Source organism: Anaeromyxobacter sp. Red801, assembly GCF_049201065.2.
In the GTDB taxonomy this organism is placed as follows: Bacteria; Myxococcota; Myxococcia; order Myxococcales; family Anaeromyxobacteraceae; genus Anaeromyxobacter.
Map to the genome: position 1 here is coordinate 1,517,456 of NZ_CM181236.1, position 113,622 is coordinate 1,631,077.

Annotated in this window: 96 protein-coding genes, 2 tRNA genes and 6 pseudogenes (2 of these 104 only partly in view); 73 read left to right on the top strand and 31 right to left on the bottom strand. The window is 76.1% G+C overall.

The window, feature by feature from the left end; translation table 11 throughout:
- From ACOQFB_RS06855 to ACOQFB_RS06960, 22 genes and pseudogenes are all read left to right on the top strand, one after another.
- Positions 1-904: the 3' portion of a beta-ketoacyl-ACP synthase III gene (locus ACOQFB_RS06855; RefSeq protein WP_059438524.1), read on the top strand. The gene continues 77 nt to the left of window position 1, outside the view; 904 of the gene's 981 nt are visible here — the last part of the coding sequence; the start codon falls outside the window, past its left edge; it ends in the stop codon at positions 902-904.
- 15 nt (positions 905-919) lie between these two features.
- Positions 920-1,861: an ACP S-malonyltransferase gene (gene fabD / locus ACOQFB_RS06860; protein WP_059438525.1), complete on the top strand. Its 942-nt coding sequence runs from the start codon at positions 920-922 to the stop codon at positions 1,859-1,861.
- A gap of 9 nt (positions 1,862-1,870) precedes the next feature.
- Positions 1,871-2,623: a 3-oxoacyl-[acyl-carrier-protein] reductase gene (gene fabG, locus ACOQFB_RS06865; protein ID WP_059438526.1), complete on the top strand. Its 753-nt coding sequence runs from the start codon at positions 1,871-1,873 to the stop codon at positions 2,621-2,623.
- Positions 2,624-2,674: 51 nt separating this feature from the next.
- A complete protein-coding gene (gene acpP, locus ACOQFB_RS06870) occupies positions 2,675-2,914 on the top strand; it encodes an acyl carrier protein (protein WP_011421799.1) in 240 nt (79 codons plus the stop codon).
- A gap of 91 nt (positions 2,915-3,005) precedes the next feature.
- Positions 3,006-4,247, top strand: coding sequence for a beta-ketoacyl-ACP synthase II (fabF, locus tag ACOQFB_RS06875; protein WP_421610630.1), 1,242 nt, complete (start codon positions 3,006-3,008; stop codon positions 4,245-4,247).
- Between the two features lie 199 nt (positions 4,248-4,446).
- Positions 4,447-4,890, top strand: coding sequence for a ribose 5-phosphate isomerase B (rpiB, locus tag ACOQFB_RS06880; RefSeq protein ID WP_012526840.1), 444 nt, complete (start codon positions 4,447-4,449; stop codon positions 4,888-4,890).
- 73 nt (positions 4,891-4,963) lie between these two features.
- Positions 4,964-6,217 carry a serine hydroxymethyltransferase gene (gene glyA, locus ACOQFB_RS06885; protein ID WP_421610631.1) on the top strand — a complete coding sequence of 418 codons (1,254 nt, stop codon included), beginning with the start codon at positions 4,964-4,966 and terminating at the stop codon, positions 6,215-6,217.
- A 66-nt stretch (positions 6,218-6,283) separates the two neighbouring features.
- Positions 6,284-6,739: pseudogene (gene nrdR, locus ACOQFB_RS06890) on the top strand (transcriptional regulator NrdR); the annotation flags it as partial.
- A 10-nt stretch (positions 6,740-6,749) separates the two neighbouring features.
- Positions 6,750-7,922 carry a bifunctional diaminohydroxyphosphoribosylaminopyrimidine deaminase/5-amino-6-(5-phosphoribosylamino)uracil reductase RibD gene (gene ribD, locus ACOQFB_RS06895; RefSeq protein WP_421610632.1) on the top strand — a complete coding sequence of 391 codons (1,173 nt, stop codon included), beginning with the start codon at positions 6,750-6,752 and terminating at the stop codon, positions 7,920-7,922.
- A gap of 12 nt (positions 7,923-7,934) precedes the next feature.
- Positions 7,935-8,582: a riboflavin synthase gene (locus ACOQFB_RS06900; protein WP_421610633.1), complete on the top strand. Its 648-nt coding sequence runs from the start codon at positions 7,935-7,937 to the stop codon at positions 8,580-8,582.
- On the top strand, positions 8,579-9,904 hold the full coding sequence (locus ACOQFB_RS06905; protein WP_059439213.1) for a bifunctional 3,4-dihydroxy-2-butanone-4-phosphate synthase/GTP cyclohydrolase II: 1,326 nt from the start codon (positions 8,579-8,581) through the stop codon (positions 9,902-9,904). Before ACOQFB_RS06900 ends, ACOQFB_RS06905 begins: the two co-directional genes overlap by 4 nt.
- Positions 9,901-10,389, top strand: coding sequence for a 6,7-dimethyl-8-ribityllumazine synthase (ribH, locus tag ACOQFB_RS06910; RefSeq protein WP_059439214.1), 489 nt, complete (start codon positions 9,901-9,903; stop codon positions 10,387-10,389). The genes ACOQFB_RS06905 and ribH overlap by 4 nt, the downstream gene beginning before the upstream one ends.
- 2 nt (positions 10,390-10,391) lie before the next feature.
- Positions 10,392-10,820, top strand: a complete 429-nt coding sequence (nusB, locus tag ACOQFB_RS06915; RefSeq protein ID WP_011421790.1) for a transcription antitermination factor NusB — start codon at positions 10,392-10,394, stop codon at positions 10,818-10,820.
- 10 nt (positions 10,821-10,830) lie between these two features.
- Complete coding sequence (locus ACOQFB_RS06920) at positions 10,831-11,409, top strand: peptidase M17 (RefSeq protein ID WP_059439215.1); 579 nt, start codon at positions 10,831-10,833, stop codon at positions 11,407-11,409.
- A gap of 32 nt (positions 11,410-11,441) precedes the next feature.
- Complete coding sequence (locus ACOQFB_RS06925; RefSeq protein ID WP_421610634.1) at positions 11,442-13,505, top strand: chemotaxis protein CheA; 2,064 nt, start codon at positions 11,442-11,444, stop codon at positions 13,503-13,505.
- A gap of 4 nt (positions 13,506-13,509) precedes the next feature.
- Positions 13,510-14,334, top strand: a complete 825-nt coding sequence (locus ACOQFB_RS06930) for an ExeA family protein (RefSeq protein ID WP_011421787.1) — start codon at positions 13,510-13,512, stop codon at positions 14,332-14,334.
- Positions 14,335-14,347: 13 nt separating this feature from the next.
- Positions 14,348-15,265 (top strand): chemotaxis protein CheW, encoded by a 918-nt coding sequence (locus tag ACOQFB_RS06935; RefSeq protein ID WP_421610635.1) that lies wholly within the window; start codon positions 14,348-14,350, stop codon positions 15,263-15,265.
- Complete coding sequence (locus tag ACOQFB_RS06940; RefSeq protein WP_421610636.1) at positions 15,252-15,791, top strand: chemotaxis protein CheW; 540 nt, start codon at positions 15,252-15,254, stop codon at positions 15,789-15,791. The genes ACOQFB_RS06935 and ACOQFB_RS06940 overlap by 14 nt, the downstream gene beginning before the upstream one ends.
- Positions 15,788-17,848 carry a HEAT repeat domain-containing protein gene (locus ACOQFB_RS06945; protein ID WP_494492513.1) on the top strand — a complete coding sequence of 687 codons (2,061 nt, stop codon included), beginning with the start codon at positions 15,788-15,790 and terminating at the stop codon, positions 17,846-17,848. Before ACOQFB_RS06940 ends, ACOQFB_RS06945 begins: the two co-directional genes overlap by 4 nt.
- Positions 17,849-17,854: 6 nt before the next feature.
- On the top strand, positions 17,855-18,718 hold the full coding sequence (locus tag ACOQFB_RS06950) for a CheR family methyltransferase (RefSeq protein WP_421610638.1): 864 nt from the start codon (positions 17,855-17,857) through the stop codon (positions 18,716-18,718).
- Positions 18,715-19,767, top strand: a complete 1,053-nt coding sequence (gene cheB, locus ACOQFB_RS06955) for a chemotaxis-specific protein-glutamate methyltransferase CheB (RefSeq protein WP_421610639.1) — start codon at positions 18,715-18,717, stop codon at positions 19,765-19,767. The genes ACOQFB_RS06950 and cheB overlap by 4 nt, the downstream gene beginning before the upstream one ends.
- Positions 19,764-20,150: a response regulator gene (locus tag ACOQFB_RS06960; protein ID WP_421610640.1), complete on the top strand. Its 387-nt coding sequence runs from the start codon at positions 19,764-19,766 to the stop codon at positions 20,148-20,150. The genes cheB and ACOQFB_RS06960 overlap by 4 nt, the downstream gene beginning before the upstream one ends.
- A gap of 205 nt (positions 20,151-20,355) precedes the next feature.
- Here ACOQFB_RS06960 and asnS read toward each other — a convergent pair whose 3' ends face one another.
- On the bottom strand, positions 20,356-21,660 hold the full coding sequence (gene asnS / locus ACOQFB_RS06965; protein WP_059439039.1) for an asparagine--tRNA ligase: 1,305 nt from the start codon (positions 21,658-21,660) through the stop codon (positions 20,356-20,358).
- A 97-nt stretch (positions 21,661-21,757) separates the two neighbouring features.
- On the opposite strand from asnS, the gene leuS reads away from it, so the two are divergent.
- Entirely contained in the window at positions 21,758-24,256 is a 2,499-nt protein-coding gene (gene leuS / locus ACOQFB_RS06970) for a leucine--tRNA ligase (RefSeq protein ID WP_421610641.1), read from the top strand.
- 1 nt (position 24,257) lies between these two features.
- A complete protein-coding gene (gene lptE, locus ACOQFB_RS06975; RefSeq protein ID WP_421610642.1) occupies positions 24,258-24,797 on the top strand; it encodes an LPS assembly lipoprotein LptE in 540 nt (179 codons plus the stop codon).
- 20 nt (positions 24,798-24,817) lie between these two features.
- Here the strand turns inward: lptE and rpsT are convergent, their stop codons facing one another.
- Together rpsT and mazG are read right to left on the bottom strand one after the other, a co-directional pair.
- Entirely contained in the window at positions 24,818-25,093 is a 276-nt protein-coding gene (rpsT, locus tag ACOQFB_RS06980) for a 30S ribosomal protein S20 (RefSeq protein ID WP_059439042.1), read from the bottom strand.
- A gap of 470 nt (positions 25,094-25,563) precedes the next feature.
- Positions 25,564-26,421 carry a nucleoside triphosphate pyrophosphohydrolase gene (mazG, locus tag ACOQFB_RS06985; RefSeq protein ID WP_059439043.1) on the bottom strand — a complete coding sequence of 286 codons (858 nt, stop codon included), beginning with the start codon at positions 26,419-26,421 and terminating at the stop codon, positions 25,564-25,566.
- Between the two features lie 49 nt (positions 26,422-26,470).
- On the opposite strand from mazG, the gene ACOQFB_RS06990 reads away from it, so the two are divergent.
- From ACOQFB_RS06990 to prfB, 8 genes and pseudogenes are all read left to right on the top strand, one after another.
- Entirely contained in the window at positions 26,471-28,615 is a 2,145-nt protein-coding gene (locus ACOQFB_RS06990; protein ID WP_494492514.1) for a tetratricopeptide repeat protein, read from the top strand.
- A gap of 3 nt (positions 28,616-28,618) precedes the next feature.
- Entirely contained in the window at positions 28,619-29,815 is a 1,197-nt protein-coding gene (locus ACOQFB_RS06995; protein WP_059437784.1) for a DUF4388 domain-containing protein, read from the top strand.
- Positions 29,816-29,924: 109 nt separating this feature from the next.
- A complete protein-coding gene (locus ACOQFB_RS07000) occupies positions 29,925-30,989 on the top strand; it encodes a PhoH family protein (protein ID WP_059437785.1) in 1,065 nt (354 codons plus the stop codon).
- Positions 30,990-31,181: 192 nt separating this feature from the next.
- On the top strand, positions 31,182-33,434 hold the full coding sequence (locus tag ACOQFB_RS07005) for an HD family phosphohydrolase (RefSeq protein WP_237757931.1): 2,253 nt from the start codon (positions 31,182-31,184) through the stop codon (positions 33,432-33,434).
- Positions 33,431-34,012 (top strand): rRNA maturation RNase YbeY, encoded by a 582-nt coding sequence (ybeY, locus tag ACOQFB_RS07010; protein WP_059437787.1) that lies wholly within the window; start codon positions 33,431-33,433, stop codon positions 34,010-34,012. Before ACOQFB_RS07005 ends, ybeY begins: the two co-directional genes overlap by 4 nt.
- Positions 33,913-34,290, top strand: a complete 378-nt coding sequence (locus ACOQFB_RS07015; protein ID WP_041453549.1) for a hypothetical protein — start codon at positions 33,913-33,915, stop codon at positions 34,288-34,290. Before ybeY ends, ACOQFB_RS07015 begins: the two co-directional genes overlap by 100 nt.
- A gap of 71 nt (positions 34,291-34,361) precedes the next feature.
- Positions 34,362-35,840, top strand: a pseudogene (gene lnt / locus ACOQFB_RS07020) (apolipoprotein N-acyltransferase); the annotation flags it as partial.
- A 321-nt stretch (positions 35,841-36,161) separates the two neighbouring features.
- A protein-coding gene (gene prfB, locus ACOQFB_RS07025; RefSeq protein WP_237757932.1) for a peptide chain release factor 2 occupies positions 36,162-37,281 on the top strand; the annotation gives its coding sequence in 2 pieces (ribosomal slippage) (positions 36,162-36,230 and positions 36,232-37,281; 1,119 coding nt in all).
- A 16-nt stretch (positions 37,282-37,297) separates the two neighbouring features.
- On the opposite strand, the gene ACOQFB_RS07030 is transcribed toward prfB, so the two are convergent.
- From ACOQFB_RS07030 to pdo, 4 genes are all read right to left on the bottom strand, one after another.
- A complete protein-coding gene (locus tag ACOQFB_RS07030; RefSeq protein ID WP_421610916.1) occupies positions 37,298-38,215 on the bottom strand; it encodes a PilZ domain-containing protein in 918 nt (305 codons plus the stop codon).
- Positions 38,212-39,324, bottom strand: a complete 1,113-nt coding sequence (locus tag ACOQFB_RS07035) for a type IV pilus twitching motility protein PilT (RefSeq protein WP_059437791.1) — start codon at positions 39,322-39,324, stop codon at positions 38,212-38,214. Before ACOQFB_RS07035 ends, ACOQFB_RS07030 begins: the two co-directional genes overlap by 4 nt.
- A gap of 67 nt (positions 39,325-39,391) precedes the next feature.
- A complete protein-coding gene (locus tag ACOQFB_RS07040; RefSeq protein WP_494492515.1) occupies positions 39,392-40,948 on the bottom strand; it encodes an Ig-like domain-containing protein in 1,557 nt (518 codons plus the stop codon).
- 350 nt (positions 40,949-41,298) lie between these two features.
- The gene (gene pdo, locus ACOQFB_RS07045) at positions 41,299-41,970 is read right to left on the bottom strand and encodes a protein disulfide oxidoreductase (RefSeq protein WP_082100229.1); all 672 of its coding nucleotides are present in this window, start codon (positions 41,968-41,970) and stop codon (positions 41,299-41,301) included.
- Between the two features lie 216 nt (positions 41,971-42,186).
- Between pdo and ACOQFB_RS07050 the strand changes: the two are divergent.
- From ACOQFB_RS07050 to ACOQFB_RS07060, 3 genes and pseudogenes are all read left to right on the top strand, one after another.
- Positions 42,187-42,939 (top strand): annotated as a pseudogene (locus tag ACOQFB_RS07050) (glycosyltransferase); the annotation flags it as partial.
- Between the two features lie 205 nt (positions 42,940-43,144).
- A complete protein-coding gene (locus ACOQFB_RS07055) occupies positions 43,145-45,400 on the top strand; it encodes an amylo-alpha-1,6-glucosidase (protein WP_059437794.1) in 2,256 nt (751 codons plus the stop codon).
- A 472-nt stretch (positions 45,401-45,872) separates the two neighbouring features.
- Positions 45,873-46,793, top strand: a complete 921-nt coding sequence (locus ACOQFB_RS07060) for an AAA family ATPase (RefSeq protein ID WP_059437795.1) — start codon at positions 45,873-45,875, stop codon at positions 46,791-46,793.
- A gap of 41 nt (positions 46,794-46,834) precedes the next feature.
- Here ACOQFB_RS07060 and ACOQFB_RS07065 read toward each other — a convergent pair whose 3' ends face one another.
- Positions 46,835-47,563, bottom strand: a complete 729-nt coding sequence (locus tag ACOQFB_RS07065; protein ID WP_059437796.1) for a metallophosphoesterase family protein — start codon at positions 47,561-47,563, stop codon at positions 46,835-46,837.
- A gap of 83 nt (positions 47,564-47,646) precedes the next feature.
- Complete coding sequence (locus ACOQFB_RS07070; RefSeq protein WP_421610915.1) at positions 47,647-48,267, bottom strand: hypothetical protein; 621 nt, start codon at positions 48,265-48,267, stop codon at positions 47,647-47,649.
- A gap of 198 nt (positions 48,268-48,465) precedes the next feature.
- Between ACOQFB_RS07070 and ACOQFB_RS07075 the strand changes: the two are divergent.
- Positions 48,466-48,759: pseudogene (locus ACOQFB_RS07075) on the top strand (response regulator); the annotation flags it as partial.
- Between the two features lie 3,049 nt (positions 48,760-51,808).
- Positions 51,809-52,558 (top strand): hypothetical protein, encoded by a 750-nt coding sequence (locus ACOQFB_RS07080; protein WP_494492606.1) that lies wholly within the window; start codon positions 51,809-51,811, stop codon positions 52,556-52,558.
- Positions 52,559-52,609: 51 nt separating this feature from the next.
- On the opposite strand, the gene ACOQFB_RS07085 is transcribed toward ACOQFB_RS07080, so the two are convergent.
- Positions 52,610-54,094, bottom strand: a complete 1,485-nt coding sequence (locus tag ACOQFB_RS07085; RefSeq protein ID WP_494492516.1) for a diguanylate cyclase — start codon at positions 54,092-54,094, stop codon at positions 52,610-52,612.
- Positions 54,095-54,182: 88 nt separating this feature from the next.
- Between ACOQFB_RS07085 and pgeF the strand changes: the two genes are divergently transcribed.
- The 5 genes from pgeF to topA all read left to right on the top strand — a co-directional run bounded on the left by pgeF (position 54,183) and on the right by topA (position 60,709).
- Positions 54,183-54,941, top strand: coding sequence for a peptidoglycan editing factor PgeF (pgeF, locus tag ACOQFB_RS07090; protein WP_421609715.1), 759 nt, complete (start codon positions 54,183-54,185; stop codon positions 54,939-54,941).
- Between the two features lie 34 nt (positions 54,942-54,975).
- A complete protein-coding gene (locus tag ACOQFB_RS07095; RefSeq protein ID WP_421609714.1) occupies positions 54,976-55,845 on the top strand; it encodes a tetratricopeptide repeat protein in 870 nt (289 codons plus the stop codon).
- A complete protein-coding gene (locus ACOQFB_RS07100) occupies positions 55,842-57,164 on the top strand; it encodes a LysM peptidoglycan-binding domain-containing protein (protein WP_421609713.1) in 1,323 nt (440 codons plus the stop codon). Before ACOQFB_RS07095 ends, ACOQFB_RS07100 begins: the two co-directional genes overlap by 4 nt.
- A 170-nt stretch (positions 57,165-57,334) precedes the next feature.
- A complete protein-coding gene (gene dprA / locus ACOQFB_RS07105; RefSeq protein WP_421609712.1) occupies positions 57,335-58,210 on the top strand; it encodes a DNA-processing protein DprA in 876 nt (291 codons plus the stop codon).
- Positions 58,211-58,213: 3 nt separating this feature from the next.
- Positions 58,214-60,709, top strand: a complete 2,496-nt coding sequence (gene topA / locus ACOQFB_RS07110; RefSeq protein ID WP_421609711.1) for a type I DNA topoisomerase — start codon at positions 58,214-58,216, stop codon at positions 60,707-60,709.
- A gap of 83 nt (positions 60,710-60,792) precedes the next feature.
- Here topA and ACOQFB_RS07115 read toward each other — a convergent pair whose 3' ends face one another.
- Positions 60,793-61,227: a TraR/DksA family transcriptional regulator gene (locus ACOQFB_RS07115; RefSeq protein ID WP_059438475.1), complete on the bottom strand. Its 435-nt coding sequence runs from the start codon at positions 61,225-61,227 to the stop codon at positions 60,793-60,795.
- Positions 61,228-61,381: 154 nt separating this feature from the next.
- Here ACOQFB_RS07115 and trmFO point away from each other — a divergent pair.
- The 10 genes and pseudogenes from trmFO (at position 61,382) to ACOQFB_RS07165 (ending at position 73,320) form a co-directional block, all read left to right on the top strand.
- A pseudogene (trmFO, locus tag ACOQFB_RS07120) lies at positions 61,382-62,739 on the top strand (methylenetetrahydrofolate--tRNA-(uracil(54)-C(5))-methyltransferase (FADH(2)-oxidizing) TrmFO).
- Positions 62,688-64,283, top strand: a complete 1,596-nt coding sequence (locus ACOQFB_RS07125; RefSeq protein ID WP_421609710.1) for a TolB-like translocation protein — start codon at positions 62,688-62,690, stop codon at positions 64,281-64,283. Before trmFO ends, ACOQFB_RS07125 begins: the two are co-directional and overlap by 52 nt.
- Before the next feature lie 51 nt (positions 64,284-64,334).
- Positions 64,335-65,360 carry a tyrosine recombinase XerC gene (gene xerC, locus ACOQFB_RS07130; RefSeq protein ID WP_421609709.1) on the top strand — a complete coding sequence of 342 codons (1,026 nt, stop codon included), beginning with the start codon at positions 64,335-64,337 and terminating at the stop codon, positions 65,358-65,360.
- A gap of 72 nt (positions 65,361-65,432) precedes the next feature.
- Positions 65,433-65,978 carry an ATP-dependent protease subunit HslV gene (gene hslV, locus ACOQFB_RS07135; RefSeq protein ID WP_059436308.1) on the top strand — a complete coding sequence of 182 codons (546 nt, stop codon included), beginning with the start codon at positions 65,433-65,435 and terminating at the stop codon, positions 65,976-65,978.
- Between the two features lie 43 nt (positions 65,979-66,021).
- Entirely contained in the window at positions 66,022-67,419 is a 1,398-nt protein-coding gene (hslU, locus tag ACOQFB_RS07140; protein WP_494492517.1) for an ATP-dependent protease ATPase subunit HslU, read from the top strand.
- 56 nt (positions 67,420-67,475) lie between these two features.
- Complete coding sequence (locus ACOQFB_RS07145; protein ID WP_059436310.1) at positions 67,476-68,681, top strand: acetylornithine transaminase; 1,206 nt, start codon at positions 67,476-67,478, stop codon at positions 68,679-68,681.
- Positions 68,682-68,693: 12 nt separating this feature from the next.
- Positions 68,694-69,623: an ornithine carbamoyltransferase gene (gene argF / locus ACOQFB_RS07150; protein WP_059436311.1), complete on the top strand. Its 930-nt coding sequence runs from the start codon at positions 68,694-68,696 to the stop codon at positions 69,621-69,623.
- A 420-nt stretch (positions 69,624-70,043) separates the two neighbouring features.
- Positions 70,044-70,718, top strand: a complete 675-nt coding sequence (locus ACOQFB_RS07155; RefSeq protein WP_494492518.1) for a tetratricopeptide repeat protein — start codon at positions 70,044-70,046, stop codon at positions 70,716-70,718.
- Positions 70,715-72,576 (top strand): annotated as a pseudogene (dnaK, locus tag ACOQFB_RS07160) (molecular chaperone DnaK). Before ACOQFB_RS07155 ends, dnaK begins: the two are co-directional and overlap by 4 nt.
- Before the next feature lie 3 nt (positions 72,577-72,579).
- The gene (locus ACOQFB_RS07165) at positions 72,580-73,320 is read left to right on the top strand and encodes a tetratricopeptide repeat protein (RefSeq protein WP_421609707.1); all 741 of its coding nucleotides are present in this window, start codon (positions 72,580-72,582) and stop codon (positions 73,318-73,320) included.
- A gap of 3 nt (positions 73,321-73,323) precedes the next feature.
- Here ACOQFB_RS07165 and ACOQFB_RS07170 read toward each other — a convergent pair whose 3' ends face one another.
- The 5 genes from ACOQFB_RS07170 to ACOQFB_RS07190 form a co-directional block, all read right to left on the bottom strand.
- Positions 73,324-73,800, bottom strand: coding sequence for an FAS1-like dehydratase domain-containing protein (locus tag ACOQFB_RS07170; protein WP_059436315.1), 477 nt, complete (start codon positions 73,798-73,800; stop codon positions 73,324-73,326).
- 4 nt (positions 73,801-73,804) lie between these two features.
- Positions 73,805-74,212, bottom strand: a complete 408-nt coding sequence (locus ACOQFB_RS07175; protein WP_059436316.1) for a MaoC family dehydratase — start codon at positions 74,210-74,212, stop codon at positions 73,805-73,807.
- A 98-nt stretch (positions 74,213-74,310) separates the two neighbouring features.
- The gene (locus tag ACOQFB_RS07180; RefSeq protein WP_059436317.1) at positions 74,311-75,462 is read right to left on the bottom strand and encodes an SDR family oxidoreductase; all 1,152 of its coding nucleotides are present in this window, start codon (positions 75,460-75,462) and stop codon (positions 74,311-74,313) included.
- A 6-nt stretch (positions 75,463-75,468) separates the two neighbouring features.
- Positions 75,469-76,104 carry a dephospho-CoA kinase gene (gene coaE, locus ACOQFB_RS07185; protein WP_059436318.1) on the bottom strand — a complete coding sequence of 212 codons (636 nt, stop codon included), beginning with the start codon at positions 76,102-76,104 and terminating at the stop codon, positions 75,469-75,471.
- Between the two features lie 6 nt (positions 76,105-76,110).
- Positions 76,111-76,599: a hypothetical protein gene (locus tag ACOQFB_RS07190; protein WP_059436319.1), complete on the bottom strand. Its 489-nt coding sequence runs from the start codon at positions 76,597-76,599 to the stop codon at positions 76,111-76,113.
- Between the two features lie 22 nt (positions 76,600-76,621).
- Between ACOQFB_RS07190 and ACOQFB_RS07195 the strand changes: the two genes are divergently transcribed.
- Complete coding sequence (locus ACOQFB_RS07195) at positions 76,622-77,155, top strand: cytochrome c family protein (protein ID WP_421609706.1); 534 nt, start codon at positions 76,622-76,624, stop codon at positions 77,153-77,155.
- A gap of 9 nt (positions 77,156-77,164) precedes the next feature.
- Entirely contained in the window at positions 77,165-77,815 is a 651-nt protein-coding gene (gene yihA, locus ACOQFB_RS07200; RefSeq protein WP_059436321.1) for a ribosome biogenesis GTP-binding protein YihA/YsxC, read from the top strand.
- A gap of 3 nt (positions 77,816-77,818) precedes the next feature.
- Here the strand turns inward: yihA and ACOQFB_RS07205 are convergent, their stop codons facing one another.
- From ACOQFB_RS07205 to greB, 4 genes are all read right to left on the bottom strand, one after another.
- Positions 77,819-78,109, bottom strand: coding sequence for a YtxH domain-containing protein (locus ACOQFB_RS07205; protein WP_059436322.1), 291 nt, complete (start codon positions 78,107-78,109; stop codon positions 77,819-77,821).
- 110 nt (positions 78,110-78,219) lie between these two features.
- Entirely contained in the window at positions 78,220-79,005 is a 786-nt protein-coding gene (locus ACOQFB_RS07210) for an endonuclease/exonuclease/phosphatase family protein (RefSeq protein ID WP_421609705.1), read from the bottom strand.
- A 117-nt stretch (positions 79,006-79,122) separates the two neighbouring features.
- A complete protein-coding gene (locus tag ACOQFB_RS07215; RefSeq protein ID WP_011421730.1) occupies positions 79,123-79,632 on the bottom strand; it encodes a hypothetical protein in 510 nt (169 codons plus the stop codon).
- Positions 79,629-80,120 carry a transcription elongation factor GreB gene (gene greB / locus ACOQFB_RS07220; protein ID WP_059436324.1) on the bottom strand — a complete coding sequence of 164 codons (492 nt, stop codon included), beginning with the start codon at positions 80,118-80,120 and terminating at the stop codon, positions 79,629-79,631. The genes ACOQFB_RS07215 and greB overlap by 4 nt, the downstream gene beginning before the upstream one ends.
- Positions 80,121-80,213: 93 nt before the next feature.
- Between greB and metF the strand changes: the two genes are divergently transcribed.
- Positions 80,214-81,116, top strand: a complete 903-nt coding sequence (metF, locus tag ACOQFB_RS07225; RefSeq protein ID WP_059436325.1) for a methylenetetrahydrofolate reductase [NAD(P)H] — start codon at positions 80,214-80,216, stop codon at positions 81,114-81,116.
- Positions 81,117-81,131: 15 nt separating this feature from the next.
- On the opposite strand, the gene ACOQFB_RS07230 is transcribed toward metF, so the two are convergent.
- Complete coding sequence (locus ACOQFB_RS07230) at positions 81,132-81,536, bottom strand: universal stress protein (protein ID WP_059436362.1); 405 nt, start codon at positions 81,534-81,536, stop codon at positions 81,132-81,134.
- Between the two features lie 141 nt (positions 81,537-81,677).
- Between ACOQFB_RS07230 and ACOQFB_RS07235 the strand changes: the two genes are divergently transcribed.
- From ACOQFB_RS07235 to ACOQFB_RS07250, 4 genes are all read left to right on the top strand, one after another.
- On the top strand, positions 81,678-82,304 hold the full coding sequence (locus ACOQFB_RS07235) for a DUF2845 domain-containing protein (RefSeq protein WP_059436326.1): 627 nt from the start codon (positions 81,678-81,680) through the stop codon (positions 82,302-82,304).
- 78 nt (positions 82,305-82,382) lie between these two features.
- The gene (locus tag ACOQFB_RS07240; protein ID WP_421609704.1) at positions 82,383-82,790 is read left to right on the top strand and encodes a low affinity iron permease family protein; all 408 of its coding nucleotides are present in this window, start codon (positions 82,383-82,385) and stop codon (positions 82,788-82,790) included.
- A gap of 71 nt (positions 82,791-82,861) precedes the next feature.
- Entirely contained in the window at positions 82,862-83,662 is an 801-nt protein-coding gene (locus ACOQFB_RS07245; RefSeq protein WP_421609703.1) for a helix-turn-helix transcriptional regulator, read from the top strand.
- A 44-nt stretch (positions 83,663-83,706) separates the two neighbouring features.
- On the top strand, positions 83,707-84,924 hold the full coding sequence (locus tag ACOQFB_RS07250; protein ID WP_421609702.1) for a hypothetical protein: 1,218 nt from the start codon (positions 83,707-83,709) through the stop codon (positions 84,922-84,924).
- Between the two features lie 24 nt (positions 84,925-84,948).
- Here the strand turns inward: ACOQFB_RS07250 and ACOQFB_RS07255 are convergent, their stop codons facing one another.
- Together ACOQFB_RS07255 and ACOQFB_RS07260 are read right to left on the bottom strand one after the other, a co-directional pair.
- Positions 84,949-88,239, bottom strand: coding sequence for a PKD domain-containing protein (locus ACOQFB_RS07255; RefSeq protein WP_421609701.1), 3,291 nt, complete (start codon positions 88,237-88,239; stop codon positions 84,949-84,951).
- Positions 88,240-88,797: 558 nt separating this feature from the next.
- A complete protein-coding gene (locus tag ACOQFB_RS07260; RefSeq protein ID WP_421609700.1) occupies positions 88,798-89,424 on the bottom strand; it encodes a hypothetical protein in 627 nt (208 codons plus the stop codon).
- Positions 89,425-89,694: 270 nt separating this feature from the next.
- Here ACOQFB_RS07260 and ACOQFB_RS07265 point away from each other — a divergent pair, with 270 nt between their 5' ends.
- The 3 genes from ACOQFB_RS07265 (at position 89,695) to ACOQFB_RS07275 (ending at position 91,931) form a co-directional block, all read left to right on the top strand.
- Positions 89,695-90,453 (top strand): SDR family NAD(P)-dependent oxidoreductase, encoded by a 759-nt coding sequence (locus ACOQFB_RS07265; protein WP_421609699.1) that lies wholly within the window; start codon positions 89,695-89,697, stop codon positions 90,451-90,453.
- A gap of 393 nt (positions 90,454-90,846) precedes the next feature.
- A complete protein-coding gene (locus ACOQFB_RS07270; RefSeq protein ID WP_494492519.1) occupies positions 90,847-91,479 on the top strand; it encodes a hypothetical protein in 633 nt (210 codons plus the stop codon).
- A 14-nt stretch (positions 91,480-91,493) separates the two neighbouring features.
- On the top strand, positions 91,494-91,931 hold the full coding sequence (locus ACOQFB_RS07275) for a DUF4019 domain-containing protein (protein ID WP_421609763.1): 438 nt from the start codon (positions 91,494-91,496) through the stop codon (positions 91,929-91,931).
- Between the two features lie 362 nt (positions 91,932-92,293).
- On the opposite strand, the gene ACOQFB_RS07280 is transcribed toward ACOQFB_RS07275, so the two are convergent.
- The 3 genes from ACOQFB_RS07280 to cysK form a co-directional block, all read right to left on the bottom strand.
- Positions 92,294-92,366: transfer RNA gene (locus tag ACOQFB_RS07280), tRNA-Glu, on the bottom strand.
- 78 nt (positions 92,367-92,444) lie between these two features.
- Complete coding sequence (locus ACOQFB_RS07285) at positions 92,445-93,152, bottom strand: sterol desaturase family protein (RefSeq protein ID WP_421609697.1); 708 nt, start codon at positions 93,150-93,152, stop codon at positions 92,445-92,447.
- A 172-nt stretch (positions 93,153-93,324) separates the two neighbouring features.
- Positions 93,325-94,260 (bottom strand): cysteine synthase A, encoded by a 936-nt coding sequence (gene cysK / locus ACOQFB_RS07290; protein WP_421609696.1) that lies wholly within the window; start codon positions 94,258-94,260, stop codon positions 93,325-93,327.
- A gap of 280 nt (positions 94,261-94,540) precedes the next feature.
- Between cysK and ACOQFB_RS07295 the strand changes: the two genes are divergently transcribed.
- The 10 genes from ACOQFB_RS07295 to ACOQFB_RS07340 all read left to right on the top strand — a co-directional run bounded on the left by ACOQFB_RS07295 (position 94,541) and on the right by ACOQFB_RS07340 (position 105,309).
- Positions 94,541-96,787: an NAD(P)-binding domain-containing protein gene (locus tag ACOQFB_RS07295; RefSeq protein ID WP_421609695.1), complete on the top strand. Its 2,247-nt coding sequence runs from the start codon at positions 94,541-94,543 to the stop codon at positions 96,785-96,787.
- Complete coding sequence (locus tag ACOQFB_RS07300; protein ID WP_421609694.1) at positions 96,784-98,649, top strand: cytochrome c3 family protein; 1,866 nt, start codon at positions 96,784-96,786, stop codon at positions 98,647-98,649. Before ACOQFB_RS07295 ends, ACOQFB_RS07300 begins: the two co-directional genes overlap by 4 nt.
- Positions 98,646-99,563 (top strand): cytochrome C, encoded by a 918-nt coding sequence (locus ACOQFB_RS07305; protein ID WP_421609693.1) that lies wholly within the window; start codon positions 98,646-98,648, stop codon positions 99,561-99,563. The genes ACOQFB_RS07300 and ACOQFB_RS07305 overlap by 4 nt, the downstream gene beginning before the upstream one ends.
- Positions 99,560-100,348, top strand: a complete 789-nt coding sequence (locus ACOQFB_RS07310; protein ID WP_421609692.1) for a hypothetical protein — start codon at positions 99,560-99,562, stop codon at positions 100,346-100,348. Before ACOQFB_RS07305 ends, ACOQFB_RS07310 begins: the two co-directional genes overlap by 4 nt.
- Positions 100,349-102,082 carry a hypothetical protein gene (locus tag ACOQFB_RS07315; RefSeq protein WP_421609691.1) on the top strand — a complete coding sequence of 578 codons (1,734 nt, stop codon included), beginning with the start codon at positions 100,349-100,351 and terminating at the stop codon, positions 102,080-102,082.
- A 42-nt stretch (positions 102,083-102,124) separates the two neighbouring features.
- Positions 102,125-103,009: an endonuclease/exonuclease/phosphatase family protein gene (locus ACOQFB_RS07320; protein ID WP_421609690.1), complete on the top strand. Its 885-nt coding sequence runs from the start codon at positions 102,125-102,127 to the stop codon at positions 103,007-103,009.
- Positions 103,010-103,074: 65 nt separating this feature from the next.
- On the top strand, positions 103,075-103,422 hold the full coding sequence (locus tag ACOQFB_RS07325) for a hypothetical protein (protein WP_421609689.1): 348 nt from the start codon (positions 103,075-103,077) through the stop codon (positions 103,420-103,422).
- A gap of 29 nt (positions 103,423-103,451) precedes the next feature.
- Complete coding sequence (locus tag ACOQFB_RS07330; protein ID WP_494492520.1) at positions 103,452-104,429, top strand: SDR family oxidoreductase; 978 nt, start codon at positions 103,452-103,454, stop codon at positions 104,427-104,429.
- A 350-nt stretch (positions 104,430-104,779) separates the two neighbouring features.
- Positions 104,780-104,851 (top strand) — tRNA-Lys (locus ACOQFB_RS07335).
- 161 nt (positions 104,852-105,012) lie between these two features.
- A complete protein-coding gene (locus ACOQFB_RS07340; RefSeq protein WP_059438449.1) occupies positions 105,013-105,309 on the top strand; it encodes an STAS domain-containing protein in 297 nt (98 codons plus the stop codon).
- 11 nt (positions 105,310-105,320) lie between these two features.
- On the opposite strand, the gene ACOQFB_RS07345 is transcribed toward ACOQFB_RS07340, so the two are convergent.
- The 5 genes from ACOQFB_RS07345 to ACOQFB_RS07365 all read right to left on the bottom strand — a co-directional run bounded on the left by ACOQFB_RS07345 (position 105,321) and on the right by ACOQFB_RS07365 (position 112,964).
- Positions 105,321-106,502: an efflux RND transporter periplasmic adaptor subunit gene (locus ACOQFB_RS07345; protein ID WP_421609687.1), complete on the bottom strand. Its 1,182-nt coding sequence runs from the start codon at positions 106,500-106,502 to the stop codon at positions 105,321-105,323.
- Positions 106,503-106,505: 3 nt separating this feature from the next.
- Positions 106,506-108,866: an FtsX-like permease family protein gene (locus ACOQFB_RS07350; protein ID WP_421609686.1), complete on the bottom strand. Its 2,361-nt coding sequence runs from the start codon at positions 108,864-108,866 to the stop codon at positions 106,506-106,508.
- Positions 108,863-109,597, bottom strand: coding sequence for an ABC transporter ATP-binding protein (locus tag ACOQFB_RS07355; RefSeq protein ID WP_421609685.1), 735 nt, complete (start codon positions 109,595-109,597; stop codon positions 108,863-108,865). The genes ACOQFB_RS07350 and ACOQFB_RS07355 overlap by 4 nt, the downstream gene beginning before the upstream one ends.
- 150 nt (positions 109,598-109,747) lie before the next feature.
- Complete coding sequence (locus ACOQFB_RS07360; protein WP_421609684.1) at positions 109,748-112,471, bottom strand: M16 family metallopeptidase; 2,724 nt, start codon at positions 112,469-112,471, stop codon at positions 109,748-109,750.
- A gap of 82 nt (positions 112,472-112,553) precedes the next feature.
- Positions 112,554-112,964, bottom strand: a complete 411-nt coding sequence (locus tag ACOQFB_RS07365; protein WP_059438444.1) for a hypothetical protein — start codon at positions 112,962-112,964, stop codon at positions 112,554-112,556.
- 137 nt (positions 112,965-113,101) lie between these two features.
- On the opposite strand from ACOQFB_RS07365, the gene ACOQFB_RS07370 reads away from it, so the two are divergent.
- Positions 113,102-113,622, top strand: the 5' portion of a protein-coding gene (locus ACOQFB_RS07370; protein WP_421609683.1) for an aminotransferase class IV. It continues 403 nt past the right edge of the window; 521 of the gene's 924 nt are visible here — the first part of the coding sequence; its start codon is at positions 113,102-113,104; its stop codon lies beyond the right edge, outside the window.

Consider the following 113,622-nt stretch of genomic DNA (forward strand, 5'->3'; position numbering starts at 1 on the left):
GGACACCAGCGACCAGTGGATCGTCGAGCGCACCGGCATCCGCGAGCGGCACGTCGTCGCCGACGACCAGGCCACCAGCGACCTCGCGCTCGAGGCCTCGCGCCGCGCGCTCGACGCGGCCGGCGTGGACCCGAAGGACGTCGAGATGATCGTGGTGGGCACGGTCACCCCGGACTACCCGTTCCCCAGCGTGGGCGCGGTGCTGCAGGGGAAGCTCGGGAACAAGAAGGCGTTCGCCTTCGACGTCTCCGCCGCCTGCGCCGGCTCGCTCTACGCGCTCTCGGTCGCCGATCGCTTCGTGGCGTCCGGCGCGGTGAAGAACGCGCTGGTGGTGGGCGCCGACGCGCTCACCCGGATCACCGACTGGACCGACCGGAACACCTGCATCCTGTTCGGCGACGGCGCCGGCGCGATGGTGCTGAAGCCGACCGACGACGCGCGGCGCGGCATCGTCAGCACCCGCCTGCACACCGACGGCTCGCTCGTGCCCATCCTGCTGCAGCCGGGTGGCGGCTCGCGCGACCCGATCTCCGAGAAGGTGGTCCGGGAGAAGTCGCACTACGTGAAGATGAACGGCCGCGAGGTCTTCAAGGTGGCCGTCCGCTCGCTCGAGGAGAGCTGCCGCGAGGTGCTCGCCGACGAGAAGCTCACCCCCGGCGACGTGACCTGGGTGATCGCGCACCAGGCCAACAAGCGCATCCTGGACGCGACCCTGAGCCGGCTGGAGATCCCCGAGTCGAAGTGCTGGATGAACCTCGAGAAGTACGGCAACACCTCGGCGGCGAGCGTCCCGATGACGCTCGACGAGGCGAACCGGGCCGGCTGGCTGAAGCCCGGCGACACCGTCCTGATGATGGCGATCGGCGGCGGCATGGCCTGGGGCGCCAGCGTGGTGCGCTGGTAGGCGCGAGGACGGGACATGGGCAAGCTCGCGTTCGTCTTCCCGGGGCAGGGCTCGCAGTCGGTGGGCATGGGCAAGGACCTGCACGACGCCTTCCCCGAGGCGCGTGAGATCTTCGAGCAGGTGGACGAGGCGCTGGGCGAGAAGCTCTCGGCCCTGTGCTTCGGCGGCCCCGAGGACCAGCTCAAGCTGACCGCCAACACGCAGCCCTCGATCCTGACCGTCTCGTCCGCCGCGGCCGCGGTGCTCGCGAACCAGGGGATCGTGCCGGACTACGTGGCCGGCCACTCGCTGGGCGAGTACTCGGCGCTGGTGGCGGTGGGCGCGTGCGGCGCCGCCGAGGCGGCGCGGGCGGTGCGGGCGCGCGGCACGTTCATGCAGGAGGCGGTGCCGGCCGGGCAGGGCGCCATGAGCGCGGTGCTCGGGCTCGACCCGGCCCGGGTCCGCGAGATCTGCGCCGCGGTGGCGGCCGAGGGCGGCCAGGTGGTCTCGCCGGCGAACTACAACGAGCCGGCCCAGACGGTGATCGCCGGCGCGGCCGCCGCGGTGGAGCGGGCCGGCGCGAAGCTGAAGGAGGCCGGCGCGAAGCGCGTGCTGCCGCTGCCGGTGTCCGCCCCCTTCCACTCGGCGCTGATGGAGCCGGTGAAGGCGCGGCTCGAGCCGGTGCTGCGCGCCATCGCGTGGAACGCGCCGCTGCGGCCGGTGGTGACGAACGTCGAGGCGAAGCCGAACCAGGACGCCGCGCGGGTGGTCCCGCTGCTCGTCGAGCAGGTGACCGCGCCGGTGCGCTGGATCGAGTGCGTCGAGGAGCTGGTCCGGCTGGGCGTGACCCGGGTGGTCGAGGTCGGCCCGGGCAAGGTGCTCTCCGGGCTGGTGCGCCGCATCGACAGGTCGGTCGAGGCGTTCAACGTCGAGGACCGCGCGTCGCTGGAGAAGACGCTCGCGGCGCTGAAGGGCTAGGGAACCGAGATGACCTTCGACTTCACCGGGAAGACCGCGCTCGTCACCGGCGCGTCGCGCGGCATCGGCCGCGCCGTGGCGGTGGCGCTCGCGCGCGGCGGGGCCAGCGTGGCGCTGAACTACGCCGGCAACGACGCGGCCGCGGCCGAGGCCATCGCCCTGGTGCGCCAGGCGGGCGCGCCGCGCGCCGAGCTGTACAAGTTCGACGTGGCCGACCCCGCGGCCTGCACCGCCGCGGTGGAGCAGGTGGTGGCCACCTTCGGCGGGCTGCACGTCCTCGTGAACAACGCCGGGATCGCCATCGACCAGCTCGTCATGCGGCTGAAGGACGAGGACTGGAACCGGCAGCTCCAGGTGAACCTCACCGGCGCGTTCAACCTGATCCGCGCCGTCACCCGGCCCATGATGAAGCAGCGCGCCGGCGCCATCGTGAACCTCACCTCGGTGGTGGGCGAGATGGGCAACGCCGGCCAGGCCGCCTACGCCGCCACCAAGGCCGGGCTGGAGGGGCTCACCAAGTCGGTGGCCCGCGAGCTCGCGTCGCGCAACGTGCGCGTGAACGCGGTGGCGCCCGGCTTCATCGACACGGACATGACCGCGGTGCTCCCCGAGGCCGCGAAGACGAAGATGAAGGACATGATCCCGCTCGCGCGGCTCGGCAGCGCGGAGGACGTGGCGAACGCGGTGGCGTTCCTCGCGAGCGACCTGGCATCGTACGTGACCGGCGAGACCCTGCGGGTCAACGGCGGCATGTACATGTAGCTGCAGGCTCCCTGCGGCGGCACCAACCCCGAGCACAACGGAGGAAGCACCATGTCGGCAACGATCGAGCAGAAGGTGAAGAACATCATCGCGGACCAGCTGGGCGTGGGAGAGGACGAGATCAAGCCCGCCGCCAGCTTCATCGAGGACCTCGGCGCCGACTCGCTCGACATCGTCGAGCTGGTCATGGCCATGGAGGAGGAGTTCGAGGTCGAGATCCCCGACGAGGAGGCCGAGAACATCAAGACGGTGCAGGACGCGGTGAACTACATCACCACGCACAAGAAGTAGCCGCGGCTCCGGAGTCGGTACCGCGCGCGGGGGCGGGGCCGGGGGGCCTCGCCGCCGCCGCACGCGCTTTTTCCGAGGAGAGGTGAACCTGATGAGCAGGCGCCGTGTCGTCGTCACTGGACTGGGGCTCGTCTCGCCCGTGGGCATCGGGGTGGAGGAGTCCTGGAGCGCGCTCGTGGCCGGCAAGAGCGGCGTCGGGCCCATCACCCTCTTCGACGCCTCGACCTACCCGACCCGCATCGCGGGCGAGGTGAAGGGCTTCGATCCCACCCGGTTCATGGACCGGAAGGAGGCCCGGCGCAACGACCGGTTCATCCAGTTCGCGCTGGCCGCGGCCGACATGGCCATGAAGGACTCGGGCCTCGACATGTCGAAGGAGGACCCGGTGCGCGTCGGCGCCATCGTCGGCGCCGGCATCGGGGGCCTCGGCACCATCGAGGACGAGCACAAGACGCTGCTGGAGAAGGGCGTCCGCAAGATCGGCCCGTTCTTCATCCCGTCGCTCATCATCAACCTGGCCCCGGGCCAGATCAGCATGAAGTACGGGATGCAGGGCCCCAACTTCTCGCCGGTGTCGGCCTGCGCCACCGGCAACCACTCCATCGGCGACGCCATGCTCTACATCGAGCGCGGCCTCGCCGACGTCATCATCGCGGGCGGCTGCGAGGCCACCATCACGCCGCTCGGCATCGGCGGCTTCTGCGCGGCCCGCGCGCTCTCGGAGCGCAACGACGCGCCGGAGAAGGCGAGCCGCCCGTTCGACAAGGGGCGCGACGGCTTCGTGGCCGGCGAGGGCGCCGGCCTCCTGGTGCTCGAGGAGTACGAGCACGCCCGCAAGCGCGGCGCGCGGATCTACGCGGAGCTGGCCGGCTACGGCGCCAGCGCCGACGCGTACCACATCACCGCGCCGGCCGAGGGCGGCGAGGGCGGCGCGCGCGCGGTCCGCATGGCGCTGCAGGACGCGGGCGTCGCGCCCGAGCAGGTCGGCTACGTGAACACGCACGGCACCTCGACGCCGGTCGGCGACGTGGCCGAGTGCCAGGGCATCAAGCGCGTCTTCGGGGAGCACGCGAAGCAGGGGCTGATGGTCTCCTCCACCAAGTCCATGACCGGCCACCTGCTCGGCGGCGCGGGCGGGCTCGAGGCGGTGGTGACGGTCCTCGCCATCTCGCGCGGCGTGCTGCCGCCGACCATCAACGTCGACGAGCAGGACCCGGAGTGCGATCTCGACGTGATCCCGAACACGGCGCGCGAGGTGCGCGTGGACGTGGCGGTCTCGAACTCCTTCGGGTTCGGCGGCACGAACGCCGTGGTGCTGTTCAAGCGCGTGTAGCGGCCCGCCGGCCGCGACGCCCCGAGGCGCCGCCCCGCCGCGCGGGGTCGGCGCCTCTCGCGTTCCGGGGAGCCGCCGGGCGGGCGCCGGCGCCTCGCCCGGACGGGCGAGGCGGCCCCGGGCGGCCGGCGCGGCGGGACCGGGTGCGCGGCGGCGCGTCCTGTGGAACAATGCGCCCCCTTCGCTAGAGGAGGCGGTGATGGCCGAACGGGTGATCGCGGGCTCCGACCACGCAGGGCTGAACCTGCGGGCCGAGGCGGTGAAGGTGGCGCGGGCGGCCGGGTTCGAGGTCGAGGACCTGGGGCCGTTCTCGAGCGAGAGCGTGGACTACCCGGACTACGCCCGGCAGGTGGCCGAGGCGGTGGCGGCCGGGCGCGCGCGCCTGGGCATCCTGGTGTGCGGGACCGGCATCGGCATGTCCATCTCCGCCAACAAGGTCCACGGCGTCCGGGCCGCCCACTGCGTCACCGAGTTCGACGCGCGGATGGCCCGCGCGCACAACGACGCGAACGTGCTCTGCATCGGCGAGCGGGTGCTCGGGCTCGGCGTGGCCGCGGCCGTCGTGAAGGCGTTCCTGGAGACGCCGTTCGAGGGCGGGCGGCACCAGCGGCGCGTGGACAAGATCGGCGCGCTGGAGCGCTGAACCGCCCCGTTGCCTGACCCGGCGGGGCGCGATAGAACCGCCCTCCCGCCACGCTCCCGAGGAGAGAACGAAGATGATGCCCACGCAGCGCCTCGCCGAGGCCGATCCGCAGATCGCGAAGCTCATCCGCGAGGAGACGCGGCGCCAGGCGGAGGGGCTCGAGCTCATCGCCAGCGAGAACTTCGTCTCGCTGGCGGTGCTCGAGGCCCTCGGCTCGACCCTCACCAACAAGTACGCCGAGGGCTACCCGGGCAAGCGCTACTACGGCGGCTGCGAGGTGGTGGACCAGGTCGAGCAGCTCGCCATCGACCGGGCCAAGCAGCTGTTCGGCGCCGATCACGCGAACGTGCAGCCGCACGCCGGCTCGCAGGCCAACATGGCCGCGTACTTCGCGCTGGCGAAGCCGGGCGACACGGTGCTCGCCATGAGCCTGAACTTCGGCGGGCACCTCACCCACGGCTCGCCGGTGAACTTCTCCGGCAAGCTCTTCAAGATCGTCCCGTACGGCCTGCGCCAGTCCGACGAGACCATCGACATGGACGAGGTGGCGCGCCTCGCCCGCGAGCACCGGCCGCGCATCCTGATGGTCGGCGCGAGCGCGTACTCGCGCACGCTGCACTTCGACCGCTTCGCCGAGATCGCGAACGAGGTGGGCGCGGCCATGGTGGTGGACATGGCGCACATCGCCGGCCTGGTCGCGGCCGGGCTGCACCCGTCGCCGGTGCCGCACTCGGAGATCGTCACCACCACCACGCACAAGACGCTGCGCGGGCCGCGCGGGGGCATGATCCTCTGCCGCGAGGCCCACGCGAAGACGCTCAACTCCCAGATCTTCCCCGGCATCCAGGGCGGCCCGCTCGAGCACGTCATCGCCGCGAAGGCGGTCGCGTTCGGCGAGGCGCTCCGCCCCGAGTTCAAGGAGTACCAGCGGCGCATCGTGGAGAACGCCCAGGTGCTGGCCGAGGGGCTGAAGTCGGCGGGCCTGCGGCTCGTCTCCGGCGGCACCGACAACCACCTGATGCTGGTGGACCTGCGCCCGAAGAAGCTCACCGGCAAGGTGGCCGAGGAGGCGCTCGGCAAGGCCGGCATCACCGTGAACAAGAACATGATCCCGTGGGATCCGGAGAAGCCCATGACGACCTCCGGGATCCGGGTCGGCACGCCGGCGCTCTCCACCCGCGGCATGGGCCCGCGGGAGATGACGCTGGTGGCCGCGCTCATCGGGCGCGTGCTCGACGCGCCGGCCGACGAGCAGGTGCTGGCGCGGGTGCGCGGCGAGGTGAAGGACCTCTGCGCGCACTTCCCGATGTACGCAGATCGCGTCTGACGGCCGCGCCGCGGGGCGGGGCCGGCCGGGGCCCCGCGCCGGGCGGCGGACCGGGGTGAGTGGACCATGCGCTGTCCCTACTGCGGACACCTCGAGGACCGGGTGGTGGACTCGCGCGAGACGCAGGACGGCCAGGCCACGCGCCGGCGCCGGGCCTGCCTGTCCTGCGAGCGCCGGTTCACGACCTACGAGCGCATCGAGGACGTGCTCCCGCAGGTGGTGAAGAAGGACGGCCGCCGCGAGGCGTTCGACCGCGCCAAGATCGTCGAGGGCGTCGCCACCGCCTGCCAGAAGCGGCCGGTCTCCGCCGAGCAGGTGGAGGCGCTCGTCTCCGCGGTGGAGCGGCAGGTGCAGGAGCTGGGCGAGCGGGAGATCCGCACCACCGTCATCGGCGAGGCGGTGATGCAGCGGCTCCGCACGCTCGACGAGGTGGCCTACGTGCGCTTCGCCTCGGTGTACCGGGCCTTCCGCGACGTGGGCGAGTTCATGACCGAGCTGGCGGGCCTGGCGCGGAAGGACGGGGGGAGGAGCGGTGACCGCGCGCGCGGCGCCGACCGGGCGGCGGGCGGGCGCCCGTGCGCCCGTCGCCAGCGCGGAGGCGGAGCGCTTCATGCGCCTGGCGCTGCGCGAGGCGTCGCGCGGGGTGGGGCGCACCAGCCCGAACCCGGCGGTGGGCGCGGTGGTGGTCCGCGACGGGCGGGTGGTCGGGCGCGGCCACCACGCGCGCGCCGGCGGGCCGCACGCCGAGGTGGTGGCGCTCCGCGCCGCCGGCGCGCTGGCGCGCGGCGCGGACGTGTACACCACGCTCGAGCCCTGCGACCACTTCGGCAAGACGCCGCCCTGCTCGGTGGCGCTGCTCGAGGCCGGCGTGCGCCGCGTGTTCGTGGGCTCGAGCGACCCGAACCCGCTCGTGAACGGGCGCGGGATGGCCCGGCTGCGCCGGAACGGCGTGGCGGTGGTGAAGGGCGTGCTGCGCGAGGACTGCGACCGCCTCAACGCGCCCTGGTTCACGTTCATCACCGAGGGCCGGCCGTTCGTGACGCTGAAGGCGGCGGTGACGCTCGACGGCCGCATCGCCACCCGCACCGGCGACGCGCGCTGGGTGAGCGGGGAGGCGGCGCGCGCCTGGGTGCACCGGCTCCGCGACCGGGTGGACGCGGTGCTGGTCGGCGCCGGGACGGCCCGCGCCGACGACCCCCGGCTCACCACGCGCCTGCCGCGCGGCGGCCGCGACCCGATCCGCGTGGTGCTGGACAGCGACCTCTCCCTGCCGCGGACGCTGGCGCTGTTCCGCGGCGGCTCCCCGGCGCCCACGCTCGTGGCGCACGCGGCTCCCCCGCCGGCGCGGCCGTACGGGCCGGGCGTGGAGCTGCTGCGCTGCCGCCGCGGGAAGGGCGGCGTGGACCTCCGCGACCTGCTCGCGAAGCTCGCGGCCCGCGGCGTCGCGCACCTGCTGGTGGAGGGCGGCGCGCACGTCCACGCGCGCTTTCTCGAGGCGGGGCTGGTGGACCGGGTGGCCGTCTTCGTCGCCCCCAAGATCGCGGGCGGCGACGGCGTGCCGCTCGTGGCGGGCCGCGGGCCGGCGCGGATGGCCGACGCGCTGCGGCTGGAGCAGGTGGCGTTCGAGCGGGTGGGCGACGACGTGCTCGTGACGGGCGTCCCGGCGCGCCGCACCGCGTTGGCGAAAAACCCGCAACGAGGCTAGGATTCGCGCGAAATGTTCACCGGACTCGTCGCCGACGTCGGCGTGGTGGAGCGGATCGTCCCCCGGCAGGGAGGCGCTCGCCTGACGCTCCGCCCTGCGCGGCTGCCGGTGGACGAGCTGGTGCTGGGCGAGAGCATCGCCTGCTCCGGCGCGTGCCTCACGGTGGTCGAGCGCGGCGGCGGCCTGGTGTCGTTCGACGCGGTCCCCGAGACCCTCTCGCGGACCACCGTCGGCGGCTGGCGGCCGGGCACGAAGGTCAACCTGGAGCGCGCGCTCGCCGTGGGCGAGCGGCTCGGGGGCCACCTGGTGCAGGGCCACGTGGACGCGGTGGGCGAGGTGCTCCGCCGGGTCCCGGAGGGGCAGGGCGCGCGCCTCACCGTCTCGCTGCCGGCCGCCATCGCGCCGCTCGTGGCGGAGAAGGGCTCCATCGCGGTGGACGGGGTGTCGCTCACCGTGGCGGCGGCCGCCCGGGACCGGTTCGAGCTCGCGCTCATCCCGGAGACCCTGGCCCGCACCACGCTGGGCCAGGCCGCGGCGGGCACGAAGGTGAACCTCGAGGCCGACGTGCTGGCGCGCCACGTGGCGCGCCTGCGGGCGTTCGAGGGCGTCGGCGCGGGAGACCTGGCGCGCTGGGGATACGCAGCAGAGGAGAAGCCGTGACGGAGCACGCGCAGCACGCCGTCGACCGGGTGGAGAAGGCCATCGCCTACCTCCGCGCCGGCAAGATGGTGATCCTGACCGACGACGAGGACCGCGAGAACGAGGGCGACCTGTGCCTCGCCGCGGAGAAGGTCACCCCGGCGGCGGTGAACTTCATGGCCCGCTACGGGCGCGGCCTGGTCTGCCTGTCCCTCACCGAGGAGAAGGTGCGGCAGCTGCGCCTCCCGCTCATGGTGGACGAGACGGCGAACACCTCCGGCTTCGGCACCGCGTTCACCGTGTCGATCGAGGCGCGCCAGGGCGTCAGCACCGGCATCAGCGCCAAGGACCGCGCCCACACCATCCTCACCGCGGTCGCCGACGGCTGCCGCCCCGAGGACCTGGCGCGGCCGGGCCACGTGTTCCCGCTGCGCGCCCGGAAGGGCGGCGTGCTGGTGCGCGCCGGCCAGACCGAGGGCTCGGTGGACCTCGCCCGCCTCGCCGGCCTGAAGCCGGCCGGCGTCATCTGCGAGGTGATGAACGACGACGGCACCATGGCGCGCATGCCCGAGCTGGAGAAGCTCTCCCGGGCGCACGACCTGCCCATCGTCTCGGTCGCCGATCTCATCTCGTACCGGATGATGAAGGACACGCTGGTGCGGCGCGCGGCCGAGGCGCCGCTGCCCACCGAGCACGGCGAGTACCGCGCGGTCGCCTACGAGAACGACGTGGACCGGCACCAGCACGTGGCGCTGGTGAAGGGCAAGTGGCGGTCCAACGAGGCGGTGCTGGTCCGGGTCCACTCGAAGTGCCTCACCGGCGACGTCTTCGGCAGCGAGCGGTGCGACTGCGGCCCGCAGCTCCACGCCGCGCTGGACCAGATCGACCGGGCCGGCAAGGGCGTGCTGCTCTACCTCGACCAGGAGGGCAGGGGCATCGGCCTGGCGAACAAGCTGAAGGCGTACAACCTGCAGGACGAGGGGTACGACACCGCCGAGGCGAACGTGCGCCTCGGCTTCAAGCCGGACCTGCGGGACTACGGCATCGGCGCCCAGATCCTCCGCGACCTGGGCGTGCGCAAGATGCGGCTGCTCACCAACAACCCGAAGAAGATCATCGGCCTCGAGGGCTACGGCCTCGAGGTGGTGGAGCGGGTGCCGATCGAGATGCCGGCGACGCGCCGGAACCGCGCGTACCTCATCACCAAGCGGGACAAGATGGGCCACCTGCTCACGCTGGCGCCGGTCGCGGCGGCGGTGGCGCGCGCGCCGGCGGCCCCGGCGCGGGCCGCCAAGCGGCGGCGCCCGGCCCCCGCGTCCAGGAAGGGAAAGGGAAGGCGATGAACGTCTACGAAGGCTCGCTGGTCGGCACCGGCCTCAAGGCCGCGCTGGTGGTGGCGCGCTTCAACTCGCTCGTCACCGAGCAGCTCCTGGTGGGCGCGGCCGACGCGCTCCGGCGGCACGGCGTCGCCGACGGCGACATCGACGTGTTCCGCTGCCCGGGCACGTTCGAGCTGCCCGCGATCCTGCGCCGGGTGGTGGCCACCGGCCGCTACGACGCGGTGGTCGCGCTCGGCGCGGTGATCCGGGGCGGCACGCCGCACTTCGAGTACGTGTCGGCGGAGGTGACGAAGGGCGTCGCCCACGTCGCCATGGAGGCCGGCTGCGCGGTCGCCATGGGCGTGCTCACCTGCGACAGCATGGAGCAGGCCCTGGAGCGCGCCGGCGTGAAGGCGGGCAACAAGGGCGCCGAGGCCGCGGCCGCGGCCGTGGAGCAGGCCAACGTGCTGCGCGCGATCGCGCGCGCCCCCGCGCGGAAGGCGGAGTGACGGTGACGTCCCGGCGGACCAGGGCCCGCGAGCGCGCGCTGCAGGCGCTCTACCAGATCGACGTGGCGGCCGAGGGCATCGACGACGCGCTCTCCCGCTTCTGGAAGAGCTTCGAGCCGGTCGAGCGCGAGGTGATGGACCTGGCCGAGGGGCTGGTGCGCGGCGTGGCCCAGCACCGGCGCGCGGTGGACGAGGCCATCGAGGCGGTCTCCACCAACTGGCGGCTCGACCGGATGGCCAAGGTGGACCGGAACGTGCTGCGGCTGGCGGTGTTCGAGCTGCTGCGCACCGACGTGCCGGTCAAGGTGGTCATCAACGAGGCCATCGAGCTGGGGAAGAAGTACGGGTCCGAGAGCTCGGGCGCGTTCGTGAACGGCGTCCTCGACAAGGTGGCGAGCGGCCTCCCGCCCGCGCGCCGCGGCGAGCGGTGAGGGGCGAGGCGTGACGCTCAAGATCGAGGTGGCGGAGCTGGGGCTGCAGGCCATCGACGCGCTCGACGTGGACGCGCTGTGCGTCTTCGTCGGGCCGGAGCGGCCGCTCCAGGGGCTGGCCGGCTTCGTGGACTGGCGGATGTGCGGCGCGGTCTCGCGCGTGATCCGCGGCGGGCTGTTCGAGGCCGCGCCCGAGGAGGCGCTGCTCGTCCCGTCCGGCGGCCGCATCCGCCCGGCGCGCGTCTTCTGCTTCGGCCTGCCCGCCGTGCCGCTCGCGCCCGACGCGTTCCTGGGCGCCGCGCGCCGCGCCTGCACCGCCATGGCCCGCGCCGGGAGCGAGGCGTTCGCCTCGTCGTTCCCGCCGTTCGCCGGCGAGCCGGGGCTGGCGGCGCGGCTGTGGCTCGAGGCCAGCACGCTCCGGCCGGTGCGCCGGCAGGTGCTGCTGGGCGAGCCGCGCGCGCTGCAGCGCGACCTGACCGCCGCCCGCAACGCCATGGGGCTCGACGTGGAGGTGGTGGCGCCCCCCTCCCGCGTGGAGATGCCGTCCCGGGGCCGCGCCTTGCCGCACGTCGGCGGCGTGGTACGCTGACCCGGCCGCGGGGGCGCGCCTCCGCGCCGCCCATGCCGGCCGACCGATCCCAGAAGGCGCTCGCCGAGTTCGTCTCCGAGGCCCAGGAGACCATCGACGCGCTCGGCCACGGGCTCATGCGGCTCGAGGCGGGCGGGCACGAGGATCCGGACCCGGAGCTCCTGAACGGCGTCTTCCGCGCCGCCCACACGCTGAAGGGCCTGTCCTCCATGTTCGGCGTGGAGCGCCTGACCCGGCTGGCGCACGCGCTCGAGGACCTGCTCGACGAGGTGCGGCTGGGCCGGCGCGGGCTGGATCGCGCCGCGGTCGACCTGCTGCTCGAGGCGCCGGAGGTGCTCTCGCGCATCGTGGCGGAGGAGGCCGCGGGCGCGCCGCCGGCGAGCACCGACGCCGCGGCCCGGCTCACCGACCGCCTCCGGGCCGGCGAGGCGCCGCCGCCGGCCCGCGCCGCCGACCCGCTCGCGACGGTGGCGCTCGGCCCCGAGGTCCGGGACATCCTCACCGAGTACGAGGAGCACCGGCTGCGCGCCAACCTCGCCAAGGGGCTGGCGCTGCACCGGGTGAAGGTGAGCTTCGAGCTGGACGGGTTCGACCGCGACCTGGCGGCGCTGAGCGGCCGGCTGAAGCGGCTCGGCGAGGTGGTCTCGACGCTCCCGTCCTCGGACGTCCGGGACCCGCAGTCCATCGCGTTCGAGCTGCTGTTCGCCTCGAAGGAGCCGCTCGACGCGATCCGCCGCGAGGCGGGCCCGGCCGCCGCGGTCGAGGCGGTGCCGCGCGTCGAGGCGCCGCCCGCCGCCGCGCGCGCCGAGCCGCCCCGCCGCCCCGCCGGCGGGCCCGCGCTCTCCCCGGCGCCCGAGCCGCCCGGCGACGAGGCCGCGTCGCTGCGCTCCGCCTCGCAGGCGGTGCGCGTCGACATCCACAAGCTCGATCGGCTCATGACCGCCGTGGGCGAGCTGGTGCTGGTCAAGACGAGCCTGGTCGCGCTCGCCGAGCGGCTCCGCGCCGAGGGGCGCGACCCCGCCGTCGCCGCGGAGCTGCAGCGCACCAACCGCACCCTGGAGCGCCGCCTGGAGGAGCTGCAGGCCGGCATCCTCGAGGTGCGCATGGTCCCGCTGGAGCAGGTGTTCGACAAGCTCTCGCGGATGGTGCGCAAGCTGGCGCGCGAGGTCGGCAAGGACATCGACCTCCGGGTCTCGGGGGGCGAGGTCGAGCTCGACAAGCTCATCGTCGAGGACCTCTCCGACCCGCTCATGCACCTCATCCGCAACGCCATCGACCACGGGATCGAGGCGCCCGAGCGGCGCGCCCGCGCCGGGAAGCCGCCGCTCGGCACCGTGCGGCTGGAGGCGACGCAGCAGGGCAACAAGGTCCGGATCGTGGTGGAGGACGACGGCGCCGGCATCGACGAGGACCGGATCCGGGAGGTCGCGGTGCAGCGCGGGCTGGCGGCCGCCGGCGACGTCGGCGCGCTGTCCCGCCGCGAGCTGATGAACCTCATCTTCGTGCCCGGGTTCTCCACCGCGCGCCAGGTCACCAGCCTCTCGGGCCGCGGCGTGGGCATGGACGTGGTGAAGAGCAACGTCGCCGCGCTGTCCGGCATCATCGACCTGCACACCGAGCGCGGGCGCGGCACGCGCTTCGAGATCACCCTGCCGGTGACGCTCGCCATCGTGCGCGCCCTGGTGGTCTGGGTGGCGGGCCGCACCTACGCGGTGCCGCTCAACAGCGTGCTCGAGATCCTGGAGGTCCGCGCCGCCGACGTGCGCACGCTCTCCACCCGCGAGGTCGTCACCGTCCGCGGCGCGACGCTGCCGCTGGTGCGGCTGTCCGGCTTCTTCGGGCTGCCCGGCGCCGGCGCGCCGGAGCGGCTGTTCGTGGTGGTGGTGGGGCTGGCGCAGGAGCGGCTGGGCGTGGCGGTGGACGCGGTGGTCGGGCAGCAGGACGTGGTGGTGAAGCCGCTCGGCGCGGTGCTGCAGGGCGTGCGCGGCATCGCCGGCGCGACCGACCTGGGCAGCCGCCGCACCGTGCTGGTGCTGGACGTCGGCGCCATCATCGAGGACGTGGTCTCGGGGGAGCCCCGCGAGGCGGCGGGCTAGCCGGATGTACCTCGAGCACTTCCGCCTCGCCCGCAAGCCGTTCTCCAAGACGCCGGATCCGGCGTTCCTGTTCCCCTCGCGCCAGCACGCCGAGGCGCTCGCGCGGCTCTCGCACGCGCTCGAGGAGCGCGAGCTGGCGGTGCTCACCGGCGAGGTGGGCGCGGGCAAGACGACGCTGTCGCGCGCGCTGGTGGACGCGTTCGCGGACCGCTGCCGGTTCAGCTTCGTGGTCCACCCGGCGCTCCCGGCCGCGCAGCTCCTCGGCGCCATCGCCGAGGGCTTCGGGCTGCCGCCGGCGCGGCGGAAGGCGGACGCGTTCTCAGCGCTCGCCGAGCACGTGGCGCGGCTCGACGCCGACGGCCGCTTCGCGGTCGTCGTGGTGGACGAGGCGCAGCTCCTCTCGGCCCGCGCCGCGTTCGACGAGCTGCGGCTCCTCACGAACCTGTGCGCCGACGACCGGGCGCTGGTGGGCCTGGTGCTGGTGGGCCAGCCGGAGCTGCGCGACCGGCTGCGCGCCCGCGGCGGCGAGGCGTTCCTGCAGCGGGTCGGGGTGGCCTACCACCTCGGCGCGCTCGACGCGCCCGAGACCGGCCGGTACCTGGAGCACCGGCTGGCGGTGGCCGGCCGGACCGACCCGCTGTTCGAGCCGGCCGCGGTGGCGGCGGTCCACCGGCTGAGCGGCGGCCTGCCTCGGCGCGTGAACCAGGTCGCCGCCAGCGCGCTGCTGGAGGGCTTCGCGCGCGAGGTGGAGACGATCGGCGCCGAGGTGGTCGAGGCGGCGGCGGCCGATATCGCCGCGTATCTGGGAACGCCGGGACGGCCGGGGTAGAGTGCCCCCGGCGATGGACTTCCTGGAGATCCGGAAGAAGGCGAGGGAGCGGGCCGCCGCGCGCGCCGCGGCCCAGCCGCCCTCCGCCGCCGGGCCGGCGCCGGAGCCGCCCGCGGACGCGGCGCCCGGGGCCGCGTCCACCGCCGCCGCCGCGCTCGCCGGGCGCGTCCAGGCGATGCCCGAGCCGGATCCGGCGCGCTTCACCACCTGGCGCCCGGGCGAGCCGCCCCCCGTCCCCATCGATCCCTCCGCGCTGCCCGCCGCGCGCGGCCGCGACCCGGCGGCGCCCGCGTCGCCGCTCCTCGCGCCCCTCGTCGAGGCGCGCCCGCCCTCCGCGCCGGCCGCCCGCGATCCGCTCGACGGGTTCTTCTACCGCGCGGACGAGGAGGCGCCGGAGCTGCCGGAGCTGGGCTGGGCCGCGGACGGCGCGCAGGCGCCGCTCGAGCCGGGGCAGGTGCGGCTCGACGAGTTCCTCACGTTCGCGCTCGGCGACGAGGAGTACGCCGTACCGGTGGAGCGCGTGCAGGAGGTGCTGCGCCCCCCGCCGCTCACCGAGGTGCCGCGCGCGCCGGCGCCGGTGCTGGGCGTGGTGACGGTGCGCGGCCGCGTGGTGGCGGTGATCGACCCCCGGGCGCGGCTCGGGCTGCCGGCGCCCGCCGACGCGGGCGAGGACGCCTGGCGCCTCGTCATCGTGGACGCGGGCGACGGGCCCTGCGGCTTCCGGGTGGACGCGATCTCGAGCGTGGTCCGGCTGCCCGCCGGCAGCCTGGAGCCGTGCCCGCAGGGCATCGGGGGCGACGCGGCGGAGTGCCTGCTGGGGATCGGGCGCGAGCGCGACCGGCTGTTCACCGTCATCGATCCCGCCGCGCTGGTGCGCCGCTCGCTGGCGCCGCCGCGCCGCGCCGAGGGGGGGCAGGGTGGGGGCGCCTGAGGCGGCCGCGCCGGAGGGCGCGCGGGTCCAGCTCTGCACCTTCCGCGTCGGCGGCGAGGACTACGCCATCGACATCATGCGGGTCCGCGAGATCATCCACCCGCAGCCCGTCACCCCGGTGCCCCGCGCGCCCGCGTTCGTCGAGGGCGTGTTCCACCTGCGCGGCGAGGTGATCCCGGTGGTGGACGTCCGCCGCCGCTTCGGGCTCCCGATCGGCCCGCCGACCCGGCGCACGCGCTTCCTCGTGGTGAACGTGGCCCGGCGGCGCATCGGGCTGGTGGTGGACGAGGTCTGCGAGGTGCTGCGCCTCCCGCGCCATGCGCTCCGGCCGGCCCCGGCGCTGGTGGCGGACGGCGGCCCGCGGTTCTTCCTGGGCGTGTGCGGCGGCGACGGGCGGCCCGGCGGCCGGCGGGGCGGCCCGGCGCGGCTCCGCCTCCTGCTGGACGTGAAGGCCCTGCTCGACCCGGTGGTGCCGGGCGAGGCGGCCGCCGCCCGGGCGCAGGCCGAGGCCTCGAGGCGCGCATGACCCCTCCCGACGCGCGCAGCCGGGTCCGCTCCGGCGACGAGGAGCTCCGCTACCGCGCCACCGGCGAGCTGGATCCCGCCGCGCCGGCCGACCTCGCGGTGCTGCTCGACGCGCTCGCGGACGCGAGCTGGCGCGTCCGCGCCGCCGCCGTGGAGCGGCTGGGCGCCCTCCGCGACGCCGCGCCGGCGCTGCCCGGCCTGCTCGAGGCGCTGGGCGGTGGCGCCACCGTGGGTGCGCGCGAGGCCGCCGCGGCGGCGCTGCAGCGCCTGGGGGGCGCGGCGGTCCCCGCGGTCCTGGAGCGGCTCGGCGGCGCCGACGCCGACCTGCGGCAGGCGGCGGCGGGCGTGCTGGGCGCGATCGGCGATCGCCGCGCGGTGCCCGCGCTGGCGGCCCGGCTCGCCGACGCCGATCCGAACGTCCGCGGCGCGGCGGCCGAGGCGCTCGGCCGGATCGGGGGGACCGAGGCGGCGGGCGCCCTCACCGCGGCGCTCGCGTCCGACGACGCGACGCTGCGGCTCGCCGCGCTGGAGGCGCTCGGCGACCTGCGGGCCTGCCCGCCGGCGGCCCTGGTGGCCGGGATCCTCGCCGACCCGGCGCTCCGCCGTCCCGCGTACCGCGCGCTGGGCGCGTGCGACGAGCCCGAGGGGCTGCGGCTCCTGGCGCGGGGCCTGGCGGAGCCGGCGCGCGGCGCGCGGCAGGCGGCGCTGGCCGGGGTGGGCCTGCAGGTGGCCCGCGACGCCCCGGGCGCGCTGGCCGTGCTGGCCGGCGCGGTGGAGGAGGTGGGCGCGCGCGACTCCGGGGTGGCGGACGCGTGCGCGGCGGTGATCGGCGGCGACGATCCCATCGCGACCCTGGGCGCGATCGCGGCGCTCGGGTGGCTGGGCGGGGCGCGGCACGTGGGGGCGCTGCTGCGCGCCGCCGAGGACGAGCGCCTCCGCCCGCTGGTCGAGGACGCGCTCGAGCGGCTCCCGGCCGGCGCCGAGCTGCGCACCGCGCTGGCCGAGGCGCTCGGCAGCCAGGGGCCGGTGGGCCGCCTCACGGCGCTGGCGGTGCTGGCGCGCCTGGGCAGCCCGGCGGCGCTGGAGACCGTGGTGCGCGAGGCGAGCGACCCGGGCGGCTTCCTGCAGGCCGAGGCGGTCGCGGCCCTGGGGCGCCTGGGGGACGCGCGCGCGGTGGCGCCGCTGGCGGGGCTGCTCGGCGACGACGACCCGGCGGTCGCGGGCATGGCCGCGAACGCGCTCGCGCGCATCGGGCACCAGTCGGCCGCCGCCGCGGCGGCGGTGCGCGCGGTGGCGCGCGCGCGCGCGGCGGTGGGCGCCTCGCCGGCGCTGTACCGCATCCTGGGCGCGCTGGGCGAGGCGGAGGACCTGCCGCGGGTGTCCGAGGGGCTCCGCGGGGCCGCGCCTGCCGGGCGCGCCGCCGCGGCGGCCGCGCTGGCGGCGCTCGGACGCCGGGGCGCGGCGCCGGCCGCGAGCGTGCTCGCCGAGCTCGCGGCGGTGCTCCGCGACGGAGACTGGCAGGTCCGCGCCGCGGCGGCCGCGGGCTGCGCGGAGGTGGTGCGCGCCGGGGGCGGCGCCGTGCCGGCGGTGCGCGACGCGCTCGCGGCGGCGCTCGGCGACGCGGAGCCGGCGGTGCGGGCGGCGGCCGCGGAGGCGCTGGGCGCGGCGGGCGCCGCCGAGCAGGCGCCGGCGCTCGCGGCGCTGGGGCGCGACCCGGCCAGCCCGCCCGCGGTGGTGGTGGCGGCGCTGCACGCGCTGGTGGGCCTGGGCGCGCCCCCGGCCGACCTGGTCGCGGCGGCGGTCCGGCACGCGGATCCGGAGGTCGCGAAGGAGGGCGTCGCGGCGGCCGCGCGGCTGGCGGGACCCGAGGGCGCGCGGCTGCTGCGCGAGGCGGCGGGGAGCGCGCGCTGGGACGTGCGGCGCGCCGCCGCCGTCGCCATGGCGGTGCGCGGCGACCCCGCGCTCGCCCCGGACGCCGCCCGGCTCGCCGCCGGCGACCCGGATCCGCTGGTGGCACGCGCGTTCGCCGACGCGGCGCGCGCGCTCGGGGCCGGGTAGGCGCGCATGTGGAGCCACGGGCCCCCGCCGCCGGCCATGACCGAGGAGCAGTTCCGGCTGCTGCGCGAGCTCATCCAGGCGCACTGCGGGATCGCCTTCCGCGAGGACCACCGCCGGCTGCTGGAGCGCCGCCTGGGCCCGCGGCTGGAGGCGCTCGGGCTCCGCGACTTCTCCGCCTACCACCGCCACCTCCGGTTCGATCCGCGGGGCGGCGCGGAGCTGGCCGAGGCGCTCGACCTCCTCACCACCAACGAGACGTACTTCTTCCGCGAGGCGCGCCAGCTGCGGGCGTTCGCGGACGAGATCCTGCCCGCCCTGGCGGCCTCGCTCGCGCCGGAGCGCCGGCTGCGCATCCTCTCCGCCGGCTGCAGCACCGGGGAGGAGGCGTGGACCATCGCGGTGCTGGTGCGCGACTCGGGGCTGTTCACCGGGTGGGACGTGGAGATCGCGGCGTGCGACCTCTCCCGCCGGTGCGTCGCGCAGGGGCGGGCCGGGAGCTACGGGGAGCACGCGTTCCGCGCGCCCGAGTCGGCGCCGATGCGGCGCTGGTTCCACCTGCGCGGCGGCAAGTGGGTGGTGGACGAGGGGCTCCGCCAGCTGGTCCGGTTCCACCGCGACAACCTGGTGGCGCCGGACGCGCTCGCGGCGGCGCCGCCGCTGGACGCGGTGTTCTGCCGGAACGTCATGATCTACTTCGACCTGGAGGCGCGCCGGCGCGCGCTGCGCGCGTTCCACGCGAAGCTGCGGGCCGGGGGCTGGCTGCTGCTCGGCCACTCGGAGTCGCTCATCAACGTGACCGCCGACTTCGAGCTGGTCCAGCTCCGGGCGGACCTCGTCTACCGCAAGCCGGCGGCCGGGGGCGCGCCGTGAGCGGCGAGGGGCGCCGGCGCACCCTGCGCGTGCTGGTGGTGGACGACTCGGCCGCCAGCCGGGACGAGCTGGCGCGCATGCTCCACGGGGGCGACGGGCTGGTGGTGGCCGGCACCGCCGCCGACGGCGAGCAGGGGCTGGCCGAGGCGCTCCGGCTCGCGCCGGACGTGGTGGTGCTGGACCTGCAGATGCCGCGCATGGACGGCTTCACCTTCCTGCGGCTCCTGATGGCGCGCCGCCCCACGCCGGTGGTGGTGCTCTCGTCGCAGTCGCGGCGCGCGGACGTGTTCAAGGCGCTCGAGCTGGGGGCGCTCGACTTCGTGGCGAGGCCGGAGCGCGGCGGGCTCGCCCCGGTCCGCGAGGAGCTGCTGGAGAAGTGCGCCACCGTGCGCGCGCTGCGCATCCAGAACCTCTCGGCCGGGGCCCGGGCGCTGGACGCCCGCGAGCTCGAGCCGGGCCGCGTGGCGGTGGTGGGCGCGTCCACCGGTGGCCCCTCCGCCCTGCAGCGACTGCTCGCGGCGCTCCCCGGCGAGCTCCCGCTGGCGGTGCTGGTCGCGCAGCACATGCCCGAGCGGTTCACCGGCGCGTTCGCGGAGCGGCTCGCCCGCGGCTCGCACTTCAGCGTGGTGGAGGCGGTGGACGGCGACCTGGTGGTCGCGGGGCGCGCGCTGGTGGCGCCCGGCGGGCACCACCTGGAGCTGGCGCGCGGCGCCGACGGCGTGCTGCGCGCCGCGGTGCTGCCGCCCGGCGCGCCGGGACCGGGCGCGCGCCACTGCCCGTCCATCGACCGGCTCTTCCGCTCGGCGGCGCGGGTGCTCGGGCCGCGCGCCTGCGCCGCGCTCCTCACCGGGATGGGCACCGACGGGCGCGACGGGATGGCCGCGGTGAAGGCCGCCGGCGGGCTCACGCTCGCCGAGTCCGAGGAGACCGCCGTGGTATACGGGATGCCGCAGGCGGCGGCCGAGACCGGCGCCGTGGACGCGCTGCTCGGGCTGGACGCCCTGACCGCGCGCCTCGTCGAGTTCGCCCGCGACGCCCGAGCGCCATGACCCCGCACCCGCTGCGCCACGCCCTGGTCGTCGACGACAGCAGCGCCGTGCGCCGGCAGCTCTGCTGGGCGCTGCAGCGCGCCGGCGGGATCAGCACCACCGAGGCGATCGACGGCGCCGACGCCTGGCGCAAGCTGGCCGCGGCCCGCTTCGACGTGCTGCTCACCGACATCAACATGCCGGTGCTCGACGGCCTGAAGCTCGTGTCGCTGGTCCGCGCCGGCGGGGCGCACCGCGCCGTGCCGATCCTGGTGGTCACCACCGAGGCCGGCGAGGTGGACCGCCGCCGCGCGCTCGGCCTCGGCGCGAACGACTACCTGGTGAAGCCGGTGCAGGCCCACCAGGTGGTCGAGGCGGTGCGCCGCCTGCTCGGCGCGGCCTGAGGCCGGCGCCAGATCGCGCGCCGTCAGGCGCGCCCGCGGGGACCTCGCGCGAGCCCGCGAAGGCGGGCGCGCGAGGTCACGGGCCCCGCGGAGCAGGGTGGGGCCCCGCGGAGCTCCGCTCCGTGGGGCGGGGCGCAGCCCCGTCCAGATCTTGCCCTGAGCGACCCCGCGGGCCGCGACCGGGTCGCGGCCCGCGGATCGTCGCTCAGGGCGTGATGCGCTCCATCATGCGCGCGAACGGGATGGTCTCGCGGACGTGGTGGAGGCCGCAGATCCAGGCCACGCAGCGCTCCACGCCCATGCCGAAGCCGGCGTGCGGGACGGTGCCGTAGCGGCGCAGGTCGAGGTACCACTCGAAGGCCTGCTTCGGCAGCTCGTGGTGTTCGATGGCCGCCTCCAGCGTGGCGAGATCGTCCTCGCGCTGGCCGCCGCCGATGATCTCGCCGTAGCCCTCCGGCGCGAGCACGTCGCAGCCGAGCGCGACCCGGGGATCGGTCGGGTCCTTCTTGAAGTAGAACGCCTTCATCTCGGCCGGGTAGCGGTGCACCATCACCGGGCGGTCGAACTGCTTCGCGACCACCGTCTCCTCGTCGCCCCCGATGTCGTCGCCCCACTTCATCGGGTGGCCGGCCTTCTGGATGACCTCGACCGCCTCGGTGTAGGTGATGCGCGGGAACGGCGGCTTCACCTTCTCGAGCAGGGTGACGTCGCGCTCCAGGACGGTGGCGAGCTCGGCGCGGTGCTTCTCCAGCGCGGTCTGCACCACGTACGACACGAACTGCTCCATCAGCTCCATGTCGCCGTCGAGGTCCATGTACGCGACCTCCGGCTCGACCATCCAGAACTCGGTCAGGTGGCGGCGCGTCTTGGACTTCTCGGCGCGGAAGGTCGGGCCGAAGCAGTAGACCTTCCCGAGCGCCATGGCCGCGGCCTCCATGTAGAGCTGGCCGGACTGCGTCAGGTAGGCCTTGCCGAGGTCGAAGTAGGGGACCTCGAACAGCGTGGAGGTCCCCTCGCAGGCGGACGGCGTGAAGATGGGCGCGTCCACCAGCGTGAAGCCGCGCTGGTCGAAGAAGTCGCGGATGGCCTTCTCGACGGTGTGGCGGACGCGCAGGATCGCCTGCTGGCGCTGCGAGCGGAGCCACAGGTGCCGCTGCTCCATCAGGAACGCGACCCCGTGCTCCTTGTGGCCGATGGGGAACTCCTGGGCCGGGCGCGACACCACCTGCACGTCGCGCACGTCCAGCTCGAACCCGATGGGCGAGCGCTCGTCCTTCTTCACGAGGCCCGTCACCTTGAGGCTGGTCTCCTGCGGGAGGTGGTCCGAGGCCTGGAACACCTCGGGCGTCACGTTCCCCTTGAACACCACGCACTGGATGGTGCCGGTGCCGTCGCGCAGCTGCAGGAAGTGGAGCTTGCCCGACGAGCGGCGGTTGTGGAGCCAGCCGTGGAGCGTGACCTCCTTCCCCTCGTGCTGGGCGATGTCGGCGACGTGGACGGGCGGGTACATGCGGTGACCCCGGTGCTGGATGGGAGTGGGAGCCTGTGGCGCGGGCAATATAGCTCAGCAGACGAAACCCGCGACGTCCGCTAGAATCCGCACCCCTATGTCGATGAACGAGCGTTACGAGCCCCAGTCGATCGAGCCCCGCTGGCAGCGCCGGTGGGAGGAGGCGGGCGCCTTCAAGGCGGGCCGCCGTCCGGACGCCGACACCCGCTACGTCCTCGAGATGTTCCCGTATCCGTCGGGCGCCATGCACATGGGCCACGCCCGCGTGTACACCATCGGCGACGCCCTGGCGCGCCACCTGCGGATGCGCGGGTTCGACGTCCTGCACCCGATCGGCTTCGACGCCCTCGGCCTCCCGGCCGAGAACGCCGCCATCAAGGACGGCCGGCACCCGGCGGAGCGGACGCGCGAGAACGTGGTCTCGTTCCGCGCCGAGATGAAGCGGCTCGGCTACAGCTTCGACTGGGACCGCGAGCTGGTCACCGCCGACGCGTCCTACTACCGCTGGAACCAGTGGTTCTTCCTGAAGATGCTGGAGAAGGGCATCGCCTACCGGCGCCAGGGCAAGGTGAACTGGTGCACCGGGTGCCAGACGGTCATCGCGAACGAGCAGGTGGTGGACGACAACCGCTGTGAGCGCTGCGGCTCGCCGGTGGTCGAGAAGATCCACCCGGAGTGGGCGTTCCGCATCACCGCCTACGCCCAGCAGCTGCTCGACGGGCTGGACGGCCTGAAGGACTGGCCGGACCGCGTCACCACCATGCAGCGCAACTGGATCGGCAAGAGCGAGGGCGCCGAGGTGGACTTCGCGCTCGCCGCCGGCGGCGCCGCGGTGAAGGTGTTCACCACCCGCGTCGACACGATCTACGGCTGCACCTACGTGGTGCTGGCGCCGGAGCACCCGCTGGTCGCGCAGGTCACCGCGCCGGACCGCCGCGCCGAGGTGGACGCGTTCGTCGCGCGCATGCGCAAGACCGACGCGGTGGAGCGCACCGGGGAGGGCGCGCCGAAGGAGGGCGTGTTCACCGGCGCGTTCGCGGTGAACCCGTTCACCGGCGAGCAGGTGCCGATCTGGATCGCGAACTTCGTGCTGGCCGAGTACGGCACCGGCGCGGTGATGAGCGTCCCGGCGCACGACCAGCGCGACTTCGAGTTCGCGCGGAAGTACGGGCTGCCGGTGCGCGTGGTCATCCAGCCGGCCCAGGGCGCGCGCCTCCCGCCGGGCGACGCGCTCGAGCGGGCCGCCACCGAGGACGGCGTCCTGGAGGGCTCCGGCCCGTTCACCGGCCTCGCCTCGGCCGAGGCGAGGCCGCGCATGTCCGCGCACGCCGCGGAGCAGGGCTTCGGCCAGGGGACGGTGCGGTGGCACCTCCGCGACTGGGGCTTCTCGCGCCAGCGCTACTGGGGCACGCCCATCCCGATCGTCTACTGCGACGAGCACGGGATGGTGCCGGTGCCGGAGCAGGACCTGCCGGTGGTGCTGCCGGCGGAGGCGATCATCACCGGCACCGGCGAGCCGCCGCTCGCCAAGGTGGCGTCGTTCGTGAACACCACCTGCCCGCGCTGCGGCAAGCCGGCGCGGCGCGAGGTGGAGACCATGGACACGTTCGTGGACTCGTCCTGGTACTACGCGCGCTACCTCTCGCCGAAGGACGAGGCGCGGCCGTTCGACCCCGAGGCCGCCCGGCGCTGGCTGCCGGTGGACGTGTACGTTGGCGGCCCCGAGCACGCCGTGATGCACCTGCTCTACTTCCGCTTCTGGCACCGGGTGATGCACGAGCTCGGGCTGGTGCACGAGGACGAGCCGGTGCGCCGGCTGGTCACCCAGGGCATCGTGAACGGGCCCGACGGGCGCAAGATGTCGAAGCGCTGGGGCAACGTGGTGGCGCCGGGCGGCATGGTGTCGCGGTTCGGCGCCGACACGGTGCGCATGTTCATGCTGTTCGCCGCGCCGCCGGAGAAGGACATCGACTGGTCCGACGAGCAGGTGGACGGCCTGTTCCGCTTCCTGGCGCGCGTGTGGCGCATCTACCACGCGCGCCAGGCCTGCTTCGACGCGTCGGACGCCGCGCTCGCCGAGGCGGCCGGCGAGGCGCTCGAGCTGCGCCGGCGCACCCACCGGACCATCAAGCGCGTCACCGAGGGGCTCGAGGCCGACCTCAAGTTCAACACCAGCATCGCCGCGCTCATGGAGCTGGTGAACGCGCTGTACGCGTTCGAGCCGGCCTCCGAGCCGGACCGGGCCGCGGTGCGCGAGGCGCTGCTCGCCCTCGCCACGCTGCTGGCGCCGTTCGCGCCGCACGTGGCCGAGGAGCTGTGGCACGAGGTGATGGGCCCGGTCGCGCGCGACCGCCTGGTCGCCGACGCGCCCTGGCCGCCGTTCGACCCGGCGCTGATCGTGGCGGACACCGTGACCATCGCGGTCCAGGTGAACGGGAAGCTCCGCGGCGAGGTGCAGGCGCCGGCCGCGGCGGGCGAGGCGGAGGTCCGCGCGCTCGCCGAGGCCGACGAGAAGGTGAAGATCCACCTGGCCGGGAAGACCGTCCGCAAGGTGGTCTTCGTGCCGAAGCGCCTCGTCAACTTCGTGGTGGCCTGACGTGCGGCGCCCCCGAGACGCCCGCAGGTCCCTCGCCGCGCTGCTCGCCGCGCTGGCGGCGCTAGCGGCCGCGGGCTGCGGGTACGGCTTCTCCCACGCCTACCGCGCGCGCGGCGGCGCGGAGCGCGTGCACGTGCGCGCGTTCCAGAACCTGTCGAGCGATCCGGAGCTGGGCGCCGCGCTCACCGCGGCGCTGCGCGAGGAGCTGGCGCGGCGCGGGGCGTCGGCCGGCCCGGACGCGCCGGTGGCCATCGAGGGCGAGGTGGGCGCGGGCGAGGGCCTGCCCTCGTCCGTCACCGGCTCGACCTTCCACGTGGTGCTGACCGCGCGCGCGCGCCTCGTCTCCGAGGGGAAGGTGGTCGGCTCGCTCTCGGTCCGCCGGGAGGGCGATCACCTGGGCGGCGCGGATCCGCTCGAGACCGAGGGCCGGCGCGCGCTCGAGCTGCGCCGCCTGGCGGCGGACGCGGCGCGCGAGATCCTCGAGGCGTTCGAGGACCGGGACGCGCGCGCCCCGGCCGCGCAGGGCGCGGCGGGGCGCTGACGTCCGGGCGGGGAGGGGGGCTACTTCGCGGCGGCGGCCGGCTTCGCCGCGGCCTTCGCCAGGCGCGAGATCTTCCGCGAGGCGGCGTTCTTGTGCAGCACGCCCTTCGAGGCGGCCTTGCCGATGGTCTTCTCGGCGGACTTCAGCGCGGCCTGCGTGGCGGCCGCATCGCCCTTCGCGATCGCCTCCCGCAGCTTCTTCACTGCGGACTTCACGCCGGTGCGGACCTGGACGTTGCGGGCCCGGCGCTTCTGCGCCTGGCGGTTGCGCTTCTCGGCCGATGCGGTGTTCGCCAAGTGACTTCTCCGTCGGGTTGAATAAGAGGGCGCGCTTCTATCGCCCATCGCGAGCCGCGTCAAGGGGTTATGAGCCCGGTGCGGTCCGGCGGACCCGCGCGCCCTCGCGCACGGTGCCCCGCCGGCGCCCACGGCGCGCGGCCGTGCGCGGCACGTGCTCGGCGCGCCCTAGAGCGGAGCGGCCTCGCCGCGCACGCCCCCCGGCGGGCCTTGTGGCTCAAGGGTTCCCGCGCCCCGTGCCTCGGAGGGCCGCGCGGCGCACGGCTCCGAATCCGGGGTGGGTCGCGGAGTTATCCACCGGCGGGGGCGGGGAGACGTGGAGTGCGGGGGGGCGCCGGCCGCGATGTGGACATCTCGGGGGAAGGGGAAGGTGAGCACGCCGAATTCACTGAGGAATTTCGGTGCTGCGGAACGCGGCGCCACGTGCCGATCGGGTGAATTCCCTGCGTCGAGGCGTCCTGCCCACAGACTTATCCACCATCTTTCCCCAAACCCGGTGGAGAACCTGCCGATGGGGCGGTGCCGGGCGATTTCGCTTGACGCTCGAGCTCCTTCGCCTCGTCCCAGAGCGCGTCCATCTCCGCCAGCGTGGCACTCCCGTGGGGCACCCCGCGACGCGCCAGCTCGCGCTCGACGTGCTCGAACCGCGCGATGAAGCGGGCCACGCTGCCCCGGAGCGCCTCCTCGGGCGGGATCCCGAGCTTGCGGGCGTAGTTCGCGAGCGCGAACAGCGCGTCGCCCAGCTCGTGCTCGATGGCCGCGCCGTCGCCGCCGGCGACCGCCTCGTCCAGCTCGGCGAGCTCCTCGCGCACCTTCTCCCGCGCGCCGGCCGCGTCGGGCCAGTCGAACCCGATGCGGCTCGCCTTCTCGGTGAGCCGGTCGGCCCGCGCCAGCGCCGGCATCTCGCGCGGCACGCCCTCCAGCACGCTGTGCCCGGCGCCCTTCGCCCTCTTCTCCTCGCGCTTCAGCGCCGCCCACTGCCGCAGCACGCCCTCGGCGTCCTTCACCTGCGCGTCGCCGAACACGTGCGGGTGGCGCGAGACCAGCTTGTCGGAGATGGCGTTCGCCACGTCGGCGAACTCGAACGCGCCCTCCTCGCGGCGGAGCTGCGCCTGGAAGACGATCTGCAGCAGCAGGTCGCCCAGCTCCTCGCGGTGCTCGCGGACGTCGCCCGCGTCGATGGCCTCCAGGACCTCGTACGTCTCCTCCAGCACGTACGGGCGCAGCGTGTGGAGCGTCTGCTCGCGGTCCCAGGGGCAGCCCCCCGGGGCGCGCAGGCGCTCCATGATGGAGAGCAGGCGATCGATGGCCTCGGCGGCGCGCGACATGGTTCGTCTTCTTAGCGCGGGACCGGGCGTGCTAGCATCCCGTTCTCGCGTGTCCACCCGCGGTGCCGCCCTCCCGATCCTCCTCGCCGTGCTGGCCGCGATGGCCGCGGCCGCGCCGGCGCGCGTCCGCGCGCAGGTGGCCGCGCCGCGGATGGTCGAGGACGGCGACGAGGCCGCGCCCGAGCCGCAGCCGCCCGCGCAGGCGCCCGCCGCGCCGGCGCCCGCACCTGCGCCCACGTCCGCCGCCGCGGTGCGCGAGGCCGCCCCTCCCGTCCGCGAGGCCGCGCCCGCGGCGGACGCCGCGCCGCCCGACGGCGCGCCCGGGACGGCCCCCGCCGCCGCCCCCTCCGCGCCCGCGCCGGCCGCCGCGTCGCCCGCGCTGGCCCGGCCCATCGCGCCGGTCCGCGCGACCTGGGACGGCCTGCTCGCGGCCTGGTCCGACCGGCGGGGCGCGCTCCGCGAGGCCGACCCGGCGCGCGCCGACGCCGCGCAGCGGGCGCTGCTCGCCGCCCAGCGCGATCTCGCCATCGAGAACCTGGTCCCCATGGCCGTGGCCGAGGTGCGAGAGTCGCGCCGCGCGCTCGCCGCGAACCTGCCGGCCGAGGCGCTGGCGCGCGCCGAGGCCGCCAGCGCCCTCGCGCCCGACCTGCCCGACGGCCACCTCGCCCGCGCCCGCGCGCTGTTCGCCCGCGAGCCCGGCCGGCCCGGCCCGGTGCTGGCCGCGCTCGGCGACGCGCTCTCGGCCGCCGCCCGCGAGCCGCACACCGCGCGCGCGTTCCAGGGCGACCTGTTCGCCGCGGCGTTCGCCGCCGTGCTCGCCGCCGCCGCCGCGGTGGTGCTGGTGCTGCTCGCCCGGTCCCTCCGGCTGTTCCTGCACGACTTCCACCACCTGCCCCTGCTGCGCGGCTCGGCGCCGGTGCAGACCGGCTTCCTGGCCCTGGTGCTGCTCGCCATGCCCCTGGCGTTCGGGCTCGGGACCGCGGCGGTGCTGGCGGCCGCGGCGCTGGTGGCCTGGCCGTACCTCGCGAACCGCGAGCGGCTGGTGGTGACCGCCGCGCTCGGCGCGGTGCTCGCCATGCCCTGGGCCGCCGGCGAGGTGGCGCGGCTCACCGCCTGGACCGGGAGCGTGGCCGAGCGCGTCCACGAGCTCGAGCACGGCGCGGTGAGCGACGCGGAGGCGGCCCGGCTGGAGGCGTGGGCGCCGGAGTCGCCCGCGCCCGGGCCGGTGCTGGCCGCGCTGGGCCGGCACGCCAAGCGGCGCGGCGACCTCGACCGCGCCCTGCGCCTGTACCGCGAGGCCGCCGCGGCCGACCCGCGCGCGCCGGAGCTCTCGGTGAACGTCGGCAACGTGCTGTTCCTGCAGGGCGACCTGGACGGCGCGAAGGCCGCCTACCTCGCCGCGCAGGACCAGGCCGGCGGCGACCTGGTGGTGCTGGGCGCCGCGCACTACGGCCTCTCCAAGCTCTACCTGCGCACCTCCGAGATGGACAAGAGCGCGGCCGCGCGCGACAAGGCCGAGCACGAGGCCGGCGAGTACCTCCGGCGCCACGGGTCGGACGACGACTTCACCGCCAACCACTACCTCGTGGACGTCCCGGTCCCGCCGGCGCGCATCGCGGCGCTCGCCACCAGCGACGGGACGCCGGAGGCGGTGCGGCGCTGGGTCCGCGCCCGGCTGATGGGCGCGCTGCCGGCCGAGGCCTGGCCGTGGGGCGGCGCGGGGTTCCTCGCGGCGCTCTGGGCGTACGCCCTCGTGCTCCGCCGGCTCGGTCCGTCCCGCGCCTGCGCCCGCTGCGGGCGGCCGGCCTGCCGGCGCTGCGACGGCGGCGAGGGCGAGGAGTGCGGCCAGTGCGTGAACGTGTTCGCGCGCAAGGGCGTGGTGGACGCGCGCGACCGGCTGCGGAAGGAGGCGCAGGTCCGCCGCCACGAGCGGCTGGCGCGGCTCGTCACCCGCGCGCTCTCGGTGGCGGGCGCGGGCGCGGCGCAGGTCCTCGCCGGCGCCCCGGTGCGCGGCGCGCTCCTGCTCGCGGCGGTCCTCTTCCCGCTGTTCGTCGTCGGCCTCTGGCGCGGGATCATGCCGCCGCCGTACCCCTCGCCCTACGTGCTCGCGGGCAAGCTCGCCGTGGCCGTCCCCCTGGGCGTGCTCGCCTGGGCGCTCGCGCTGCGCGACGCGTTCCGCCGGACCCGGAGCTGACCGATGGCGCTCACCGGCACGCTCAAGGACTTCGGGATCGCGGAGATCCTCCAGCTCATCGGGCAGCAGGCCAAGAGCGGCGTGCTGCACCTCGAGTCGCGCGACGACGAGATCCACATCGCGCTCGCCGACGGCAACGTGGTCCGGGCCGAGTCGGCCGGGCGCAAGGCGCGCGAGCGGCTCGGCAACATGCTGGTGCGCGCCGAGGTGATCTCCAAGGAGGAGCTGGAGCAGGCGCTGGAGGTCCAGAAGCGCACGCTCCGGCGCCTGGGCGACATCCTGGTGGAGCTGGGCTTCGTCTCGCAGCAGGACCTGCGCGAGATGACGGCGCTGCAGACCACCGAGACCGTCTACCAGCTCTTCCGCTGGAAGAGCGGGACGTACGCGTTCGAGCCGGGCGAGGTGGAGTGGGACCGCGAGACCGTCTCGCCGCTCCGCGCCGAGTCGGTGCTGATGGAGGGCTTCCGCCGGGTGGACGAGTGGCCGATGATCCGCAAGCGGATCCCGTCCACCGCCATGACGTTCGAGCGCCGCCGGGCGCTCGACCCGGACGCGCCCGCCGCGCCGAAGCGGGGCGGCGACGACGTGGACGACGCGTTCGACGCGCTCGGCGAGGAGCCCACCGAGCGCCGCGGCGAGTTCGCCTCGCTCGGCGCGAACGAGCGGCGGGTGTTCGCGCTCGCGATCCCGGGGCGCACGGTCGAGCGGCTCGTGGACCTCTCGCGCCTGGGCGAGTTCGAGACCTGCAAGGCGCTCACGAACCTGCTCAACCTCGGCTACCTCGAGGCGGTCGCCCCGGCCAGCCGGGCCAAGGCGGCGGTCGGCGCGTACGCGCAGGACTGGCAGGCGCGGCTCCGGGCCGGCGCGCTGAGCGTGCTGGCGACGGTCGCGATCGCCGCGGCGCTGGCGGGGATCGCGTACTGGGTGGACGAGCGCGGCCTGGCGTGGGGCGAGCCGCCCGGCGCGGCGCGCGTGCGGGACAACGCCGCGGAGCGGTTCCTCGCGCGCTACCAGCTCGAGCGGCTGCGCGGCGCGCTCGAGGTGTACCGCCTCGAGAAGGGCGAGTACCCGGCGGCGCTCGGCGCGCTGGTGGAGGCGGGGCTGGTGGACGCGCGCGACCTGCGCCACCCCTGGGCCGAGCCCTACCACTACCGGCGCACGCAGGAGGGGCGCTTCGTGCTCCTGCCTCCGGTGGAGTAGGGCCGCGCCCATCCTCCCCTGCCGCGCGCCCGGGCGTAGATTATGAGTGCCCCGGCGGGGCGACCGCCGTCCGGACGGACGGCGGCTACGGACAACGCAAGGAGCGTCCTTGGGTCAAAGCGCGGCGGAACCCCTCAAGACGGCCAGGCTCGAGTTTCCCGACAACGACAAGGTCCGCGCCCTGTGCGGCGCGCACAACGAGCACCTCAAGCTCGTGGAGCGCCGGCTCGGGGTCCAGCTCGGGCTGCGCGGCGGCCAGGTGGTCATCGCCGCGCCCGAGGAGGCGCGGGTGCGCCTCGCCGAGTCGCTGGTGAAGGAGCTCTACGAGCTCGTCGAGGCGGGGTACCCGCTGTACCTCGAGGACGTGGACCAGGCGACGAAGCTCGCCGGCCAGGGCGTGCCGCTGAAGGAGATCTTCGGCGACACGGTGTTCGTTTCCTCGCGGCACCGCATCATCACGCCCAAGGGGCTGGCGCAGAAGCGGTACATCCAGGCCATCCGCGACGACGACATCGTGTTCGGCGTGGGGCCCGCCGGCACCGGCAAGACGTACCTCGCCATGGCGATGGCGGTGGCGTACCTGGTCGAGCGGCGGGTGAAGCGGATCGTGCTGACGCGCCCCGCGGTCGAGGCGGGCGAGCGGCTCGGGTTCCTGCCCGGCGACATCGCCGAGAAGGTGAACCCGTACCTGCGCCCGCTGCACGACGCGCTCTTCGACATGGTGGACTACGAGAAGGCGACCGCCTTCATCGAGCGCGGCACCGTGGAGGTGGCGCCGCTCGCGTTCATGCGCGGCCGCACGCTCAACGACGCGTTCATCATCCTCGACGAGGCCCAGAACACCACCGCCGAGCAGATGAAGATGTTCCTGACGCGGCTCGGCTACGGCTCGAAGGCGGTCGTCACCGGCGACGTGACGCAGGTGGACCTGCCGAGCGGCCGCGGGTCGGGCCTGATCGAGGTGCAAAAGGTCCTCCGCGGCGTCGAGGGCGTCGCGTTCTGCATGTTCTCCGAGGTGGACGTGGTCCGGCACCCGCTGGTCCAGGAGGTGGTCCGGGCCTATGACGCCTTCGAGGCCGAGCGGCGCGCCCGCACCGAGGCCGCCCGGACGGAGAAGGGCCGGCAGGGCGGGGGGGCGGGCCCGGAGACCGGCGAGCCCGGCGCGGAAGGGTAGCCCCGGAAGCGTCCCACCACCGATGGGCGGAGGGGCGGCACCTCGCCGCGTGTTCAGGGGGAAGCCCCGGTTCTCCGTTGCGCTCCTCCCACCCCGGTGCGACTCTCGCACGCCGTGTCCGGTCCCCCCTCTGACACACCCGCCGCCGGCGGCCCGCCCGCGGCCGACCGCGTCGACTGGCCCGGCCGGCTGATGCGCGCGCTGCTCGTGGCCGCCGTCGCCGCCGCGGCCGGGTGGCTGCTCGCCCCCTCGGCTGCGCACCGGCTGCCCGGCCCCGAGGCCCTCGGCACGCCCGCGCCGGCGACGATCAAGGCCGATCGCGACTACGACATCGTGGACGAGGAGGCGACCGCCCGGCGCCGCGCCGAGGCGGCCGCGGCGGAGCGCCCGGTCTACCACCAGGACGCGGGGGCCGCCGACGAGGCGGTCGCTCGCGTCCACGCCGCGTTCGAGCTGATGCGGGACGAGGAGCGGGCGCTGCGCGATGACGGCCGCGGCGCCCGGGAGGCGGCGGCCCTGGAGCGGCGCTACGCCGCGCAGCGCGACGCGTTCGTGTCGCGGCTCCAGGTCCTGGTGCGCGACGGCGACCTGGCCGCCCTCGGCACGACCCGGTTCTCCGAGGCGGCGGAGCGCCAGCTCGCGGACCTGGCGCGCGGCGCGCTCGCCGGGATGGTCATCGAGGACCGCAAGCTCCTCCCTGCCGCGCCGGACGCCGGCTTCGTGGTCCGCACGCTCCGCGGCGGGCGTCCGGAGGGCGAGCAGGCGTTCGCCGACGCCGCCCAGGTCCGCGACGTGGCCGAGGCGCGCGAGGAGCTCGCCCGCACGGCGGCCGCGCGGCTGGAGAAGGAGCCCGCGGCGGTGCGCGCGGCGCTGGCGCGCACCGCCGAGGCGATGGTGCGCCCGACGCTGGTCTACGATCAGGCCGAGACCGAGCGGCGGCGCTACGACGCGGCCGCCCGGGTGAAGCCGGTCGCCATCCCGGTGAAGCGCGGCGAGAAGATCATCGGGGACGGCGAGCGGATCGAGAAGCGCCACCTGCTCGTGTTCGACGGCATCCGCGCGCAGCGCAAGGGCGAGGACCTGGGCAGCGTCCGCGTGGGCGGCGCGGCGGTGGTGGCGCTGCTGGTGTCGCTGCTCTGGCGCTTCGCGCGCCGGAACGTGGCGCGCTTCCGGCCGGCGCGCCGCGACGCGCTGCTGCTGTCGTTGCTCTACCTGGGCTCGCTGGCGGCGGGCTTCCTCGGCTTCGCGGTGATGGACGCGCTCCACGAGCGCTTCCCGTACGTCCCCGCGGTCGCGCTGCAGTACCTGGTGCCGTTCGCGGCGGGCGCGATGATCGTCCGGCAGGTGCTGGCGGCCGAGACCGCGCTCCTGTTCGCGCTGGCCATGGGCCTCGCGGCCGGGCTGCTCGCCGGCCAGTCGCTCGCCTACGCGCTGTTCGCGACGCTCACCTCGGTCGCGGCGGCGGGCCTGGTGCGCAACAACCGCGACCGCGCCGGGCTGTTCCGCGCCGGCCTGGGGGTGGGGCTGGTCGGCGCCGCGGTGGTCGCGGCGCTCGGGCTCTACGCCGGCCGCGCCGGCGCCGAGGTGCTGCTCTCGGCCGTCGGGGCGCTGGTCGGCGGCGCGGTGCTGCTGCCGATCGCGGTGGTGGGGCTGCTGCCGGTGGTGGAGGGCGTGTTCGGCTACGTCACCGACGTGAAGCTGCTCGAGCTCGCCAACCTGAACCACCCGGCGCTGAAGGAGCTCATCGTCCAGTCGCCCGGCACCTACCACCACTCGATCCTGATGGGCTCGCTGGTGGAGGCGGGCGCGCAGGCCATCGGCGCGAACCCGCTGCTGGCGCGGGTGTGCGCCTACTACCACGACCTCGGGAAGATCCGGAACCCGCTCTACTTCGCCGAGAACCAGCGCGGCGGCGAGAACCGGCACGACGCGCTGGCGCCCTCCATGAGCGCGCTCATCGTGAAGCGCCACGTGACCGACGGCCTGGAGCTGGCGCGCCACTGGCGCCTGCCGCGGGTGGTCCAGGACGCGATCGCGCAGCACCACGGGACGCGCCACGTCGGGTACTTCTGGGGCAAGGCGCAGCGCCTGGCGGAGGAGGGTGGGGGCCGCGCCGCGCCGCTCGACGAGGCCCTGTTCCGCTACCCCGGCCCGAAGCCGCAGACGCGCGAGGCGGCGCTCGTGATGATCGCCGACGCGTGCGAGGCCTCGGCGCGGGCGCTGGAGGACCCCACCGCGGACTCGCTGCGCGCGCTGGTGGGCAAGCGCATCAACGAGGTGTTCGGGGAAGGGCAGCTCGACGAGTGCGCGCTGACGCTGCGCGACCTGAACGCCATCTCCGGCGCGATGGTGCGGGCGCTGGAGGCCATCTACCACACGCGCCCCGAGTACCCGGACCGGCGCCGCGACGAGGGACCGGCGGTGCACCTGGTGGCCAAGCCGTGATCGTCCGCCTGACCTCCGAGCACCCCGGCGGTGCCCGCGCCGCCCGACGGCTCCGGGCGCGCGCCGCCGCGTTCCTGGCCGCCCTGGGGCGTGAGGACGCCGAGCTCTCCATCCTGCTCGTGACCGATCGGCGCATCCGCACGCTCAACCGGGAGTGGCGCGAGAAGGACCAGGCCACCGACGTGCTGTCGTTCCCGATATCGGAGCCGCCGGGCGCTGGGGCGCTGCTGGGCGACGTGGTAATCTCGCTCGACACCGCCGCGCGGAGGGCGCGGTCCGACGGTCGGCGGGTGGGCGCCGAGCTGGACCGCTACCTCGCGCACGGGATCCTGCACCTGCTCGGCTACGACCACGAGCGGCCCGCGGACGCCCGGGCGATGGCGGAGAAGGAAGCGGAGCTCGCGCGGGCGGAGGGGCTCGTCGGGGCGGCGCTCCGTGAAGGCCGGCGCCAGGGGCGCGCCGGCGAGGCAAAGGACCGATGGACCCGTTCGCCGACATCGATCTCGACTCCGAGTCGGTCTGGCTCGACGGCGCGTGGTTCACGCGCGAGGACCTCGCGCGGCGGATCAAGGACATGATCGAGGCGGGCGACTTCCGCGTGTCGCGGCCCAGCCAGGCGCTGGAGCGGCTGGAGGCGGCGCTCGCCCAGGCGCGGGTGGTGCCGGTCCGCATGCCGGCAGACCTCGCCGAGGCCATGACCGCCACCGCGTCGCGGCTCGGGCGGCCGGTCGGCCACCTGGTGCGCGAGGCGGTCGCGTACTACCTCGCCGCCGCCGAGGCGTACGGCGCCGCGCAGGCGCAGCAGGCGGAGGCGCCGGACGGCCCGGAGGGCGGGCCCGGCGGGAAGGTCCGCTGACCGGGCGCCGCCGGCCCGCCGACGCCAGGATCCCCGGTGCGCCGCGGCCCCCGCCGCCGCAGGAACGCTCGATGAAGCGCCTCTCCCCCTACCTCCTCGCGATCGCCTCCGGGCTCGCGCTCGCGCTGGCGCTGCCGCTGGTGGTGCCGTTCCTCTCGATCCGGGAGGTGGACCCCGCCGGCCGGCTGGAGCTCGTCGCCTGGGTGGCGCTCGTGCCCGCGTTCGTGGCGCTGCGGCGCGCGCGCGGCGCGTGGCAGGCGGCCCGCCTCGGCCTGGCGGCCGGCCTCGCCTACTTCTTCGCGGCCATCTACTGGGTCTCGCACGCGATGACCGCGTTCGGCGGCCTCTCGCTCGCGTTCTCGGTGTTCGCCCTGTCGCTGCTGGTGCTGTACATGGCGGCGCACTGGGCCGGCGCGTTCGCGGTGGCGCAGCGCGTCCGCGCGCGGCTGGGCTGGCCGGCGTGGGCGGTGCTCCCGCCGGTGTGGGTCGCGTTCGAGCTGTCCCGCAACTACCTGTTCTCCGGGTTCCCCTGGGCGAACGTGGGCTACACGCAGGCGCGCACGCCGGCGGTGGCGCAGCTCGCGGCGGCGACGGGCGTGTACGGGATCGCGGCGCTGGTGGTGCTGGTGAACGCGGTGCTGGCCGAGGCGCTCGAGGCCCGGCGCGAGCGGCGGCCGCTCCCGCGGCGGGCGCTGGCCGGGACCGCGGCGCTGGTCGCGGCGGTGGTGGCGGGCGGCGCGCTGCGCGTGCGCGCCGTGCGCGCCGAGGCCGCCGCGGCGCCGTCGATCACGGTGGGCGTGGTGCAGCCGAACGTGGACCAGTCGGTGAAGAACGCGGCGCGCAACCACCGCGAGCAGATCCTGGCGCGCCTGGTGCCGCCCACGGTGGAGGCGGACCGCGCCGGCGCCGACCTGGTGGCGTGGCCGGAGGCGGCCTACCCGCTGTACGTGGCGCCCGACATCCGGAGCTTCGCGACGCCCGCCGCCGGGCTGCCGCCGCTCGAGCGCGCGCACGTGCTGCTCGGGGCCACCACGGTGGAGTGGACCCGCGGCGCGGGCGGCGAGCGCGTGCCGCGCGTCGGGAACGCGCAGTTCATGGTCTCCCCCGGGCGGCAGGTGCTCGGGAAGTACCTGAAGCACCACCTGGTGCCGTTCGGCGAGTACGTGCCGCTGCAGCGCTGGCTGCCGTTCATCGGGCACCTGGTGCCGAGCCTGGCGCCCATCGAGCCGGGGCGCGAGCTCGCGGTGCTCGAGTTCCCGCTGGCCGGCGCGCCGGCCGCCGGGCCCGCGCTCGCCTCGGCCGTCCCCGGCGCCTCCCCGGCCGCGGCCCCGGAGGCTGCGCCCGCGCCCGCCGGGCCGGTCCGCGTCGCGCCCATGATCTGCTACGACGCGATCTTCCCGGAGATCAACGTGGCCTTCGCGCGCCGCGACCCGGAGCCGGAGCTGCTGGTGAACCCCACCAACGACGCCTGGTACGGCTACTCGTCCGGCCCGTACCAGTTCCTCTCCATCGTGCGGATGCGCGCCATCGAGGCGCGGCGCGCGGTGGTCCGGCCCGCCTACGCCGGCGTCTCGGCGGTGATCCTGCCCACCGGCGAGCTGGCGCCGGGCGCGCTGGACGTGGGCCCGGTGGATCCCGAGCTGGCGCCGGACCCGGAGGAGCCCGCGCGCCTGCTGCTCGCCCGCGTCCCGCGGTTGCGGGGGCGCACGCTCTCTACACTACAGTCGGCGACCTCTTCGCCTGGGCCAGCGCGCTCCTCGCCGCCGCCGCCCTGGCGGCCACCCACCCCGCGCTCGCCCGCCGCGTGCGCCGGGGGGGCCGGGACGGCCGGAGCGCCGCCGCGTAGCGAAGGAACCCGGAGGACCCGAGCCATGGCTTCCCCCACCGCCGAGCGCATCGCCGAGCTCACCCGCCGCCTGGAGGCGCTCCGGGGGTCGCTTTGACGTCGAGCGGAAGGAGCTGAGGGTCGCGGAGATCTCCAAGCTCTCCGAGGACCCGGCGTTCTGGACCGACAACGTCAAGGCCCAGGCGCTGCTCAAGGAGAAGGCCCAGCTCGAGCAGGTGACCCAGGCCTGCGCCGCGGTTCGCCGCGCGCTCGACGACGCCCAGGCGCTGAACGAGCTCGCCGAGGAGGCGCGCGACGAGGCCACCCGCGCCGAGGCGGCCCAGGCCGCCGAGGCGGTGGGCCGCCAGCTGGAGGGGCTCGAGCTGCAGAAGATGCTCTCCGGCCCGCACGACGCGGCCGGCGCGATCGTCGAGGTGAAGAGCGGCGCGGGCGGCGTGGAGGCGATGGACTGGGCCGCCATGCTGTACCGGATGTACGTGCGCTACTGCGAGCGGCGCGGCTGGGAGGTCGAGCCGGCCGACCTGGTCGCGGGCGAGGAGGCCGGGATCAGCTCCGCCTCGTTCATCGTGCGCGGCGATCACCCGTACGGCTGGCTCAAGGCGGAGCGCGGCGTGCATCGGCTGGTGCGCATCAGCCCGTTCGACCAGAACGCGCGCCGCCAGACCAGCTTCGCGGCGGTGGACGTGACCCCGGAGATCGAGGACGACATCGTCATCGACATCAAGGAGGCCGACGTCCGCATCGACACCTACCGCTCCTCCGGCGCCGGCGGGCAGAAGGTGAACAAGACCGACTCGGCCGTGCGCATGACGCACCTGCCCACCGGCATCGTGGTGGCGGTGCAGAACGAGCGCAGCCAGCAGAAGAACCGCAGCGTGGCCTGGAAGATCCTGCGCGCCAAGCTCTACGACCTCGAGGAGAAGAAGCGCGCGGCCGCGCGCGACGCCGCCGAGGCGCTGAAGAAGGACATCGACTTCGGCTCGCAGATCCGCAGCTACGTGCTGCAGCCCTACCAGATGGTGAAGGACCTGCGCACCGGGGTGGAGACGGGCAAGGTGGACGACGTCCTGGACGGCGACCTCGACCCGTTCATCCAGCCCTACCTGATGGGCGTGCGGCGCACCGACCGCGCCGTGGACGAGTGACCCCGGCCCGGCGCCGCTAGCGCGGCGTGTAGACGATGGGCTGGCGCGCGAGCGTGAAGCGGTCGATCGCGTCCACCGCCCAGCCCGGCAGCCCGAGCAGCTTCACGCCGCAGCCGGACGGCTGCCGCCCGGTGGTGGCGCTCTTCTCGCGCACGAACGCGACCTCGCCCTCGAGGTCCAGCTTGCGGCCGTCGGCGAGGCCGAGCCGCACCTGCAGCCGGGTGCCGACCGCCGGGGGTAGCGCCGTGGCGATGAAGACGCCGCCGGAGTCCACCCGGCGGGTCGCGCCCACGTAGAAGTTGTGCTCCGAGACGAGGCTCACGTTCACCTCGACGCGGGTGACGGTGGCGCGCGCCTTCGGCTCGTCCACCAGCTCCTCGTCGATGAGGGCCATCAGGTCCACGGAGGGCGGGCGCGGCCGCGCCGGCGGCGGATCGGGGATGAGCACCGAGGCGGACGCGCGCAGCACGTCGGCCGGCGTCGCCCCCGGGGGCGGCGCGGCCGGCGCCGGCAGGGGCGGGTGCGGCGGGGGCGGGGGCGGGGGCGGGGCGCTGCCCGGCAGCCGCTCCATCACCACGAGCGGGCGCGAGAGCACCTCGGCGCGCGCCAGGGCGCGCTCCGCGCCGGCCACCGCGGCGAGCGGCTCCACGATCTCGCGCGACGGCGCGACCATCACCACCCGCACGCCCACGCGCGCGGCGCTGGCGGCGGTGGTGAGCGCGGCGCCCCAGGTGCCGTCCGGCACCGCGGGGAGCAGCAGCACCACCGTGTGCGGGGCGGCGGCGCGCACGAACGCCTCGAGCTCCCCGGGGCCGGGGAGGCAGTAGACCGCGTGCCCCGCACGCTCGAGGTGCAGGTGCAGCGCGATGGAGACGTCGGCGTCCGAGCCCACCACCAGAACGCGCGACGCCGCTGGGGCGCCGGCGGCGATCACGCGGGACGGCCTCCCGTCTCCATCATGATCCGCCGCTCCAGGTCGGCGCGGTGGGTCGCGTTCGCCAGCGCGGTGTCGAGGCCGATGCGCTTCGCCTCGTGCAGGCGGTACAGGTACTGGTCGAAGCTGTGCATCCCCAGGTCGGCGCCGGCGGTGTCCATGTACGTGCGCAGCTCGTTGATCTTGGAGCCGTCGCGGATCAGCTCGCGCACGCTGGTGGTGGCGAGCAGCGACTCGACCGCGGGGATGAGCCCGGTGGCGTCGGCGCGCATGAGCAGCCGGAGCGCGATGACCGCCTGCAGGTTGTCGGCGAGCCGCGCCCGGACGCTGTCCTGCTCGTCGGCCGGGAACAGGCCCACGATGCGCCCGACCGCGCGGGGCACGTCGGGCGTGTGCAGCGAGGTGATGACCAGGTGTCCCGTCTCCGCCGCCTTGAGGCAGATGTCGGCCGCCTCGCGGTCGCGCAGCTCGCCCACCATGATGATGTCCGGGTCCTGCCGGAGGGCGGCCCGCAGCGCGTCGCTGTAGCTGGCGGTGTCCGAGCCCACCTCGCGCTGGATCACCAGCCCCTTGCCGCCCGCGAAGATGAACTCGATCGGATCCTCGACCGTGATGACGTGCAGCCGCTCCTGCTGGATGATGGTGTTGATGATGCTGGCGATGGTGGTGGACTTGCCGTTCCCGGTGGCGCCGGTCACGCAGATGAGCCCGCGGCGCGCCTCGGCGATGGTGCGGATGACGGGCGGCAGGTTGAGCGTGTCGAAGTCCGGGATCTGGAACGGGATGGTGCGCATCACCGCGCCCCAGCTGCCGCGCTGCTTGAAGATGGACGCGCGGAAGCGGGACACCCCGGGCAGCGAGTAGCTGCGGTCCACCTCGCGGAAGTCGAGCGGCGTGAACCCGGAGCCCGGGGCCTGGAGGACGAAGTTCGCGATCGCCTCCGTGTCCGCGTGCGTGAGCGGCGGGTACTTCGCCGCCAGCAGCTCCCCGAACACCCGGTAGGTGGGCGGATAGCCCACCTCGAAGTGCACGTCGCTCGCCTGGCGCTTCACGGCGAGCTGCAGGAACGAGTGGAACAGCTCCTCGCTGAGCGGACCCTGTCCTTCCATAAGACGGCGAGTCTAGCGTCAACCGGTGGGCGCGGCCAGCAAGCTCGCTGGCCGCGCCCCGGGTCGCTCAGCGGACGGTGCCGTCGGCCCGGCCCTTCCGGCCGGCGCGGTTCGCCTGGATGGTCACCGACCCGGCCCGGAGCCCGGTCACCACGCCGCCCCGGGAGACGGTCGCGATGGACTTGGCGCTGGAGCTCCAGACGCTCTGCCGCGTGACGTCGAGGGTGCTGCCGTCGCTGAACGTGCCGGTGGCGGTCAGCTGCGCGGTCCCGCCCACCCCCACGTCGAACGGGGACGGCGTCACCGCCACCGAGACGAGCCGGGCCGAGCCCACCGTCAGCGTCGCCTCGCCGGTCACGCCGCCCAGCCCCGCCGTGATCCGGGTGGTCCCGGGCGCCACGCCGGTCGCGGTGCCCGCGCCGGTCCCGGTGGCCACCACGGTCGCGATGGCCGGATCGGCGCTGATCCAGACGGCGCTCCCCGTCAGGTCGTGGGTCGAGCCGTCGCTGTAGGTGCCGGTCGCCCGGAACCGGACCTGGTAGCCCGCGGGCACCGACGCCGTGCCGGGCGTCACCGCGATGGCCTGGAGCACCGCCGCGCGGACCGTCACCGCCGCCGACGCGGTCCGGCCGAACAGGGTCGCGCTGACGGTCGCGTCGCCGGCGGAGAGCGCGCTGACGAGCCCCTCGCTGCCGGGCGCGTTGGAGGCGGCGGCCACCGCCGCGTCGGAGGACACCCACGCGACCTGCGCCGTCAGGTCCTGGGTCGAGCCGTCGGAGAACGTGCCGGTGGCGGAGAGCGCGCCGGAGAGCCCGACCGGCAGGTCGAGCGCGGCCGGGGACACCGCGAGGCCGGTGAGCTCGGCCGCGGTGACCGTCACCGCCCCCGAGCTGGTCAGGCCGCCGAAGGCCGCCGTGATCGTGGCGGTGCCCTCGGCCGCCCCGGTGGCCACCACGCCCTCCGGGCCGGGCGCCGAGAGCGTCACCTCGGGCCCGCTGGCGGCCCAGGCCGCCTGCGCGGTGAGGTCCGCGGAGGTGCCGTCGGAGTACGTGGCCACCACGGTGAACGCCGTCGAGGTGCCGCGGGCCAGGGTGGCGGCGCCCGGGTACAGGTCGAGCGCCTCGAGCGTGGCGGCGGTCACGCTGACGGTGGTCGCGCCGCTCACGCCGTCCAGCGTGGCCGAGACGGCCGCGTCCCCGGGCGCGAGCGGGTGCACCAGGCCGGGCGAGGGGACCGCGGCGGTCGCCGGGGCCGCGCTCTCCCAGGCCGCCTCCGCGGTCACGTCGCGCGCGCTGCCGTCGGAGAACAGCCCGGTCGCGGCGAGCTGCAGGTCGGCGCCGAGCGGCAGGCTCGGGAACGGCGGGGTGACGACGATCGACTGGAGGACGGCCGAGGTCACCGTCACCTCGGCCGCGCCGCGCAGCCCGGACCAGCGCGCGCCCACGGTCGCCGCGCCGGGCGCGACGCCGGTGACCTCGCCCGCGGTCACCGCGGCGGTGGCCGGCGCCGAGGACTCCCAGGCGGCGGCGGCGGTGACGTCGCGCTTCGAGCCGTCGGAGTAGGTGGCGATGGCGGTGAGCCGCTCGGTGAAGCCGGCCGCGAGCGTGGTGGCCGCCGGCGACACCGAGATCGACCTCGGGACCGGCGCGCCGCCGGCCGGATCCTGCGGCGCGGGCGCGCGGACGTGCCGCCGCCGGACGAGCAGGCCGCGAGCGCCGCGGCGGCGATCGCGAGCGTGGCGAGGCGCGCGGCGTGCGCGCGCCGGAAGGCGGACTTCGGCTGCATGGATCCCCCGATCCTCGAGCCAGGCTGCCCGGGTCCCCCGACCCGGCGCGGCGAGGCTGCAGGGGATGCTGCCAGGGGTGCGGGCGCCCGGCCACCCGCGCGACCGCGCGACGCGCGATCGCGGCACGCACCAAGGCGGCAGGGGTGCAGGTGCGCGACCGCCGCGGCGCGGGCGGCGCCCGCCGCCGATCAGGCCGGCACGCCGGCCGCCCGGAGCACGTGCGCCACGAACTCGTCCTCGGGGACGGCGCCGACGAACTCCTCGACGTCGTTCACGATCGTCTTGGGCACGCCCATCACCTGGTACCGCGCCGCGAGGTCGGGGAACTCCTGGGCCTCGATGGCGTCGGCGACGACGTGGGCGCTCTCCACCGCGATGGCATGGGCCAGACCGGCCGCCTGGGGACAGTACGGTCAAGTGGGCGTGAAGAACACCTTGATGTGGACGGGGCGTGAAATCCGGGCGAGCGCCTCCCGCGAGGCGGGCGACAGCCCGGACTCGCCGCGCGAGACGTCGATGATGCCGTTGACGAGGTTCGGGAACTCGTGGCCGGCTGGCGCGCCGAGGTAGCGCACGCGCCCGCGCGCCGCGCCGGAGAGGAGGGTGAGCGGGCCGGCCTCGTCGGGCGCCAGCCCGAGCGCCTCGCGCTGCTCGGGGGTGGGCAGGTCCAGGTACTCGAAGGCGAGCTTCGGCGAGAGCGCCGCCACCTCCTCCAGCAGCTGGCGGATCTGCGGGGTGAGGTCCCGCGCCGGCGGCGCGAGGGCGCTCGGACCGACGAGCGTCAGCTTGACGTCGCCCTGCAGCGCGCCCTCCAGCTCCTTGCGGATCTGCTCGGCGTCGTCCTTCCCGATGAGCCCCATGTCACCTCCGCGCGGCCTCCGGGCCGCGAGCGTCGTTACCTAGCGCCGGGCCGCCGCCGGCGCACGCGCCCGGGCGCTCGGCGGTGGTCCGCGCCGGGTGCCGGACCTAGCTTGCACATCGTGCACGTCGCCATCGTCTCGACTCCGTTCGTGGCGGTGCCGCCCCCGGGCTACGGCGGGACCGAGCTGGTGGTGGACGCGCTGGCCCGCGCGCTGGTGCGGGCCGGCCACCGCGTGGCCGTGTTCGCGACCGGCGACTCCCGCGCGCCCGGGCTCCGCGCGACCTTCGAGGCGCCGGTCTGGCCGCCCGAGCCCTATGCCGGGCTGCTCCACTGCCGCGACGCCGCGGCGGAGATCGCCCGCGGCGGCTTCGACGTGGTGCACGCGCACCTCCCGGCCATGCTCGCGTTCACCGGCGCGCTGCCCGCGCCGGTGGTCTACACCGTGCACCACGCGCCCGATGCGGCGCTCACGCGGTTCTACGCGCGCGTGCCGGCGGTGCTGCGCGTCGCGATATCGCGGCGCCAGGCCGAGCTGTCGTCCCCGCCCGCGCACCGGGTGATCCACCACGGCCTCGACCCGGACCTCTACCCGGACGCGGGGGAGGGCGACGGCGGCGGCGGCGCGTTCTTCCTGGGCCGGCTGGCCTGGTGCAAGGCGCCCGAGCTGGCGGTGGAGGCGGCGCGGCGGGCCGGCCTGCGCATCGACGTGGCCGGTGACCTGCACGAGGGCGACGCGCACCCCGAGGGATGGGACGACGAGGTGCTCGCGCCGGCCCTGGCCGCGCCGCACGTCGCCTGGACGCGGCGCGCCGGCCTCGCCGAGAAGCGCCGCCTGCTCGCCCGCGCCCGCGCGCTGCTCGTGCCGCTGCGCTGGGAGGAGCCGTTCGGGCTGGTGATGATCGAGGCGCTGCTGGCGGGCTGCCCCGTGATCGCGTTCCCGCTGGGCGCCGCGCCGGAGATCGTGGTGGACGGGGCCGACGGGTTCCTGGTGCGCACCGCGGCGGAGATGGCGGCGGCGCTCCGGCGCGCGGCGGGGCTCGACCGGCGGGCCATCCAGCGGCGCGCGCGCGAGCGGTTCTCGGCGGACCGGATGGCGGCGGACTACGTCGCGGCGTACCGGGCTGCCGCGCGCGCCCAGCCGGCGCCGGCCGATGCCGTGGACGAGGGGGAGGATGGACGACCGCGGCGCCGTGACGGCGCGTCCGGAGGAGCTGCTCGGCTACGCCGATCCGTCCGACCGCCCGGAGGCGACCGGGGTCGACAAGCTCGTCCTGAAGCGCGGCAACCTGTTCCTGGTGGCGAACCGGCTCGGGGACGTGACGCCCGCCGGCGCGCGGGACCTCGGCCTGTTCCTCACCGACACCCGCCACCTGTCCGCCTGGCGCATGTCGGTGTCGGGCGGCCCGCCGCTCTGCCTGTCCTCGCAGGTCTCCTCGGACTACGTGGCGCAGGTGGACTTCACCGTCACCAGCCTGCACGAGGGCGACCTGCTCGGCCGCGAGCCGCTCAACTACGTCCACCTCCGCCGCGACATGCTCATCGACGACGTGCTGGTGGATCGGCTGGTGCTCACCAACTTCCAGGGCCGGGCGGTGGACGCGTGGATCGCGCTGGAGTGGGCGGCCGACTTCGCCGACGTCTTCGAGATCCGGGGCGCCCGCCGCCGCGAGCGCGGCACGTACCACGCGCCGCGGGTGGAGCGCGACCAGGTGGTGCTGCGCTACGACGGCCGCGACGGCCGGCGCTACGCCACCGAGGTGCGGGTCCGCGGGGTGGGGCCGGACGGGGCGCCGGCGGCGCTGGCCTCGCTCGACGGCCGCGGCGCCCGCGTCGCGCTGCACCTCGAGCCGGCCGAGCACGTGGAGGTGCACTTCGCGGTGGCGGCCGGCATCGACCGGGGCGCGCCGGGCCGCGCCCGCGGGCTCGACGAGGAGCGGCCGGTCCCGCCGGCGGCGCCGCGGCCCTTCGCGTCGCGCGCCTCCGCCACGCACGAGGCGTACTCGGCCTACGCGGCGCAGGCCACCCGGTTCGTCGCCTCGAACGACCTGTTCACCTCGGCGCTCGAGCAGGCGGTCGCGGACCTGAAGGCGCTCACCGTCTACCACTTCGGCGCGCCGGTCATCTCCGCCGGCATCCCCTGGTACACCTGCCCGTTCGGCCGCGACGCGCTCATCACCGGCTACGAGGCGCTCGTCGCGCAGCCCGAGGTGGCGCGCGACGCGCTCCGCTTCCTGGCCCGGCTCCAGGGCGAGCGCGACGACCCTACCCGCGACGAGGAGCCCGGCAAGATCCCGCACGAGATCCGCTTCGGCGAGATGGCGGCCGCCGGCGAGGTGCCGCACACGCCGTACTACGGCTCGGTGGACTCGACGCCGCTGTTCCTGGTGCTGCTCTCCGAGTACGACCTGTGGACCGACGACCACGAGACCGTGGAGGCGCTGCTCCCCGCGGCGGAGCGCGCGCTCGCGTGGATGGACCGCTGGGCCGATCCCGACGACGACGGGCTGGTGGAGTACCAGCGGCGCACGCCGCAGGGGCTGCGCAACCAGGGCTGGAAGGACAGCCACGACGGCGTGCCGTTCGCGGACGGGACGCCCGCCGAGCCGCCCATCGCGCTGGTGGAGGTGCAGGGCTACTGCATCGACGCGCGCCGGCGCATGGCCGCGCTGCTCCGGCGCATGGGGCGGCGCTCCGAGGCGCAGGCGCTGGTGGCGGCGGCGCGGCTGCACGCGGAGCGGCTGGAGGGGCGCTACTGGATGGAGGGGAAGGGGACCTACGCCATCGCGCTCGACCGCGACGAGCGCCAGGTGGACGCGGTCACCTCCAACCCGGGGCACCTGCTGTTCTCGGGCGCGATCTCCGACGCGCGCGCGCGCCAGGTGGCGGCCTCGCTGCTCGGGCGCGAGTCGTGGAGCGGGTGGGGCATCCGGACGCTCGCGGCCGGCCAGCGCGCCTACAACCCGCTCAGCTACCACGACGGCACGGTCTGGCCGCACGACAACGCGCTCTGCGCCATGGGCATGTCCGCCTACGGCATGACCCGGCAGGCGGGCCAGGTGCTGACCGGGCTCTGGGACGCGGCGCAGCACTTCCGGCAGCTCCGCATGCCCGAGCTGTTCTGCGGGCTCTCGCGCGCGGCGGGGCAGTTCCCGGTGAGCTACCCGGTGGCCTGCTCGCCGCAGGCCTGGTCCTCGGCGGCGTGGTTCCTGCTCGTGCGGGCCGTGCTCGGCCTGCACGCGGACGCGCCGCGCCGGACGCTGCGCGTGGTGCAGCCCTGGCTGCCGCCCTGGCTCGACGAGCTGGTGCTGCACGGGCTCCGCGTCGGGCCAGCCCGGGCCAGCCTGCGGTTCACCCGCGGCAAGGCGAACGCGTTCGCCGAGGTGCTGGAGATCCAGGGCGGCGACCTGAAGGTGCGGATCGAGGTGTGAGCCGGCCGGCGCGCATCGCGGCACGAGCCCGGAGATGAAGCGGGGCCGCGCTCGCGCGCGGCCCCGCCGGCGCACCTGCGCCGGGCACCACCACAGCGTTGTCCGCCGCGCGTCCCGCAGGACGGCTGCGGCGGTGGAGAGGATCGAGCGGCCGGCCTCGCTTCGATCAGGACGTACGACGGGAGCTGGGCCCCGCGCTTCGAGCGTTTGGCAGGAGCTTCGTCATGGCGGGGTCCGTGGCCGGCCTCCGGCGGGACTCGGGCTCCCCGGCTACAATCCGCGTGCCGCGGCCCGCCGGGCGGTCGCCGGCCGTGAAATCCGGCGATTGCGCGCGCCCGGGCCGGGACGGGGCTGTAATTCGGTGCGTCGCAGGCGACAGGAGGGTCCGGCGCAGGCGCCAGGAGCGTTCCGCTCGCCCCGCCCCCGGCACGGGGTTAGGCTTGGCGGGCCGCCGGGGTGCGGCGGAGGGACGATGTTCGGATCACTCGACGAGGTGTCCGCGAAGCTGGCCGAGGCGGGGTACCTGCCGTCGCGCGAGATCGCGACGGCGGTCTACCTGGCGGACCGGCTCGAGAAGCCCGTCCTGGTCGAGGGCCCCGCCGGCGTGGGCAAGACGGAGCTGGCGCACGCGTTCGCGCGGGCGGCCGGCCGCACCCTGATCCGGCTGCAGTGCTACGAGGGCCTGGACGAGTCCAAGGCGCTCTACGAGTGGGAGTACGCGAAGCAGCTCCTGTACACGCAGCTCCTCAAGGACCGGATCGGCGCCGCCGTGGAGGGCGCCGGCAGCCTGGCCGAGGCGGCCGACCGGATCGCGGGCGAGGGGAACGTGTTCTTCAGCGAGCGGTTCCTGGTGCCGCGCCCGGTGCTGCGCGCGCTCACCAGCGAGACCCCGGCGCTGCTCCTGGTGGACGAGATCGACAAGGCCGACCCGGAGTTCGAGGCCTTCCTGCTGGAGGTGCTCTCGGACTGGGCGGTGACCGTGCCGGAGCTCGGCACGGTCCGCGCGCGCCAGGTGCCGCGGGTGGTGCTCACCTCCAACGCGGCCCGGGATCTCTCCGACGCGCTGAAGCGGCGCTGCCTCCACCTGTTCATCGACTTCCCGGCGCGCGAGCGGGAGCTGGCCATCGTGCGCGCCCGCGTCCCGGAGGCCTCCGAGGCGCTGGCGCGCTCGGTGGTGGCGACCGTCCAGAAGCTCCGCACGCTCGACCTGAAGAAGGCGCCGTCGATCTCCGAGACGCTGGACTGGGTGCGCGCCCTCGCGATCCTGAACGCCGAGCGGCTCGACGCGGCGCTGCTCGACCAGACGCTCAACCTCGCGCTCAAGTACGAGGCCGACGTGGCGCTCGCCCGCGACCGCAAGGGCGAGCTCGCCGCGGCGGCGCAGCTCGGCTAGGCGGAGCGCGCGGCGAGGCGGCGGCGGCACGCCCCGTCGCCTCAATCATCCTGCTCGGGCGTCGCCTTCCGCTGGCGGGAGGGGACCTGGACGCGCTCGCCGCCCGGCAGCGCGAGCGCGGTGAGCTTCCCGCCGTAGACGCACCCGGTGTCGATGCCGACGCACCGGACGCCGGGGGCCGGCTCGTCCACCACCACCTCGTCGCGCGCGTGGTGGCCGTAGACCACCGAGTGCGGGCCGGTCCACCGCTCCGCCCAGCGCACCACGCCCGGCTCGCCGCCGTGCTCGCGCGACACCGGCTTGCCGGTGGCGTCGAGGAAGCGCAGCCGGATGAGCCAGTCCGGCGGCTGGCGCGAGAGCGGGCGGCCCGGCAGCAGCCCCCCGTGCACGGCGAGCCACCGGCCGTCGAGCCGGAGCGCGCGCGGCAGCGAGGCCATCCAGGCCAGGTCGTCGGGCGAGAGCCGCAGGTGCTCCTCGGTGCGCCTCGGGTCGAGCCGGACCGGGTTCCGGTGGTGCGGGTCCTCGCGGCGGCGCGCCTCGTGCGCCGCGTACCGGAGGTGCTTCTCCTCGTGGTTCCCGAGCAGGCAGTCGGCCCCGAGCGCGCGGACGCGGCGGACCACGCCCACCGGATCCGGGCCGCGGTCCACCAGGTCCCCCAGGAACACCAGCCGGTCCCGCGCCGGCTCGTACCGCGCGGCCGCGAGCAGGTCCTCGAGCTCCGCCAGGCAGCCGTGCACGTCGCCGACGACGAGGGTGCGCGAGGGGGCCATGGCGGGCGCAGTGTACCCCGCGGCCGGGCGGCGCCGGGAACGGACGTCGGTGTTTCGCCCGCGCTCCACGCGAACGGGCGGCGCTATCGCGGCTGGGGCCCGGTCCGGCCCTGGACCGAGGTGGCGCGCGCGGGGCGGGGGGCGAGGTCCCCCGGGGACGGCGGGGGGTCGAACCAGCCGCCGTAGCCGGCGTCGATGACCTCGTCGTCGAGGGTGCCCCCCGCGCTCCGGGCGGCGACGCGCCACTCCCCCGCCACGCGGGCCACCAGGTACTCGCTCACCGAGCTCGCGAGCGAGGGGGCGCCCGACGCGCGCCACCAGCGCTCCCGGACCGTCACCACCGCCGTGCCGCGCGGGGCCCGGCGCACCGCGAGGAGCTGGAAGGACTCGAGCACCGTCCCCCGCGCCGCGTCGGCCCACGGTGCGAGCGGGTGCGACCCTCCGGCCGCCGCGGCGCGATCGGCGTCGTCGAGCGCGCGGGGGGCGGTGAGCGCGCGCGCGCGGGCGTAGGTGCCCGGCGCGGGCGCGCCGGCGCGGCCCCGGACCGCGGGGGCGCGCGGCCCCGCCAGGCGCACCGCGTCGAGATATCGGAGCACGCACCGGGCCGGCCCGCGGAGGAGGTTCTCCGGGGGCGCGCCGGGGGCGGGCGCGGCGGGGGCCGCGGCGGCGGCGGCGGCGGCGAGGAGCAGCGGGAGGAGGGGCATCGGCGGGTGCGAGCGCAGGAGCGCCGGCGCCGACACGTTCGGTCCACCCCGCGGCGGCGGCAATCCCGCTCCCCGCCGCGGCCGACCCGCGCGGCGTGGCTCCGATGTGCGCGGATTCCGCGGGAAGACCGATGCCTAGATTGACGCGGGGGCAGGTTACACTTGGCCGCCCGAGCGGGAGCCCTCCCGCGGTCCATCATGGAACCCACGAAGCGCGTCCTCATCGTCGAGCCCGACCACGCATTCGCGCTGTCCCTGGCGTCGCTCTTCCACGAGGACGGGTGCGTCACCCGCCTCGCGGCCAGCGCCGCCGAGGCGGAGCTGGAGGTCGCGTCGCACCGGCCCGACCTGTGCGTGGTGCGCGCCGAGCTCCCCGACCTGTCGGGCTTCTCGCTGTGCGCGCAGCTCCGCCACGACCGCGCCACCGCGCGCCTGCCGGTGATCCTGTACGCGTCGGAGACGGCACCCGAGGCGCTCGCCGAGCACGCGCGCACGCCCTGGGCCGCGAACGGCTACCTGGCGATGCCGCTCGACACCGAGGCCCTCCGCAAGCTCGCCGGCGGGATCCTGGCCGCCGCCGAGCCCGAGCCGGAGAGCGCCGACGACGCGGTGCTGTCCGACGACGAGGTGCAGGCGCTCGACGCCGAGCTCGACGCGGCGCTGGACCCGGAGGCGCGCGCCGCCCGCCCCGAGCCGGAGGGCGGGGCCGAGGTCGCGGTCGAGGCGGCCCCCGAGGCCCCCGAGGCCGCTGCGCCGCCGCCGCCCGCGGCCGGCGAGGCGCCGCCGCCGGTGCCGCGGAAGCCGCTGCGGTCCACGGTGACCGACGAGGACCGGCTCTTCGTGGACCGCGTCTTCCAGTCGATCTCCGAGCGCCGCGAGGACCTGCTGGCCGAGGCGCACCGGCGCCGGCCGCCGCCGCGCCGCGAGCTGCTGCAGACGCCGGAGGGCCGGGCCGAGCTGCTGCGCGAGGACCTGCGCTGGCGCGAGGCGCAGCTGGCCCGGCTGGGCGAGATCTGGGCGGTGCGCGAGCGCGAGCTGGCCTCGTTCGACGCGCGCATGCACGAGCGCGAGGTGGAGCTGCAGGCGGCGAAGCTGCAGGTGGACGACCTGCTGCGGCGGCTGGCCGGGGCGCGCGACCTGTTCGTGGAGAAGGAGCGCGAGTTCGGCGCCTCGATCGACGGCCTCCTGCTGGAGAAGTTCGGGCAGGAGAAGGGGCTCATCGAGGTGGTCGCCGGCAGCGAGCGGCGCATCCACGAGCTGGAGCGCGAGGTCCGCCGCCGCGACGACGACCTGGCGCACCGCAAGGTCGCGCTGGACCGCGCGCAGGAGGAGATCGTCCGGATGGACCGGGCGGCGCGCGCGGAGGCGGCGCGGGCCGAGGCGCGCGAGCGCGAGCTGCAGGACGAGATCTCCCGCCGCACCGAGGAGGTCGCGGCGGCCGACGAGGCGCTCGCGCAGGCGCGGCGCGCGGCCGAGGACGCCGCGCGCGAGGCCGCGGCGCGGCTGGAGGAGCAGACCGCGGCCCGCCGGGCGCTCGAGGAGGACCTGGCGCGGGCGCAGGGCGAGGCCGCCGCGAGCGAGGGCGACCACGAGCGCCGCCACGTCGAGGCGGCGGCGCGCGAGGCGGCGCTCACCGCCGAGCGCGACCGGCTCCGCACCGAGTCGGAGCGGGACCGGGCGGCGCTGGAGGAGCGGCTGAAGGCGGCCGAGACCGCCACCGCCGAGGTCGAGGCCGAGCGCGATCGCGCCCAGCAGGCCGCGCGCGAGAACGAGGCGGCGCTGCAGGCGCGCATCGACGAGCGCGAGGACGCCATCCGCGAGCGCGAGCAGCGGCTGCGCCTGCTCGACGAGGAATACAAGCGCTTCCGCGACACCGCCCGCGGGCGCGAGGACGACCTCGGCCGCGAGATCCAGGACCACCTGCAGCAGATCGGGTCGCTGGAGGGCGAGATCGAGGGGCTGGCGCGCGAGCTGGCCGAGCGCGAGGAGGAGGCGCGCGCCGAGGGCGAGGCGCTGCGGGCCGAGCTCGAGGCGGAGCGCGCCGGGGCCCGGGCCGCCGCGGCCGAGGCGGCCCGCGAGGCGGCGGCGCGGCTGGAGGCGGCCGAGGCGGCGGGGGCCGCCGCGGCGCGCGAGCGCGATCGGGTGAAGGAGGAGGCGGCGGCCGTCGGCCGCGCGCTGGCGGCGACGCGGGAGGAGGCGGCCGCCCGGGAGGCGGCCCTCGCCGAGGAGCGCGACGCGCTGCGGGCCGAGGCGGAGCGGCTGCGCGGGGTGGCCGACGGGGCGGGCCGGGAGCGCGACGCGCTCCGGGCGGCGCTCGCCGCGCGGGAGGAGGCGCTCGCGGCGGAGGCCGGGCGGGCGCGCGAGGCGGCCGGCGCGCGCGACGCGGCGCGCGCCGAGGCGCGCGCGCTGGAGGAGCGGCGCGCGGAGCTGGAGGCGGCGCTGGCGGAGACCCAGGCCCGCGCGCGCAGCGCCGAGGACACCGTGGCGGCGGCGCGGGAGGAGATCGCCCGCGCGACGGCGCGCGCGGCCGAGGACGCGTCGGCCGCCGCGGCGCGCGAGGCGGCGCTCGCCGCCCGCGAGGCGGAGGCGCGCGCCCGCGGCGAGGCGCTGGAGGCCGAGCTGGCCGAGGCGCGGGCGGCGTTCGAGGCGGCGCGGGCCGAGGCGGGCCGCGAGGCCGAGGCGCTCCGGGCGGCCGCGGCGCAGGCGGAGGCCGCGCGCGACGAGGCGCGCCGGCAGGCGCAGCGGCGCGAGGGCGAGCTGGGCACGGAGCTGGCGGCGCGCGCGGAGGCGAGCCGGAAGGCGGAGGCCCGCGCCGAGGCCGCCGAGGCCGAGGCCGCGGCGCGCGCGGATCGCGTGGCGGCGCTGCAGCGCGAGCTGGCCGAGGCGCGCGAGGTGCGCGAGGCGCTCTCCCGCGAGATGGAGCGGAAGGTCGGCGAGCTGGGCGCCCGGGTGGAGGAGCAGGCCGGCCTGCTCGCCGCCGCGTCCCGCGAGGCCGATCGGCTGCAGGGCGAGCTCTCCGCGGCGCGGCAGGCCGCGGCCGCGCGCGAGGCCGAGCTGGCCGGCGAGGCCGGGCGCGCCGCCGCGCGCGCGGAGGAGCTGGCCGGCCTGCTCGCCGACGCGTCGCGGGAGCGCGACGGGTCGCGGGCGCAGCGCGACGCGCTCGCCGCCGAGCTGGAGTCCGCCGGCGCCGAGCGCGCCGGCCTGCGGGAGGACCTGCGGCGCGCGGAGGCGGCGGCAGGCGGCCGACGCCGAGCGCTCGCGCCTGGAGACGGAGCTGACGCGGGCCGCGGCCGAGCGCGCCGAGGCCGAGGAGCGGTCCCGGGCCCGGTCGGCGGCGCTGGAGGCCGAGCACGCGCGGCGCGAGGAGGAGCTGCTCTCGGAGCTGGCCCGCAAGACCGAGGCCGCCGAGGCGCTGCACGCGCGCTTCGAGGAGCTGTCGCGCGAGCGCGCCCGCCGCGAGGAGGACCTCCAGGCGGAGCTGACCGCGCGGGCCGAGGGGCTCCGCGCCGCCGAGCGGCGCGAGCGCGCCGCGGCCGAGCAGGTGGCGGCGCGCGCCGAGGAGGACCGGCGGCGGATCGCCGAGGCGGACGAGCGCGCGACCTCGGCCGCGGCCGGCCGCGACGCGGCGGAGCGGGCGCTGGAGGAGGCGGAGCGGCGCGCCGAGCAGGGCGCCGCCGAGCGCGCCGCCGCGGCGGAGCGGGCCGAGCGCGCCGAGCGGCGCGCGGCCGAGGTGGACCAGGCGCTGGCCGCGGCGCTGCGGGAGCGGCAGCGCGTCGAGGCCGAGCTGCTCGGCCGCGTCACGCGGGCCGAGGCCCGGGCGGCCGAGCTGAAGGTCCGCGCCGAGCAGGCGGCGCGCGAGGCCGCCGGCGCGCAGGCCGGGCGCGCGCGGGTGCTGGAGCTCGAGGCGGCGATGGCCGCCGCCGGCCAGGCGCGGGCGCGGGCCGAGAAGGACCTGGCGGCGCGGGCGGCCGCGGCGGAGGCGCGGGCGGCCGAGGCGGCCCGGCGGCTGGACCAGCTCGGCGCCGAGCGGCGCGAGGCGGAGGGGCGCGCCGCGCGCGCGGTGGAGGAGGCGCAGGCGCGCTTCCGCGAGGAGCTGCAGCGGCGCGACCAGGCGCGGGCCCAGGAGCTGGCGCGCCTTCAGGCGGCGCTGCAGGAGCGGGCGCGGCGGGAGAAGGCGCTGGAGCTCGAGGTGGCGCGGCTGCGCGGCGGGCGGAACGTGGCCACCCCGGCCGCCTCCGGCGTGGCGCCGGCCGAGGCCGCGCCGGCCGCGGTGAAGGATCCGGTCAAGTAGCGGACGCAGCCCGGCGCGCCGGGCAGGGTGGGGCGCGGCGCAGCCCGGTTTCTAGGCGTCCGCCTCGGCGTCGGCGGTGGTGCGCACGTCGCGGCGCCGGCCGGGGTGGACGCGCATCCCGGCCTCGTGCGCGCGGACGGCGTCGCGCCCGGCGCGCTTCGCCGCGTAGAGCGCGGCGTCGGCGGCGTCGATGAGCGCGCCGAGGTCCCGGGCGTCGTCGGGCCACACCGCCACGCCCACCGAGATGGTCACGTGGCCGCGCTCCGACGCCTCGTGCGGGAGCGCCGCGGCCTCCACCGCCTGCCGGAGCTTCTCGGCCGCGAGCAGCGCCGCCCCGCGGTCGGCGCGCGGGAAGATCACCGCGAACTCCTCGCCGCCGTAGCGGGCCACCAGGTCCACCTTGCGGACCGCGCCCGCGAGCAGCTCCGCCACGCGGCGCAGGATGCCGTCGCCGGCGGCGTGCCCGAACGCCTCGTTGAACTGCTTGAAGCGGTCCACGTCCACCAGGGCCAGCGCCATGGTGTGGTCGAAGCGCTCGCAGCGCTCCCGCTCCATGTCGAGCCGCGCGAACAGGCTGCGCCGGTTGTGCACGCCGGTGAGCGCGTCGCTCTGCGAGAGCCGGACCATCTTCTGGTGCAGCCGGGCGTTCTCGATGGCGAGCGCGGCCTGCCCGGCGACCGACTCGAGCAGCCGGACCTCGTCGGGCGGGAACGCGTCCGTGGCGGGGCGGAAGAACGCCAGCACGCCGGCGCAGTCCTCGCGGTGGATCATGGGGACGGCCAGGATCGAGCCCAGCGCCTCGCCCTGCCAGGCCAGCACCGGCCGGCGCGGGTCGGCGCCGGTGTCCTTGACGAGCACGGTGGCGCGCTCGCGGACCGCCCAGCCGGCCGGGCCCTCGCCCGCCCGGATGCGGACGCCGTTCGCGGACTCCGGCAGCCCGGACACGCTCCGCACCACCAGGTCGCCGGTGCCCTCCTCGGCGAGCAGCAGCGCGAACGCGTGGTCGCCGAGCCCCCGGCCGACCAGCTCGGTGAGCGTCGCCACCAGCCGGTCCAGCTCGAGCGTCCCGCCCAGCCGCCGCGCCAGGTCGAACAGGAGCGTCAGCTCCTTCACGCGCGCCTCCAGCTGCGCGGTGAGGACCCGCTCGCGCTCGTCCTCGATGCGGCGGGCGTGCAGGTCGGTGAGCGCGGCCAGGGTGGTGTTGAACGTCTCCGCCACCATCCCCAGCTCGTCCGGGCCCTCCACCGGCAGGCGGTAGAGGTAGTCGCCCTCGCGCACGTGGCGCAGGCCGGCGGCCAGGCGCTGGAGCGGCTGCTCGATCACCCAGCGCATGGCCAGCGCGAAGGTGACCCACATCAGCGCGCCGAACAGCAGGACCGCCAGCACCGCGATGCCGTAGACCGGCTCGAGGTCCGGCGCGGCGAAGCGGGTCCGGTGTTGCAGCCAGAGCACCAGGGCCAGCGTGAACGCCAGCGAGGGGAGCCCCACCGCGACGAGCAGCTTGCGGCCGAGGGAGCGTCGGATCGAGCGGAGCATGGGCAGGACCGGCAAGCGTAGTGCCCGCGCGGGAGGCGATCAAGGACCGCGCGTCCCCGGCCCGGGCGCCCTCTGGTATGAGAGCGGGATGGACCTCGTGCGCTCGGCGCTCCTGGCGGCCTGGCCGCACGGCTTCACCACCCGCGCCGGCGGCGCCTCGCCCCCGCCCTGGGACGCGCTGAACCTGGGCGGCGCGGTGGGGGACGACCCGGCGCGCGTGGCCGAGAACTGGCGGCGGCTGGAGGCCGCCACCGGCCTCGGCTTCGCCCGGGTGCGGCAGGTGCACGGCGCGCGGGCGGTGCGGCTCGACGCGCCCTGCGCGCCCGCGGAGGAGGCCGACGCGGTCGTGTCGCTCCGCGCCGGCGTGGCCGCCTGCGTCTCGGTGGCCGACTGCGTGCCGGTGCTGCTGGCGGACCCGGACGGCGGGGCCGTGGCGGCGGTGCACGCCGGCTGGCGCGGGACGCTCGCCGGCGCGGCGGGGGAGGGGGTGCGGGCGCTGTGCCGCGAGGCCGGGGCGCGCCCGGAGCGGCTGCTCGCCGCCATCGGCCCGTCCATCGGCCCCTGCTGCTACGAGGTCTCGCCGGAGCTGGCCGCGCGCTTCGCCGCCGCGCTCGGGCTGGGCGTGGTCCGCGACGGGCCGGCCCCGCACCTCGACCTCTGGGAGGCGAACCGGGCGGTGCTGCTCGAGGCCGGGGTGCGCCCGGAGCGCGTCGATCGGCTGGATCGCTGCACCGCCTGCGAGCCGGCCCGGTTCTTCTCCCACCGGCGCGACGCCGGGCGCACGGGTCGGCAGATCGCCTTCATCGCCCCACCCGGCCCGATGCCGGGGACGGCCCCCCTTCCTTGACGGGGCGGCGGAGTCACCTAGAATTTCCCGGATCTTGAGACCCTTCGTGCGAGAGGCCTCGGCGGCCCTGCTCCTCGTCGCCGGCTGCGCCGGCGGCGCCGTCTCGCGCGAGGACGTGGACGGGCTCCGCGGCGAGCTGCGCGCGCTCCGGCGCGAGAACGAGGAGCTGTCCCGGCGCGTCGAGGCGCTCTCCGGCCAGGTGGACGCGCTGGCGGCCCGCGCCCGCGCCGCCCCGGCGCGCCCGGCCTCGACCCCGATCCCGCCGCGCCCCGCGCCCGAGCCGCGCCCGGTCGACCCAGAGCCCTCCGGCTTCGTGTCCGCGGCGCCGGTGGTGCCGCCGGACCTCCAGGTGGTGAAGCTCGCGCCCCCGCGCGCGAGCCCGGCGCGCTCGGCGCGCGCGGCCCCGCCGGTGCCCACCGCGGTGCGCATCGCCGAGCCGGATCCCGCGCGCCTCGACGCCCTGGCCCTGCCGGGCGGCCGCGGGATCGCGGCGGAGGCCGACGGCGAGCTGCGCGCGGCGCGCCGCAAGGGCGGGCTGGATCGGGCCCACGCGCTCGAGGACTTCACCGCCCGCTACCCGCGCCACCCCGCCGCCGACAACGCGCTGCTCGAGTCGGCGGAGGCGTACGCCGCGGCCGGGCGCAACGAGGCCGCGTGCGCGCTGGTGCGCCGGACCGCCGACGAGTACCCGGCGGGCGACGCCATGAGCGCCGCGCTGGAGCGGCTCGCCGCGTGCGCCGCCCGGCTCGGGCGCGCCGACGAGGAGCGCAGCCTCCTCCGGCGGCTCGTCGACGATTACCCGGGGACCCCGGCCGCGCAGCGCGCGGGCGGACGCCTCGGCCAACTCTCCGCGCGGGCCGGCGATGCGTCGCCGGCCGCCGCGCCGACAAGGAGCGCTCCATGATCCGCAAGCACGTCGTCGCCCTGCTGGCCCTCGTCCCGGCCGCCGCGCTCGCCCAGGCCGGCGCGCTGGACGCGGCCCGCGGCACCCAGGCCACCTCGGACCAGGGGAACGCGCGGGTGGAGCAGGCCATCGACGCCGCCACCGGCGCGACCGCCGCGCCGGCGGACGCGCCGCCCGCGGGCGACGCGGTGCCGATCGCGGCCGAGCCCGAGGGCACCCCGCCCATCGAGCTGGGCGCCGCGCCCGAGGCCGTCCCCGCCGCCGGCGGCGCCGGGACCCCGGAGACGTACACGGTCCGCGAGGGCGACACGCTCTGGGACATCTCCGGCCGCTTCCTCTCGAACCCCTGGTACTGGCCCAAGATCTGGTCCTACAACCCGGAGATCACCAACCCGCACTGGATCTACCCGGGCAACCTGCTCCGCTTCTACCCGTTCGCCGACGAGGCGCCCGCGCGCGTCGAGGCGGTGGCCGGCGTGGACGAGGTGGAGGAGGAGCCCGCGCCGGTGCGCGAGCTGGAGGACTTCTCCCGCGCCGACATGAACGCCCCGGCCTCGGCCGAGGAGCAGGACGCGGTGGCGGTCTCGGGCCCGTACAAGATCGGCTTCGTCCCGTCCAGGCAGCGCTACGCGCTGCACGAGAGCTTCGTCACGCCGCGCGAGCTGGACGAGTCGGGCGCCATCGAGGCCGCGTTCGAGGAGAAGCTGATGCTCTCCTCGCTCGACCGCGGCTACGCGCACTTCAAGCGCGCGGCCGGCGTGAGGCCCGGCGAGACGTACGTGGTCTACAAGACCGAGCGCCCGATCCGGCACCCGATCACGAAGGAGCTGTTCGGCTACCAGACCCGCATCCTCGGCTCGGCCAAGGTGGTGGCGGTGGACGACAAGGCCGCCACGCTGGTGATCGCGAGCGCGAACGACGTCATCGAGCGCGGCGCGCTGCTCGGGCCCTGGACGGACAAGGTGTTCCGCCCGGTGAACCCGCGCGCCAACCAGCGCGACCTGCACGGCGTGATCATCGCCTCCCCGGTGTCGGTCGTGACCCAGTTCGCCGAGCACCAGGTGGTGTTCGTGGACCGCGGCAGCGCCGACGGCGTCCAGACCGGCAACAGCCTCAAGGTGGTCCGTTCGGGCGACCTGTACGGCCTGGAGCCGAACGCGGTCCCGAACGACCCGGCCCTCCCCAAGGAGGACGTGGGCGACCTGCTGGTCATCGACGCGCGCGAGCACGCCTCGGCCGCGCTGGTGACGCGCAGCCGCGTCGAGCTGCTCGTGGGCGACCGCTTCGAGATGCGGACCGCGCGCGCGCTCCCCCAGTAGGCGGCGGGGCGGCCGCTGGCCGTCCGGCGGCCGGGAGGGCGGGGGATTGCCCCGTCTTCCCGGGGTGTTTTCGTGCACGCCCCATGCATGCGTCCGGGCGGCCTTGCTTGACGCTGTGGGACCCCACGGGTATATGGCCCGCCTTCACAGCGTCTCACCGCGGCAACCACTTGTCCCTCGACGCGCGCACCCTCCGGCCCGGAGACGGCCACTATCCCGAGCGCCTGGCGCGCCTCGCGGACGCGCCTCGCGAGCTCCGGGTGCGCGGCGAGCTGGGGACGGCGGCCTGCAGCGTCGCGCTGGTGGGCGCCCGGGCGACCGACGAGTACGGCGAGCTGCTGGCCCGCGACCTGGCGGCCGGGCTGGCGCGGGCCGGGGTGTCGGTGATCTCGGGCGGCGCGGCGGGCGTGGACGGCGCGGCCCACCGCGGCGCGCTCGAGGCCGGGGGCCACACCGTCGCGGTGCTGGGCACCGGCGTGGACGTGGCCTACCCGGCCCAGAACCGCGCGCTCTTCGCGCGCATCCTGGAGTCGGGCGGGGCGCTCGTGTCGGAGCTGCCGGACGGGAGCCGCGGGCTTCCGTACCACTTCCCGGCCCGCAACCGGATCATCGCGGCGCTGGCCGACGCGGTGGTGGTGGTGCGGGCGCGCCAGGGTAGCGGCTCGCTCATCACCGCGTCCTGGGCCCGCGCGCAGGGCGTGAAGGTGTTCGCGGTGCCCGGCGACGTGCGCGACGCGCTGTCCGCGGGGCCGCTGGCGCTGCTGCGCGAGGGCGCCGCGGTGGCGGCGAGCGCCGCGGACGTGCTGGCGGGGCTGGGCCTCGCGGCGCCCGCGCCGGTCCAGGCCTCGCTGCCCGCGCTCGACGACCGGGGCTCGGCCCTGCTCCGGGCGCTGGGGCGGCGGCCGCGCCACGCCGACGAGCTCGCCCGCGAGGCGGGCATCCCGGTGGGAGCCGCGCTGGCGGGGCTCCTGACGCTCGAGCTGGAAGGTCTGTGCGAGCAGCGGCCGGGCCATTACTTTCTGCGCCGCAGTCGAGAGGGGATCTAGAGGATGGCGAGAGAGCCGAAGACGGGCGTGGCCGCGGTGAAGAAGGCGAAGGCCGCGGCGGCCCCGAAGGAGGCGGCCGCAGCCGCAGGGGCGGACGCGCCGAAGGCCCCCCGCCGCGCAGCGCGCAAGACGTCCACCGGGACCAGCCTGGTGGTGGTGGAGTCGCCCGCCAAGGCGAAGACCATCAAGAAGTACCTGGGGCGGTCGTTCGACGTGAAGGCGTCGGTCGGCCACGTGAAGGACCTGCCCAAGTCGAAGATCGGCGTGGACGTCGAGAAGGGCTTCCTCCCCGAGTACGACGTCATCAAGGGGAAGGCCAAGGTCCTCTCGGAGATCAAGCGCGCCGCGCGGACCGCCGACCACGTCTTCCTCGCGACCGACCCCGATCGCGAGGGCGAGGCCATCGCCTGGCACATCTCCGAGGAGCTCGGCGCGGAGGGCGGCGACGCCCGGGTGCGCCGCGTGCTCTTCAACGAGATCACCAAGACGGCCATCCAGAAGGCCATCGAGAAGCCGCTCGACCTCGACCGCAAGAAGTTCGACTCGCAGCAGGCCCGCCGGATCCTCGACCGGCTCGTCGGCTACCAGATCAGCCCCATCCTCTGGAAGAAGGTCCGCCGCGGCCTGTCCGCCGGGCGGGTGCAGTCGGTGGCGGTCCGCCTGGTGGTGGAGCGCGAGCGCGAGATCGAGGCGTTCGTGCCGGTGGAGTACTGGTCGCTCGACGCCGACCTCGCCGCCCAGGTCCCGCCCGACTTCCGCGCCAAGATCTTCAAGGTGGACGGCCAGAAGGCCGACCTGAAGCAGGGCGAGGAGACGCAGGCGCTGGTGAAGGACCTGGAGGGCGCCCGGTTCGTGGTCGCCTCGGTGGACCGCAAGGAGCGCAAGCGCAACCCGCCGCCGCCCTTCACCACCGCGAAGCTGCAGCAGGAGGCGGCGAACCGCCTCGGCTTCAGCCCGAAGAAGACCATGACGCTGGCGCAGCGCCTGTACGAGGGCGTCGAGCTCGGCGACGAGGGGGCCATCGGCCTCATCACGTACATGCGCACCGACTCGGTGCGGCTCGCCACCGAGGCGGTGGACGCGGTGCGCGCCCACATCCAGCAGGCGTACGGGAAGGACCACCTGCCGGAGCAGGCCAACGTCTACAAGACCAAGGCGAAGGCCGCGCAGGAGGCGCACGAGGCGGTGCGCCCCACCTCGCTGGAGTGGACGCCCGATCGCGTGGCGCCGTTCTTCGACGAGATGGGCGAGCGCGACATGTACCGGCTCTACGAGCTCATCTGGAACCGCTTCGTGGCCTGCCAGATGGTCCCGGCCGTGTACGACCAGACCTCCGCCGACATCGCCGCCGGCCGCGCCGTGTTCCGGGCCACCGGGTCGATCCTCAAGTTCCCCGGCTACCTCGCGGTCTACGGCGCGAAGCCGCCCGAGGAGGAGGCCGGCGCCGAGGAGGAGAAGACGAACGGCGACGCCGCCGAGCCGGCGGCCCGCGCCGAGGACCGCCAGCTCCCGCCGCTCGAGGCCGGGATGGAGCTGCGCCTGCTGAAGCTGCTGCCCGAGCAGCACTTCACCCAGCCGCCGCCGCGCTTCAACGAGTCCTCGCTGGTGAAGGAGATGGAGGAGCGCGGCATCGGCCGGCCCTCCACCTACGCGGCCATCCTCGACACGATCCAGGAGAAGGGCTACGTCGAGAAGCTCGAGAAGCAGTTCAAGCCGACCCACCTCGGCGTGCTGGTGACCGACGAGCTGGTGCGGGCCTTCCCCCGCGAGATGGACATCGCCTTCACCGCCGGGATGGAGGAGAAGCTCGACGGCATCGAGGAGGGCAACGCCGGCTGGCAGCAGGTGCTGGAGGAGTTCTACTCCAAGTTCAAGGAGGACCTCGCGAAGGCGGACGAGGCCATGCGCAACGTGAAGGCGCAGGCCATCGAGACCGACATCACCTGCGAGAAGTGCGGCCAGCACAAGATGGTCATCAAGTGGGGCCGCAACGGCGAGTTCCTGGCCTGCCCCGGGTACCCGGAGTGCCGGAACACGATGAACTTCCGGCGCGAGGACGGGAACATCGTCCCGGAGAAGGAGGAGGACGTCCCGGTCGAGGACAAGTGCCCGGAGTGCGGCGCCGACATGGTGATGAAGCGCGGCCGCTTCGGCCGGTTCCTCGCCTGCACCCGCTACCCGGACTGCAAGGGCACCAAGCCCGTCTCGATCGGCGTGACCTGCCCGAAGGGCTGCGGCGGCTACATCAGCGAGAAGCGCTCCCGCCGCGGGAAGACGTTCTACGGCTGCTCGTCCTACCCGAAGTGCGACTTCGTGGCCTGGGACCGCCCGCGCAACGAGACCTGCCCGCAATGCGGCAGCGCCTACCTGCTCGACAAGTACTCGAAGAAGACCGGGCCGTTCGTCGCCTGCCCGAACAAGGAGTGCGGCTACCGGCGCGAGGCCGAGCCGCGCGAGGGCGGGGCGGGGGCGGCGCGCGCCGAGCCGGCCAAGGCGTAGCGAGCGCAGCGCCCCGGGGCCGCCGCGGACACGCGAAGGCCGGCGCCGGGGCTCCCCCGGGCCGGCCTCCGGCGCGCCCGGCCTCACATCGTGGGCGGCTCGCCCTGGAGCGCGAACTGCGCCCGCTCGCGGCGCTGCGCGCACTCGGTGCAGAGCAGCGCGTAGGGCAGGGCGGCGAGGCGGCGCGGGTCGATCTCCTGCTCGCAGTCGCGGCAGATGCCGTACTCCCCCGCGTCCACGCGCGCGAGGGCGGCGTCGATCAGCAGCAGCTCCCGGCGCTGGTTCTCGCCGAGGCGCGCCAGCGTGTACTGCTCGTGCTCGGCCTGCGCGCCCTCCTCGAACTCGGGATCGCGGTCCGCCGCCCGCAGCGCGTCGAGCTCGGCGCTCGCGCGTCGCGAGGTCTCGAGCAGCGTGCGGCGCCGCCGGAGCAGCTCCGCCCGCAGCGCTCCAAGGTCCCTGTCGCTCACGTTGCGTTCCTTTCGCAGCGGGGATAGATGGAGCGCGCCCGGCCCGGCCATCCCCTCCGCCGCCGCCTCGTCCCGGGCCGTGCGCGCTCCTCGTGACGTTGCGCACCCTCCGGGCGCGCGGCCAGGACGGTCGGCCGGACGAGGCGACGGAGAGCGCCTGCAGGGCAGGCGACCAGCCGGGGCACGGCGGAGACGGAAGGGGCGCATGGGCGACACGCGGGTGACCGTGATCGGGGGGGGCCTGGCGGGGAGCGAGGCGGCGTGGCAGCTCGCGCGCGCCGGCGTCGCGGTCGAGCTGGTCGAGATGAAGCCCGAGCGCCGCTCGCCGGCGCACGTCCTGCCCGGCCTGGCCGAGCTGGTCTGCTCCAACTCGCTCCGCTCCGACAACCCGCACAACGCCGTCGGCCTGCTCCACGAGGAGCTGCGCCGCCTCGGCAGCCTCGTGCTCGGCTGCGCGGACGCGACGCGCGTGCCGGCCGGCGACGCGCTCGCGGTGGACCGGGAGCGGTTCAGCGAGGCGGTCACGGCGCGGCTCTCGGGCGACGCCGCCGTGCGGATCGTCCACCGCGAGGTGGAGGACCTGCCGCCGCCCCCCGGGCTGGCGGTGATCGCCACCGGCCCGCTCACCGGCGACGCGCTCGCGGCGCGCCTCGCCGAGGCCACCGGCGGGCGGCTGCACTTCTACGACGCCATCGCGCCCATCGTGGCGGCGGAGTCGATCGACCGGAGCATCGCGTACGCGCGCTCCCGCTACGGCAAGGGGAGCGGCGACGACTACCTGAACCTGCCGCTCGACGAGGCGCAGTACCACGCGTTCGTGGAGCGCTGCTCCAGGGCGAGAAGGTGCCCGCGCACGGGTTCGAGGAGCCGCGCTACTTCGAGGGCTGCCTGCCGATCGAGGTGATGGCGGAGCGCGGGACGGAGGTCCTCGCCCACGGCCCGCTCAAGCCGGTGGGGCTCGAGGACCCGCGCACCGGGCGCCGGCCGCACGCGGTGGTGCAGCTGCGCCGCGAGGACGTCGAGGGCACCGCCTGGAACCTGGTGGGCTTTCAGACGCGCCTCACCTGGCCGGAGCAGCGCCGCATCTTCCGCGCGTTCCTCCCCGGCCTCGCGAACGCCGAGTTCGTCCGGCTCGGCCAGATCCACCGCAACACGTTCGTGGACGCCCCCCGCGTCCTCGCGCCGGACCTGTCGGTGCGCGCCGCCCCGCACCTGTTCCTGGCCGGGCAGATCACCGGGGTGGAGGGGTACGTGGAGTCGGCCGCGTGCGGGCTGATGGCGGCGCGGGCGGTGCTGGACCGGCTGGCGGGCCGGGCCTTCCGGCCGCCGCCCGCGGCGACCGCCCTGGGCGCCCTCCATCGACATCTCACCGGCGAGGCGCATCCGCCGGGGTACGATTACCAGCCGACGAACGTGGTCTTCGCGCTGTTCCCCCCGCTCACCGGGCGCTTCCGCGGCAAGGCCGGCCGCAAGGAGGCCCACGTGGAGCGGGCGCGCAAGGAGCTGGCACCGTGGATCGACACCGCACCGCCCACCGCCGTCCCCGTTCCCGCCGCGGGCTGACCCGCGCCGCCGCGCTGGCGCTCGCGCTCGCCGCCGCGTCCTGCACCGCGAAGAAGGAGCCGGAGGCCGCCGGCGGGGGCGCGCCGGGGCGCGCCCTGCTGCGCGGCCCGGTGCGCGCCGTGAAGGCCTCGGCCGACGGCGCCTGGCTGGCGGTGCTCGAGGGCTGCAACGAGGCGCGCGGCCAGTTCCTGCCGCCGCGCACCGCGAGCTGCGACCTGCGGCTGGTGCCGAGCGCGGGCGGGGAGGCGCGCCGGGTGGCGGGCGCGGTCACCACGCTCCCGCACGGCCTGCTCTGGAGCCCCGCCGGCGCGACGCTCGCGGCGCTGGGCGAGTACGACTACCCGGCCGCGCGCGGCACGCTGGTGGTGGTGCGGGCGGGCGGGGCGCCGCGGACGCTCGGGACGGCGGTGTCGTTCGCCGGCTTCGCGCCCGGGACCGAGGACCTGCTGTTCGTCGCCGACGGCCGGCTGCTCGTGTCGCGCGGCGGCGGCGAGCCCGAGCCGGTGGCGGGGCTGGACCGGGTGGGCTCGCTCGAGGCCGGGCCGGGCTGGGGCGGCGGGGAGGGGCCGGCGCTGCTGGTGCGCCAGGGCGCGTCGGCCGGCGCGGCGCTGTCGGCCGTCGGGGCGGACGGGCGGGCGCGCCGCGTGGCGGAGCGGAGCGGGGACTACGCGCTCGCGCCGGGCGGCGCGTACGCGTACACCGTGCAGGACGGGGGCGGCTACGCGCTCCACCTGGCCGGCCCGCGCCAGGCCGTGCTCGGCAAGGACGTGCAGGTGTTCGCGTTCTCGCGCGACGGCCGCGCCCTCGCGTTCCTGGCGGACGCGACCCCCGGGAAGCAGGGCGACCTGCACCTGGCCCTGGTGGCGAAGCCCGGCGACGCGGTGCTCGCGCGCGAGGTGGGCGAGCTGCGCTGGGCGCAGCGGGCGCCGCGGCTCGCCTGGCTGGAGCGGTTCGACGCCCGGGTCCGGTCCGGCACCGCCGGCGCGGGCGGGCTCGACCTGCCGTCGCGCACCTACGGCGCGAACGTGACCGACCTCGAGCTCTCCGCCGACGGCAAGCGCCTCGCGTTCCTGCAGCACACCACCCGCGGCGGCTACTCGGTGGACCTCATGCTCGCGCAGCTCGACGCGCCCCCGGGCACCGCCGCGGTCCAGGTGGCGCAGGGCGCGTTCGGCTTCTCCTTCTCGCCGGACGCGCGCTGGCTCTACTACCGGACCCGCTGCGTCCGGAACGGCGAGGGCTGCGACGTGGAGCGCATCCCGGCCGAGGGGCTCGCCGCCGGCGCGAAGCCGGAGCGGGTGGCGGACGGGGCGAAGAGCTTCGAGTACGACCCGCGCGATCCCGGGCGGCTGCTGGTCACCTGGCAGCGCATGGACCGCGACGCGCTCGACGTCGCCGTCTGGAAGGACGGGAAGCTGACGCGGGTGGACACCTACGTGCTGCCCGGCTCGGCCCAGTTCCTCGGCCCGGACTCGCGCCGCCTCGCCTACGCCGTCATCCACGAGAAGCGCCAGGGCGCCTACGTGGCCGAGCTGCCGCGGTAGCCGCCCGCCAGGAACTGTCGCCCGGGGCCGCGCGGTGGTAGGCGATCCCCGATGACGCCCGACGCGGCCGCCCCGACCGAGCTGCCGGAGGAGCTCCGGCGCTTCGACGCGTACCTCGCGTCGGAGAAGCGGGCCTCGCCGCACACGCGCAAGGCGTACCAGGTGGACCTGGCCCAGTACGCGGCCTACCTCGCCGACCAGGGACAGCCGCTCGTGCCGTCCTCGCCCGCGCTGGTGCGCGGCTTCCTGGCGCGCCAGGCCGGCGCCGCCGGGGCGGTGAGCCTCGGCCGCAAGCTCTCCGCGCTCCGCTCGCTCTACCGCTTCCTGGTGCGCGAGGGGCTGGCGCCCGGGAACCCGGCGCGCGCGGTGGCCAGCCCGAAGCGGCCGAAGCGCCTGCCGGAGGTGCTGCCCGAGGAGGAGGTCGCGGCGCTGGTGGAGACGCCGGACGCCGACACCGAGGCGCCGCTCGCGCTGCGCGACCGCGCGTTCCTGGAGCTGCTGTACGGGAGCGGGCTGCGCGTCTCCGAGCTGACCGGCCTCGACCTCGAGGACCTCGACCTCGCCGGCGGGCTGGTGCGCGTGCTCGGCAAGCGGAACAAGGAGCGCATCGTGCCGTTCGGCGCCCCGGCCGCGGAGGCGCTCCGGCGCTACCTGGACGGCGCGCGACCGGTGCTGGCCGCGGGGCCGGACCACGCCCGCGCCGGGGAGGCGCTGTTCCTGAACTTCCGCGGCGGCCGCCTCACCAGCCGCTCGGTGGCGCGCCGCCTGGACGGCTGGGTGCTCGCCTCCGGCCTGCCGCGCCACGTGCACCCGCACGTGCTGCGCCACTGCTTCGCCACGCACCTGCTCGGGAACGGCGCCGACCTGCGCGGCATCCAGGAGCTGCTCGGGCACGCCTCGCTCTCCACCACGCAGCGCTACACGCACCTCGACTGGAAGCGGCTCGCGGCGGTCTACGACGCGGCCCACCCGCGCGCGCGGGCCGGCGCGGCGGGCGGCGCGGGCGCCGGCCCCGGGGACGGCGGGCGCGGCGCGGCACCCGGCCGCAGCGCCCGCGGCGGGCGCGGCGCGCGCTGACGCCGGACCTCGGGCGCGGGCGACCCGCCGTGAATCGTTGCCCCCCGGGCGCGGCCGCGCTACCTCTCGGGCATGCGCCCCATGCACGGAACGACCGTCCTCTGCGTGCGCCGCGAGGGCAGGGTGGTGATCGCCGGCGACGGCCAGGTCACCCTGGACAAGACCGTCATGAAGGCCACCGCCCGCAAGGTGCGGCGGCTGGGCGAGGGCCAGGTGGTGGCGGGGTTCGCCGGCGCGACCGCCGACGCGTTCCAGCTCTTCGAGCTGTTCGAGAAGAAGCTGAAGGAGCACGCGCGCTCGCTGCCGCGGGCCTCGGTGGAGCTCGCGAAGCAGTGGCGCACCGACCGGATGCTGCGCCGGCTGGAGGCGCTGCTGGTGGTGGCCGACCGCGAGCACGTGCTGGTGCTGTCCGGCGCCGGCGACGTCATCGAGCCGGACCCGGTGGCGAACGGGGCCGCGGCGGCGATCGGCTCGGGCGGCCCCTACGCGCTGGCCGCGGCCCGGGCGCTGCTCGCCCATTCCACGCTGGACGCCCGGCGCGTGGCCGAGGAGGCGATGAAGCTCGCCGCCGAGATCTGCATCTACACGAACGGCAACCTCACCATCGAGGAGCTGTGATGGCGCCGAGCGCGAAGCCGCGGACCTCACGCCGCGCGAGATCGTGGCGGAGCTGGATCGCTACGTGGTCGGCCAGGCGCAGGCGAAGCGCGCGGTCGCGATCGCGCTGCGCAACCGCTGGCGCCGCCAGCGCGTCGGCCCGGAGCTGCGCGACGAGATCCTGCCCAAGAACATCATCATGATCGGCCCCACCGGCGTGGGGAAGACCGAGATCGCGCGCCGGCTGGCGCGGCTCGCGGGCGCGCCGTTCGTCAAGGTCGAGGCGTCCAAGTTCACCGAGGTCGGCTACGTGGGCCGCGACGTGGACTCGATGATCCGCGACCTGGTCGAGGCGGCGGTGAAGCTGGTGAAGGAGGAGGAGATCGCGAAGCTGCGCGAGCGCGCGCGCGAGGCGGCCGAGGAGAAGGTCCTCGACGCGCTCGGCTTCGGCTCCGGGTTCGGCCTCGGCTTCCGGAACCCGTTCGGCGGGCGGGGCGCGCAGGCCGAGGAGCCGCAGGCCGCGCCGGCGTCGCACCCGGCCGGCTCCGCGGCCGGCGCCCGCGACAAGGCGCGCGCGCAGCTCCGCGCCGGCACGCTCGACGACGACCTGGTGGAGGTCGAGCTCTCGGAGCGCTCCATGCCGGTGATGCCGTTCATGGGCCCGGGCATGGAGGACATGGCGCAGGGCCTCCAGGACATGGTCCAGAACCTGGGGAACAACCCGCTGCTCGGGATGCTGGGCGGCGGCGGCCGCAAGCGGAAGCGCAAGGTGAAGGTGAAGGAGGCGCTCGAGCTGCTCACCGACGAGGAGGCCGCGCGGATGGTGGACATGGAGCGCGTGACGCGCGAGGCGCTGGATCGCGCGCAGAACGCCGGCATCGTGTTCATCGACGAGATCGACAAGATCGCCGGCGGCGAGGGCGGCGGCGTGCGCGGGCCGGACGTCTCGCGGGGCGGTGTGCAGCGCGACCTGCTGCCCATCGTCGAGGGGTCGAACGTCAACACCAAGTACGGCGTGGTGAAGACCGACCACATGCTGTTCGTGGCGGCCGGCGCGTTCCACGTCGCCAAGGTGTCCGACCTCATCCCCGAGCTGCAGGGGCGCTTCCCCATCCGCGTGGAGCTGGAGCCGCTCACCCGCGAGGACCTGGTGCGCATCCTCAAGGAGCCGCGCAACAGCCTGGTGCGGCAGTACACCGCGCTCCTCGCCACCGAGGGCGTGGACGTGCAGATCCGCGACGACGCCGTGGACGAGATCGCGCGCATCGCCGCGGAGGTGAACGAGCGCATGGAGAACATCGGCGCGCGCCGCCTCCACACCGTGATGGAGCGCCTGCTGGACCAGCTCTCGTTCGAGGGCTCGGAGCTGCGCGGGCAGCGGATCGTGGTGGACGCCGCCTACGTGCGCGACCGGCTCCAGGGCATCGCGCAGGACGAGGACCTCTCGCGCTACATCCTGTGAGGCGCGGGCCCTCGCGGATCTGGAACTCTCCGCCGCCCGGCTGCTATAAGCGCGGAATGACACGCAACGAGTCGATCGCCCAGCGCGCGCAGAAGGTGCTCACGCCCAACTACCGGCAGCAGCCGGTGGCCATCGCGCGCGGCGAGGGCGTCCGCGTCTGGGACGCCGACGGCAACGAGTACCTGGACTTCCTCGGCGGCGTGGCGGTGGACGTGCTCGGCCACTGCCACCCGGCGCTGGTGAAGGCGCTCGAGGAGCAGGCCCGCACCGTCTGGCACGTCTCGAACCACTACTTCATCCCGCGCCAGGTCGAGCTCGCCGAGGCGCTGCTGGCGGTGACGCCCTGGGCGTCGCGCGCGTTCTTCTGCAACAGCGGCGGCGAGGCGAACGAGGCGGTGCTGAAGCTCGCGCGCAAGTACCACCACGACCGCGGCCACCCCGAGCGGAACGTCATCGTCTCCTGCACCGACTCGTTCCACGGCCGGTCGCTCTTCACCGTCACCGTGGGCGGGCAGGAGAAGTACCAGGTCGGCTTCGCGCCGCTCGTCCCCGGCGTCCGCCACGTGAAGTACGGCGACCTCGCCGCGCTCGAGGCGGCGCTCGACGACACGGTGGCCGCGTTCATGGTCGAGCCGATCATGGGCGAGTCCGGCGTGGTCCCGCCGCCGGAGGGCTACCTGCGCGCCGTGCGCGAGCTGACGCGGAGGAAGGGCGTGCTGCTGTGCCTCGACGAGGTGCAGACCGGCATGGGCCGCACCGGGAGGTTCTGGGCGCACGAGTGGGAGGGGATCACCCCCGACCTCATGTCGAGCGCGAAGGCGCTCGGCGGCGGGTTCCCCATCGGCGCGATGCTCGCGACCGAGGAGGTCGGCCAGCACCTCACCCCGGGCAGCCACGGCACCACCTACGGCGGCAACCCGCTCGCCTGCGCGGTGGCGCTGGCGGTGCTGGCCGAGCTGAGGGGCGGCGTGCTGGAGCGCTCGCGCGAGGTCGCGGCGCGGCTCCGCGCCGGCCTGGAGGCGCTCGCCGCCGGCGGCCGGGTGGCCCGGGTCCGCGGCCGCGGCATGCTGCTCGGCGTCGTCGTGCAGGGCGTGGCCGCCGCCGAGGTGATGAAGGCCGCCCGCGCCCGCGGGCTGCTCGTGAACGCCATCGGCGACGACGTGCTGCGCCTGGCCCCGCCGCTCAACCTGACCGCCGCCGAGGCCGACCTGGCCCTGGAGCGGCTCGGCGCGGCCCTGGCGGCGGCGCCCGCGAAGCCCTGAGAGAGGACCCCGATGGCCACCTCGCCTCGCGAGAAGCGCGACTTCCTCCGCATCACCGACCTGGACCGCTCGGAGCTGCTCGAGCTGGTGGAGCGCGCCGCGGAGTGGAAGCTCCTCGGCAGGGGCGGCCCGCGCCCGCTGGAGCGGCGCACGGTCGGCCTGGTGTTCGAGAAGGCCTCCACCCGCACCCGCGTCTCGTTCGAGGTGGCCGCGAACCAGCTCGGCGCGGGCGCGATCATGCTCTCGCCGCGCGACACGCAGCTCGGGCGCGGCGAGCCGATCCGCGACACCGCCCGCGTCCTGTCGCGCTACCTCGACTGCCTGGTGGTGCGCACCTACGGGCACGACAAGATCGAGGAGATGGCGCGCTACGCCGGGGTGCCGGTGGTGAACGCGCTCACCGACGCCTCGCACCCGTGCCAGGTGCTGGCCGACCTGCTCACCGTCACCGAGCGCTTCGGGTCGGACGCGCTCACCAAGCCCGGCCTGCGGGTGGCCTGGGTGGGCGACGGCAACAACATGGCCAACAGCTGGCTCGAGGCCTGCGTGCTGCTCGGGTTCGAGCTGCACCTCGCCTGCCCGGCGGGCTACGATCCGGACGCGGCGCTGCTCGCCCGGGCCGCCGGGCGCGCGAAGGTGTTCCGCTCGCCGGCCGAGGCGGTGGCGGGCGCCCACGTGGTGAACACCGACGTCTGGGCCAGCATGGGCCAGGAGCAGGAGGCGGAGGAGCGCCGCCGCCGCTTCGAGGGGTTCATCGTGGACCGGGCGCTGATGGCCCAGGCGCGGCCGAACGCCGTCGTGCTCCACTGCCTCCCGGCGCACCGCGGCGAGGAGATCACCGACGAGGTGCTGGAGGGGCCGCAGTCGGCGGTGTTCGACGAGGCCGAGAACCGCCTGCACGCCCAGAAGGCGCTGCTCGAGCTGCTGCTCGCGGGCCGGTGACTGGCCGCCGGGACGGGCCCCGGCGCGTGTCCGGGGCCCGTGGGGCGGGCGCGCGCGCCGGAGCGGATTTGACCCCCTGCGGTCCCGGTCGTTAATCTCGGGGCCGCCGAGGTGCGGGCGGGGGGAAACGGTTGAGCGTGGATCGATACAGCGGCTTCGCGTTCGATCCGGCGGATCTCCAGGAGGACGTGGACCTCGACGCCGAGCGGCGCCGCGAGATCCTGTTCGCCGAGGGGAGCCTGCCGCGCTGGACGCACTGGGACGTCCTGGGCCTGGCCTGGAACGCGCCGGTGGAGGCCGCGCGCGCCGCGTACCTCGAGAAGGTGAAGGTCTTCCATCCGGACCGCTACCCGGGGAAGCGGCTGGGCAGCTACCGCGCGGCTGGAGAAGGTCTTCCGCCGGCTCACCGAGGCGCGCGACGTGCTCTGCGACGAGGCGCGGCGCGCCGCCTACGCGCGGCAGACCGCGCCCGCCGACGAGTTCGCGCGGATGGAGCTGCGCAAGCTGGAGGACGAGCGCCGCTCGGCGGAGCGCCGGGCGCGGCTCGCCCGGCAGAGCCCGCTGGTGGCCCGCGCCGGGCGCGTGGCCGACCTGGTGCGGCGGGGGAAGGAGGCCCTGCAGGCCGGGCAGGTGGCGCAGGCCGCGAACGACCTGGTGCTGGCGCAGGGGATGGACCCGCAGAACGCCGAGGTGGCCGCGCTCGCGGCCGAGGCGCGGGGGCGGGCGGCGGTGCAGCGCGCCGGCGACGCGTACGAGCGCGGGCTGGCGGCCGAGGCCATGGGCGCGCCCGCCAGGGCGCTCGCGGCGTTCCGCGAGGCGCTCGAGGCCGACCCCCGCCACGCGCGGGCGGCCGCGGGCGGGGCCCGGGCGGCGCTCGCGGCCGGCGACGCGGTCGCCGCGCGCGAGCTGGCCGAGGCGGCGGTCCGCGCCCAGCCGTCGGCCGGGTTCGCGCACGAGGCGCTGGGGCTGGCGCTGGAGGCCCAGGGCGCGCGCAAGGAGGCCCGCCGCGCGCTGGAGCGGGCGGTGGAGCTGGACCCGAAGCTGGAGCAGGCGCGCGAGCGGCTGAAGCGGCTGCGCTGGAGCTTCCTCGGATGAGCGCGAGCGAGCCCGTCATCGGCATCGACCTCGGCACCACCAACTCGGTGGTCGCCACCGTGCAGGACGGCGTCCCGCGCGTCATCCCGGGCCGGAGCGGCCAGCTCCTCACGCCGTCGGTGGTGGCGTTCGCGCGCAACGGGAAGCGGCTGGTCGGCGCGCTCGCCAAGCGCCAGGCCATCACCAACGCCGAGGACACCGTCTTCGCGGCGAAGCGGCTCATCGGCCGCCGCTGGGGCTCGAAGGAGATCGAGGACGCGCGCCGGGTGCTGCCGTACGGCTGGTGGCCGGGCCGGAGGGGCACGACGTCCGCGTGGAGCTGGGCGGGCGGACGCTCACCGTGCAGGAGATCTCGGCCATGGTGCTGGCCGAGCTGCGGGCGGACGCCGAGGCGTGGCTGGGCCAGCCGGTGAGCCGCGCCGTGATCACCGTCCCGGCCTACTTCAACGACGGCCAGCGCCACGCCACCAAGGACGCCGGGCGGATCGCCGGGCTCGAGGTGCTCCGCATCATCAACGAGCCCACCAGCGCCGCGCTCGCGTACGGCTTCGGCAAGCAGATCGAGCGCAAGGTGGTGGTCTTCGACCTGGGCGGCGGCACGTTCGACGTGTCGGTGCTCGACATCGGCAAGAGCGTCTACGACGTGGTGGCGGTGGGCGGCGACACCTACCTCGGCGGCGAGGACTTCGACCGCCGGGTGATGGACTGGCTCACCTTCGGCTTCGCCAAGGAGAACGGCGGGATCGACCTCCGCCAGGACAAGATGGCGCTCCAGCGGCTGCGCGACGCCGCCGAGCGGGCCAAGTGCGAGCTGTCCTCGCTCCCGTCCACCGCCATCCACCTGCCGTTCCTGGTGGGGGGCGGGGAGGGCAAGAGCGCCCTCCACCTCGACCGCCAGCTCTCGCGCGAGAAGCTGGAGGAGCTCACCAAGGACCTGGTGGACCGGTGCATCGCGGTCACCGAGCGCACGCTGCGCGACGCGGGCGTGCGGCCGTCGCAGGTGGGCGAGGTGCTGCTGGTCGGCGGGATGACCCGCATGCCGCGGGTGCAGCAGGCGGTGCGCGAGTTCTTCGGGCGCGAGCCGTGCCGCGGCGTCCACCCGGAGGAGGTGGTGGCGCTGGGCGCGGCCATCCAGGCGCAGGCGCTCTCCGCGCCGCACGCCGGCGCCGAGGTGCTCCTGCTCGACGTCACCCCGCAGAACCTCGGGCTCATGGTGGTGGGCGGCTACTTCCAGACCGTCATCCCGCGGAACACCACCGTCCCCACCAGCCAGACCCACCTGTTCACCACGGTGCAGGACAACCAGACCTCGGTGCGCATCGCCGTGCTCCAGGGCGCGAGCGAGCGCGCCATCGAGAACGAGCTGCTGGGCGAGTTCGTGCTCGACGGCATCCGGCCGGCGCGCCGCGGCGAGGTGGAGATCGAGGTCACCTTCGAGATCAGCGCCGACGGCATCGTGGGCGTGTCGGCCCGCGACGTGGCCACCGGCCTGCAGCAGTCGATCTCGGTGACCGCCACCTCCGGCCTCACCGAGGACGAGATGCGGCACATCCTCGACGAGCAGATCGACGAGCTGCTCGAGCGCAAGCAGACCGCGCGCGAGTTCGAGGCTCGGCGCGACCGGGTGCTGGCGCTGGTGCGCGAGATCGAGGCGCTCGGCCCGGAGGTGCACGACGCGCTGGAGCGCACCCGGTTCGGCAAGGACGCGGTGCTCAAGGCGGAGGGGGTGCTCGCCCGCGCGCGCACCGCCGTCGAGGCGCGCGACCTCGCCGCGCTCGCCGCCGAGGAGGAGCCGCTGGAGCGCACGCTGCAGCTGTTCAAGGGCCTGGCCGCCACCGCGCGACCCGGGGCGAGGTGAGCCGTGGCGGACGTGAGCGAGCTCATCGACCGCGGCATCAAGGCCTACGTGGCGGGGCGGGTGGGCGAGGCGCTGCGCTCGTTCCAGCAGGCGCTGGAGCGCGACCCCGGCAACCCCAAGGCGCGCTCGTACCTGTCCCTGCTCGGCGGCGGGATGCCCGGCGGCGCCACGGCGGAGCCGGTCCCGCTCCCGCCCCCCGCCGCGGCGCCCGGGCACTCGCCCTGGGACGCGCTGCCCGCCGCGGCCGAGATCATCGAGCTGGAGCTGGACCCGGAGGGTGGCCTGGATCTCGACGCGGTGGCGGAGAAGTCCGACATCCGCCCGCTGGTGCCGGCGAAGTCCGCGCCCGGCGAGTCCCCGGGCGGCCGCGACGTGGAGGTCTGGATGCAGGCCGCCCGCGAGCTGTTCGCGCTGGGCGACTTCACCGGCTCCCTGGAGCTCATCGAGAAGATCCTGCAGGTGGACCCGGACCACCGCGAGGCGCGCGAGTACCTGCGCCAGAACGAGGCCACCCTCATCGCGATGTACGAGTCGAAGCTCGGCCCGCTCGGCGGCGTCCCCCGGCTCGCCATCAAGCCGGAGGAGATCATGTGGCTGAACCTGGACCACCGCGCCGGCTTCCTGCTCGCGCAGATCGACGGCTTCGTGGACTACGAGGCGCTGTTCGCGCTCTCCGGGCTCCCGCGCCTCGACACGGCCCGCATCCTCGCGAACCTGATCGCGGACGGGGTCATCACCGCCTGAGCGTCAGTTCCGGATGATCGCGGTCCAGACCCCGCGCACCACGCGCTCGCCGCGCTGGTTGCGGGTCTCGGTGGTGACCTCGAGGAAGTCGAGGCTGCCCCGGTCCTGGATCCGGGTGATCTCGCCCTCGGTCTCGAGCACGTCGCCGGGGCGCACCGGCGCCTCCAGCTCGAAGGACTGCTCGGCGTGGACCAGGCGGAGCACGTTCACGCCCAGCTCCGGGTCGGCGCAGGCGTTCGCGAACGGCTGGATCGCGAACGCGGCCGCGAAGGTGGGCGGCGCGACCAGCCCGCCGTGCGGCGAGGCGGCGGCCGCGGCCTCGTCCCAGGTCCAGGGGTGGGCGCGCTCCGGCGCCACCGAGAAGACCCGGCCCGGCACGCCGCCGCCGGTGGCCGAGGCGAAGTCGCGGATCTGCTCGGGACCCACGGTGAAGCGGTACGGGCCGTAGCGCCGGCCGAGGTGCTTGCGGTCGATGGGCACGCGGTCACCCCTCCCCGAGGTGGCCCTCGGCCACCGCGCCCTTCAGGACCTCCTCGCCGCGCTGGTTCGTCGCCTCCAGCTCGAGCGCGATCCGGGGGCCGTCGAGCGCCACGCACCGGCCCTGGAACCGGATCACGTCGCCCACCTGCACCGGCTTCGTGAAGCGGGCCCGGATCCGGCGCAGGCGCGCCGGATCGCCGAGGTACGCGACGCACGCGTCGGACAGCCACGAGAACGTGCACATGCCCTGGAGGATCGCGCCCGAGTAGCCGGCGGCGCGGCCCACCTGCGGGTCGATGTGGATCGGGTTGAAGTCGCCGGAGGCGGCCGCGTAGTAGATCGGCCGGTACGAGTCCACCTCCCGGAACGCTTCGAAGGTGTCGCCCACGGTGAAGTCCTGGAGGCGTTTCATCCCTCCCGTGTAAGGGAGGTCCGGGCGGAGCACAAGCCCGCGCACCCCCTCGGAATCACGACGCGGGGCGTCACCGCGCGGGCGCGCGGGCGGCGGGATCAGGCGGCGCCGGACGCGGGCGGGGCTGGCGGATCGAGCGGGTCGTCGGCCTCGCCCGCGAGCTGCGCCAGCTCGGCCTCGCGCCGCTTCTCGAACGTCCCCTGCACGAACTCGATGAGCCGGTCGAGGTAGCTGGAGATGGGCGGGCAGCGGAGGCCCGTGCCGTCGAGCAGCTCGAGCAGGTTGCGGCAGTTGTAGATGGCCAGGTGGTTCACGTACTCGATGGCCGGCCGGTGCACGCGCGAGAGCCGCTCCAGCAGCGGCAGCTGGAGCAGCGCCTGGAGCACGCGCGCCGGGACCGACACCGAGGGCAGGCGCTTGCCCGCGTGCGCGGCGATGAGCTCGTACACGCGCCGGGCGGAGAGCGGCGACGGGTCCACCAGGTGCACGGTGCGGCCCGCCGCGGCGGGCGCCTCGCCGATGGCCACCGCCGCGTTCACCACGAAGTCCACCGGGACCACGTTGAGCGGCGCCACCGCGTCGCCCGGGAGCGGCAGCGGGACCGCCAGCGGCGACGCCACCAGCAGGATGGCGAGCGCGTAGGGGCCCTCGAACCGGTCGATCTCGCCGGTCCGCGAGTCGCCCACCACGATGCTGGGGCGGTAGATGGTCGCGGGCAGCTCCGACTGCGCCGCGCGGACCAGCAGCTCGCCCTGGTACTTCGTCTCCTCGTAGGCGTTGTGGAAGCGCTGGCCCATGGCCAGCTCGTCCTCGAGGATGACGCCCACCCGGTCGCCGGAGACGAACGCGGTCGAGAAGTGGTTGAGCCGCCGCAGCCGGCGGGCCGCGCGGCCCAGCTCCAGCACGTTGCGCGTGCCCTCGAGGTTCACCCTGCGGAACTCCGGGCGCGACGCGCCCAGCCAGGTGCGCGCCGCCAGGTGCCAGACGTCGGTCACCTCGCGGGCGAGCGCCTTCCACTCGGCGCCGGCGAGGCCGAGGTGCATCTGCTCGACGTCGCCCTCGAGCACCTCGGCCCGCTCCGCGCCGAGCGCGCCCAGGTCGGCCCGCGCCGCGGCGGCGTTGCGCGGCTGGACCAGCAGCACCACGCGGTCCTCGCCGCGCAGCGCGTCCTCGAGGAGGCGGCGCACCAGCCGCTTCCCGATGAACCCCGGGTACCCCGTGACGAAGTGGACGCGCGCGCCGGCCCCCATGCGCGGTCAATAGCGCACGGGGGGCGCGTTGGGAAGCCTGCGCCCCCGGCCCGCCCGGAGGTCCGCCAGCAGGCGATCGGCCTTGCCCGCCAGCGCCTCGGGGGCGCCCGCGTTCTCGACGACGAAGTCGGCGCGCGCGGCCTTCTCGTCCACGGGGAGCTGCGCGGCCAGGCGCGCGTCGGCCTCCGCGCCGCCGAGCCCGTCGCGGCGGATCAGGCGCTCGCGCTGCAGGTCGCGCGGGGCCCACACCACCACCACCGCGTCGAGCAGGGCCTCCAGGCCGACCTCGTAGAGCAGCGGCGTGTCGTAGAACGCGAGCGGGTGGCCCTGCGCGGCCAGGCGGGTCGTCTCCTCGCGCATGGCGAGGCGGACGGCCGGGTGGGTGATGGCCTCGAGCCGGCGCCGCGCCTCCGGATCGGCGAACACGCGGGCGCCGAGCGCCTTGCGGTCGAGCGCGCCGTCCGGGCGCAGCACCTCCGCCCCGAAGGTGCGGGCGATCTCGGCCAGCGCCGGCGTCCCGGGCTCGACGGCGGCCCGCGCCAGCGCGTCCGCGTCCACGACCGGCGCGCCCCGCGCGCGCAGCAGCGCGGCGAAGGTGCTCTTGCCGGTGGCGATCCCGCCGGTCAGGCCGATGACGCGCACGCCGCCTCAGCGGGCCGTGGCGGTCTCGGCCGCGGCGGGCTTCGCCGACGCGGGCGCGGCCTTCTGCCGTCCCGCCGCGAACGCGAGCGCCTCGACGCTCCCGTCCTTCGCGAAGTACACCGTCACGCCCTGCGCCGGGTACAGCCAGACCTTCTGGAACGTGTCCTCCACGAACGTCTTCTGCGTGGGCTTCCCGTAGGTCCCCTCGATGGTGTCCGCGTCGAGGGCGACGGTCAGGAAGATCGTGATCTCCTGGACGGTGCCGGCCGCGTCGAGGTGGAACTGCGCCTGCTTGGTCCCCTCCAGCGCCTGGTCGCCGTAGTAGGCGAGGACGGTGCGCGCCCCGCGGCGGGTACGGGCGGTGGGCTCGCCGAACTTCCCGACCACCTCGGCCTGCGCCGTGACGCCCGGGGTGACGCCCTTCCACGGGCGTGCGGTGGCGGAAACGGGGCCGAGGGCGAGGAGGATGGCGGTCGAGAGCCAGACGAGGCGCATGGCGCATTATACTCCGGCCCCCGTGCTCCCCGCCCTCCGCCTCCCGCTCCTCGCCGCCGTCCTCGCCCTCCCGCCCGCCGCGCGCGCCGCAGGCGACAAGGTGGGACCCGAGGCGTGCAAGGCGTGTCACCCGTCCGCGTACGAGCGCTGGCGGGTGAGCCCGCACGCGCGCGCGCTCGAGGTGCTGCCGGCGGAGCGCCGGGAGGACCCGCGCTGCCTCTCGTGCCACGCGCCCGACCGCGAGGACGGGCTCGCCGGCGTCTCCTGCGAGACCTGCCACGGCCCGGGGCGCGCCTACGCGGCGGATTACGTCATGCGCGATCGCGAGCTGGCGCGCGCCGTCGGCCTGGTGGACCCGGGCCCGAAGACCTGCCTCGCCTGCCACACCGACTCGACGCCGAGCCTGCTGCGCTTCGATCCGAAGCGGAAGCTGCCGCTCATTGATCACTGGACCCCGCATTGGACCCCGGCGCCCGGCGACGCCGCCGTGCCGGCGGGTCCCCGCGCGCCGGCGCGGCCAGCCCCGGCCCCCGCCCGCCGCCCCGGCGGCCGCTAGGAGCCCGACGTGCCGATCCAGGTCGTCTCCGCCGACTTCGACAAGACCGCCACCCGCCCCGAGGAGTGGCCGCGCGGCGCCACGCCCGAGATCGCGTTCGTGGGCCGCTCCAACGTGGGGAAGTCGTCGATGCTGAACGCGCTCGCCCGCCGCAAGGGGCTGGCGCGCGTCTCGTCCACGCCCGGCCGCACCCGGGCGCTCCAGTTCTTCGACCTCTCGTACCGGCCCACGCCGAAGGCGCGCCCGCGCCCGATCCGCTTCTGCGACCTGCCTGGCTACGGCTACGCCAAGGTCTCGCGGGCCGAGCGCGACCGCTGGACCGCCATGATCGAGGACTACCTGCGCGACCGCGACGTGCTGCGCGCGGTGGTGCTCATCGTGGACGCGCGCCACCCGCCCTCCGAGAGCGACGAGGACGCCGCCGCGTTCCTCGTGTCGGCGGGGCGGCGCCTGGTGGTGGCGGCGACCAAGATGGACAAGCTGCCCAAGGCGCGCCGGGTGCTCGCGCTCCAGCAGGTGGAGCGCGCGCTCGGGCTGGCCCGCGGCGACGCGGTGCCGTTCTCCGCGGTGGAGGGCACCGGCACCGACGCGCTCTGGGCACGGCTCGCCGCGCTCGCCGCCGAGGAGGCGCGGACGGCCGAGGCGGAGCCGCCGGCGTAGCCGTCAGTGCTGCGGCGACGGCATCGCCGTCTCGGCGCCCATGGCCTGGTAGTCGGGCCCCTGCGCCGGCTTGCCGGCCCGCTGCCGCCACGCGTCCGTCATCATCGCGCGCAGGTCCTCGCCGCGGCGGGGCGCGAACATCATGCCCAGCCCCGCGCCCACCAGCACGCCGACCGAGAACAGGCCGAGGCCGGTGAAGAAGTCGCCGGCCGGGCTGCGCTCCTCGAGCCCCATGCGCTTCAAGAGCAGCTCGCGGTCGAGCATCCCCTTCATCGCCTTCCAGGACATCGCCATGTCGTATCCCTCCCGCCCGCTCCCGGGCCCGCGTCACAGCCTGCGCATCGGGCGGGGCGCGATCGAGGCCCCTCCGCCGTCCACGCGGGCGCGCGCGGCCGGCGGCGGGATCACCCGGTGCGCGTCCGGACGCCGGGCGCCTCGACCGGCCGCGGGGCGGGCGGCCGGCGCGCCGCCTCGGTGAGCTCCAGGTCCACGACGAGCGGCAGGTGGTCCGAGGCGCGCCGGGCGAGGGGCGTCCGGACCACCTCGCACGCCAGGACGCGCAGCGCGGCGTCCACGTAGGCGCGGTCGAGGCGGAGGAGCGGCCAGGCGGAGGGGAACGTGGCGGCGGGCCGGCCGGCCGCGACCGCGCAGTCGGTGAGCGTGCGGCGCAGCCAGCGCGGCACGGCCGAGCGGTCCGAGGGCGAGTTGAAGTCCCCCACCAGCACGAGCGGGTGGGCGAGCGCCGCGTCGCGCAGGATGTCCGCCGACAGCAGGGCGGCGGCCTGGCGGCGCCGCTCGCGCCAGTGCAGGCCGAGGTGGGCGGCGAACACGTGGACGCGCATCGGGCCCAGGTCCAGGTCCGCGCGCAGGCAGCCGCGGGGCTCGCGGCCCGGCACCGAGAGGTCGTAGGTGCGCGTCGCGTCGATGGGGTGGCGGGAGAGGATGGCGTTGCCGTACGCGAAGCCGCGCGCGTGCCGGAGCGTCGGGCCGAACGCGCCGTGCAGGCCGGTGAGCCGCGCGAGCGCCTCGGCCGCGTGCGCGTCCGCGCCGGGGAGCCTCGCGCCCACCTCCTGCAGCCCGGCCACGTCCGCGCCGATCTCCTCGAGCACGCGGGCGATGCGCTCGGGATCGGCGCGCCGGTCCACGCCGCGCAGGCCGTGCACGTTCCAGGTCACCACGCGGAAGCGCACCCCGGCCCGCCCTCCCTCCGCGCGGCGGCCGGCCCGGCGCCCGGGCACGCCGGCCGCGCGCCACGGGCGCAAGATGGGGAGGGCGCGACGGCGGCGCACCCGCGGACGGCGGGGCGCTCAGCCGCGCTTGCGCGCCTCGAGCTCGTTCAGCACGGCCTCGAGGCGCCGCTCCTCGCGCGACACGTCGAACCCCGCCGCGCGCGCGCCGTCCACCACCGCCAGGCAGAACAGGAACAGCGAGACGTGCGTCGCGCTCGGGCGCTCGTCCGGGTGGTCGAGCAGGAAGTGGGTGAGCCGGCCCTCGGCCTGCGCCAGGTCCCGGAAGCAGACCGCCCGCGGGAGGCCCTCCAGCGGCCCGGTCCCGGTGGTGCACGGCGGGAAGACCACGCCCTGCTCCGCCATCGCGACCTCGCTGCCGTCGTCGCGCCCGAGCGCCAGGTACGGCCGCCCGGTCTCGGCGTCCGAGCGCTCCTCCAGGCGCGCCACGCGCATCCAGTCGAGGTGCAGCGCCTTGCCCGAGTAGACGTCGAGCAGGGTGGCGCCGTCGTACATCACGCTGCCGGGGTGCTCGCGGGCGAAGCGCTCGACGCGCGCGCGCTGCGCCGCCCGATCCGTCTCGATCGTCATCCGTCCTCCGGGGCCGACCAGGAGACCTCCACCACGGTCAATTCCACCATGCCGGCGGGCCGGTGCACCACCACCATGTCGCCCTCGCGCTTCCCGAGCAGCGCCCGGCCGAGCGGCGCGTCCACGCTGATGAGCCCCGCGGAGACGTCGAACTCGTCCGGCCCGACCAGCCGGTACCGCCGCTCCTGCCCGTCCTCGTGCTCCACGGTCACCCAGGCGCCGAAGAAGGCCCGGCCGTCCGGGTGGGCCCGCGGCTCGACGACGGACAGCGAGTCCATCTTCTCCGAGAGGAAGCGCAGCCGGCGGTCCAGCTCGCGCAGCTTCTTCTTGCCGTAGATGTACTCGGCGTTCTCGCTGCGGTCGCCCAGCGCGGCGGCGGCCTCGACCTCGGCCACGATGCGCGGCCGCTGCTCGGTCCAGATGCGGGCGTGCTCGGCGGCGAGGCGCCGGAAGCCTTCGGGGGTGATGTAGCGGGGCGTCCTGGACATGGCGGTGCGACGAACGATCCCCGCGGAGCGGCGCCGCTGTCAACCGCAGGAAGCTGGCGCCGCGCCGCCGGGCCGGGCTACTCTCGCGAGCCTGTGCGGATCACCGACCTCCTGCGCTTCGCCCGAGAGCGGGGCGAGCCCATCTTCTCCTTCGAGTTCTTCCCGCCCAAGACCGACGACGGGGTGCGCGGCCTGTTCGAGACCGTCGAGGCGCTGCGCCCGCTCGGCCCCGCCTACGTGTCGGTGACCTACGGCGCCGGCGGGTCCACCCGCGCGAAGACCATCGACCTGGTGAAGCGGCTGAAGCGCGACGCCGAGGTCGAGGCGATGGCCCACGTCACGTGCGTGGGCGCGTCGCGCGACGAGATCGCGGCGGTGCTGGACGAGGTGGCGGACGCCGGGATCCAGAACGTGCTCGCGCTGCGCGGCGATCCGCCGCGGGGGCAGAGCGCGTTCGTCCCGCACCCGGACGGCTTCACGCACGCGAGCGAGCTGGTCGCGTTCATCCGGTCGCGGCCGGAGCGCTGGCGCTTCTGCGTGGGCGCCGCCGCGTACCCGGAGGGCCACGTCGAGACCCGCGACCTGGCGCAGGACCTCCGGAACCTGAAGCTCAAGGTGGAGGCCGGCACCGACTTCCTGGTGACGCAGCTGTTCTTCGAGAACGCGCACTACTTCCGCTTCGTCGAGCGCGCGCGCGCCGCGGGGGTCGAGGTGCCGGTGGTGCCCGGGATCATGCCGTTCACCAACGTCGAGCAGGTGGAGCGCTTCACCGCGATGTGCGGCGCCGCCATCCCGCCGCCGCTCCGCGCGGCGATGGAGGTCCGGCGCGCCGACGCCGACGCCGCCCGCGAGCTGGGCGTGGCCTACGCGACGCTGCAGTGCGCCGACCTGCTCCGCCGGGGCGCGCCCGGGATCCACTTCTACACGCTGAACCGCTCGCCCTCGACCCGCGCCATCGTGGCGGCGCTCCGCGCCAGCGAGCCCTGGCGCGGCTGAGCCGGCCCCGCGTCCTCAGTGCAGCGTGCCGGTCCACTGGTCGTGGACCACCATCACCGGGCAGCGCGCCCGCCGCACCGTGCTCTCCGCCACCGAGCCCACCAGCGCGTGGCTCCGCCCGGTGCGGCCGTGCGTGCCCATCACCACCAGGTCCACGCCGTGGGCGTCGGCCCAGTCCGCGATGGCGGTCTCCGGGTCGCCGCCGGTCTCCTCGGCGGAGACCCGCTTGACCCCGGCCGCCTCGGCCGCGGCCCGCCACTCGGCGAGCCGCTCCGCGGCCGGCTCGCCCTCCTGGACGTGCAGCAGCATGAGCGACGCGTCGAGGCGCCGGCACACGTCGCTCGCGACGCGCAGCGCGGCGCGCGAGGCGTCGGACAGGTCCACCGGGCAGCACACGGTCTTCCAGGGGATCTCGGTCATGCCGGCCTCCGGCGGAAGGATGCGGTCGCGCGGGCGCGGCGCGCAGCAGGGCAGCGGCCGGGCCCGCGCACGCCTGCCGCGCACCCCCGGCGTTCACCCGCCGTGGTACCGTGTGCCCCTCGGTTCTCCCGGAGGCCCTGCATGCACGCCCGGTCGCTCGTGATCCTGCTGCTCGCGCTGCTCGCGCCGGCCGCCCGCGCCGGCGAGTCGTCCCTGCGCTGCGACGGCGGCACCGTCGAGCTCGGAGCCTCGAGGCTGGACCTGCTCGCGAGGTGCGGCGAGCCGGCGCTGCGCGACGCGCACGAGATCCAGCGCAGCGTGCTCGTGATCGCCGGCCGGGCGTCCCAGGACTCGATCGTCCTCGTCGAGCAGTGGACCTACAACCACGGCCCGCAGCGCTTCATGGACCTCGTCACGGTGGAGGGCGGCAAGGTGGTGGCGATCGAGCGCGGGGGGTACGGGTACGCGCCCGAGCGCGTGGCCGCGGTGCGGTCGCCCGGGCGCGCGAGCTGCGATCCGTCGGCGGTGCGGATCGGCGAGAGCAAGCTCGACCTGCTGGTCCGCTGCGGGGAGCCGATCGCGAAGGACGTGGCCATCGAGCCGCGCGCGCTGCCGCCCGGCGTCCCGGGCGGCGCGCCGGGCGAGGCGCGCGTGCCGGTGGAGCTGTGGACGTTCGACTTCGGGCCGCAGCGCTTCACGCTGATCGCCCGGCTGGAGGCCGGCAAGGTGGTCGCGGTGGAGCGGGGCGGCTACGGGACCGCACCCTAGGCCGCCGGACGGCCTCGCGGGCGGCCGCCGCGCGCGGCGCCGGGAGCCGCTCGCCCGTCCGGTGCTCACATTGCGGGCGTGAAGGACGCGTTCCAGCGCCTGGCCTTCTTCATCTCCGACGTGGTCGGGACGCACCGGGCGTTCCTGGTGGCGCTCGGGGCGGTGGTCGTCTGGGCCGCCACCGGGCCGCTGTTCGGCTTCAGCGACAGCTGGCAGCTGGTGGTGAACACCGGCACGACGGTGGTGACGTTCCTCATGGTGTTCCTCATCCAGGCGACGCAGAACCGCGAGACCCGCGCCCTGCACCTGAAGATCGACGAGCTGATCCGCGCGCAGCGGCGGGCCCGGAACATCTTCGCCGACCTGGAGCACGCCACGGAGCAGGAGCTGACCGAGCTCGAGGCCGAGTTCCGGAAGGTGCGGGCCCGGGCCACCGCGCGCGAGCAGGCCAAGCAGGCCGGCGGCGCCGCGGGATCCCCCCACTGAGCGCGACGCCGAGCGCGACGCGGCCCTTCGGTGCGCGTGCGCCCGGCGGCCTCGCGCCGTATGGATCCCGGGTGGCGTACCTGGGCGACATCGTCCGCCGGCGGCGCGCGGGCCGCTTCGAGGTGAGCGAGGCGCTGTTCGCGGGCGGCGAGGCGCTCCCCGCCCACCGCCACGAGCGCGCCTACGTGTCCTGCCTGCTCTCCGGCACGTACCGGGAGCGGACCGCGGCCGGCGAGCGGGAGTGCGCGCTCGCGACCGTGATCTGGCACCCGCCGGGCGAGGCGCACGAGGACCGGTTCTCGCCCTCCGGCGGACACCTGCTCAACCTGGAGCTGCCGCCCGGCCTGCTCGAGGAGGCCGGGGTGCGGCCCGCGCCCGGTGCCGCCGCCCGGATGGCGCGGGGCGGGGTGCCGTACGCGGCCGCGCTGGGGCTGTTCCGGGCGCTGTCCGGGGCAGGTCCGGCGGCCGAGGACGCGGCGCTGCAGCTCGCGGCGCTCGCGCCGGCCGCGGAGGAGGCGGGGCGGCCCGGCTGGCTCCGGCACGCCGTGGAGCTCCTGCACGACCGGTCCGACGAGCCGCTCGGCCTCGCCGACGTGGCGCGCGCGGCGGGCGTCCACCCCGTGCACGTGGCGCGGACCTTCCGGCGCGTGCTGGGGTGCACGGTGGGCGAGTTCCTGGCCGGCGTCCGGCTGCGCCGCGCCTTCGACCTGCTCGCCGAGCCCGGGCGGACGGTCACCGAGGCCGCCGCCGCGTGCGGGTTCGCGGATCACCCGCACCTGGCGCGCCGCTTCCGGGAGGCGACCGGCCTGACGCCCAGCCAGTACCGCGCCGCGCGGATGGGGCGTGCGCGGCCTCCGGCGCGCCCAGGTTAATCCGGTACAAGCCCGGGCCGCCTCCGGCCTGCTATCCGGCGGGCATGAACCCACGCCGGCCCCCCGTCCTGCTCGTCTTCGCCCTCGCGCTCGCCGCCGCCGCGCCCGCCGTGGCGCGCGCGCTTCCCGCCCAGGCTGCGCCGTCGCCCCGCGCCACCGAGTGGGAGGTCTCCGCCGCGCCCGCCTACGACGCGCTCTGCCTCGTCGGCGTGCTGGGCGGCGACCCGTTCTACGTGCGGTACTTCGAGGAGACGTACCGCCGCTTCGACGCGAGGTTCACCGCCGCCGAGCGCGACGCGTTCCGCGCCGTGAAGCGGATCCTGAAGGACGAGACCGCGGGCATCGTCTCGGCGCGCCTCGGCCTCGTGTTCTCGGCCGCCGAGGCGGGCGGGCTGGGCGCGGCGCCGGCGCGCGCGCGCGGGTCCATCGCGTGGCTGCTCCGGGTGGCGCGCGATCCGGTGCGGGCGCGGGCCGCCCTCGCGCGCACGCCGTACTGGAGCGAGGAGGGGTGGGCCGCCTACGCGCGCGCCCGGCCGCACCTCGTCCGCGCGCTCCAGGCGCTCGGCCGCGCCGGGTTCGAGGACTTCTGGGAGCGGCAGGCGCGACCCCGGATCGAGCGGCGCATCGCCGAGCTGGCCCCGTTCCTCCGGGCCCACGACGTCGTCCCCGCCGTGGAGGCGCGGCTCGGGAAGCCGCTGCCCTCGCGCCGCATCACCGTCCACGTGCTCGCGTTCGCGCGGCCGCACGGGATCCGCATCGTGGGGACCCGCTTCCTCGCCGACGTGACCTTCGCCTCCGACGTGATGGTGCGCAACGCCATCCACGAGATGATGCACCCGCCGTACGACGCCTCCCGCCCCGAGCTCGCGCAGGCGGTGGCGGCGCTCGGCGCCGATCCGCTCGTCCGCGCGCGCGTGGAGCACCACGACCGGTCGTTCGGCTACAACACCGTCGAGGGCTACGTCGAGGAGGACGTGGTGGAGGCCATGGAGGCCGTCATCGCGGACCAGCTCGGCGTCGGGCGGGCCGACCAGGCCGGCTACTGGCGCACGCACGACGACGGCATGCACGTGCTCGCCGCCGCGCTCTACGTCGAGCTCCGGCGCGCCGAGGCGGCCGCGGGCGGCCCGGTGGTGGTCCCCGCGTTCCTGGTGGACGCGGTGCGGCGCGGCGACCTGACCGGCGAGCAGCTCGCGCGCACCGTCGAGGCGTTCCTGGGGCCCGGCGCGCTGGCCGGGGCGGCGGCGCCGGCGGGGCGGTGACCCCCGCCGGCGGCCGGGCCACCGCTACCGGGACTCGTACGCGCCGAGGTCGTACCCGGCGCCGCGCGGGCGGGCCGACAGCTGATAGTCGAGCCCGGCGTCGCGGAGGGCCGCGCCCGCGTCCACGGCGGGCGAGCCGGTGGCCAGCGAGAAGTCGCCCGCGGCGGCGTTCGTGAACCCCGGCGACGAGGTCGCGAGGTTGTGGTCGGCCGCCCAGCCCGCGCCGCCCGCGCCCTGGATCAGCGACACGGTGGAGAGCGTGGCCGCGCCGTACAGGTTGTTGCGGACGCGCAGGTTCGTGACGCTCGAGTCCGTCTGCAGCAGCCCCGAGCCGCCCGAGCCGGCGGTGCCGTCGTACACGGTGTTGTTGTAGATGCGGACGTCGTCGGGCGCCGGGACGCCGGTGTTCCGCTGCGTCCAGAGCACCGCCACCGCCGACGAGGCGGCCGTGTCGTCGAACACGTTGTTCCGCACCATGGCGTGGCTCGCCTCGCTCTCGATGTCCGCGACCAGCGACGCCGAGCCGGCGAAGCGGTTCCGCTCGAGCACCACGTGCGAGACCGGGTCGCTCTCGGAGAGCGCCGAGCTCTGCGAGCCCATCGAGACGGTCCACTGCGAGGTGCCGCTCGCCTGGAAGAAGTTGTCGGTGATGGAGACCCAGCGCGTCTCCGGGCGGCCGTCGTTGATCTCGGGCCCGTGCAGCTTCAGGGCGTGGCGCTGCCCGCCCGGCCGCAGCAAGGCGTTGTTCGAGATGACGCCCTTGTGCGCCTGCCACACGCGGCAGACGTGGGTCTGGACGGGGTCGCTCACGGTGTTGCCGAGCAGGGCGATCCTCCGGCCGCCCACGTACATGCCGTAGCCGCCGTTTCCGGGCGACTCGCTGTCCACGACGAACATGCCGTCGTGGGGCGTCGCGTAGATCGGGGTCCAGTCACCCCAGCCGATCCCCACGTACCAGTTGGACGCGCGCAGGCGCAGCACGAGCAGGTTCACGCCCTGGTGCGAGACGTCGGGGCCGACCGGTCCGGTTCCGGTCGAGAGGCTCGGCCCGCGCATGTCGAGATCCATGATGCGCCAGTCGGCGCCGGTGCCCCGCGGGCTGAACACGTTCACGTCCCCGAGCTCCGCCACCGTGAAGATCGGCCGGTTCCCGGTGCCGTACGCGCCGATGATGCCGGGGCCAGGCTTGGTGATGGCGTAGGCGGCGGAGACGGGGAAGGTGTCGCCGCGGCGGAACAGCACCCGCACCGGCCCGGAGGTCGCGAGCGCGACCGACATGGCGCGGCCCACGGTGCGGAGCGGCGTCGCCTCCGAGGTGCCCGCGGCGGCGTCGTTGCCGTTCGCGGCGACGTAGTATGTGGTCCCGGAGAACGCCGTCACGGTGATGGTCTGGACGTACGTGCGCGCGGTCCCGGCGGTGTCCGTCTGCGTGAGGGAGACGGTGTACGTCCCGGGCGTCTCGTAGACGTGCGCGGCGGTGTAGCCGCTGGCCACGTTCTTCGGCTCGCCGGTCGTGCTCCAGGTCCCGGAGCCGGGATCGCCGAAGCTCCAGGTGTACTGGGTGCCCTCGAGGTCGGAGGGCTGGTACACGCCGCTGTTCCAGGTGAACGGGGCGGCGGTGCCGGAGGGGCTGGTGTTCACGGCGTCGAAGAAGACGGCCAGCGGCGCCACGCCCGAGGTCCGGTGCGCGGTGGTCATGGGCGAGCCGGTCGCGGTGCCGCCGGTCCCGCCGGTGCTGGTCGTGACCGTGTAGGCGGCGGACGAGACGGGGCTGGGCGAGTACCCGGTGCCGGCGCAGATCGCGCTGAGCGTGCCGGAGGCGCTGAACGTCGCGGTGGCGCTCTGGGTCGAGGAGGTCGTCGGCGTGCTCCCGTCGGTGGTGCGGTAGGGGAGGGTGCCGGCGGTCGGGCAGGTGATCGTGGCCGTGACGCTGCTGGCGTACGTGCCGGCGGCCGGGCTGATGGACGGCTGCGCGGCCGCGGGCGCAGGCGGCGGCGGCGACGTGGGGGTGGCGGCGGCGGGCACGACCTCGACGGCGATCATGTTCCAGTCGGCGGTGGAGGGGGCGGAGGTGCCGATGCGGAAGGAACCGGCCGCAGTGGTGGCGGCGCGCTCGACCCAGTAGTCGTTGAGGGCGGGGTCGGAGCGCTCGTCGAGGAGGGTGGGGGTGGTGGTGGCGGAGAGGGTGCGGCGGGTGGTGTTGTTCCAGTCCTCGCCGACGGCGAGGATCCAGGATCCCGCGGCGGTGGCGTTCACTGTCAGCGAGGCGGCCGAGCCGGAACCGGAGCCGGCGGTCACGGCGCCGAGGGTCTGGCTGGCGCCGGCGATGGCGACGACGGAGATGTAGGCCTGGTTGCCGCCGGTCTGGGTGACGGTGGTGGTGACGCCGGAGAGCGCGGCGGAGGGGGTGCCGCGGAACACGGCGACGGCGCCGTTGCGCGAGTTGGCGATGGAGCCGACGCGGGTCCAGGCGAGGGTGCCGCCGGAGACGGTGCGGTTGGAGATGGAGAAGCCGGCGTTGCCGGCGGGCGCGTCGGAGGCGACGAAGGCGAGGACGACGTCGGTGGCGGCGACGGCGTAGCTCGGGGTGGTGGCACTGCCGGTGCCGTTGGTCTCGGTCGCGACCGGGAAGCCGGCCTTCACCCCGGTGGACGTGGGCGGCGGCGGGGTCGGAGTCGCGGTGGCGGACGCAGGGAGGACCTCGACGGCGATCATGTTCCAGTCGGCGGTGGAGGGGGCGGAGGTGCCGATGCGGAAGGAACCGGCCGCAGTGGTGGCGGCGCGCTCGACCCAGTAGTCGTTGAGGGCGGGGTCGGAGCGCTCGTCGAGGAGGGTGGGGGTGGTGGTGGCGGAGAGGGTGCGGCGGGTGGTGTTGTTCCAGTCCTCGCCGACGGCGAGGATCCAGGATCCCGCGGCGGTGGCGTTCACTGTCAGCGAGGCGGCCGAGCCGGAACCGGAGCCGGCGGTCACGGCGCCGAGGGTCTGGCTGGCGCCGGCGATGGCGACGACGGAGATGTAGGCCTGGTTGCCGCCGGTCTCGGTGACGGTGGTGGTGACGCCGGAGAGCGCGGCGGAGGGGGTGCCGCGGAAGACGGCGACGGCACCGTTGCGGGTGTTGGCGACGGAGCCGACGCGGGTCCAGGCGAGGGTGCCGCCGGAGACGGTGCGGTTGGAGATGGAGAAGCCGGCGTTGCCGGCGGGCGCGTCGGAGGCGACGAAGGCGAGGACGACGTCGGTGGCGGCGACGGCGTAGCTCGGGGTGGTGGCACTGCCGGTACCGTTGGTCTCGGTCGCGACCGGGAAGCCGGGCTGCACCGTCAGAGAGGCGGCTGTCGCCGCTGCCGGTGCGGCCGGTAGGCCGTCACCGAGCGTGTCCACCGTGTCGGTCGGTCCGCCACATCCAGTGGCGATCAGCAGAACCGCCGCGAGCCCACACCATCCGTGTCGCATGTTCACCTCCGCGATATCGCGTCCCATGTTCGCGGGACACCCTTGCATGGCGTCGGTGTGGCCCATCAAGCGACGGCGTGGGTAAGTGTGTCGTAATGTGCCGTGTCGACTGACGTTTCGCGGACCCAACGTCCGTCTCTGCGCACCATGGGTGCGGGGCGGGTGGGCCTCACCGGGGCGCCGCAGACCGGTGCGATCAGGAGGCCTGGAGGTGGAAGGACCCGGTCTTGTCGACCCCGGGTGAGGCCGGCGAGAGCTGTGGTGCCCGTCCCGAGGAGGTCGATGGAGGCGCGGTACGGTCCCGCCGGTACCGGACCGGCTTCCTCCGGCCGGCACCGCCGGAACGAGGCGCCCCTGGCCACGCTGCAGCCCGTGGCGGACGAGGTGCTCGGCCGGATGCCGCAGTTGCGGAGCGGTCGTCGACTAGTGCGCCGTGCGCGGACCCGCGCCGTCCTTCACGCGCGTGTCCACGGCGACCCAGTTCACCTCCCAGGTCTTGCCGCCGTCCACGGAGAAGGCCTGCTCGAACCGGCACGAGTCGGCGGTGACGTCCGACACCACGAACCGGACCAGGACGGCCCGGCCGTCCATCGTCTCCATCGAGTAGAACTCGCCGCGCCCGTCCTTGAACTCGCCCACCGTCGGCGGCCCGAGCGTCCCGCCGCGGACGCTCGCGACGTTCAGGCTCCACTGGCGCGACGCGGGGTTGTACAGCCGCAGGCTGAGGAGCTCGAGCCGGCCGGCCGGCCCGGTGGCGTCCAGCTCGACCAGGTTGGCGCGGCCGCCCCACACCTTCCGGACGACGGTGGTGCCCTCGTACTCGAGCCAGGTGGTCGAGCCGGTGAGCGGGGCCTTCAGGCGCTTGAGCCGGGTCTTCCACGTCCCGATCTCGAAGTCGAAGTCGTGCGAGCCATCCCGCTCCGCCGTGGGCGCGCGCGCGGCGGCGGCTGGCGCGGCGCGACCGGTCTCGGCGAGCGCAGGGAGGGAGCATGCGAGCGCCGCAGCTGCGAACGCGATCAGTCGAGCCCGTGCAGGCGTGAGCGGGTGCATCGTCTCTCCCTCCGGGTCGTCCAGGTCTCCCGCTTCGTGCGAGGGCCGGCGAGCGCCGGAACGGAGCGACCGGATAACCCCGCCGCAGCGCCTGCGCACGGCGAACTTCACGAGACGTGCGGGGTCGCGTGCCGCAGGCTCCCGCGTTCCGGATCCACGGGGTGGGCATGCTCCGTGAAGGGGCGCCTCGCGATCGATCCGTCGACAGGCGGGGGCGCCGCGGCTACGAGAGCACGCGCCGGGGCTGGACGGGCCCGCGGGAGGTGGTGCGTGCTCCTCGACGGAAAGAACGCGGTGGTCTACGGCGCGGCGGGGGCGATCGGCGGGGCGGTATCGCGCGCGTTCGCGCGCGCGGGCGCCAGCGTGTTCCTGGCCGGGCGCACGCCCGCCACGCTCGAGGCGGTGGCCGACGACATCCGGTCTGCGGGCGGCCGGGCGCAGGTCGCCCCGGTGGACGCGCAGGACCGGGATGCGGTCGAGGCACACGCGGACGAGGTGGTCGCCCGGGCCGGGAGCCTGGACGTGTCGTTCAACGCGACCTCGTTCTGCGCGCTGCAGAACGTCGCGCTGGTGGACATCCGGCTGCAGGACTTCCTCGCGCCCGTCGTCGAGGCGGCGCGCACGCACTTCATCACCGCGACCGCCGCCGCGCGCCGCATGACGCGGCAGGGCTCCGGCGTCATCATCCTGCTCTCGTCGTCGGCGGCGAAGGAGACGCGCCACCAGATGGGCGGGTTCAACCTTGCCTGCGCCGGCATCGAGGCGCTCACCCGCAGCCTCGCCGGCGAGGTCGGGCGCCACGGCGTCCGCGTGGTCGGCCTGCGTCCCAACTTCACGCCCGAGACCCGGCCCGGACTCTCCGAGTCGGCGCTCCCGTTCCTCGTGAAGGACACGCTGCTCGGTCGGTTGCCGCACCTCTCCGAGGTGGCCGACACCGCCGTCTACCTCGCGTCGCCCGCGGCCGGCGCCATGGCCGGCGCCATGGCCGGCGCCGTGGTCGACCTGAGCTGCGGCGCCATCGTCGACTGAAACGTCATCCAGCGGGCCCTGTCCTCCCGTTTCGGTGTGCAGCGGGCCCTGTCCTTCCGTCTCGGTGTCCAGCGGGCCCTGTCCTGGAGGGGGCCGCGGGGTCGGCGCTCCGGGCATTCGCGGCGGTGCTCGCTCCGCAAGGCCCGGGACGTGGATGGATGGCCGGAACCGGGGCCGCGGGACCGTGGAAGCCGACGCACCGGACGGGCCAGCCGCTGGTGCGGTGCCGGCGCCGGCTGCGACGGTCCCCTCGCAGCGGCTGTCCACGGCGGTGCAGGTCCAGGATCCTGGGGACGTGCCGAGGGCTTGCTGCGCTGCGCTCCGGCGCGAACGCCCGGATCGCCTCCGTGGCGGCCTGACGTGGAGGGGAGGCGTGGAGGGAAGGCCTTCCTCTTGAACACCGGCTTCGAGGCTTGGCCCATGAGCACGACGCGCGTGCCGGTGGCCGGGCCGCCCGGCCCTCGCCAGAGGACGGCGCCGCCGAGTCATAGTACTCTGCGTGACGTGCGTTCTCGACCCCGGTGCGGCCGCGTCGCCGCGGTCTGCCTCGTCGCCGTCCTCGGATGCCGGGCACCGAGGGCGGGACTGCCGGACTCATCCAGTACGGCCGGGGAGCTGGCGCGCGCGAAGCTGCTCACCCACGTCGTCGCGTCGGTCGAGCCGATGCCGCAGCGCGCGGGCATGCGCGACGGGGCGACGTCCGTCGTGGTCTCGCCTTCCGGCGACCGGACGACGGTCGTGATCATGAGGTTCGACCCGACCGCTGGTGACGTCGACGAGCTGTTCGCAGGCTTTCAGGCCAGTGCTCGCACGCGCGTCAAGGCGACGCGGCACGGGACCCTGAACCTGAAGCCGAGCGCGACGACGGTCGAGTTCGGGGACATCGCGGACCCCGTCTTCTCCGAGACGCCCGTCTTCCTCTGGGTGCGCACGCACCGAGACGTGGCGCTCATGCTGTGGGCACGCTCGGAACGAGCGGGCGTGGCCGTGCTGGGCGAGTACGCCATGGCGTGGGGACGGCTCTAGAGGAGGTGCCCGTGATGCGAACCATCGGTATCGGAGCGGTCCTCGCGCTCGTGACCTTCGCGGCCGTTCCCGAGCGAACGGCGGCCGGTCCGGGACAAGGCGTGGACGTGGCCGGCGCGAAGCAGGGCGCGTCGGCTGCGGGCACCGCGTGGCTCGCCCTCATGGACGGCGAGAGGTATGCCGAGAGCTGGGCGGAGGCTTCGACGCTGTTCCGGCAGCAGGTCGGCCGGGACCAATGGGTGGAGATGGCGAGGTCGGCACGCGCCGCCGTGGGCGCCCTCCGCGGCCGCACCTTCGAATCGGCCACCTACGTGGACGGCAACGCCGCGCCCACCGTCGTCCTGCTCTGGAAGGGCCGGTTCGATGCCGTGCCCGAGGCCGTCGAGCAGGTCACGATGATGATGGACGGCGGCAGGTGGCGAGTCGCCGGGTACTTCGTGCGGCCCGGCTAGCGCGGGCATCGAGCCCGGCACCAAGCACGAACGCCCGGTCCAGGGTCGGGCCGGGCGTTCCGCAAAATCCTGTGACCCCACGGGGATTCGAACCCCGGTTACAGCCTTGAACCGTGCCGTGGTCCCTGGGCGTTCAGGAGATGGGCGAAGCCCATCGTCTTCGCGTGCGAAGCGCGCGGAGAGGCCCAGGGACCGGCGGTGACCTTCAGCGAAGCAGTGACCCCACGGGGATTCGAACCCCGGTTACAGCCTTGAACCGTGCCGTGGTCCCTGGGCGTTCAGGAGATGGGCGAAGCCCATCGTCTTCGCGTGCGAAGCGCGCGGAGAGGCCCAGGGACCGGCGGTGACCTTCAGCGAAGCAGTGACCCCACGGGGATTCGAACCCCGGTTACAGCCTTGAAAGGGCCGTGTCCTGGGCCTCTAGACGATGGGGTCGCGCGGTCTAGTACCCGACCCTTGGGCTCGTGTAAAGGGGCGCGTTTCCCGGACGGGGAGGGCGGGAACTGCGCGCGATCAAGGCGCGCGGCCGGCCGCGCCGGTGGGCTGCGCGGCGGGGCGGGAGCCGGGCGCGGGCGCCTGGTAGAGCGTGCCCCGGACCCAGTCCCAGAGCGGCACGGTCACGTTGAAGTTCCACCGGTTCATGAGGTGCGGCGCGTGGTGGAGCTGGTGGTGCCGCCGCAGCGTCCGGACGAGCGCGGTCCGCGCCAGCCAGCGGTCCTGGGGCAGGTGGTAGGCGAGGTGCAGCCACTCGTACGAGAGCACGTAGAGCACCACGCTCGCGACCCACAGGGCGGCCAGGTTGGGCTGGCGGAGCCAGAGGAAGGCGACCGTGAGCGGCGAGGTGACGGCGAGGATGGCGAGCACGCCGTAGGCCGGAAGCAGCACCAGCTTCAGCTCCCGCCAGTCGCGCATCGCCATGTCCTCGGCGACGTACACCGCGTGGTGCTGCGGCGTGTGGCGCACGTAGAACACCTCGGCGAACCGCAGGCGGCGGTGCAGCATCCCGCGGTGGGCCGTCCACTCGACGGCGTTGCCGAACACGAGGAACGCCGGCACGGCGGCGAGCTGCCACGCGGCGAGACCCTGGATGCGCGAGAGCGCGAACGCGGCGATGGCGAGGCCGGCCACCGCGGGGAAGAGCAGGTGCCCCCAGGGCGAGTACCACCGCGGGATCCGGGAGAGCAGCTCGGCGCGGAACTCCGAACGGGAAGCCTGGGTCATGGTCCGCGTCTCCGGTCGCCGGCCGTTCCGGCGGGGCCGCGGAAAGGTAGGGGCGTGGAGGGGCCGGCCGCAACTGAACGCTGGCGCCCCGCACGGAGCGAAACGTGGTCGCGAGGCCTCATGACGCGGTGCGGCGGCGCCTCCGGGGAGATCGCGGCCGCGCCCACCGACCCTACGCCGCCGGCGCCTCCTCGAAGAGCCAGGTCGTCAGGTACCGCTCGCCGGTGTCGGGCAGGACCACCACGATGAGCTTGCCCGCGTTCTCGGGCCGCCTCGCCACCTCGCGCGCCGCCCAGGCCGCGCCGCCGCAGGAGATGCCGGACAGGATGCCCTCCTCCCGCGTGAGCCGGCGGCCGAAGTCGCCGGCGTCGGCGTTCTGGACCGTGATCACCTCGTCGATGAGCGAGGTGTCGAGCACCTTCGGCACGAAGCCCGGTCCCCAGCCCTGGATCTTGTGCGGCCCCGGCTTGCCGCCCGAGAGCACCGGCGAGTCGGCCGGCTCGGCGGCCACGATGCGGATGGACGGCTTGCGCGCCTTCAGCACCTGGCCGACGCCGGTGAGCGTCCCCCCGGTGCCGGTCCCGGCGACCACGATGTCCACCTTGCCGTCGGTGTCGCGCCAGATCTCCTCCGCGGTGGTGCGGCGGTGGATCTCGGGGTTGGCCGGGTTCTCGAACTGCTGGAGGATGAGGTACCGGGGGTCCTCGGCCGCGAGCGCCTGCGCCTTCGCGATGGCGCCCTTCATGCCCTCGGCGCCGGGCGTGAGCACCAGCTTCGCGCCGAACGCGGCCAGCAGCTTGCGCCGCTCCACGCTCATGGTGTCGGGCATGGTGAGGACGAGCTTGTAGCCCTTCGCCGCCGCGGCGAACGCGAGCCCGATGCCGGTGTTGCCGCTGGTCGGCTCGAGCAGGATGGTGTCCGGCGCGATCTTCCCGTCGCGCTCGGCCGCCTCGATCATCGCCACGCCGATGCGGTCCTTCACGCTGGAGGCGGGGTTGAAGCTCTCCAGCTTGGCCACCACCGTCGCCCGGGCGCCGTCGATGATCCGGTTGAGCCGCACCAGCGGCGTGTTTCCGATGAGCTTCGTGACGTCGTCCGCGATCCGCATGCGCCCTCGCTCCCGCCGGTCGCCCGGCCGATTCCGTTATAGCGGACATCCTTAGAAGCGGACGCGCCTCCTGTCAAGCGGACACGGCGGCGGCCCGCCGCGGACGCCCGCTGCCGGGGACCGGGCCCGGGCGCCGGCGCGGCGCTGAGACGCGGTCGCGGGAGCGGGTGCGTGTGTCACCCACCGTCAATACTCCCTGACGGGGGGTGACGTGGCCGAGCCTTGCTGATCCAGGTCAATCCCGCGAGCGTGCGACAGGCTGCCGCAGCGCCCGAACTCCATGGACCTCGCCACCCTCTGGATCGTCTCCGGCTCCCTCGCCAGCGTCGGCCTGCTCGCCGGCGGCCACCTCGGCCGGCGCTGGGCCCGCGAGCGCCGCGACGCCGCCGAGCTCGAGGCGAAGCGCGCCCGAGGCCAGCACCTGGCCCGCTCGCTCCACCCGGTCATCGACCCCAACATCTGCATCGGCAGCCTCTCCTGCCTGCGCGCGTGCCCGGAGGGCGACATCCTCGGCATCGTGGACGGCGCCGCGAAGCTGGTGCACGCCGACCACTGCATCGGCCACGGGCGCTGCGCCGCCGAGTGCCCGGTGGGCGCGATCCGGCTGGTGTTCGGCACCGCCGAGCGCGGGGTGGACCTGCCGGAGGTGGACGAGTTCTTCGAGTCCTCGCGGCCCGGCGTGCACGTGGTCGGCGAGCTGGGCGGGATGGGGCTCATCAAGAACGCGATCCAGCAGGGGCTCCAGGTCGCGGAGCGGCTGGCCGAGACCGCGTCGCGCCAGGCGCCGGTCGCGGTGGTCGGCGCGGGCCCGGCCGGCATCGCCACCGCGCTCGGGCTGAAGGCGCGCGGCATCCCGTTCCGCCTGCTCGAGCAGGGGACCATGGGCGGCTCGATCGCCCATTACCCGCGCAAGAAGGTGGCGATGACCGAGCCGGTGGACCTGCCGCTGGTGGGCCGGTTCGGGAAGCGCCTCATCAGCAAGGAGGAGCTGCTCGCCTCCTGGCAGCGCGTCCTCGCGAAGGCGGGCATCGCGGTGGAGGAGGGCGTCAAGGTCACCGGCCTGGACGGCGAGGACGGCCGCTTCGAGCTGCGCACCGAGCGCGGCACGGTGCAGGCGTCGAAGGTGGTGCTGGCGGTCGGGCGCCGCGGCACGCCGCGGAAGCTGGGCGTGCCGGGCGAGGAGCAGGAGAAGGTCCTGTACGGCCTGCGCGACCCGGAGGCGTTCGACGGCAACCGGGTGCTGGTGGTGGGCGGCGGCGACTCGGCGCTCGAGGCGGCCATCCAGCTCGCCACCGAGTCGAGCGCGGAGGTGACGCTCTCGTACCGCGGCGCCGAGCTGGCGCGCTGCCGCGAGGCGAACCGCGCGCGCCTCCAGGAGCTGGTCGCCGCACGGCGCGTGCGCCTGCTGCTCGGCTCCCAGGTGACCGCCATCCGGCCGCGGCAGGTGCTGCTCGACCTGGGCGGGCGCGCCGCCACGCTGGAGAACGACTTCGTGGTGGTGAACGTGGGCGGCGAGCTGCCGCTCGAGCTGCTCTCGAAGGCGGGCGTGGCGCTGCGGCGCTACCACGGCGAGGCGCCCGGGCAGGTCCGCCGGCCCGCCCGCGCGCGAGCCGCGGGGCGCGGGGGCGCCGCGGCCCGGCCCGCCGCCGGCGCCGGGCGCCCCACGGCGGACCGGCGCCGCCGGCGCGCCTTCCACGCCGCCTACGCGCTCGCCGGCGTGGCGATCCTGGCGGTGCTGGCGTGGAAGGGACGGGAGTACTACCCGCTCGCGCGCCTGGACCGGCTCCGCTCGCCGCTCCACCCGGCGATGAAGCCGGCGGGGCCCTGGGGCCACGGCGTCGGCATCGTGGCGACGCTGTTCATGCTCTCGAACTTCCTCTACGCGGTCCGCAAGCGCTGGAAGCGCTTCGCGCCGGTGGGGAGCATCCGCGGCTGGCTCGACTTCCACGTGTTCGTGGGCTTCATGAGCCCACTCGTCATCGCGTTCCACGCGGCGTTCCAGTCGAACAACCTGCTCGCCACCGGCACCGCGGGCGCGCTCTGCATCGTGGTCGGCACCGGGATCGTGGGGCGGTTCATCTACGGCGCCGTCCCCTCCGACGGCGGCAAGGCGGTGGAGCTGGCCGACCTGCTGGCGCGGTTCGAGCGCTCCCGCGCGGCGCTCGGCCCGCTGCTGCAGGAGGCGGGCGCGCCGGCCCGGGCGCTGCTCGACCGCGCCACCGCGCCGGTCCGCGCCGGCTCGCTGGCGCTGCTGTTCGTGCGCATGCCGGCGGAGTCGCTCCTGCTCCGCCTGCGCCTGCTGCGGGTGCGCGGACGCTTCCGCGGGACCGGCCATTACGCCGAGTTCCGCGCCACGCTGGTCGCCCTGGCGCGGCTGCGCTGGCAGATCCGCTTCTACGCCTCGCTGAAGCGCCTGCTCCGCGGCTGGCGCGTGCTCCACGCCTCGCTGGCCGTGTTCCTGGTCCTCGTCATCGCCGCCCACATCGGCGTCTCCCTCTACCTCGGGTACGGACTCCTCCACCGGTGAAACCCTCGACCGCAGCGCTCCTCGCCTCGCTCGCGCTGGCCGCCCCGGCGGCCGCGCGCGCCGACGTGTTCTCGCCGGGCCCGCTCTCCCGGTCCCACCAGGGCCTGGAGGGGCTCCAGAGCTGCACGAAGTGCCACCTGGCCGGGCAGCAGCTCTCCGCCGACACCTGCCTCGCCTGCCACGCCGAGCTGAAGGACCGCGTCGCGCGCGGGCTGGGCTTCCACGGCCGGCTCCCCGCGGCCGAGCGCGCCTGCGAGCGGTGCCACCACGAGCACCAGGGCCGGGACTTCGCGCTGGTGGACTGGGGGCCGGGCGGGAAGAAGGGCTTCGACCACGCGCGCGCCGGGTTCGAGCTGCGCGGCAAGCACCGGCGGGTGGACTGCGCCCGCTGCCACGACCCGCGGCTGGTGGCGGATCCGGCGGTGGCCGAGGTGCTGCGCAAGCAGCCGGAGCGCCGGACCAGCCTGGGCGCGCCGCAGCGCTGCGCCGCCTGCCACTTCGACGAGCACCGCGGCCAGCTCGGCCCGGACTGCGCGCGCTGCCACGGCGAGGACGCCTGGAAGCCGGCGGCGCGCTTCGACCACGCGCGCACCGCGTACCGCCTCGACGGCAGGCACGTGCGCGTGGCCTGCGCGAAGTGCCACGCGGACGTGGCGGAGGCCGCCGGCGCGCCCGGCCCCGGCATGACGCCGCCGGTGCGGGCGGCCGCCTACGCCCGCTACAAGGGCGTGGCGTTCCAGGCCTGCACCGACTGCCACAAGGATCCCCACCAGGACCGGTTCGGCCAGGCGTGCGCGAGCTGCCACGTCACCGCCGACTGGAAGCAGGTGACCGGGCTCGGCGCGAAGCGCGCCTTCCACGAGAAGACCCGGTACCCGCTGCGCGGCGCGCACGCCACGGTGGCCTGCGAGGCGTGCCACGGCCCGTGGCCCGGCGAGAAGGCGCGCTACAAGGGCATCGCGTTCGCGCGCTGCACCGACTGCCACGCCGACGCGCACGTGGGCCAGCTGGCCCGCGTCGCGCCGCCGGCCGGCGCCGCCCCGCGGCCGGCCTCCACGGCCGGCGCCGCCGCCGGTGCGGCCGCCGATCCGCGCGCCTGCGACCGCTGCCACGGCGTGGACCGCTTCCTCCCGGCGCGCTTCGAGCCCGAGGACCACGACCGCACCGCCTACCGGCTGGAGGGCGCGCACCGCGCGGTGGCCTGCGCGCTGTGCCACCCGAAGGACGCGCGCCTCGCCGCGAAGGTGCCGGCGCGGGTCCGCGAGGAGCTCGCGCGCCACCGCCGGCCGGTGACGGTGAGCCTCGCGTCGCTCGACCTGCAGCGCCCGTCCGACTGCCGCAGCTGCCACAAGGACCCGCACGGCCGGCAGTTCGAGGCGCGCACGCGCGCCGAGGGCTGCACCGCCTGCCACGGCCTCGACTCCTTTCGCAGGGTGCGCTTCGACCACGCCCGCGACGCGCGGTTCCCGCTCACCGGCAAGCACGAGCGGGCCGCCTGCGGCGCGTGCCACGCGCCCGACGGCGCGGGCGTGGTGCGCTGGCGCGGCGTGCCGCAGGCGTGCGCCGGCTGCCACGCCGACGCCCACGCCGGCCAGCTCGCGGCGAAGGGGCAGGGGACGGACTGCGCCCGCTGCCACGAGACCGCCGGCTGGAAGGCGCCGGCGCCGCTCCGCTTCGCGCACCAGAAGCCGTTCACCGCGTTCACGCTCGACGGCAAGCACCGCGCGCTCGCCTGCGAGAAGTGCCACCCCTCGGTGCAGGTGGACGGGACGGCGGTGCGCCGCTACCGCCCGCTGCCGGTGAAGTGCCAGGGCTGCCACGCCGACTTCCACCAGGGCGCGTTCCGGGGGTACGTGCCGTGATCGCCACCGCTCCGCGCCTCGCGCGCGCCCTCGCCGCGTCCGCCGTCCTCGCGGCGCTCGCGGCACCCGGCCCCGCCGCCGCCGCCCCGGCCGCGCCGGCCCGGGTCGACCTCGCCGCGCCGCGGCCCGGCCCCGGCGCGCACGGCGGCGACACCGACTGCGCCGCCTGCCACACCGCCGACGGCTGGAAGGCGGTGACGTTCGCGCACGAGCGCACCGGCTTCCCGCTCGACGGGCGCCACCGCGACGCCCAGTGCCGCGCCTGCCACGCGAGCGGCACCTTCGCCGACCCGGTGCCGCGCGCGTGCGCCGCCTGCCACCGCGACGTCCACGGCGGCCGGCTCGGGCCGCGCTGCGCGAGCTGCCACGACGCCACCGCCTGGTCCACCCCGACCTTCGGGCCGGAGGCGCACCGGCGCACCGCGTTCCCGCTCACCGGGCGCCACGCCCTGGTCGCGTGCGAGTCGTGCCACGGCGACCGCCGCGACCGCGCCTTCGCCCGGCCCACGACGCGCTGCATCGCCTGCCACGAGGCCGACTGGGCCCGCGCCGGCTCCGCCGCGGCCTCGGTGAACCACGACCTGGCCGGCTTCCCGCAGGACTGCCGCGGCTGCCACAGCGCGTGGCGGTTCTCGCCCGCGGGGCTGCCGGCCCACGAGGTCTGCTTCTCGATCAAGTCGGGGCCGCACGCCGGGATCCGCTGCAAGGACTGCCACTCCAGCTTCCCGGCGGTGGACTACGCGCAGCCGTTCACCTGCGCGACCGACACCGCCGACTGCCTCCGCTGCCACGGCAACGTCGCGGGGGAGCACGACGGCGTGGCGGGCTTCCAGCTCGTGAACCGCAAGTGCTACGAGTGCCACCGCTTCTCGGCGGCGTTCGGAGGCCTGCACGGAACCGGGGTGCCGAGATGAGGACCGTCCAGACGTTCGTCGCCGCGGCGGCGGCGCTCGCCCTCGCCTGCAGCGAGGGCGCGGGCTCCGCGCCGTCCATCACCATGCCGTCGCGGGCGGGCCACGCCCAGCGGTGGTTCCCGATCGTGGCGGGCACGCCGCACGCGACCGCCAGCTGCGACGACTGCCACGGCGCGTTCGACACGTTCGCGAAGTTCGACTGCATCCACTGCCACACCGGCGACCACGCCGACGAGGCGGCGCTGACCACGCGCCACGCCGGCGTGCCCGACTTCCGGTTCGCGAGCGAGGCCTGCTACGGCTGCCACCGGTCCGGCGTGGGCGTGGACCACACGAAGCTGTTCCCCATCGCGGCCGGCGACGCCCACGCCAGCGCCGGCTGCGCCGAGTGCCACGTGGACCCCGCGGACCGGAAGGTCCTCGGCTGCGCCGGCTGCCACGACCACGAGCAGGCCACCATGGCCACCGCGCACGCGGCGGTGCCCGACTACGCGTTCGACTCGGCGCGCTGCGTCCGCTGCCACGCCGAGGCGCAGGTGGATCGCGTCGCGGCGCACCTGCCGTTCGGGATCGCGCCCGGCCTGAAGCACTCCGGGACCCGCGCCGCCTGCCTCACCTGCCACCCGGCCACCCGCGCCGACAAGGCCTGGGCGGCGGACTTCGCGGTGAAGGACTGCCTGGTGTGCCACGGCCAGACCGACACGGGCTCCCACCACACGCAGGTCGCCGGCTACGCCTGGGCCACCGACGCCTGCATCCGCTGCCACCCGGCCGGAGTGCACTAGATGCCCGGCGCGCTCGCCCTCGTCCTCTCCGCAGCCCTGGCCGCCGCGCCCGCCGCGTCCGCCCCGGGCAAGCAGCGCCCGCGGCGCCCGGCCCGCGCCGCTCCCGCGTCGGCCGCGCCCGTGCCCCGGCCGCCCGCCGCCGCCGAGGACGGTCCGCCCGCGCCGGCGCGCCGGGCGGATCGCCCGCGCGGCACCGGGCAGATCACCTACGCCACCGCCTCGCGCGCGTACCTCGACGCGGGCTCCGACGACGGGCTCGCGGCGGGCGCGGTGATCGAGCTCCGGCGCAACGGCGCGCCGGCCGGGCGGTGCACGGTGGAGTCGCTCGCGCCGCACCACGCGGCGTGCGCCGGCACCGGCCTGCGCCCCGGCGACGCGTTCCGGTTCGAGCCCGCGGCGCTCGCGGCCGAGGCGAGGCCGCTCCCGCCGCCGCCGGGCGACGCGGAGCTGGCGCGCCGCCTGGCGGTCGTCACCGCCGCCCCGGTGCCGCAGGTCGAGTTCCGCGCCGCCCCCGGCGCCGCGTCGGCCCCGGTGCCGCGGAGCCGCACCGCGGAGGTGGGCGCGTCCTACCAGGCCTGGACCGCGTCCACCGCCGGCACCTCGGACCGCGCGGCCCTCGACGTCGCCATCCGCGAGGCGGAGCTCGCGCCGTGGCTCACGCTCGACGTGGACGCCCGCGCCGAGCGCTGGCTCCGCCGCGACGCCCCGCGCTTCCGCCCCAAGGACGACACCCAGCTCTACCTCTGGCAGGCGCAGCTCACCGCCACCCCCGGCGACGCGCTGCGCCTCTCCGCCGGGCGCGTGCTGCCCTGGGCCATCCCCGGCGCGACCGTGTTCGACGGCGGCCTGGCCGGCGTGCGCGGGCGGCTGCTCGGCGCGCGCGCCGAGGGCGGCGTGTTCGGCGGGGCGGTCCCGGAGCCCGACACCACCGAGCCGACCACGCGCCGGGCGACCGGCGGGGCCTACTGGATCCTGGACGGCGCGCTCGGCCGCGGCGCGTCGTGGAGGCAGGAGGGGCGCATCGCGATGGTGCGCACGCCGGAGCTGGGGACGCGCGCGGAGGGCTCGCTCACCGGCCGCGTGTTCCTGCGGCGCCTGGACCTCTCGGCCGAGGCGCACGTGGGCGGCGGCGGCAAGCGCGGCGGCACGGACCTGGACGCGGCCCGGGTGGACGCGAGCGCCCGGCCGGTGGACGGGCTGCTCGTGGGCGGGAGCTTCCGCCACGCCGGGCTCGCGTGGCCGCAGACGTTCGACCCGGCGGCGTTCCCCGGGCGCTCGCGGGCGGCGGACGGGTTCGTGAGCTGGGACCCGGTGCGCTGGCTGCGGGTGGGCGGCACCGGCGGCTTCTCGCGCGACGTGTCGAGCGGGCTGGAGCGGCGCTGGGCGGGGCCGGAGCTGGGCCTGCCGCGGCTGCTCGGCGCGAGCGGCGGCCTGACGCTGGGGTACCTGGAGGAGTCGGGCTGGCTCGACGGCCGGAGCGCGTACGCGCAGCTCCTGTGGCGGCCGTTCCAGGCGCTCCGGCTGGTCGGGCGCGCGAGCTGGTCGCACGACGCGGCGTTCGGCGTGGACCGCGACGAGATCGGGGTGCTCGCCAGCGCGACCGCGGACCTGGGCCGGCACCTCGGGCTGCGGATCAGCCTGGCGGGCCGCGGCGCGTTCGACCCGGGCGCGGAGGAGGGCGGGAGCATGCCCTACGGGATGACCGGGTTCGCGACGATCTTCGCGGCGTACTGACCGCGGGCGCGGCGGCGCCGACCTTGCACGGCGCCGGGCCGCATGGCCCGACCCGACCACATCCGTTCCGCCGCGCTCGCGGTGCTCGCCCTCGCCGCCGCCTGCGCGCCGCCTCCCCTCGACGCGACGCCGGGGCCGCCCGCCGCCCTGGTCCGCGTCGTCAGCTGGAACGTCCACGACCTGTTCGACGACCTCGACCGGACGGAGCCGCCCGGCGCGCTCGACACCGTCGCCACCGCCGGCGAGGTGGACGCGAAGCTGGCGCGGGTCGCGGCGGTGCTGGCGCGGCTCGACGCCGACCTGGTGCTCCTGCAGGAGGTCGAGACCGCCGCGCTCGCGGACGCCCTGGCGGCGCGGGCGGGGTACGCCGAGGCGCGGCTGGTCGAGGGGAACGACCCCCGCGGCATCGACGTGGCGGTCCTCTCGCGCCTGCCGCTCCGCGCCTACCTCAGCCACCGCGACGAGCGCGACGCCGCGGGCCGGCCGCTGTTCCCGCGCGACTGCGTGGAGGCGCACGCGGCGCTCCCCGGCGGCCGGACGCTGGTGCTGGTGGGCAGCCACCTCAGCTCGGCCCTCTCCGACGACGGGACGCGCCGGGCCGCGCAGGCGGCGCGCATGCGCGAGCTCGCCGACGGGCTCGTGCGCGGCGGCGCCCGGGTCGTGGCGGGCGGCGACCTGAACGACGAGGCCGGATCCGTCGCGCTGGCGCCGCTGCTCGGGGACGGCACCTGGCTCGCTCCCGCCGCGGCGCTGCCGCCGGACGCCGCGTGGACCTGGTCCGGCGGCGGGGACCGGGCGGCGCTCGACCACCTGGCCGTCCCGCGGGCCGACGCCGCCTCGGTGGTGCAGGCCGCGGTCGCCGGGGGGCCGGACGTCGAGGCGGCCTCGGATCACCGGCCGGTGGTGCTGGACCTGTGGCTGCGGTAGCGGCGCGCGGAGGCAGGGGTTCCGCCGTGCCGTCCGGGTCCAGACATTTCGGCGGGAGGTGGCGCATGGCGAGCGACCGGCGGCCGGAGAAGCCGAGGGTGCCGAAGGTGCAGGGGCTCGCCGGCGGCCCGGGGCCGACGCCGCCGGGCGTGGACGACGGCACGCCGCATCCCGGGGCCGAGCCGCCCGGGCAGGCGCCGGAGCCGGAGGCGCAGCGCCGCGCGAGCGACGCCGCCGAGCGGAGCGCCGGCACGCGGAAGGCGCACCTGGACGAGGCCCGCCGCGCCCACCAGGCGCGCGACGGGCGGGAGGCGGGCGAGGGCGAGACGGGCGAGGCCGGCGAGCCGACGCGCGAGCCGCCCACGCCGCGCGGCGCGGGCGAGCGAGAGGGCGGGGGAGGGACGCGGCGGTGAGGCGGGGCCTGGCGGGGAAGGTCGCGGTCGTGACGGGCGCGTCCGCGGGCGTGGGGCGCGCGGTGGCGCGGGAGCTGGGGCGGGCGCGGATGCGCGTCGCGCTGGTCGCGCGGAACGCCGAGGCGCTCGAGAACGCCGCCCGCGAGATCCGCGGGGCGGGAGGCGAGGCCATCGCGGTGGTCGCCGACGTCTCGGACGCCGCCGCGGTGGAGGCCGCCGCGGACGCGGTGGTGCGCGCGTGGGGCGGGATCGACGTGTGGGTGAACGACGCGATGGTGAGCGTGTTCGCCCCGGTGATGGAGACGACGGCGGAGGAATACCGGCGCGTGACGGAGGTGACGTACCTCGGCTACGTGCACGGCACGCGCGCCGCGCTCCGCCACATGCTGCCGCGCGACCGCGGGCACGTCGTCCAGGTCGGGTCCGCGCTCTGCTACCGCTCCATCCCGCTGCAGAGCGCGTACTGCGCCGCGAAGGCGGCGGTCCGCGGCTTCACCGACGCGCTCCGCTGCGAGCTCGCGCACGATCGGAGCCGGGTGCGCCTCTCGATGGTGCACCTGCCCGCCGTGAACACGCCGCAGTTCGAGCTGGTCCGCACGCGCCTGCCCGGCCACCCGAAGCCGGTGCCGCCCATCTACCAGCCCGAGGTGATCGCGCGCGCGGTGCTGGCCGTGGTGCGGCGCCCGCGGCGCGAGCTGTGGGTCACCTGGAGCACGACCCGCGCCATCCTCGGCCAGCGGACGATCCCGGGCCTGCTCGATCGCTACCTCGGCCGCATCGGGTACCGGGCGCAGCAGGCGGACCGCCCGCCGGAGCCGGGGAGGCCGGACGATCTGGAGCGGCCGGTGCCCGGCGATCACGGCGCGCGCGGAGAGTTCTCGGCCGAGGCCCGGCCTCGCAGCGCGTCGCTCTGGTTCACGCTCCACCGCAGGAGCCTGGCCGCGGGGGCGGTGCTCCTGGCCGCCGGGGCGGTATGGGCGTCACGCAGCGTGCGGATCGCCACCTGAAGCGGGGAGGCCTCGGCGCTCGGGCGGGGCGCGCGAGCGCACGGGCGGTGCGAGCTCGTCTCATGGCCGTGGGTCGCCGGGTCACGCGATACCTGCGCGCTGGATCCACGCGTATGGTTCGCGTCGAGGCTGAGGAGCGGGAGCGGAACGTCCGGGACGGGGGGGTTCCCGCTCCTCAGCCAAGCTCCAGGGGGGAGCAGCACCCGCGCCGGCATGCACCTGCATGCCGGCGCGGCCGCTTCCGGTGCCGCGCGGCCGGGAGCTGGCGTCGCGGCGGCGGCGAGGCGCACGCGTCCGTGCAGCCCGCGGCTGGCTCGCGTGGTATGAAGCGCCGGTCGGCTCCGCCGAACGGGGCGCTAGCTCAATGGTAGAGCAGCGGCCTTTTAAGCCGTTGGCTCAGGGTTCGAGTCCCTGGCGCCCCACTCTCGACGCATGCCCCGGTCCGCGGCGCGTGCGTGCATCCTCGGCCCTACGCCTTCCGCCCGCGCCAACATGCCTCGGACGCTGGGTTTGGGACGATATCGAGCACCGGGTATTTTTGGAGCTGGACGGTGATCGCAGCGGTCGCCGGGGGGATGCACCGATGGATCGACACGACCCGGTGGAACCGGACACCATCCGCAAGGACGGCGTGTTCGACGTGTCGGCGGCGCAGGACGTGGCGCAGCGCCTCGCCGCGACCCCCGCTGGCGCGGAGGTCCGCGTCGATCTCACGCACGTGCGCGAGTTCCACGACTTCGGCGTGGCGGTGCTGGCCCGGGCGCTGGCCGGCTGCCCAGGCCGCGTGTCCGTCCGCGGGCTGCGCCAGCACCACCGGCGGTTGCTGCGCTACCTCGGCGTGGCCGCGGCGCCGGACGACGGCGCGGGCGCCCCCGCGTAGTCCGGCCGGCGTCACGGCTCCCGCGCACGCACCCGCGCGCCGTCGTGGAGCGCGCCGGTGGGCCGGAGCACCACCGGCGTGCCGTCGGCCAGCCCGCCGGCGATCTCCACCTCGGTGGCCGCCAGCGCGCCGAGCTGGACCGGCCGCAGCCGGGCCCGCCCGCCCTCGACGGCGTACACCGCCCAGCCGCCGTCGCCCCGGAACACGCTGCTCGCCGGCACGCGGAGCGCGTCGGCCCGCCGCGCCACCGCCACGCGCCCCTCCACGCGCCAGCCGTCGCCGAGGGCCGACCACGCGCCCGCGGCGCCGGCGGGATCCACCAGCACGTTCACGCGCTGCTCCTCCACGCCCAGTGCGCTCACCTTGGTGAACGCCGACGGCTCGACCCGGCGCACGCGGCCGGCGAGCGGCGCGTCGCCGCCCCAGGCCGTCAGCTCGACCTCCGCGCCGGGGCGCACCCGCGAGGCCTGCTCGGTGAGCAGCTCGAGCGCGACCTCGAGCTCGCGGGGATCCCCCACCTCCAGGACCGGCGTGCCCGCCAGCACCGGCCCCGGGCTCTCCTGCACCACGCGGAGCACCACGCCGGCGACGGGCGAGGCGACCGGGACGGCGCCGCCGGCCGCGCCGCGGGGCGCGGCGAGCACGGCCTCCGCCGCGATGCGCTCCGCCCTCACGCGGCCCACGGTGGCCCGCGCCGCGTCCACCTCCTCGCGCGCGGCGCGCGCGGTCGCCTCGGCGGCGTCGTGGTCGCTCGGCGCCATGGCCGAAGCGGCGAGCAGGGCGCGGGCCCGCTCGAGCGTCCGCGCCGCGTCGGCCTCCACCACCCGCGCCCGGCGCAGCGCCGCCTCCGCCTGCGCCTCGGCGGCCCGCGCCGCGGCCACGCGCGCCCGGGCCTCCGAGCGCGAGCGCGGGTCGAGCGGCGTCGGCGTGAGCGGGAGCACGCGGGCCACCACCGCGCCGGCGCGCACCGCGTCGCCGGCGTGGACCTCGACCCGCTCGAGGGACCCGGTCACCGGCGCGGACACGGCGTGCCGCTCGCGCACCCGGGCCTTCCCGGTGCCCTCCACCCACTCGGCGATCGGGCCGCGCGCCGCGCGCCGGACCTCCACCTCGGCCGCTCCCCGCCCGACGATCGCCGCCGCGCCCGCCAGCGCGAGCGCCACCACCGCCCCGAGCACGATCCAGCGCCGCATCGCTCACTCCCGCGCCTTCAGCACCTCCACCAGATCGACGTCCCCGACCCACCGCCGCGCCAGCAGGACCAGCAGCCCGCTCGCCGCGCAGACCACGCCCACCGCCCGCGCCCACGTGCCGGGTGAGATCACCACCGGGAGCCGGAACAGGTCGGAGGAGACCAGGCGCGAGGAGAGCGTGGCGAGCCCGAGCCCCAGGGCGCAGCCGGCCGGGATGGCGAGGAGCACCAGCACCGCCAGCTCGCCGGCCAGGATGCGCCACGCCTCGCCGGGCGTGAACCCGAGCACCTGCAGCGTGGCGAGCTCGCGCTGGCGCTCCGCGTGCGCGACCCGGGCCGCGTTGTAGACGACCCCGCCGGCGAGCACGAGCGCGAACCCGGCCAGCACCGCGACCACCCCGCCCATGAAGCGCCCGATCACCGCCTCCATCGAGCGCCGCAGCTCCTCGCCCAGCGTGACCGCCGCCACCCGCGGCCGCTCCGCGAGCCGGGCCTCCACCTCCGGGCCCGCCCCGGGCGCCAGCGCGAGCAGGGCGCCGCTGGCGCGCGGACCGTCCCCGAGCGCGGCGTCGAGGCGCGCCCGGCTCACCGTCGCGCTCACGCCCACGAAGTCGTCCACCAGCGCGGCCACCGGGAGGGCCAGCACCGGGCGCCGGCCCTCGTGGACCTCGGCGAGCACCGTGTCGCCGGGGCCGACGCCGAGCATGCGCGCGAGCTGCGACGAGAGCACCACGCCGGCCGGCGGCACCGGCACCTCGCGGCCGCGCGCGTCCACCAGGCGCCACAGGCGCGCGCCCGGCTCGAGGCCGGCGAGCTCGGTCCGGTGGCGGCGCGGCCCGCTCCGCAGGGTGGCGGGCACGCCGCGGAACGGCTCCACCGCGCGCACGCCGGGCAGGGCGCGCAGCTCCGCGAGCGCGTCGGCCCCGGACGCCTCCGAGAACACCACGATGGCGTCCTCGCGGCGGGCATCGCGGAAGTAGACGCCGAGCAGGTGGCGGAGCTCGTCCTGCATGGCGCCGGCGAGGACGATCACCGCGATCCCGGAGGCGATGCCGAGCGCCGACAGGGCGGCCCGCACCGGGCGGCGGGACAGGTTGCGCAGCACCATCCGCCACGCCGGCGGGACGCCCGGCCGCGCCAGCAGGCGGTCGAGGCCGGTGGCGCGGAACGCGGCGGGCGGCTCGGGCCGCATCGCCTCGGCGGGCGGGAGCCGGGCCGCGCGCGCCACCGCGCCGGCGACGCCCACCAGCGCCGCCAGCGCGCACAGCGCCGCGCCCGAGGCGACCACCGCCGGCGCGTCCGCGTACACCAGGAACGGGAAGCGGTAGAACTCCGCGTACATCCGGGCGAGCCCGCGGCCGAGCAGCGCTCCGCCGACCGCGCCCGCGGCGGCGCCGGCCGCCACCACCGCGCCCACCAGCTTCGCGTAGTGGACCGCCAGCGCGAGGTCGGAGTAGCCGAGGGCCTTCAGCATGCCGACCTGCGGCCGCTGCTGCGCGACGAGGCGCGACACGATCACCGACAGCAGGAACGCCGCGATGCCGAGGAAGATGGCCGGCATGACCAGCGCCAGGGCCCGCAGCTGCGTCAGCTCGTCGGAGAGGTAGCGGTGCGAGGTCTGGTCGCGGCGGCCATGGGCGCCGGCGCCGCCCCAGGGCTCGAGCACCCGGTCCACCGCGGCGAGGACGTCGGCCTCGGCCGCGCCCGGGCCGAGGCGGAGCGCCACCGCGTCGAACGCGCCGTCGAGCCCCGCCGCCTCCGCAAGGTCGGTGCGCGGGGCCCAGACCACCCCGAAGCTCCGGTCGTCCGGGAACAGCATGCCGGGGCCGACCGCGTAGACGTACTCGGGCGAGAGCGCCACCCCGATGACCCGGAGGCGCGTGCGGCGGCCGTTCACCACCGCGCCGAGCGCGTCGCCGGGGCCGAGCCGGTTCGCGACGGCGAAGCCCTCGGTGAGGACCGCCACGCCCCGCTCGCCGGGGAGCGGGAGGCGGCCGGCCCGCACCGCCAGCACGTTCAGGCGCGGCGGCGCGCGGTCGGGAAGCGACACGAACATCGCCCGCGCGCGGCGGCCGTCGGGGAGGTCCAGGCGCCCGGGCCAGATCACCCGGGTCTCCACCTCCGCCACCCCGGCGATCGCGGCGAGCCGCGCCCCCACGGGCTCGGGCGCGCGCCGCACCGAGGCGAACGCGTCGGCGAACCGCTGGCGCGCGTAGTACGCGTCGCGCGTCCGCAGCATGGCGCGCTCGGTGAGCACGGTCGTCACCCACACCGCCATGGCGCTGGCGATGAGCGCGCCCACCGCCACCGCCTGGCCGCGCATGCGCCCGAGGTCGTGCCAGGCCTTGTGGTCGAGCGCGCTCACCAGGCGATCTCCGCGGCCGGCGCGCGCCTCGCGTTCCGGTCGATGCGCGCGATGCGGCCGTCGCTCACGTGCACCACCCGGTCGGCGAGCGCCGCGATGGCCGCGTTGTGGGTGATGACCACCACCGTCGTGCCCAGCTCGCGGTTCACCTGCTCGAGCACCTCCAGCACCACGCGGCCGGTGGCGGCGTCGAGCGCGCCGGTCGGCTCGTCGCAGAGCAGCACGTCCGGCCGCTTCGCCACCGCGCGGGCGATGGCGACCCGCTGCTGCTCGCCGCCGGAGAGCTGGGAGGGGAAGTGGTCGAGCCGCTCCCCCAGCCCGACCCGCCGCAGCGCCTCGTCGGCGGGCATCGGGGCGGGCGCGATCTCGCAGGCGAGCGCCACGTTCTCGCGGGCGGTGAGGCTCGGGACCAGGTTGTAGAGCTGGAACACGAAGCCGACGTGCTCGCGGCGGTAGCGGGTGAGCGCGCGCGCCGACGCGCCGACGAGGTCGTGCTCGCGGTAGCGGACGCGGCCGGCGGTGGGCACGTCCAGGCCGCCCAGGATGTTGAGGAGGGTGGACTTCCCGCTGCCGGACGGGCCGAGGATCACCACCAGCTCGCCGTCGTACAGCTCGAGATCCACGCCGCGCAGCGCGGGGACGTCCACCTCGCCCATCCGGTAGACCTTCTCCAGGCCGCGCGCCTCGAAGGCGGGGATCCGATCGCCGCTCGCTCGCGCCGGGCTCGCCATGTCCCCCCGCACGGCGGGCGCACGGGCTCCCTCGCCCGCGCACGCCCGGTGCAGAGCGTCGCCCCTCCGCGCTCCGGCGGGGGAGACGAAAGCGGGGTGCCGCGGACGCGTGCGCGCCGCGTCCGCAGCCTGCCGGGCGGACGGCGCCCGTCAGCGCGCGGCCGGCGCCGGCTTCGCCGCGACGACCTCGGGCTCGAGCCCGGCGGCGCGGAGCGCGGGCGCCAGCGTGGCCGCGTCGCCCGCGACGAGGATCACCTCGCGGTCGAGCGCGGCCGCCTGCGCCGCGGCCTGGACGCGCTGCGGGGTCACCGAGCGAAGCCGGTCGCCGAAGGTGTCCCACTCGTCGGCGGGGAGCCCCTGCACGAACGCCTCGGCGATCATGCCGCCATCCCGCGCCGAGGTGCCGAACTGGCGCAGGTAGTCACGGAACACCCGCAGCTTGGCGCGGTCCAGCGGCTCCTGCGGGATCCCGCGCGTGCCCGCGGCGAGCGCATCCAGCAGCGCCTGGACGGCGTCGCGCACCTGCCGCGCCTCGACCGTCGTGTCGAGGAACAGCGCCGAGCCCCGGACCGTGTCGATCAAGGCCGGCGAGACGCCGTACGTGAGCGCGCGGCGCACCCGGAGGTCCTCGAACAGGCCGCGCTCCATCACGTCGACGAGGACCCGGGTGGCCGGGTCGTCGCGGAGCGCGCGGGGCGGGATGCGCAGGCCCAGCGTGATCCGCGCCTCCTGGGCGCCGGGGCGGTCCATCACCACCACCTGCCGTCGCGCGGGCAGCGGCACCGCGGGGAGGGCGGCGGGCGGTGTGGCGTCGAGCCCCCGCCAGCCGCCGTAGAGCTGCTCGATCCGCGACCACAGCTCCGGGGTCGGCTGCACGTTCCCCGCGATGATCAGGGAGGCGCGATCCGGCCGGAAGGTCGCGTCGTGGAAGCGCTTCGCGGCGGAGGTCGCGTACCCCCGCACCCGCGCGGCGTCGACCACGACCCCGAACGGCTCGCCCGGGAAGACCCGCGTCAGGAGCAGGGCGCCGGCCCGCTCGTTCTCGCTCTGGCCCGGGGGGCGGCGATCGAGCTCCTGGACGGTCGCGGTGCGCAGCCGCTCGAAGACCGGCGCGTCGAACGTCATCTGCGACGCCCGGCACGAGAGGTTGACCAGCACCTGGTCCACGAGATCCGACGGGTAGTGGATCGTGGCGAACAGGGAGTCCGGGGTCGCCCGGAGCACGTTGTAATGGGCGATCCTGCCGGCGATGCCGCACGGGGAGGCGAGCGAGGCGAGGTACTGCAGGTCGGCGTCGGACCGCAGGCCGGGGTCGCGCCGGAACACCAGGCGCGCGTCCACCGCGCGGAACCCGGGCCGGTACGCCACCACCACCTCCAGGCCGTTCGGGAGCCGCCTGCGCTCGGCGCGTGCCAGCCCCGCCCGCATCGCGGGGACCGGCGGGACGGCGACGCCCGGCTCCTCCGGCGCGGGTCCGTGGTGATCGGCGCCCGCCGCCACCCCGGCGACGGGTCCCGCCGCGGCGCGGCCGCCCGGGACGACCAGGAGCGCGGCCGCGCGCGCGTCGTCCAGGTACCGCTCGACGTACTCCTTCGAGTCGGTCGTGAGCGACACCGCGACCTGCTTCTGCCAGCCGCCGACGAAGTCCGGCTCGCCGGTCGTGCGGAAGTACCGCGCGGCGTCGGCCACCTCGAGCGCCTCGAGGCGGAGGTGGGACCGGAGCAGCAGGTTGTCGCGGATCCAGCGCTTCGCGTCGTCGTCCAGGTCGGCGCCCGCCCCCAGCCCGCGCCAGAAGCGCCGGACCGATCGGAACGCGTCGAGCACCGCATGCGCGTCCTCGCGGCGCGTGAGCTCGATCTGCGCGACCACCAGCGCCACGCCGTCCATGCGATCGACCGTGGTGTCCACCGATCGCACCAGCCCCGCGTGCTCGTACTGCATCCAGGACAGCCGGCGCCGCACGTACTCCTCGGCCGCCAGCGCCCGCGGCACGCCGCGGTCCGCGTCACCGGGCATCGACCACGCCAGCCAGAGCACCGGCCGATCCACCGGGGCCTCACGAACCTCCAGGTCGCGCGCGACCGGCGCGGTGAGGTCCGGCCTCGGCGGCCGGAACGCGACGGGCAGCCGCGCCGGCGCGCCGTCGTTGGCCAGCGCGCCCATGGCGCGCAGCGCGCGGGCGGACACCGAGGCGCCCGGCTCGGGCCCGGTCACCACCAGGATGACGCTGGCCGGCGTGTAGTGTCGCCGCACGAACCCGCGGACGTCCTCGAGCGTGATGCGCGCCACGCTCTCGGCCGACGCCGCGCGCGCGTATGGGCTGCCCGGCAGCGCGCGCGCCCGGAGCCAGTCGAGCTGCCGGGGCTCGTCCTGCCCCGCGTGCCGCTCCGCCATCTCGCGCGCCACCACCGCGCGCTCCCTGGCGAAGGCGGCCTCGTCGACGCCCGCGAGCGGATCGCGGAGCCGGTCCGCCTCGAGGCGGAGCAGCTCGTCGAGCTGATCCGGCTGGCCGATCTCGTAATAGTCGGTGGAGTCGTCCTGGGTGAACCCGTTGAACTCGGCGCCGGTGGCGAGCAGGCGGCTCCACAGCGTGGCCCCGCCGCCGGTGCGCGCCCGGAACGAGAGGTGCTCGACGAGGTGCGCGAGCCCCTCCTTGCCGGGCGGATCGTCCACGCTGCCCACCTGATACGAGGCGGAGACCATCACCGTCGGCATGTGCGGCAGCGCGTACGCGACCAGCCGGATGCCGGTGGGGTAGGCGGCGGCGAAGCCTTCGTAGGGGACCGCCTTCACCATCTGCACCGGCTTCACCGGCGCGCAGGCGAGGACGGCGGAGGCGACGAGGAACGCGGCGACGAGCGGGCGCGTGCGCATCCGCGGAGCCTAGCACGCGGAGTTCCTGCACCGAGCGCGCGGGTGAACTGCGCGTGGGAACCGGGGAAATCCCCGGGGTCGCTCAGGCCCGCCCGTGCCGCCGCGTTCCGACCTCGACCACGTCGGCCGGATCCGCCTCGGGCACGTCGTCGGACCGACCCGCGGTCCGGGCGCGCCGGGGGAACGCCGCGGCCGGCGCAGGCGGGCGCTGCTCGGCCTCGAGGCGCGCGAACCAGCGGGCGGCGGTGGCCTTCACGCGCGCCCAGCGCACGTCCTCGGGGCTGGCCATGGGGATGCCGGCACCGGCCGTCGCCGCGGTCGCCGCCGGGGCGCCGACCACGCGCGCGCCGGCGCGGCGCTGGAACACCTCGCCGTACAGCGAGGAGTGCGTCCGCGCGCAGAACGGGCACTGGTAGTAGCGGATCGGGCTCCCCGGGGCCGACCAGCTCGTCATCACCACCTTGCAGTGCGTGCACTCGACCGCGGTTTCCATCGATGTCGGGAGATATCATCCCCGTCCGGTCGGTCAAGAAAACGTCCGCGATCACGCGGGGTTTTCACGGTCCGTCCGCGACCCGGACGCGGCGCGTCGCCGCGCCCGCGGGGCGGCCCCGGCGCTATGGTGAGGGCATGGCGACCCTGGTGAACCTGGACGGCGCGCTGGTCGCGCCGGCGGACGCGAAGGTGTCCGTGCTCGACCGCGGGTTCCTGTACGGCGACAGCGTGTACGAGGTGGTGCGCACCTACGGTGGACGGCCGTTCGAGCTCGACGCGCACCTCGCGCGCCTGGCGCGCTCGGCGGAGCGCACCGGGCTCGCGCCGCGCTGGGACGGGCCGCGCACCGCGCGCGAGATCGCGCGCACGCTCGAGGCGGCGCAGGCGATGGGCGCGCCGCCGGCGGCGCCGGACGCGGCGCCGTGGAACGCCGGCGAGTGGTACGTGCGCGTGGTGATGACGCGCGGCGCGGGCGAGATCGGGCTCGACCCGGCGCTCGCGGTGGACCCTCGGGCGGTCGTCATCGTCGCGCCGCTCGCCGCGCCGCCCGCGCGCGCGTACGCCGAGGGCGTGGCGGTGGCCATCGCGAGCGTGCGCCGGGCCTCGCCCGCCGCGGTCGACCCGGCCGCCAAGACCGGCGCGCACCTCTCGCACGT

What these genes read in the sequence shown, in the direction of transcription:
- fabD (WP_059438525.1), top strand. Translation starts at nt 920, where the DNA reads ATGGGCAAGCTCGCGTTCGTCTTCCCGGGGCAGGGCTCGCAGTCGGTG.
- fabG (WP_059438526.1), top strand. Translation starts at nt 1,871, where the DNA reads ATGACCTTCGACTTCACCGGGAAGACCGCGCTCGTCACCGGCGCGTCG.
- acpP (WP_011421799.1), top strand. Translation starts at nt 2,675, where the DNA reads ATGTCGGCAACGATCGAGCAGAAGGTGAAGAACATCATCGCGGACCAG.
- fabF (WP_421610630.1), top strand. Translation starts at nt 3,006, where the DNA reads ATGAGCAGGCGCCGTGTCGTCGTCACTGGACTGGGGCTCGTCTCGCCC.
- rpiB (WP_012526840.1), top strand. Translation starts at nt 4,447, where the DNA reads ATGGCCGAACGGGTGATCGCGGGCTCCGACCACGCAGGGCTGAACCTG.
- glyA (WP_421610631.1), top strand. Translation starts at nt 4,964, where the DNA reads ATGATGCCCACGCAGCGCCTCGCCGAGGCCGATCCGCAGATCGCGAAG.
- ACOQFB_RS06900 (WP_421610633.1), top strand. Translation starts at nt 7,935, where the DNA reads ATGTTCACCGGACTCGTCGCCGACGTCGGCGTGGTGGAGCGGATCGTC.
- ribH (WP_059439214.1), top strand. Translation starts at nt 9,901, where the DNA reads ATGAACGTCTACGAAGGCTCGCTGGTCGGCACCGGCCTCAAGGCCGCG.
- ACOQFB_RS06925 (WP_421610634.1), top strand. Translation starts at nt 11,442, where the DNA reads ATGCCGGCCGACCGATCCCAGAAGGCGCTCGCCGAGTTCGTCTCCGAG.
- ACOQFB_RS06930 (WP_011421787.1), top strand. Translation starts at nt 13,510, where the DNA reads ATGTACCTCGAGCACTTCCGCCTCGCCCGCAAGCCGTTCTCCAAGACG.
- ACOQFB_RS06935 (WP_421610635.1), top strand. Translation starts at nt 14,348, where the DNA reads ATGGACTTCCTGGAGATCCGGAAGAAGGCGAGGGAGCGGGCCGCCGCG.
- ACOQFB_RS06945 (WP_494492513.1), top strand. Translation starts at nt 15,788, where the DNA reads ATGACCCCTCCCGACGCGCGCAGCCGGGTCCGCTCCGGCGACGAGGAG.
- ACOQFB_RS06950 (WP_421610638.1), top strand. Translation starts at nt 17,855, where the DNA reads ATGTGGAGCCACGGGCCCCCGCCGCCGGCCATGACCGAGGAGCAGTTC.
- ACOQFB_RS06960 (WP_421610640.1), top strand. Translation starts at nt 19,764, where the DNA reads ATGACCCCGCACCCGCTGCGCCACGCCCTGGTCGTCGACGACAGCAGC.
- asnS (WP_059439039.1), bottom strand. Translation starts at nt 21,660, where the DNA reads ATGTACCCGCCCGTCCACGTCGCCGACATCGCCCAGCACGAGGGGAAG.
- leuS (WP_421610641.1), top strand. Translation starts at nt 21,758, where the DNA reads ATGTCGATGAACGAGCGTTACGAGCCCCAGTCGATCGAGCCCCGCTGG.
- mazG (WP_059439043.1), bottom strand. Translation starts at nt 26,421, where the DNA reads ATGTCGCGCGCCGCCGAGGCCATCGATCGCCTGCTCTCCATCATGGAG.
- ACOQFB_RS06995 (WP_059437784.1), top strand. Translation starts at nt 28,619, where the DNA reads ATGGCGCTCACCGGCACGCTCAAGGACTTCGGGATCGCGGAGATCCTC.
- ACOQFB_RS07005 (WP_237757931.1), top strand. Translation starts at nt 31,182, where the DNA reads ATGCGCGCGCTGCTCGTGGCCGCCGTCGCCGCCGCGGCCGGGTGGCTG.
- ACOQFB_RS07015 (WP_041453549.1), top strand. Translation starts at nt 33,913, where the DNA reads ATGGACCCGTTCGCCGACATCGATCTCGACTCCGAGTCGGTCTGGCTC.
- ACOQFB_RS07035 (WP_059437791.1), bottom strand. Translation starts at nt 39,324, where the DNA reads ATGGAAGGACAGGGTCCGCTCAGCGAGGAGCTGTTCCACTCGTTCCTG.
- ACOQFB_RS07055 (WP_059437794.1), top strand. Translation starts at nt 43,145, where the DNA reads ATGGACGACCGCGGCGCCGTGACGGCGCGTCCGGAGGAGCTGCTCGGC.
- ACOQFB_RS07060 (WP_059437795.1), top strand. Translation starts at nt 45,873, where the DNA reads ATGTTCGGATCACTCGACGAGGTGTCCGCGAAGCTGGCCGAGGCGGGG.
- ACOQFB_RS07065 (WP_059437796.1), bottom strand. Translation starts at nt 47,563, where the DNA reads ATGGCCCCCTCGCGCACCCTCGTCGTCGGCGACGTGCACGGCTGCCTG.
- ACOQFB_RS07070 (WP_421610915.1), bottom strand. Translation starts at nt 48,267, where the DNA reads ATGCCCCTCCTCCCGCTGCTCCTCGCCGCCGCCGCCGCCGCCGCGGCC.
- ACOQFB_RS07085 (WP_494492516.1), bottom strand. Translation starts at nt 54,094, where the DNA reads ATGCTCCGCTCGATCCGACGCTCCCTCGGCCGCAAGCTGCTCGTCGCG.
- pgeF (WP_421609715.1), top strand. Translation starts at nt 54,183, where the DNA reads ATGGACCTCGTGCGCTCGGCGCTCCTGGCGGCCTGGCCGCACGGCTTC.
- ACOQFB_RS07100 (WP_421609713.1), top strand. Translation starts at nt 55,842, where the DNA reads ATGATCCGCAAGCACGTCGTCGCCCTGCTGGCCCTCGTCCCGGCCGCC.
- topA (WP_421609711.1), top strand. Translation starts at nt 58,214, where the DNA reads ATGGCGAGAGAGCCGAAGACGGGCGTGGCCGCGGTGAAGAAGGCGAAG.
- ACOQFB_RS07115 (WP_059438475.1), bottom strand. Translation starts at nt 61,227, where the DNA reads ATGGCCGGGCCGGGCGCGCTCCATCTATCCCCGCTGCGAAAGGAACGC.
- xerC (WP_421609709.1), top strand. Translation starts at nt 64,335, where the DNA reads ATGACGCCCGACGCGGCCGCCCCGACCGAGCTGCCGGAGGAGCTCCGG.
- hslV (WP_059436308.1), top strand. Translation starts at nt 65,433, where the DNA reads ATGCGCCCCATGCACGGAACGACCGTCCTCTGCGTGCGCCGCGAGGGC.
- ACOQFB_RS07145 (WP_059436310.1), top strand. Translation starts at nt 67,476, where the DNA reads ATGACACGCAACGAGTCGATCGCCCAGCGCGCGCAGAAGGTGCTCACG.
- argF (WP_059436311.1), top strand. Translation starts at nt 68,694, where the DNA reads ATGGCCACCTCGCCTCGCGAGAAGCGCGACTTCCTCCGCATCACCGAC.
- ACOQFB_RS07175 (WP_059436316.1), bottom strand. Translation starts at nt 74,212, where the DNA reads ATGAAACGCCTCCAGGACTTCACCGTGGGCGACACCTTCGAAGCGTTC.
- ACOQFB_RS07180 (WP_059436317.1), bottom strand. Translation starts at nt 75,462, where the DNA reads ATGGGGGCCGGCGCGCGCGTCCACTTCGTCACGGGGTACCCGGGGTTC.
- ACOQFB_RS07190 (WP_059436319.1), bottom strand. Translation starts at nt 76,599, where the DNA reads ATGCGCCTCGTCTGGCTCTCGACCGCCATCCTCCTCGCCCTCGGCCCC.
- ACOQFB_RS07205 (WP_059436322.1), bottom strand. Translation starts at nt 78,109, where the DNA reads ATGGCGATGTCCTGGAAGGCGATGAAGGGGATGCTCGACCGCGAGCTG.
- ACOQFB_RS07215 (WP_011421730.1), bottom strand. Translation starts at nt 79,632, where the DNA reads ATGACGATCGAGACGGATCGGGCGGCGCAGCGCGCGCGCGTCGAGCGC.
- greB (WP_059436324.1), bottom strand. Translation starts at nt 80,120, where the DNA reads ATGTCCAGGACGCCCCGCTACATCACCCCCGAAGGCTTCCGGCGCCTC.
- ACOQFB_RS07230 (WP_059436362.1), bottom strand. Translation starts at nt 81,536, where the DNA reads ATGACCGAGATCCCCTGGAAGACCGTGTGCTGCCCGGTGGACCTGTCC.
- ACOQFB_RS07235 (WP_059436326.1), top strand. Translation starts at nt 81,678, where the DNA reads ATGCACGCCCGGTCGCTCGTGATCCTGCTGCTCGCGCTGCTCGCGCCG.
- ACOQFB_RS07250 (WP_421609702.1), top strand. Translation starts at nt 83,707, where the DNA reads ATGAACCCACGCCGGCCCCCCGTCCTGCTCGTCTTCGCCCTCGCGCTC.
- ACOQFB_RS07260 (WP_421609700.1), bottom strand. Translation starts at nt 89,424, where the DNA reads ATGCACCCGCTCACGCCTGCACGGGCTCGACTGATCGCGTTCGCAGCT.
- ACOQFB_RS07275 (WP_421609763.1), top strand. Translation starts at nt 91,494, where the DNA reads ATGCGAACCATCGGTATCGGAGCGGTCCTCGCGCTCGTGACCTTCGCG.
- ACOQFB_RS07285 (WP_421609697.1), bottom strand. Translation starts at nt 93,152, where the DNA reads ATGACCCAGGCTTCCCGTTCGGAGTTCCGCGCCGAGCTGCTCTCCCGG.
- cysK (WP_421609696.1), bottom strand. Translation starts at nt 94,260, where the DNA reads ATGCGGATCGCGGACGACGTCACGAAGCTCATCGGAAACACGCCGCTG.
- ACOQFB_RS07295 (WP_421609695.1), top strand. Translation starts at nt 94,541, where the DNA reads ATGGACCTCGCCACCCTCTGGATCGTCTCCGGCTCCCTCGCCAGCGTC.
- ACOQFB_RS07310 (WP_421609692.1), top strand. Translation starts at nt 99,560, where the DNA reads ATGAGGACCGTCCAGACGTTCGTCGCCGCGGCGGCGGCGCTCGCCCTC.
- ACOQFB_RS07315 (WP_421609691.1), top strand. Translation starts at nt 100,349, where the DNA reads ATGCCCGGCGCGCTCGCCCTCGTCCTCTCCGCAGCCCTGGCCGCCGCG.
- ACOQFB_RS07320 (WP_421609690.1), top strand. Translation starts at nt 102,125, where the DNA reads ATGGCCCGACCCGACCACATCCGTTCCGCCGCGCTCGCGGTGCTCGCC.
- ACOQFB_RS07325 (WP_421609689.1), top strand. Translation starts at nt 103,075, where the DNA reads ATGGCGAGCGACCGGCGGCCGGAGAAGCCGAGGGTGCCGAAGGTGCAG.
- ACOQFB_RS07340 (WP_059438449.1), top strand. Translation starts at nt 105,013, where the DNA reads ATGGATCGACACGACCCGGTGGAACCGGACACCATCCGCAAGGACGGC.
- ACOQFB_RS07345 (WP_421609687.1), bottom strand. Translation starts at nt 106,502, where the DNA reads ATGCGGCGCTGGATCGTGCTCGGGGCGGTGGTGGCGCTCGCGCTGGCG.
- ACOQFB_RS07355 (WP_421609685.1), bottom strand. Translation starts at nt 109,597, where the DNA reads ATGGCGAGCCCGGCGCGAGCGAGCGGCGATCGGATCCCCGCCTTCGAG.
- ACOQFB_RS07360 (WP_421609684.1), bottom strand. Translation starts at nt 112,471, where the DNA reads ATGCGCACGCGCCCGCTCGTCGCCGCGTTCCTCGTCGCCTCCGCCGTC.
- ACOQFB_RS07365 (WP_059438444.1), bottom strand. Translation starts at nt 112,964, where the DNA reads ATGGAAACCGCGGTCGAGTGCACGCACTGCAAGGTGGTGATGACGAGC.